This window comes from Saccharopolyspora terrae (assembly GCF_004348435.1).
GTDB classification, from domain to species: Bacteria; Actinomycetota; Actinomycetes; order Mycobacteriales; family Pseudonocardiaceae; genus Saccharopolyspora; species Saccharopolyspora endophytica.
This window is the reverse complement of record NZ_SMKS01000016.1, coordinates 1-96,228: the sequence shown is the minus strand read 5'-3', so window position 1 is coordinate 96,228 and position 96,228 is coordinate 1. Positions and strand designations below refer to the sequence as shown.

General features: G+C 71.2%; 92 protein-coding genes. 44 read left to right on the top strand and 48 right to left on the bottom strand.

Going from position 1 to position 96,228, the window contains the following annotated elements; genetic code table 11:
* Positions 1-232: 232 nt before the first annotated feature.
* A complete protein-coding gene (locus tag E1181_RS12500) occupies positions 233-1,075 on the bottom strand; it encodes an SIR2 family NAD-dependent protein deacylase (RefSeq protein WP_132674252.1) in 843 nt (280 codons plus the stop codon).
* 185 nt (positions 1,076-1,260) lie between these two features.
* On the opposite strand from E1181_RS12500, the gene E1181_RS12495 reads away from it, so the two are divergent.
* From E1181_RS12495 to E1181_RS12465, 7 genes are read left to right on the top strand one after another with little or no spacing between them, the layout of a single operon-like run.
* Positions 1,261-2,655, top strand: coding sequence for a nitrate/nitrite transporter (locus E1181_RS12495; RefSeq protein WP_132674250.1), 1,395 nt, complete (start codon positions 1,261-1,263; stop codon positions 2,653-2,655).
* On the top strand, positions 2,648-4,723 hold the full coding sequence (locus tag E1181_RS12490) for a molybdopterin oxidoreductase family protein (RefSeq protein ID WP_132674248.1): 2,076 nt from the start codon (positions 2,648-2,650) through the stop codon (positions 4,721-4,723). Before E1181_RS12495 ends, E1181_RS12490 begins: the two co-directional genes overlap by 8 nt.
* The gene (locus E1181_RS12485) at positions 4,720-6,135 is read left to right on the top strand and encodes an FAD-dependent oxidoreductase (protein ID WP_132674246.1); all 1,416 of its coding nucleotides are present in this window, start codon (positions 4,720-4,722) and stop codon (positions 6,133-6,135) included. The genes E1181_RS12490 and E1181_RS12485 overlap by 4 nt, the downstream gene beginning before the upstream one ends.
* Positions 6,132-8,651, top strand: a complete 2,520-nt coding sequence (gene nirB / locus E1181_RS12480) for a nitrite reductase large subunit NirB (protein ID WP_132674244.1) — start codon at positions 6,132-6,134, stop codon at positions 8,649-8,651. Before E1181_RS12485 ends, nirB begins: the two co-directional genes overlap by 4 nt.
* A complete protein-coding gene (nirD, locus tag E1181_RS12475; protein WP_132674242.1) occupies positions 8,648-8,971 on the top strand; it encodes a nitrite reductase small subunit NirD in 324 nt (107 codons plus the stop codon). The genes nirB and nirD overlap by 4 nt, the downstream gene beginning before the upstream one ends.
* Positions 8,968-10,107, top strand: a complete 1,140-nt coding sequence (locus E1181_RS12470; protein ID WP_132674240.1) for a uroporphyrinogen-III synthase — start codon at positions 8,968-8,970, stop codon at positions 10,105-10,107. The genes nirD and E1181_RS12470 overlap by 4 nt, the downstream gene beginning before the upstream one ends.
* Entirely contained in the window at positions 10,089-10,775 is a 687-nt protein-coding gene (locus tag E1181_RS12465) for a sirohydrochlorin chelatase (RefSeq protein ID WP_132674238.1), read from the top strand. The genes E1181_RS12470 and E1181_RS12465 overlap by 19 nt, the downstream gene beginning before the upstream one ends.
* A gap of 81 nt (positions 10,776-10,856) precedes the next feature.
* Here the strand turns inward: E1181_RS12465 and E1181_RS31430 are convergent, their stop codons facing one another.
* Complete coding sequence (locus tag E1181_RS31430; protein ID WP_165944596.1) at positions 10,857-10,994, bottom strand: hypothetical protein; 138 nt, start codon at positions 10,992-10,994, stop codon at positions 10,857-10,859.
* A 49-nt stretch (positions 10,995-11,043) separates the two neighbouring features.
* On the opposite strand from E1181_RS31430, the gene E1181_RS12460 reads away from it, so the two are divergent.
* Positions 11,044-11,292, top strand: coding sequence for a hypothetical protein (locus E1181_RS12460; RefSeq protein ID WP_235876712.1), 249 nt, complete (start codon positions 11,044-11,046; stop codon positions 11,290-11,292).
* Between the two features lie 11 nt (positions 11,293-11,303).
* Positions 11,304-15,680: a cation-translocating P-type ATPase gene (locus E1181_RS12455; protein WP_235876711.1), complete on the top strand. Its 4,377-nt coding sequence runs from the start codon at positions 11,304-11,306 to the stop codon at positions 15,678-15,680.
* 159 nt (positions 15,681-15,839) lie between these two features.
* Here the strand turns inward: E1181_RS12455 and E1181_RS12450 are convergent, their stop codons facing one another.
* The gene (locus tag E1181_RS12450) at positions 15,840-16,790 is read right to left on the bottom strand and encodes an EamA family transporter (RefSeq protein WP_235876710.1); all 951 of its coding nucleotides are present in this window, start codon (positions 16,788-16,790) and stop codon (positions 15,840-15,842) included.
* Positions 16,791-17,124: 334 nt separating this feature from the next.
* Between E1181_RS12450 and acnA the strand changes: the two genes are divergently transcribed.
* Positions 17,125-19,923, top strand: coding sequence for an aconitate hydratase AcnA (gene acnA, locus E1181_RS12445; RefSeq protein WP_132674234.1), 2,799 nt, complete (start codon positions 17,125-17,127; stop codon positions 19,921-19,923).
* Between the two features lie 290 nt (positions 19,924-20,213).
* Here the strand turns inward: acnA and E1181_RS12440 are convergent, their stop codons facing one another.
* Positions 20,214-20,771, bottom strand: coding sequence for a class I SAM-dependent methyltransferase (locus tag E1181_RS12440; RefSeq protein WP_132674265.1), 558 nt, complete (start codon positions 20,769-20,771; stop codon positions 20,214-20,216).
* Between the two features lie 383 nt (positions 20,772-21,154).
* Positions 21,155-21,289 carry a hypothetical protein gene (locus E1181_RS32560; protein WP_268952329.1) on the bottom strand — a complete coding sequence of 45 codons (135 nt, stop codon included), beginning with the start codon at positions 21,287-21,289 and terminating at the stop codon, positions 21,155-21,157.
* Between the two features lie 333 nt (positions 21,290-21,622).
* Here E1181_RS32560 and E1181_RS12435 point away from each other — a divergent pair, with 333 nt between their 5' ends.
* Positions 21,623-22,279 carry a TetR/AcrR family transcriptional regulator gene (locus tag E1181_RS12435; RefSeq protein WP_132674232.1) on the top strand — a complete coding sequence of 219 codons (657 nt, stop codon included), beginning with the start codon at positions 21,623-21,625 and terminating at the stop codon, positions 22,277-22,279.
* Here E1181_RS12435 and E1181_RS12430 read toward each other — a convergent pair.
* The 5 genes from E1181_RS12430 to E1181_RS12410 all read right to left on the bottom strand — a co-directional run bounded on the left by E1181_RS12430 (position 22,276) and on the right by E1181_RS12410 (position 27,524).
* A complete protein-coding gene (locus E1181_RS12430; RefSeq protein ID WP_132674230.1) occupies positions 22,276-23,616 on the bottom strand; it encodes a uracil-xanthine permease family protein in 1,341 nt (446 codons plus the stop codon). The two genes, E1181_RS12435 and E1181_RS12430, sit on opposite strands and share 4 nt — an antisense overlap.
* A gap of 109 nt (positions 23,617-23,725) precedes the next feature.
* Positions 23,726-24,724 (bottom strand): TIGR03842 family LLM class F420-dependent oxidoreductase, encoded by a 999-nt coding sequence (locus E1181_RS12425; RefSeq protein ID WP_132674228.1) that lies wholly within the window; start codon positions 24,722-24,724, stop codon positions 23,726-23,728.
* Positions 24,725-24,735: 11 nt separating this feature from the next.
* Complete coding sequence (gene hydA / locus E1181_RS12420; RefSeq protein ID WP_132674226.1) at positions 24,736-26,130, bottom strand: dihydropyrimidinase; 1,395 nt, start codon at positions 26,128-26,130, stop codon at positions 24,736-24,738.
* Between the two features lie 11 nt (positions 26,131-26,141).
* Positions 26,142-26,984: a nitrilase-related carbon-nitrogen hydrolase gene (locus E1181_RS12415; RefSeq protein ID WP_132674224.1), complete on the bottom strand. Its 843-nt coding sequence runs from the start codon at positions 26,982-26,984 to the stop codon at positions 26,142-26,144.
* Positions 26,985-27,119: 135 nt separating this feature from the next.
* Positions 27,120-27,524 carry a DUF5313 family protein gene (locus tag E1181_RS12410; RefSeq protein ID WP_132674222.1) on the bottom strand — a complete coding sequence of 135 codons (405 nt, stop codon included), beginning with the start codon at positions 27,522-27,524 and terminating at the stop codon, positions 27,120-27,122.
* A gap of 215 nt (positions 27,525-27,739) precedes the next feature.
* On the opposite strand from E1181_RS12410, the gene E1181_RS31425 reads away from it, so the two are divergent.
* On the top strand, positions 27,740-27,898 hold the full coding sequence (locus E1181_RS31425) for a hypothetical protein (protein WP_165943868.1): 159 nt from the start codon (positions 27,740-27,742) through the stop codon (positions 27,896-27,898).
* A gap of 61 nt (positions 27,899-27,959) precedes the next feature.
* On the opposite strand, the gene E1181_RS12405 is transcribed toward E1181_RS31425, so the two are convergent.
* Positions 27,960-29,126 (bottom strand): fumarylacetoacetate hydrolase family protein, encoded by a 1,167-nt coding sequence (locus E1181_RS12405; RefSeq protein WP_132674220.1) that lies wholly within the window; start codon positions 29,124-29,126, stop codon positions 27,960-27,962.
* Between the two features lie 303 nt (positions 29,127-29,429).
* Between E1181_RS12405 and E1181_RS12400 the strand changes: the two genes are divergently transcribed.
* Both E1181_RS12400 and E1181_RS12395 read left to right on the top strand, forming a co-directional pair.
* Entirely contained in the window at positions 29,430-29,984 is a 555-nt protein-coding gene (locus tag E1181_RS12400) for a hypothetical protein (RefSeq protein ID WP_132674218.1), read from the top strand.
* 57 nt (positions 29,985-30,041) lie between these two features.
* Entirely contained in the window at positions 30,042-30,842 is an 801-nt protein-coding gene (locus E1181_RS12395; RefSeq protein WP_132674216.1) for an SDR family oxidoreductase, read from the top strand.
* Between the two features lie 5 nt (positions 30,843-30,847).
* On the opposite strand, the gene E1181_RS12390 is transcribed toward E1181_RS12395, so the two are convergent.
* Together E1181_RS12390 and E1181_RS12385 are read right to left on the bottom strand one after the other, a co-directional pair.
* Complete coding sequence (locus tag E1181_RS12390) at positions 30,848-31,852, bottom strand: NADP-dependent oxidoreductase (RefSeq protein ID WP_132674214.1); 1,005 nt, start codon at positions 31,850-31,852, stop codon at positions 30,848-30,850.
* A 72-nt stretch (positions 31,853-31,924) separates the two neighbouring features.
* Positions 31,925-32,917 carry a pirin family protein gene (locus E1181_RS12385; RefSeq protein WP_132674212.1) on the bottom strand — a complete coding sequence of 331 codons (993 nt, stop codon included), beginning with the start codon at positions 32,915-32,917 and terminating at the stop codon, positions 31,925-31,927.
* 75 nt (positions 32,918-32,992) lie between these two features.
* Here E1181_RS12385 and E1181_RS12380 point away from each other — a divergent pair, with 75 nt between their 5' ends.
* Positions 32,993-33,304: a GNAT family N-acetyltransferase gene (locus E1181_RS12380; RefSeq protein WP_132674210.1), complete on the top strand. Its 312-nt coding sequence runs from the start codon at positions 32,993-32,995 to the stop codon at positions 33,302-33,304.
* Between the two features lie 83 nt (positions 33,305-33,387).
* Positions 33,388-34,371, top strand: coding sequence for an aldo/keto reductase (locus E1181_RS12375; protein WP_235876709.1), 984 nt, complete (start codon positions 33,388-33,390; stop codon positions 34,369-34,371).
* A gap of 152 nt (positions 34,372-34,523) precedes the next feature.
* Here the strand turns inward: E1181_RS12375 and E1181_RS12370 are convergent, their stop codons facing one another.
* Positions 34,524-35,645 carry a VIT1/CCC1 transporter family protein gene (locus E1181_RS12370; protein WP_132674208.1) on the bottom strand — a complete coding sequence of 374 codons (1,122 nt, stop codon included), beginning with the start codon at positions 35,643-35,645 and terminating at the stop codon, positions 34,524-34,526.
* 153 nt (positions 35,646-35,798) lie between these two features.
* Between E1181_RS12370 and E1181_RS12365 the strand changes: the two genes are divergently transcribed.
* The 8 genes from E1181_RS12365 to E1181_RS12330 all read left to right on the top strand — a co-directional run bounded on the left by E1181_RS12365 (position 35,799) and on the right by E1181_RS12330 (position 42,536).
* Positions 35,799-36,356: a YceI family protein gene (locus E1181_RS12365; protein ID WP_132674206.1), complete on the top strand. Its 558-nt coding sequence runs from the start codon at positions 35,799-35,801 to the stop codon at positions 36,354-36,356.
* A 131-nt stretch (positions 36,357-36,487) separates the two neighbouring features.
* Positions 36,488-36,673, top strand: a complete 186-nt coding sequence (locus E1181_RS12360; protein WP_132674204.1) for a hypothetical protein — start codon at positions 36,488-36,490, stop codon at positions 36,671-36,673.
* An 80-nt stretch (positions 36,674-36,753) separates the two neighbouring features.
* Positions 36,754-38,391: a cytochrome bc1 complex cytochrome b subunit gene (gene qcrB / locus E1181_RS12355; protein ID WP_132674202.1), complete on the top strand. Its 1,638-nt coding sequence runs from the start codon at positions 36,754-36,756 to the stop codon at positions 38,389-38,391.
* A gap of 43 nt (positions 38,392-38,434) precedes the next feature.
* Entirely contained in the window at positions 38,435-39,349 is a 915-nt protein-coding gene (locus tag E1181_RS12350) for a ribonuclease Z (RefSeq protein ID WP_132674200.1), read from the top strand.
* A gap of 96 nt (positions 39,350-39,445) precedes the next feature.
* Entirely contained in the window at positions 39,446-39,955 is a 510-nt protein-coding gene (locus tag E1181_RS12345) for a mycothiol transferase (RefSeq protein WP_132674198.1), read from the top strand.
* A 39-nt stretch (positions 39,956-39,994) separates the two neighbouring features.
* Positions 39,995-40,477 (top strand): DnaJ family domain-containing protein, encoded by a 483-nt coding sequence (locus tag E1181_RS12340; RefSeq protein WP_132674196.1) that lies wholly within the window; start codon positions 39,995-39,997, stop codon positions 40,475-40,477.
* A gap of 197 nt (positions 40,478-40,674) precedes the next feature.
* On the top strand, positions 40,675-41,163 hold the full coding sequence (locus E1181_RS32765; RefSeq protein ID WP_328590882.1) for a winged helix-turn-helix domain-containing protein: 489 nt from the start codon (positions 40,675-40,677) through the stop codon (positions 41,161-41,163).
* Between the two features lie 77 nt (positions 41,164-41,240).
* A complete protein-coding gene (locus tag E1181_RS12330) occupies positions 41,241-42,536 on the top strand; it encodes a helix-turn-helix domain-containing protein (protein WP_132674192.1) in 1,296 nt (431 codons plus the stop codon).
* A gap of 6 nt (positions 42,537-42,542) precedes the next feature.
* On the opposite strand, the gene E1181_RS31420 is transcribed toward E1181_RS12330, so the two are convergent.
* Positions 42,543-42,842 (bottom strand): hypothetical protein, encoded by a 300-nt coding sequence (locus tag E1181_RS31420; RefSeq protein WP_165944595.1) that lies wholly within the window; start codon positions 42,840-42,842, stop codon positions 42,543-42,545.
* A gap of 198 nt (positions 42,843-43,040) precedes the next feature.
* Between E1181_RS31420 and E1181_RS12320 the strand changes: the two genes are divergently transcribed.
* From E1181_RS12320 to E1181_RS12295, 6 genes are all read left to right on the top strand, one after another.
* The gene (locus tag E1181_RS12320; RefSeq protein ID WP_132674190.1) at positions 43,041-44,027 is read left to right on the top strand and encodes a LacI family DNA-binding transcriptional regulator; all 987 of its coding nucleotides are present in this window, start codon (positions 43,041-43,043) and stop codon (positions 44,025-44,027) included.
* Positions 44,028-44,037: 10 nt separating this feature from the next.
* Positions 44,038-45,510, top strand: coding sequence for a mannitol dehydrogenase family protein (locus E1181_RS12315; RefSeq protein WP_132674188.1), 1,473 nt, complete (start codon positions 44,038-44,040; stop codon positions 45,508-45,510).
* Positions 45,511-45,539: 29 nt separating this feature from the next.
* Positions 45,540-46,877 (top strand): MFS transporter, encoded by a 1,338-nt coding sequence (locus tag E1181_RS12310; RefSeq protein ID WP_132674186.1) that lies wholly within the window; start codon positions 45,540-45,542, stop codon positions 46,875-46,877.
* Positions 46,878-46,981: 104 nt separating this feature from the next.
* Complete coding sequence (locus tag E1181_RS12305) at positions 46,982-48,184, top strand: sensor histidine kinase (protein WP_132674184.1); 1,203 nt, start codon at positions 46,982-46,984, stop codon at positions 48,182-48,184.
* Positions 48,181-48,858 (top strand): response regulator, encoded by a 678-nt coding sequence (locus tag E1181_RS12300; protein ID WP_268952458.1) that lies wholly within the window; start codon positions 48,181-48,183, stop codon positions 48,856-48,858. The genes E1181_RS12305 and E1181_RS12300 overlap by 4 nt, the downstream gene beginning before the upstream one ends.
* Before the next feature lie 89 nt (positions 48,859-48,947).
* On the top strand, positions 48,948-50,033 hold the full coding sequence (locus E1181_RS12295) for a DUF418 domain-containing protein (RefSeq protein ID WP_132674180.1): 1,086 nt from the start codon (positions 48,948-48,950) through the stop codon (positions 50,031-50,033).
* A gap of 10 nt (positions 50,034-50,043) precedes the next feature.
* On the opposite strand, the gene E1181_RS12290 is transcribed toward E1181_RS12295, so the two are convergent.
* Positions 50,044-50,832: an MBL fold metallo-hydrolase gene (locus E1181_RS12290; protein WP_132674178.1), complete on the bottom strand. Its 789-nt coding sequence runs from the start codon at positions 50,830-50,832 to the stop codon at positions 50,044-50,046.
* A gap of 74 nt (positions 50,833-50,906) precedes the next feature.
* On the opposite strand from E1181_RS12290, the gene E1181_RS12285 reads away from it, so the two are divergent.
* Entirely contained in the window at positions 50,907-51,116 is a 210-nt protein-coding gene (locus E1181_RS12285) for a DUF2277 domain-containing protein (RefSeq protein WP_132674176.1), read from the top strand.
* A 1-nt stretch (position 51,117) separates the two neighbouring features.
* Here the strand turns inward: E1181_RS12285 and E1181_RS12280 are convergent, their stop codons facing one another.
* A complete protein-coding gene (locus tag E1181_RS12280) occupies positions 51,118-53,037 on the bottom strand; it encodes a primary-amine oxidase (RefSeq protein ID WP_132674174.1) in 1,920 nt (639 codons plus the stop codon).
* A gap of 164 nt (positions 53,038-53,201) precedes the next feature.
* On the opposite strand from E1181_RS12280, the gene E1181_RS12275 reads away from it, so the two are divergent.
* Positions 53,202-54,455: an amidohydrolase gene (locus E1181_RS12275; protein WP_132674172.1), complete on the top strand. Its 1,254-nt coding sequence runs from the start codon at positions 53,202-53,204 to the stop codon at positions 54,453-54,455.
* Positions 54,456-54,465: 10 nt separating this feature from the next.
* Here the strand turns inward: E1181_RS12275 and E1181_RS12270 are convergent, their stop codons facing one another.
* From E1181_RS12270 to E1181_RS12235, 8 genes are all read right to left on the bottom strand, one after another.
* Positions 54,466-54,801: a hypothetical protein gene (locus tag E1181_RS12270; RefSeq protein ID WP_132674170.1), complete on the bottom strand. Its 336-nt coding sequence runs from the start codon at positions 54,799-54,801 to the stop codon at positions 54,466-54,468.
* Positions 54,802-54,858: 57 nt separating this feature from the next.
* Entirely contained in the window at positions 54,859-55,713 is an 855-nt protein-coding gene (locus E1181_RS12265; protein WP_132674168.1) for a class III extradiol dioxygenase subunit beta, read from the bottom strand.
* Positions 55,706-56,059 (bottom strand): protocatechuate 4,5-dioxygenase subunit alpha, encoded by a 354-nt coding sequence (gene ligA, locus E1181_RS12260; RefSeq protein ID WP_132674166.1) that lies wholly within the window; start codon positions 56,057-56,059, stop codon positions 55,706-55,708. Before ligA ends, E1181_RS12265 begins: the two co-directional genes overlap by 8 nt.
* Complete coding sequence (locus E1181_RS12255) at positions 56,056-56,337, bottom strand: muconolactone Delta-isomerase (protein WP_132674164.1); 282 nt, start codon at positions 56,335-56,337, stop codon at positions 56,056-56,058. Before E1181_RS12255 ends, ligA begins: the two co-directional genes overlap by 4 nt.
* Before the next feature lie 11 nt (positions 56,338-56,348).
* On the bottom strand, positions 56,349-57,059 hold the full coding sequence (locus E1181_RS12250; RefSeq protein WP_132674162.1) for an alpha/beta hydrolase: 711 nt from the start codon (positions 57,057-57,059) through the stop codon (positions 56,349-56,351).
* Positions 57,060-57,205: 146 nt separating this feature from the next.
* Entirely contained in the window at positions 57,206-57,874 is a 669-nt protein-coding gene (locus E1181_RS12245) for a response regulator (protein ID WP_132674262.1), read from the bottom strand.
* Positions 57,875-57,906: 32 nt separating this feature from the next.
* Positions 57,907-59,424 carry a PAS domain-containing sensor histidine kinase gene (locus tag E1181_RS12240; protein WP_132674160.1) on the bottom strand — a complete coding sequence of 506 codons (1,518 nt, stop codon included), beginning with the start codon at positions 59,422-59,424 and terminating at the stop codon, positions 57,907-57,909.
* A gap of 86 nt (positions 59,425-59,510) precedes the next feature.
* Positions 59,511-60,815 carry an MFS transporter gene (locus tag E1181_RS12235; protein WP_235876708.1) on the bottom strand — a complete coding sequence of 435 codons (1,305 nt, stop codon included), beginning with the start codon at positions 60,813-60,815 and terminating at the stop codon, positions 59,511-59,513.
* 291 nt (positions 60,816-61,106) lie between these two features.
* Between E1181_RS12235 and E1181_RS12230 the strand changes: the two genes are divergently transcribed.
* A complete protein-coding gene (locus E1181_RS12230; RefSeq protein WP_132674158.1) occupies positions 61,107-61,925 on the top strand; it encodes a DUF1932 domain-containing protein in 819 nt (272 codons plus the stop codon).
* A 28-nt stretch (positions 61,926-61,953) separates the two neighbouring features.
* Here E1181_RS12230 and E1181_RS12225 read toward each other — a convergent pair whose 3' ends face one another.
* Positions 61,954-62,766 (bottom strand): oxygenase MpaB family protein, encoded by an 813-nt coding sequence (locus tag E1181_RS12225; protein ID WP_132674157.1) that lies wholly within the window; start codon positions 62,764-62,766, stop codon positions 61,954-61,956.
* Positions 62,767-62,850: 84 nt separating this feature from the next.
* On the opposite strand from E1181_RS12225, the gene E1181_RS12220 reads away from it, so the two are divergent.
* A complete protein-coding gene (locus tag E1181_RS12220; protein WP_132674156.1) occupies positions 62,851-63,471 on the top strand; it encodes a TetR/AcrR family transcriptional regulator in 621 nt (206 codons plus the stop codon).
* Positions 63,472-63,534: 63 nt separating this feature from the next.
* On the top strand, positions 63,535-65,001 hold the full coding sequence (locus E1181_RS12215) for a CoA transferase (RefSeq protein ID WP_132674155.1): 1,467 nt from the start codon (positions 63,535-63,537) through the stop codon (positions 64,999-65,001).
* A gap of 126 nt (positions 65,002-65,127) precedes the next feature.
* Here E1181_RS12215 and E1181_RS12210 read toward each other — a convergent pair whose 3' ends face one another.
* The 4 genes from E1181_RS12210 to E1181_RS12195 form a co-directional block, all read right to left on the bottom strand.
* Entirely contained in the window at positions 65,128-66,438 is a 1,311-nt protein-coding gene (locus tag E1181_RS12210) for a TRAP transporter large permease (protein WP_207922119.1), read from the bottom strand.
* The gene (locus tag E1181_RS12205; protein ID WP_132674154.1) at positions 66,435-66,977 is read right to left on the bottom strand and encodes a TRAP transporter small permease; all 543 of its coding nucleotides are present in this window, start codon (positions 66,975-66,977) and stop codon (positions 66,435-66,437) included. The genes E1181_RS12210 and E1181_RS12205 overlap by 4 nt, the downstream gene beginning before the upstream one ends.
* Before the next feature lie 9 nt (positions 66,978-66,986).
* Positions 66,987-67,994 (bottom strand): TRAP transporter substrate-binding protein, encoded by a 1,008-nt coding sequence (locus E1181_RS12200; RefSeq protein WP_132674153.1) that lies wholly within the window; start codon positions 67,992-67,994, stop codon positions 66,987-66,989.
* 136 nt (positions 67,995-68,130) lie between these two features.
* Entirely contained in the window at positions 68,131-68,787 is a 657-nt protein-coding gene (locus tag E1181_RS12195; protein ID WP_132674152.1) for a TetR/AcrR family transcriptional regulator, read from the bottom strand.
* A 117-nt stretch (positions 68,788-68,904) separates the two neighbouring features.
* Between E1181_RS12195 and E1181_RS12190 the strand changes: the two genes are divergently transcribed.
* The 4 genes from E1181_RS12190 (at position 68,905) to E1181_RS12175 (ending at position 71,807) form a co-directional block, all read left to right on the top strand.
* Positions 68,905-69,456, top strand: a complete 552-nt coding sequence (locus tag E1181_RS12190) for an NADPH-dependent FMN reductase (protein ID WP_132674151.1) — start codon at positions 68,905-68,907, stop codon at positions 69,454-69,456.
* A 69-nt stretch (positions 69,457-69,525) separates the two neighbouring features.
* On the top strand, positions 69,526-70,761 hold the full coding sequence (locus tag E1181_RS12185) for a D-arabinono-1,4-lactone oxidase (RefSeq protein WP_132674150.1): 1,236 nt from the start codon (positions 69,526-69,528) through the stop codon (positions 70,759-70,761).
* A complete protein-coding gene (locus E1181_RS12180) occupies positions 70,761-71,528 on the top strand; it encodes an IclR family transcriptional regulator (protein ID WP_132674149.1) in 768 nt (255 codons plus the stop codon). Before E1181_RS12185 ends, E1181_RS12180 begins: the two co-directional genes overlap by 1 nt.
* Before the next feature lie 42 nt (positions 71,529-71,570).
* Positions 71,571-71,807, top strand: coding sequence for a hypothetical protein (locus tag E1181_RS12175; RefSeq protein WP_235876707.1), 237 nt, complete (start codon positions 71,571-71,573; stop codon positions 71,805-71,807).
* On the opposite strand, the gene E1181_RS12170 is transcribed toward E1181_RS12175, so the two are convergent.
* A complete protein-coding gene (locus tag E1181_RS12170) occupies positions 71,783-72,577 on the bottom strand; it encodes an SDR family NAD(P)-dependent oxidoreductase (protein ID WP_132674148.1) in 795 nt (264 codons plus the stop codon). The genes E1181_RS12175 and E1181_RS12170 overlap by 25 nt on opposite strands.
* Positions 72,578-72,807: 230 nt before the next feature.
* Between E1181_RS12170 and E1181_RS12165 the strand changes: the two genes are divergently transcribed.
* On the top strand, positions 72,808-74,094 hold the full coding sequence (locus tag E1181_RS12165; protein ID WP_132674147.1) for an FAD-dependent oxidoreductase: 1,287 nt from the start codon (positions 72,808-72,810) through the stop codon (positions 74,092-74,094).
* Positions 74,095-74,122: 28 nt separating this feature from the next.
* Complete coding sequence (locus E1181_RS12160; protein WP_132674146.1) at positions 74,123-75,463, top strand: MFS transporter; 1,341 nt, start codon at positions 74,123-74,125, stop codon at positions 75,461-75,463.
* Positions 75,464-75,530: 67 nt separating this feature from the next.
* Here the strand turns inward: E1181_RS12160 and E1181_RS12155 are convergent, their stop codons facing one another.
* Positions 75,531-75,908, bottom strand: coding sequence for a VOC family protein (locus E1181_RS12155; protein ID WP_132674145.1), 378 nt, complete (start codon positions 75,906-75,908; stop codon positions 75,531-75,533).
* 67 nt (positions 75,909-75,975) lie between these two features.
* On the opposite strand from E1181_RS12155, the gene E1181_RS12150 reads away from it, so the two are divergent.
* Positions 75,976-76,737 carry a TetR/AcrR family transcriptional regulator gene (locus E1181_RS12150; RefSeq protein ID WP_328590881.1) on the top strand — a complete coding sequence of 254 codons (762 nt, stop codon included), beginning with the start codon at positions 75,976-75,978 and terminating at the stop codon, positions 76,735-76,737.
* 109 nt (positions 76,738-76,846) lie between these two features.
* Here E1181_RS12150 and E1181_RS12145 read toward each other — a convergent pair whose 3' ends face one another.
* The 7 genes from E1181_RS12145 to E1181_RS12115 form a co-directional block, all read right to left on the bottom strand.
* Positions 76,847-77,776, bottom strand: coding sequence for an SDR family NAD(P)-dependent oxidoreductase (locus E1181_RS12145; RefSeq protein ID WP_132674143.1), 930 nt, complete (start codon positions 77,774-77,776; stop codon positions 76,847-76,849).
* Positions 77,777-77,886: 110 nt separating this feature from the next.
* A complete protein-coding gene (locus E1181_RS12140; protein ID WP_235876706.1) occupies positions 77,887-78,114 on the bottom strand; it encodes a hypothetical protein in 228 nt (75 codons plus the stop codon).
* 88 nt (positions 78,115-78,202) lie between these two features.
* Positions 78,203-79,222 carry an ABC transporter ATP-binding protein gene (locus E1181_RS12135; RefSeq protein WP_132674142.1) on the bottom strand — a complete coding sequence of 340 codons (1,020 nt, stop codon included), beginning with the start codon at positions 79,220-79,222 and terminating at the stop codon, positions 78,203-78,205.
* Positions 79,219-80,256 (bottom strand): ABC transporter ATP-binding protein, encoded by a 1,038-nt coding sequence (locus E1181_RS12130; protein WP_132674141.1) that lies wholly within the window; start codon positions 80,254-80,256, stop codon positions 79,219-79,221. The genes E1181_RS12135 and E1181_RS12130 overlap by 4 nt, the downstream gene beginning before the upstream one ends.
* Entirely contained in the window at positions 80,253-81,095 is an 843-nt protein-coding gene (locus E1181_RS12125; protein WP_132674140.1) for an ABC transporter permease, read from the bottom strand. Before E1181_RS12125 ends, E1181_RS12130 begins: the two co-directional genes overlap by 4 nt.
* Positions 81,082-82,089, bottom strand: coding sequence for an ABC transporter permease (locus E1181_RS12120; RefSeq protein ID WP_235876705.1), 1,008 nt, complete (start codon positions 82,087-82,089; stop codon positions 81,082-81,084). The genes E1181_RS12125 and E1181_RS12120 overlap by 14 nt, the downstream gene beginning before the upstream one ends.
* Complete coding sequence (locus E1181_RS12115) at positions 82,086-83,717, bottom strand: ABC transporter substrate-binding protein (RefSeq protein ID WP_132674139.1); 1,632 nt, start codon at positions 83,715-83,717, stop codon at positions 82,086-82,088. Before E1181_RS12115 ends, E1181_RS12120 begins: the two co-directional genes overlap by 4 nt.
* Before the next feature lie 446 nt (positions 83,718-84,163).
* Between E1181_RS12115 and E1181_RS12110 the strand changes: the two genes are divergently transcribed.
* Together E1181_RS12110 and E1181_RS12105 are read left to right on the top strand one after the other, a co-directional pair.
* Entirely contained in the window at positions 84,164-84,982 is an 819-nt protein-coding gene (locus E1181_RS12110; RefSeq protein WP_132674137.1) for an IclR family transcriptional regulator, read from the top strand.
* A gap of 217 nt (positions 84,983-85,199) precedes the next feature.
* Positions 85,200-86,681, top strand: coding sequence for an alpha/beta hydrolase (locus E1181_RS12105; RefSeq protein ID WP_132674135.1), 1,482 nt, complete (start codon positions 85,200-85,202; stop codon positions 86,679-86,681).
* 36 nt (positions 86,682-86,717) lie between these two features.
* On the opposite strand, the gene E1181_RS12100 is transcribed toward E1181_RS12105, so the two are convergent.
* The 9 genes from E1181_RS12100 to E1181_RS12060 all read right to left on the bottom strand — a co-directional run bounded on the left by E1181_RS12100 (position 86,718) and on the right by E1181_RS12060 (position 96,093).
* Positions 86,718-87,722 carry an amidohydrolase family protein gene (locus E1181_RS12100; RefSeq protein ID WP_132674133.1) on the bottom strand — a complete coding sequence of 335 codons (1,005 nt, stop codon included), beginning with the start codon at positions 87,720-87,722 and terminating at the stop codon, positions 86,718-86,720.
* An 18-nt stretch (positions 87,723-87,740) separates the two neighbouring features.
* On the bottom strand, positions 87,741-88,847 hold the full coding sequence (locus E1181_RS12095) for a zinc-dependent alcohol dehydrogenase (protein ID WP_132674131.1): 1,107 nt from the start codon (positions 88,845-88,847) through the stop codon (positions 87,741-87,743).
* Positions 88,844-89,908, bottom strand: a complete 1,065-nt coding sequence (locus E1181_RS12090) for a hypothetical protein (protein WP_132674129.1) — start codon at positions 89,906-89,908, stop codon at positions 88,844-88,846. Before E1181_RS12090 ends, E1181_RS12095 begins: the two co-directional genes overlap by 4 nt.
* Complete coding sequence (locus E1181_RS12085) at positions 89,905-90,447, bottom strand: UGSC family (seleno)protein (protein ID WP_132674127.1); 543 nt, start codon at positions 90,445-90,447, stop codon at positions 89,905-89,907. The genes E1181_RS12090 and E1181_RS12085 overlap by 4 nt, the downstream gene beginning before the upstream one ends.
* Before the next feature lie 11 nt (positions 90,448-90,458).
* Positions 90,459-91,748, bottom strand: a complete 1,290-nt coding sequence (locus E1181_RS12080) for a phenylacetate--CoA ligase family protein (RefSeq protein ID WP_132674125.1) — start codon at positions 91,746-91,748, stop codon at positions 90,459-90,461.
* Positions 91,749-91,765: 17 nt separating this feature from the next.
* Positions 91,766-92,884 carry an NDMA-dependent alcohol dehydrogenase gene (locus tag E1181_RS12075; protein WP_132674123.1) on the bottom strand — a complete coding sequence of 373 codons (1,119 nt, stop codon included), beginning with the start codon at positions 92,882-92,884 and terminating at the stop codon, positions 91,766-91,768.
* Entirely contained in the window at positions 92,881-93,852 is a 972-nt protein-coding gene (locus tag E1181_RS12070; RefSeq protein WP_328590880.1) for an LLM class flavin-dependent oxidoreductase, read from the bottom strand. The genes E1181_RS12075 and E1181_RS12070 overlap by 4 nt, the downstream gene beginning before the upstream one ends.
* A 76-nt stretch (positions 93,853-93,928) precedes the next feature.
* Positions 93,929-95,038, bottom strand: a complete 1,110-nt coding sequence (locus tag E1181_RS12065; RefSeq protein ID WP_132674121.1) for an NDMA-dependent alcohol dehydrogenase — start codon at positions 95,036-95,038, stop codon at positions 93,929-93,931.
* 233 nt (positions 95,039-95,271) lie between these two features.
* Positions 95,272-96,093, bottom strand: coding sequence for a PhzF family phenazine biosynthesis protein (locus E1181_RS12060; protein ID WP_132674119.1), 822 nt, complete (start codon positions 96,091-96,093; stop codon positions 95,272-95,274).
* Positions 96,094-96,228 lie beyond the last annotated feature (135 nt).

Sequence of the window (96,228 nt, the reverse complement as noted above, 5' to 3'; positions counted from 1 at the left end):
GGGACGGCCACGCCGGTGCCGGCGGGTGCCAGGCCGACCGCGCACAGCAGCACCAGCACGCCGATCCTGCGTGCGCCTCTCGTCGTCGACAACACCCTTCACCTCCAGCAGATGCACCCGTTCGGTACCGAAACTTAGGCCGAACGGAGTCACAATTAGCCGGAGTTTGACACTCGTGCCCCAGGCACACCACGCGAAACGGGCGTTTCGCTTGCAACGTCAACCACTCGTGTCACAACTGTTCCCACGTGGTGGGATCTCCCCAAGTCCGCAGCGGCTCGGCGGAGTCGATCAGCGGCGCGGCCGCGAGAGCGGGCAGCACCTCGGTGAGCGGGCCGCGCAGGACTGCGTCGGCGATCTCGTCGTACGGGGTGGGCTCGGCGTTGCAGATGATCAGCTTCGCCCCGGCCTTGGCCGCGAGCTCCGCGAAGGCCGCCGCCGGGTAGACGCTCAACGACGTGCCGGCGGCGACGAACAGGTCGCAGTCCAGCGACGCGCGCCTGGCCTCCCGCAGCACGTCGGCGTCCAGCGCCTGGCCGAAGAACACGGTCGCCGACTTGAGGATGCCGCCGCACGAGCGGCAGTCCGGGTCCCGCTCGCCCTCGGCGACGCGCTGCAGGGCGTCGGTCATGGCGCCCGTGGCACCGCAGTGCACGCACACCGTGCGGCGCATGGTGCCGTGCAGTTCCAGCACCCGGTCGCGGGCCAGACCCGCGCGCTGGTGCAGCTCGTCGATGTTCTGGGTCAGCAGGGCGCCCAGGCGCCCGGAGGCGTCGAGGTCGACGAAGGCCCGGTGCGCGGCGTTGGGTTCGGCGTGCCAGGCGGGGTTCTCGGCGCGGGCGCGCCACGCCTGCGCGCGGACGTCCTCGTCGGCGAGGTAGCTGTCGATGTCGCTGAGCCGGGCGGCCTGCGGGTTGCGGGTCCAGACCCCGTCCGGGCCCCGGAAATCGGGAATGCCGGATGCGGTGGACACGCCCGCGCCGGTGAGCGCGGTGATGCGCCGGGCGGCGCCGAAGAGTTCGCGAGCGCGCTGCCAGGTCGCGCTGTCGTCGGCCTCCGAGGCTCGTTCCGTCACCTCCACAAGGTGCCACGGACGGAGTCGCCGGCGGGGCACCGGGCTGCTGTGTGTTGCCGGTCACGGCCGTCTGACCGGGGGCGCAGCGATCATGTGAAGACCGTTTTTCCTGGCGGTAACGCGCGGCAATCACCGGGGAAACAGCCGGTTCCTACCTTCGGAGCAACCCGTTGAGAGGAGCCGCGTTGACCACGAACGCACGGGCCCCGAGAGGCCGCTGGATCGAGGGCTGGGACCCCGAGAACGAGGACCTCTGGGAATCCACCGGCAAGCACGTCGCACGCCGGAACCTGATCTTCTCGATCATCTCCGAGCACATCGGCTTCTCCATCTGGAGCATCTGGTCGGTCCTGGTGCTGTTCATGGGCCCGGACATCGGCCTGCCGTTCAGCGCCTCCGAGAAGTTCCTGCTGGTGATCACGCCGAACCTGGTGGGCGCGGTGCTGCGGCTGCCCTACGCCGCCGCGGTGACCCGCTTCGGCGGCCGCAACTGGACGATCTTCAGCTCGGTGGCGCTGCTGGTGCCCGCCGGACTGGCCTTCCACTTCGTCCAGCAGCCCGGAACTCCGCTGTGGGTGTTCATGCTCATCGGTGCCACGGCCGGTGTGGGCGGCGGCAACTTCGCCTCGTCGATGACCAACATCACGATCTTCTTCCCGCAGCGGTTGCAGGGCTGGGCGCTGGGGCTCAACGCCGGTGGCGGCAACATCGGTGTCGCCACCATCCAGGTGGTCGGGCTGCTGGTGATCGCCTTCGCGGGCAACGCGCATCCGTCGTACGTGGCGGCGATCTACCTGCCGCTGATCGCGGTGTCGGCGGTGTGCGCGGCGCTGTTCATGGACAACGTCGACGCCATCAAGGCCAAGCCGGGCGCGCTGCTGGAGGCGTGCAGCAGCAGGCACACCTGGTGGATCTCCTTCTTGTACGTGGGCACCTTCGGCTCGTTCATCGGCTACAGCTTCGCCTTCGGGCTGGTGCTGCAGACCGAGTTCGGCTTCACCCCGTTGCAGGCGGCGAGCTGGACGTTCCTCGGCCCGCTGATGGGTTCGCTGTCGCGACCGCTGGGCGGCTGGCTGGCCGACCGGATCGGCGGGGCGCGGGTGACGGCGTGGAACTTCGTGCTGATGGCCGGCGGGGTCGCGGTGCTGCTGGTGGCCTCGGCGCAGGGCTCGTTCGCGCTGTACGTCACGGCGTTCATCGCGCTGTTCCTGCTGACCGGCCTCGGCAACGGCTCGACCTACAAGATGATTCCGGCCGTCTACGCCGCCGAGGCCGAGGACGAGGTCACCTCCGGCCGCGAGGCCGTGGCCGCCTTCGCCAAAGCGCGGCGCCTCTCCGGTGCTGTCATCGGCATCGCCGGGGCGATCGGCGCGCTCGGCGGGGTGGGCATCAACCTGGCCTTCCGCGCCTCCTACGGCGGCGCGTCGGCCAGCGGTGACGCGGCGCTGGCGGTGTTCCTCGCCTACTACGTGGTGTGCGTCCTGGTGACCTGGGCGGTGTACCTGCGGGGTTCGCTCAAGCCCGGGCAGACCCCGGTGCGAACGCCGGAGAAGCGGACCGCGGAGGCCGGCCGTGCCTGAGGTTCGCACCGTGGCCACCCACTGCCCGTACTGCGCCCTGCAGTGCGGCACCCGGCTCACGCGCGAGCGGCGCGGGGTTTCGGTGCGGCCCACGGACTTCCCGGTCAACCGCGGCGGGCTGTGCCAGAAGGGGTGGACCGCTCCGGCGCTGCTGGACGTCGCCGACCGGCTGCGCCACCCGCTGCTGCGACGCGACGGCGAGCTGGTCCCGGTGTCCTGGGAGACCGCGCTGGATACCATCGCCGCGCGCCTCCACGCCATTCGGGCCGAGTCCGGTCCGGACGCGGTCGGGGTGTTCGGCGGCGGCGGGCTGACCAACGAGAAGGCCTACTTGCTGGGCAAGTTCGCGCGGCTGGCGCTGGGCACGAGCCAGATCGACTACAACGGCCGGTTCTGCATGTCCTCGGCCGCGGCGGCCGGGACGGCGGCGTTCGGGCTGGACCGGGGGCTGCCGTTCCCGGTGACCGATCTCGGTGGCGCGGACGTCGTGCTGCTGGCCGGGGCGAACCCGGCGGAGACGATGCCGCCGCTGATGCAGCACCTGCGCTCGCCGGAGCTGATCGTCATCGATCCGCGCAGGACGGCCACGGCGGAGCAGGCGGCGCTGCACCTGCAGCCGCTGCCGGGCACGGATCTCGCGCTGGCGCTGGGACTGCTGCACATCGCGGTGACCGACGGGTTCAGCGACACCGAGTTCATCCGCGAGCGCACCCAGGGCTTCGACGCCGCGTGGCAGCGCGCGATGCCCTGGTGGCCGGAGCGGGTCGAGCGCGTCACCGGCGTCCCGGTGTCCGAGCAGCGCCGGGCGGTGCGGATGCTCGCCGAGGCGGGCAGCGCCTACGTGCTCACCGGCCGGGGCGCCGAGCAGCACAGCAAGGGCGTGGACACCGTCTCCGGGTTCATCAACCTCGCGCTGGCGCTGGGACTTCCGGGGCGGGCGGGTGCCGGCTACGGGTGCCTGACCGGCCAGGGCAACGGCCAGGGCGGCCGGGAGCACGGGCAGAAGGCCGACCAGCTGCCCGGCTACCGGGTGATCACCGATCAGGCCGCGCGCGAGCACGTCGCCGAGGTCTGGGGCGTGCTGCCGGAGGTGCTGCCCGGTCCGGGCCGCTCGGCCTACGAGCTGCTCGACGCGCTGGGCACCACGGACGGCCCGCGCGCGCTGCTGGTCTTCGGCTCCAACCCGGCCGTGTCGGCGCCGCGCGCCGAGCACGTCGTGTCCCGGTTGAAGTCCCTGGACCTGCTGGTGGTGGCCGACTTCGTCCCCTCCGAGACCACCGAGCTGGCCGACGTGGTGCTGCCGGTGACCCAGTGGGCCGAGGAGGAGGGCACCATGACCAACCTGGAGGGCCGCGTCCTGCGGCGCCGCCGGTTGCAGGTGCCACCCGGTCACGCGCGCAGCGACCTGGAGGTGCTGCACGGCATCGCGACCCGGCTGGGCGAGCCCGGCCACCGCTACCCCACCACCGCGCGCGAGGCTTTCGACGAGCTGCGCCGCGCTTCGGCCGGTGGCAAGGCCGACTACTCCGGCATCAGCTACCAGCGTCTCGACGCCGGTGAGGCGCTGCACTGGCCGTGCCCGGACGGCGAGCACCCCGGCACGCCGCGGCTGTTCCTCGACGGGTTCGCCCACGCCGACGGCCGGGCGAGGTTCGCAGCGGTGGAGCACCGCGACGCCGGGGACGTCCCGGCGGAGGAGTTCCCGCTGACCGCCACCACCGGGCGGGTGCTGGCGCAGTACCAGTCCGGCGCGCAGACCCGCCGGGTCGCCGAGCTCAACGACGCCGCGCCCGAGGTGTTCGTCGAGGTCCACCCCGACACCGCCGCTCGCGCCGGGCTCGCCGGAGGAGAGTTGGCCAGGGTCTCCTCGTCGCGCGGCAGCACGATCGCCGCGGTGCGGCTGGTGCCGACGATGCGCACCGACACGGTGTTCCTGCCGTTCCACTTCCCCGGCGACGGGCGCGCCAACCTGCTCACCGGCGACGCGCTGGACCCGCGCAGCCGGATGCCGGAGTTCAAGGTCAGCGCGGTGCGGATCGAACCCCACCGGGAGGTGGTGGCGCCATGAGCACCGCGCTGACCCTCAACCGCGTCGCCGGGCGGGTGGTCGTGGTCGGCAACGGCCCTGCCTCCCACCGGCTGGTCGAGCGGCTGCGCGCGCTGGGCCACGACGGCCCGATCACCGTGCTCGGTGCCGAGGAGCGCAGCGCTTACAACCGGGTGCTGCTCGGCTCGGTCCTCGACGGTTCGCTGCCGGCAGCCGCGGTGACCCTGCCGGATCTCGACGCCGAGGTGCACCAGGGCGCGGCGGTGACCGACGTGGATCGCGCGCAGCGCTCGGTGCGCACCGCCGACGGCCGCGAGTTCGGCTACGACGCGCTGGTGCTGGCCACGGGTTCCCGGCCGCTGGTGCCCGAGATCCTCGGATTGGGCGCCGACCGGCTCACCGCGCTGCGCACCCTCGCCGACTGCGCTCGCCTGGACGCCTCGGCGGGCCCGGTCGCGGTGCTCGGCGGCGGGGTGCTCGGGGTCGAGACCGCGCGGGCGCTGCTGGCCCGCGGCCGTCAGGTGACGCTGGTGCACCGCGAGCCGCACCTGATGGACCGCCAGCTCGACGAGGCCGGCGGCCGGATGCTGGCCGAACGACTGCGCGCGCTCGGCGTCGACGTCCGGACCGGTGTGAAGGCCGCCTCCTACCGATCCGGGACGCTGCTGCTCGGCGACGGTTCCGAGGCGCCCGCCGAACTGGTCGTGGCCTGCACCGGGGTGTGGCCGGAGGTGGCGCTCGCGCAACGCGCCGGGGTGTCGGTCAACCGCGGCGTGGTCGTCGATGACCGGCTGCGCACCAGCGACCCGCACGTCCACGCCATCGGCGACTGCGCCGAGCACCGCGGCACCACACCCGGTCTGGTGGCCTCGGCGTGGGAGCAGGCCGAGGTGCTGGCCGCGCACCTGACCGGGCGCGAGGCCACCTACGGCGGGACGCCGGTGGTCTCGCGGCTGAAGGCGCGCGGCATCGACCTGGCCTCGGTCGGATCGGTGCGCGCCTTGAGCTCCGGCGATGCCGAGATCGTCACGCTCTCGGACCCCGCGCGCGGCCGCTACGCCAAGCTCGCGCTGCACTCCGGGCGGATCTCCGGCGCGGTCCTGCTGGGCTTCCCGGCCGCGATCGCCGCGATCGGCCAGCTGCACGACCGCGCCCTGCCGATGCCGGCCGACCGGCTGTCGCTGCTGCTGGGCACCCCGCCCGCGGTGCCGGGCGCACCGGTGGAGCTGCCCGAGGACGCGGTGCTGTGCCGCTGCAACAACGTCACCAAGAAGTCCCTGATCAGCGCCTGGCACGCCGGTGCCCGCACGGTCGCCGAGCTGGCCAGGGCAACGCGGGCGACCACCGGCTGCGGTGGCTGCGTCGACGACGTCGGCCGGCTGTGCAGCTCCTTGGCGGATCGCATCGAAACAGAGAGGGAGGGCGCGGCATGACCCGCACGCTCGTCGTCGTCGGCCACGGGATGGTCGGCCACCGGCTCGTTGACACGCTCCGCGAACGCGATGAGGCCAACACCTGGCGGATCGTCGTGCTCGGCGAGGAGCCCCGACCCGCCTACGACCGGGTGGCGCTGTCGTCCTACCTGGACGGCAAGAGCGCCGAGGACCTCAGCCTGACCGGCCAGGACCTCGTCGACGACCCGATGGTCGAGCTGCGCCTGAACACCGCGGTGACCGGTATCGACACCGGCGCCCGCGCGGTGACGCTGGCCGACGGCGAGTCGTTGACCTACGACGCGCTTGTGCTGGCGACCGGGTCGAGGCCGTTCGTGCCGCCGGTGCCCGGTCACGAACTTCCCGGCACGTTCGTCTACCGCACCATCGAGGACCTGGACGCGATCCGCGATGCGGCCACCGAGGGCCGCGACGGCGTGGTCATCGGCGGCGGCCTGCTGGGCCTGGAGGCGGCGAACGCGTTGCGGCTGCTGGGGATGCGCCCGCACGTGGTGGAGATGGCCCCGAGGCTGATGCCGCTGCAGGTCGACGAGGGCGGCGGGCAGGTGCTGCGCGGTCTCGTCGAGGAGCTGGGCCTGACCGTCCACGCCGGAGCCGCCACCGCGTCGATCGACGGCGAGGAGCACGTCACCGGCGTCTCGCTCGCCGACGGCACCGTCATCGACACCGACCTGGTCGTGTTCTCAGCGGGGGTTCGCCCCCGCGACGAGCTCGCCGAGGTCGCCGGGGCGGCGCGCGGCGAGCGCGGAGGTTTCCTGGTCGACGAGGCCTGCCGCACCACCGTCGACGGGGTGTGGGCCATCGGTGAGTGCGCGGCGGTCGAGGGCCGCTGCTACGGCTTGGTCGCTCCCGGCTACGCCATGGCCGAGGGGGTCGCCGAACAGCTCCTGGAGCTGGGCGAGGGAACCTTCCCCGGTGCCGACATGTCGACCAAGCTCAAGCTCCTCGGCGTCGACGTGGCCAGCTTCGGTGACGCCCACGGCACCACCGAGGGCGCGCTGGAGGTCGTCTACGCCAACAACGCGGCGGGCACCTACGCCAAGCTGGTGCTCTCCGACGACGCCCGCGTGCTGCTGGGCGGTGTGCTGGTCGGAGACGCCGGCGCCTACGCGGTGCTGCGGCCGCTGGTGGATCGGGAGCTGCCCGCACCGCCCGAGCAGCTGCTGCTGCCCGCCGGGTCCGGTGTGGACTCCGGTGCGCTGCCCGACGACGCCACGGTCTGCTCCTGCAACAACGTCACCAAGGGCCAGATCACCTGCGCCATCGCCGAGCACGGCCTGTCCGACGTCGCCGAGGTCAAGTCCTGCACCAAGGCGGGCACCAGCTGCGGGTCGTGCGTGCCGATGCTCAAGACGCTGCTGGGCGAGTGCGGCGTGGCGACCTCCAAGGCGCTGTGCGAGCACTTCGGCCAGTCGCGGGCGGAGCTGTTCGAGATCGCGCAGGCCACCGGCATCGGCTCGTTCTCCGAGCTGATCACCAAGCACGGGTCCGGGCGCGGCTGCGACATCTGCAAGCCCGCGGTCGCCTCGATCCTGGCCAGCCTCGGCAACGGTCACATCCTCGAAGGCGAGCAGGCCGCGCTCCAGGACACCAACGACCGGTTCCTGGCCAACATCCAGCGCAACGGGACCTACTCGGTGGTGCCGCGCATCCCCGGTGGCGAGATCACCCCGGACAAGCTGATCGTGCTCGGTGAGGTGGCCAAGGAGTTCGGCCTCTACACCAAGATCACCGGCGGCCAGCGCATCGACCTGTTCGGCGCGCGGGTCGAGCAGCTTCCCGAGGTCTGGAAGCGGCTGGTGGACGCCGGTTTCGAATCCGGCCACGCCTACGGCAAGGCGCTGCGGACGGTGAAGTCCTGCGTCGGCAACGACTGGTGCCGCTACGGCGTGCAGGACTCGGTGAGCATGGCGATCCGGTTGGAGCTGCGCTACCGGGGCCTGCGCTCACCGCACAAGCTCAAGTCGGCGGTGTCGGGCTGCGCCCGCGAGTGCGCCGAGGCGCGCGGCAAGGACTTCGGCGTCATCGCCACCGACAAGGGCTGGAACCTCTACGTCGGCGGCAACGGCGGGTTCACCCCGCGCCACGCCGAACTGCTGGCCGCCGATCTCGACGACGAGCGGTTGATCCAGCTCATCGACCGGTTCCTGATGTTCTACGTGCGCACCGCCGACCGGTTGCAGCGCACCTCGGCGTGGGTGGAATCGCTCGACGGCGGCCTGGAGCACCTCAAGGAGGTCATCGTCGAGGACTCCCTCGGCATCGCCGACGAGCTGGAAGCCGCGATGCGGCGCCACGTCGACACCTACTCCGACGAGTGGGCGGGGGTGCTCGCCGACCCGGGCAAGCTCTCCCGGTTCGTGTCCTTCGTCAACGCTCCGGACGCCCCGGACCCCACCATCCGCTTCATCTCCGAGCGCGGTCAGGTCCGACCGGGCCCGGTCGTCCTGCCGATGCCCTCGATCGGAACCCACACCCAGGAGGTGCACTCGTGAACTGGCACCAGATCTGCGACATCGACCTGCTGCTGCCCGAATACGGCGTCCCGGTGCTCGTCGGCGACCACCCGGTGGCGGTGTTCCGCACGCACGACGACCAGCTGTTCGCGGTGGGCAACGTCGACCCGTACTGCGGGGCCGGGGTGATCAGCCGCGGCATCGTCGGTGACCGGGCGGGTGAGCCCACCGTGGCCTCGCCGATGCTCAAGCAGGTGTTCTCGCTGCGCACCGGTCAGTGCCTGGACGATCCCGGCACGCGGCTGCCGGTGTTCCCGGTGCGGCGGCGCGAGGCGTTCGTGGAGGTCGCGCTCCCTTGAGCGAAGAACTCACCGGGTACACCGTCGCCGTCACCGCGGCCAGGCGGGCGGAGGAGCTCGGCACCCTGCTCGAACGACGCGGCGCCCGGGTCGTGCACGGCCCGGCGCTGCGGATCCTGCCGCTGTCCGACGACACCGAACTGCGGCGGGTCACCGACGCCTGCATCGCCCAGCCGCCCGATGCCGTGGTCGCCACCACGGGCATCGGGTTCCGCGGCTGGGTGGAAGCCGCCGACGGCTGGGGCGTGGGCACCGAGCTGCTGGCGGCGCTGGCCCCGGCGCGGCTGCTGGCCCGCGGCCCGAAGGCGCGTGGCGCGGTGCGGGCGGCCGGGCTGCCCGACCCGTGGTCACCGGGCTCGGAGTCCTCAGCGGAACTCCTGGAGAACCTGCTCGGCGGACCGCTGGAGGGCTCGCGGATCGCGGTGCAGCTGCACGGCCAGCCGCTGCCGGACTTCGTCGAGGCGCTGGAGTGCGCGGGGGCGAAGGTCATCGAGGTCCCGGTGTACCGGTGGACGGCGCCGGCCGACATCACCGCGCTGGAGAACCTGCTGTCCGCGGTGTGCGCGCAGCAGATCGACGCGGTGACCTTCACCAGCGCCCCCGCGGCGGCGAGCCTGCTGTCGCTGGCCGCCGAGCGCGGCTGCCGCGAGGAGCTGCTGACCGCTCTGCGCGGACCGGTGCTGGCGGCCTGCGTGGGTCCGGTGACGCACGCGCCGCTGGCCGATCACGGCGTGGCGGCGGTGATCCCGGAGCGCTTCCGCATCGGCGCGCTGGTGCGCGCGCTGTGCGAGACGCTGCCGATGCGTTCGCCGACGCTGCCGGTGGCCGGGCACGACCTCCAGCTGCGCGGGCACGCCGCCATCCTCGACGGCGAGGTCAAACAGCTGTCCCCGCAGGGCACAACGCTGCTGCGGGCGTTGGCCGAACGACCGGGCCGAGTGGTCTCGCGGCGCGCGCTGGCCGAGGCGCTGCACTGCGCCGGAGGGGCCGCCGACGAGCACGCGGTCGAGCAGGCCGTGGCCCGGCTGCGCTCGGCGCTGGGCACGCCGCAGCTGGTGCAGACCGTGATCAAACGCGGATACCGACTTCCGCTGGAACCGATGAGGGACTCCCCGCGATGCGCCGATCCCCTGTGAACCCGCCGTTGCTGCTGGTCGCCCACGGAACCCGCGACCCCGGAGGCCCGAGGGTGGTCGAGCAGCTGGCCGAGGCCACTTCGGCGCGCCTGGACGTGCCGGTGCGCGTCGGCTACGTCGACGTGATCGGCCCGACCGTGGCCGAAGCGCTGGCGTCCGTCCCCGGTCCGGTCGTGGCGCTGCCCGCGTTCCTGGCGGCCGGTTACCACGTGCGCGTCGACCTGCCCGAGCAGATCGAGGCCACCGGTCGCGAGGACGTGACGATCACCGAGCCGCTGGGCCCGGCACCGGAGATCACCGAAGCGCTGCGGGACCGGCTGCGCGCGGCCGGGTGGCGGCCGGGCGACCGCGTGCTGTTCTCGGCTGCGGGCTCCTCCGACGAGCGCGCGCTGTCGGACGTGCGCACCGCCGCCCGGCTGCTGGGTCGGCGCTGCGGGCAGTGGCTCACGCCCAGCTACATCACCACGGCGAGCCCGGCGACCGAAGCGGTGTGCGGCCCGGGCGATTTCATCGCGCCCTACCTGCTGGCACCGGGGCTGTTCCACCGCCGTCTCGCCGAACTCCCGGTCGCCGGGGTCGCCGATCCGATCGGCGTCCACCCGGCGGTGATCGACCTCGTGGCACAGCGCTACCGCTCCGCCGTGCGCGACGACGCCTTCGCGGCCTGATCGACCGAGACGGCTCCAGCTGGGCCGTTCATCCGACATCCATGCTCCGTTCGTCGTAGCATTGACTGGTTGTCGCTTCCGCTAGGAGGTCGTCGCCATGCCCACCACCAGCACCGGATCCGCGCAGCGAAGCCGGAGGCGGCCGACGTCGAAGCAGGGACGCTCGTCGGCGTCCTCGACCACGAAGACGTCCTCGACGGCCAAGACGCCAGCGCGCACCGAGTCGACGTCGCAGCAGCCCGCGACCTCATCAGGTGCGTCGATCCCCGTGCCGTACGTGACCGCGCAGCTGCACACCACGCACATCCCGCTTCCCGAGATCCCCGGACGCAACGAGGTCGCCTCGACGGTGACCGCCGTGCGCGGAGCGCTCCCCTCCCGCGACCAGCTGCTGTTCTACACCGGGCTGACGGCCGCGGCGGCGCTGAGCGTCATCGAGTGGCCCGTCGCCGCGGCGATCGGCATCGGAGCGGCCGTGGTGCAGCGCAACGCGCGCCAGGGCGACGAGTCGGCCTGATCGCGCAGGGGATGCCGATGCTGCGCTGGCTGCTGTCGCAAGCCGCCGAAGTCGCCGCACCGGTGGTGCAGGCTGCCCGCACGGCCACCACCTCACCCGGTGACCGCCGCGTCTGGCGCGGACGCGAGCGCAGCCATCTGGAGATGCGGGGCGCGCACCTGCCCGGCAACGACGACGCCGTCCGCGAGGTGCAGCGCCGGTTGAACGAGCTCGCCGGGGTGCGCAGCGCCGAGGTCAACGGGGTGCTCGGGCGGGTGGTCGTCGAGCACGACCCCGAACTGCCCGACCTCACCGAGCCGTCGCGGATCATCGGCGAGGTCGAGACCGGTTTCGGGCTGGGAGACCAGGACGTGGCGCCCCGCAGCCGTCGGCACCCGGGCAACGCCGAGGCCGTGCTGCGCGACGCCGGCGCGTTGGCCGTGAGCGCGCTGGGCCTGGGCTACGCGGGACTGGGCGCGCTGCTGCCCGGGAGGTTGGTCTCGCCGCTGGTGCCCGCCGCGGTGTCGCTGGTCGACTCGGTGCCGTGGATGCGCGGCGGCCTGCAGCGCGTGATCGGGCGCGGACCGCTGGACCTGGCGCTGGCGCTGGGCGGCGCCGCCGGGCAGGGCCTGGCCGGCCGACCGCTGGGGGCGCTGACCGATCTGTGCGGGCGCTTCTGCTCCGCGCGCGAGACGCTCGCGCGCCACCAGGCCTGGCAGCACTGGGAGGGCGCGCTGCCGCACGCCTGCCCCGCGCTCGCGCACCGACCTCGTCCCCGCCCGGTTCCCGACGGGCCCGTGGAGCGGGTCGCCAACGCCTCGGGCGGTGCGGCGCTGGGCGGTGCGGTCACCGTCTACGCGCTGTCGCGCGCTCCGCAACGCGCGCTGGCCGCGCTGCTGGCCGCCGTGCCCAAGCCCGCCGCCGGCGGGCGCGAGGCCTTCGCGACGACCTTGAGCACGTCGCTGGCCTCGCGGGGCGCGCTCGTGCTCGAACCGGACGCGCTGCGGCTGCTGGACCGCGTGGACGCGGTCGTCTTCGACGCCCCCGCCCTGCTGACCGGGCGGCGCGTGGTCGACTCGGTGATCCCGTTGGACGACGACGCCGACTCCGCGGAGCTGTTCTCCCGCGCGGGCGAGCTCGTCGACCCCGCCGATCCCACCGCGCACCGCAGCAGCGGGAGCTGGTCGGTCGCCCTGCTGGACACCTCGGCCCACCCGCCGCAGGTACGCCGCGCGGCGAAGGCCGAAATCGCCTGTGGCGCGACGGTTCTCGATATGGTCCACGATGGACGGACGGTGGCGCTCGTGGTGGTGGTCGACGAGCTCGACCCGCTCGCCGAGGCCCTGGTCGACACCGCGCGATCGGTCGCCTCCGACGTGCTCGTGACCGGGTCCGGCCTGGAGCGCAGGCTGCCCGTCGACGGCGCGGTGCCGGGCGGTGCGGAGCTGGTCGACTCGGTGCGGGCGCTCCAGGACGACGGAGCCGTCGTCGCGGTGGTCTCGCACCTCGAGGGAGACGGCCTGTCCGCCGCGGACCTGGGCATCAGCCTGTCCACTTCGGACCCAGCCGCCTGGGCGGCGGACGTGATCTGCCCTAGCGCAGCGGTTCTCGACCTGCTCCTGGGCTCCGCCGGGGAGGCCAGGTCGGCGAGCAGGTACGCAGCGGGCATCTCGGCGGCGGGCGCGCTGCTGGGCGCGCTGTTCGCCGCGTTCGGCCCGGCCGCCGGCGCCCCCGCCCGCGCTTCGATGCCGGTGCACGCCGCGACGTTGGCGGCCTACGGGACCGGCGCCTGGGTCGCCCTGCGCGTCACCACCAGGCCGCCACCGCTCCCCCGCGAGCGCACGCCGTGGCACGCGATGCCCGCCACCACCGTTCTGTCCACACTGGACACCTCCGAGCGGGGGCTCTCCGCGTCCTCGGCCGCCGAGCGGCACCGCCCCTCCGACGACGGGCACGCTCCGGTGGGCGTGTTCGCGGCGACCATCGAGGGGTTGATCACCCCGATCACGCCCGTGCTCGGCGCGGGAGCGGTGATCTCCGCGGGACTCGGGTCGGTCGTGGACGCCGGGCTGATCTGCGGAGTGCTGCTGGCCAGCGCGCTCATCGACGGCGTCCAGCGCGCCGCCACCGACCGCGAGCTCAGCAAGCTGCTGGCCTCCGGCCGGACACCGGCGCGACGACGCCGAGGGGGCACCACCGACATCGTCTCGTCCGACGAGCTCGTCCCCGGCGACGTCGTCGAGCTGCGCGCCGGTGACGGCGTTCCGGCGGACTGCCGGTTGCTGTCGGTGGAGTCGCTGGAGGTCGACGAGTCCGGGCTGACCGGCGAATCCCACCTCGTCGCCAAGACCGCCGCTCCCACCACCGCGCCCGCGGTCGCCGACCGCACCTGCATGCTCTACCAGGGCACGGTCATCGCCAGCGGTACCGGCGTCGCGGTGGCCGTCGCGGTCGGTTCGCACACCGAGCTCGGCCGCACCACCGCTCAGGTCACCGGCACCGACGATTCCACCGGTGTCGAAGCGAGGCTGGCGGAGCTGACCAAGAAGGTGCTGCCGGTCTCCGTCGGCGCGGGCGCGCTGCTGTTCGCCTCCGACCTGCTGCGCGGGGTGCCGATGGGTCAGACCGTGGCGCGCTCGGTCGGACTGGCGGTGGCCGCGGTGCCGGAGGGCTTGCCGTTCGTGGCGACCCTCGCCGAACTCGCCGCCGCGCGCCGGATGTCCAAGCGCGGCGTGCTGGTGCGCAGCCCCGCCACCATCGAGGCGCTCGGCCGGGTCGACGCGCTGTGCTTCGACAAGACCGGCACGCTCACCCAGGGCCGGATCGCGCTGGGCGAGGTGTCCGACGGTCGCCGATCCCGCGGCGTGCACGAGCTGGAGAGCGCGCACCGGGAGGTCGTGGCCGCCGCCCTGCGCGCCACTCCGCGCCCGCAGGACGATCACCCGCTGCCGCACCTGACCGACCGCGCGGTGCTCGACGGCGCCTGCGAGATCGGGCTGGCCGCCGACGGCGAGGTGCTCGCCGAGCTGCCCTTCGAACCGTCACGCGGTTTCCACGCCGTGCACACCGACCGGCTGGTGTCGGTCAAGGGCGCCCCGGAAGTGGTGCTGGACAAGTGCGCGAGCTGGCGGGGCCACGGGTCGTTCGACGCGGCGGCGCGCGCCGACGTCGAGGCCGAGGTCGAACGCCTGGCGCTGCGCGGTTTCCGGCTGCTGGCCGTCGCCGAGCGCCGGGTGGGCGAGGACTACGAGCTCACCGAGTCCGATGTGGACGAACTCGAGCTCGTCGGCCTGCTCGGCCTGGCCGATCCCGTGCACGCCACCGCCGCGGAGGCCGTGGAACAGCTGGGGCGATCGGGTGTCGACGTCATCATGATCACCGGTGATCACCCGAGCACCGCCGAGGCCATCGCCGCTGAGCTGGGGATGCTCGGCGACAAGCGGGTGCTGTCCGGAGCCGAGCTCGACGCGCTCGACGACGAGCAGCTGGCGGGCGAGGCGCCCAAGATCGCGGTGTTCGCGCGGGTCACCCCGGCGCAGAAGGCGCGCATCGTGCGCTGCCTGCGCGACGCCGGACGGGTGGTGGCCATGACCGGCGACGGCGCCAACGACGTGCCCGCGATCAACCTCGCGCACGTCGGGATCGCGTTCGGTTCGCGCGCGACGGCGGCGGCCCGCGACGCCGCCGACCTGGTGGTCGCCGACGACCGCATCGAAACGCTCACCGACGGCATCGTCGAGGGCCGCGGCATGTGGACCTCGGTGCGCGAGGCGCTCGCGGTGCTGCTCGGCGGCAACCTCGGCGAGATCGGCTACGCGCTGGGCACCGGGCTGATCAGCCCGTCGGCCGCGCTCAACGCCCGGCAGCTGCTGGTGGTCAACATGCTCACCGACGTGCTGCCCACGATCGCCATCGCGGTGCGGCCACCGGCCGACCGGACCCCCGAGAAGCTGCTGGCCGAGGGACCGGAGGCATCTCTGGGCTCCGCGCTCGCGCGCGAGGTGGGCGCGCGGGCCGTGGCCACCGCCTCGGCGGCGGGGCTGGCCTGGACGCTGACCCGGCCGCTGGCCACCGCCGCGCAGGCCCGCACGGCCGGGCTGGTCGCGCTGGTGTCGGCACAGCTGGCGCAGACCCTGACCTCGCGCGGGCGCACGCCGCTGGTGGTGCTGGCGGCGGCGGGCTCGGTGGTGGTGCTGTTCGCGCTGGTGCAGCTCCCCGGGGTCAGCCAGTTCTTCGGCAGCAGCCCGCTGCTGCCGCACCAGTGGGCCATCGCGCTCGGCGTCTCGGTGGCCGTCGCTCTGGCGATGCGGGTGTGGCAGATGTGGCCGGTGGGACGCTCGTTCCTGCCCCGACCTGCGGAATTGGGTGCGGGTTCACCCGTCGGCCACCTGGCTTCCGAACCGGGCTAACCCGGCTGCCCCAGAGTCGGAGGCGTCGAAGCACCACTGATTGGACGAGGACGCCACCGATGCCTGCATTCCTGACCACCATCCTCACCGCAGCGGCCATCGCGCTGATCGAGACGCTGGTCGTGCACCTGGTCAAGTCAGCGCTGCGCACCGCCTGAGTCACGGCGCGGGCGAACCGACCGGGCCGGTCATCGCACCCGCGTCGCGGTCGGAGGGCGCCGCGCGTTGCGCGACGTAGGCGCCCACCAGGATCAGCGCTCCGCCCACCAGTTGCGGCGTTCCCAACGCCTCCGCCAGCAGCACCCACGCCAGCAGCGTGGCCACCACCGGCTCGAGGAACGCCACGCCGCCGGCGACCTGCGGGGACAGCAGGCGCACGGCGACGATCCCGGTGAGGTAGGCCAGCACGGTGGACCCGACGACGACCCACCCGACGGCCGCCATCGCCGGGACGTGGTGCCCGGCCAGCTCCACCTGACCCGCCAGCAGCCCGAAGTCCATCTCCCAAGGCCTCGCGATCGCGGTGACCACCACGGCTCCCAGCAGCAGGCCGAAACCGGCCAGCGCGAACGGGTCGACGTCCGCCGTCGAATCCGAGAGCAGGAAGTAGGTGGCTTGGCACGCAGCGGCACCCAGGCTCAGCAGCAGGCCCAACGGGTTGAAGCTCAGCCCCGAGAACAGCTCGACCACGCACGCCAGGCCGACCACCGCGAGCAGCACGCCGATCACCGCGGAGCGGCTCACCGGTGCGCGGCGGACGAACCGGATCCAGCCCAGCACCAGCACCGGGCCCAGGAACTCGATCAGCAGCGCCACGCCGACCGGGATCGTCGCGATCGCGGCGAAGTAGCAGACCTGCACCCCGGCGACGGAGAACAAGCCGTAGCCGATGATCAGGCGCGGGGCGCGGCGCAGCACCGGCAGGTGGCGCAGCAGGACCGGCAGCAGGAGCAGCGCTCCCCCGGCCAGCCGCAACCAGGCCACGTGCAGCGGGCTCAGCCCGGCGTTGATCAGCGGTTTGGCGAACGGTCCCGATCCGCCGAAGAAGATCGCGGAGGCCACGGCCACCGGCAGGCCGACGGCGCGGGGATCACGAGTCGGTGAGCGCACGGGCACATCGAAGCACGCCGAACCGCAACTCCGGGACTGGCGTGCCACACCGCCGGACGGCGGCACATTCGCGCTCGCGGGGCCCGGCGACGGCAAACTTCGGCCTCCCCGGTGTCCCAGAACCGAAAACGCCGCGTCCCGCTGTGGAAACACTCGCGCTTTTTGACGAAACGCGCACAAGCGATCGACAGTCAGGTCACCCTTTGTTGAGCGGCTTTATAGGACACGCGTACTGTTAGCGGTGAAGAGCGCGAGTCCCCGCGCACGCTCAGCTGACGTGCGCGAGACTCGCAATCGTTCCCGAACTTGCGCCCGTCGCGAGATGGAGTTGAACGTGACTGCACCTGCGAGCAAGGACAGCTTCGGCGCACGCGGCACGCTGAACGTCGGCGACGCCTCTTACGAGGTGTTCCGGCTCAGCGCCGTCGAAGGTGCCGAGCGGCTGCCCTACAGCCTCAAGATCCTCCTGGAGAACCTGCTGCGCACCGAAGACGGTGCCAACATCACCGCCGACCACGTGCGCGCGCTGGCCGGCTGGGACTCCAAGGCGGAACCCGCCACCGAAATCCAGTTCACCCCCGCCCGGGTGATCATGCAGGACTTCACCGGCGTTCCCTGCGTCGTCGACCTCGCCACCATGCGTGAGGCCGTCGCCGACCTCGGCGGCGACACCTCCAAGGTCAACCCGCTGGCGCCGGCCGAGCTGGTCATCGACCACTCGGTGATCATCGACGTGTTCGGCAGGCCCGACGCCTTCGAGCGCAACGTCGAGTTCGAGTACGGCCGCAACAAGGAGCGCTACCAGTTCCTGCGCTGGGGCCAGGGCGCCTTCGACGAGTTCAAGGTCGTCCCCCCGGGCACCGGTATCGTGCACCAGGTCAACATCGAGCACCTGGCCCGCACCGTGATGTCGCGCAACGGCCAGGCCTACCCCGACTCCTGCGTCGGCACCGACTCCCACACCACCATGGTCAACGGCCTGGGCGTGCTGGGCTGGGGCGTCGGCGGCATCGAGGCCGAGGCCGCGATGCTCGGCCAGCCCGTGTCGATGCTCATCCCGCGCGTGGTCGGCTTCAAGCTCACCGGTGAGATCCCCGCCGGTGCCACCGCCACCGACGTCGTCCTCACGATCACCGAGATGCTGCGCAAGCACGGCGTCGTCGGCAAGTTCGTCGAGTTCTACGGCTCGGGTGTGGCCTCGGTGCCGCTGGCCAACCGCGCCACCATCGGCAACATGAGCCCGGAGTTCGGTTCCACCGCCGCGATCTTCCCGATCGACGACGAGACCGTCCGCTACCTCAAGCTCACCGGTCGTCCGGCCGACCAGGTCGCCCTGGTCGAGGCCTACGCCAAGGAGCAGGGCCTGTGGCACGACGCCGACCACGAGCCGGAGTACTCCGAGTACCTCGAGCTGGACCTGTCCACCGTGGTCCCGTCGATCGCCGGCCCGAAGCGCCCGCAGGACCGCATCGTGGTCTCCGAGGCCAAGCAGTCGTTCCGCACCGCGTTGACCGACTACACCGCCGCGCCCACCGATGACGCGGCCCTCGACGAGGCCGGCGAGGAGTCCTTCCCCGCCAGCGACCCGACGTCGATCAGCCCGCACGCCAAGCCGGAGCTGGTCTCCGCGGCCAACGGCTCCAACGGCCGGATCTCCAAGCCGGTCAAGATCGCCTCCGAGGAGCTGGGCGAGTTCGAGCTCGACCACGGTGCCGTGGTGATCGCCTCGATCACCTCCTGCACCAACACCTCGAACCCCTCGGTGATGCTCGGTGCCGCGCTGCTCGCGCAGAAGGCGGTCGACAAGGGCCTGACCCGCAAGCCGTGGGTCAAGACCTCCATGGCCCCGGGCTCGCAGGTCGTCACCGACTACTACGAGCGGGCCGGCCTGTGGCCGTACCTGGAGAAGCTCGGCTTCCACCTGGTCGGTTACGGCTGCACCACCTGCATCGGCAACTCCGGCCCGCTGCCGGAGGAGATCTCCGCCGCCGTGCAGGAGAACGACCTCACCGTCACCTCGGTGCTGTCGGGCAACCGGAACTTCGAAGGCCGGATCAACCCCGACGTCAAGATGAACTACCTGGCCTCGCCGCCGCTGGTCATCGCCTACGCCCTCGCGGGCACGATGGACTTCGACTTCGAGAACGACCCGCTGGGCAACGACACCGAGGGCAACCCGGTGTACCTGCGCGACATCTGGCCGTCGCCGCAGGAGGTCCAGCAGACCATCGACTCGGCGATCACCAACGAGATGTTCACGTCCTCCTACCAGGACGTGTTCAAGGGTGACGAGCGCTGGCGCGCGCTGCCCACCCCGGAGGGCGAGACCTTCGAGTGGGACGCGCAGAGCACCTACGTCCGCAAGCCCCCGTACTTCGAGGGCATGCAGATGGACCCGGCCCCGGTCACCGACATCTCCGGTGCCCGCGTGCTGGCGCTGCTGGGCGACTCGGTCACCACCGACCACATCTCCCCGGCCGGTGCCATCAAGCCGGACTCCCCCGCGGGCCAGTACCTGTCGGAGCACGGCATCGACCGCAAGGACTTCAACTCCTACGGTTCCCGACGGGGCAACCACGAGGTGATGATCCGCGGCACCTTCGCCAACATCCGGCTGCGCAACCTGCTGCTGGACGACGTGCAGGGCGGCTACACCCGGGACTTCACCCAGGAAGGCGCTCCGCAGGCGTTCATCTACGACGCCGCGCAGAACTACGCCGCGCAGGGCACCCCGCTGGTCGTGCTGGGCGGCAAGGAGTACGGCTCCGGTTCGTCCCGCGACTGGGCCGCCAAGGGCACCCGCCTGCTGGGCGTGCGCGCCGTCATCGCCGAGTCCTTCGAGCGCATCCACCGCTCGAACCTCATCGGCATGGGCGTCATCCCGCTGCAGTTCCCGGAGGGCTCCTCGGCCAAGTCGCTGGGCCTGGACGGCACCGAGACCTTCGACTTCTCCGGCATCACCAAGCTCAACGACGGTGAGACCCCGGAGACCGTGAAGGTCACCGCCACCAAGGCCGACGGCTCCCAGGTGGAGTTCGACGCCAAGGTCCGCATCGACACCCCCGGTGAAGCGGACTACTACCGCAACGGCGGCATCCTGCAGTACGTCCTCCGCAAGACGATCCGCTCCTGATCCCCTGCTTTATCCTGGCAGGACAGTGAAGAACGGGCCCGGCTGGAGTCACAAGCTCCAGCCGGGCCCGTTCTTTCGTTCACTGACAAGACTCTGTGGTCTTGTTGCTTGGCGGTGCGGGTAGCGGAACCTGACACGCCTTCTGGCTCCGGGAGCCGAGGCTTATGTATGCCAATACACGACACGTCGGCTGTCCTCACCAGAAGACGTGTCAGAACCCGCGGCGGTGCCGGTTGCTCAGGTGGGGTACCGAGAAAGCACCTTCGGTGCTTGCCTGACGGTGATTTGTCTTAGGGGAGGTTCGGCCTGCGGCAGACGTAGGTCCTTGCTGGAGGCATGTTGCGCCAGACCGTGCGGGAGGTGATGACCTCGTCGAAGCTGACGTCGAGGCGGCGGCGGAACTGGCGGGCGCCGGACATGCCCAGGGCGTGCAGGTAGGCGAAGGTCGTGAACGCGCCACCGGGGGTGAGCACCGAGCCGACCTGCTGCAGGATGTCGTGCTGCAGCTTGGCCGGGAAGATCGACCACGGCAGGCCGCTGACCACGGCGTCGACCCGGTCGATGCCCGCGGCCGACAGCAGCGCTCCAAGGTGCGAGGCGTCGCCCTGGATGACCTCCAGCCACGGCAGTGCGCGGTTGAGGTGTTCGACCATGCCCGAGTCCAGCTCGATCGCCACGTGCCGGCCACCCGCGGGAAGCCGGTTGGCGATGGCGGCGCTCAGGGCACCCGTGCCGGGTCCGAGCTCGACGACCACGGGACTACCGGTGCGCGGCACCACGGAGGCGATCTCGCGCGCCAGGTGCGGCGAACTGGGCGCCACGGCACCGACCTGGCCGGGCTTGCTCACCGCGCGCTGCAAGAAGGTCCGGTAGTTCTGCAGCACCGACGCGCCACCTCGTCCGCTCCCCGGCCCCGCAGCGGGCGTCGTCGGGGTGTCCGGGCTGCTGGGCGTGTGTGGAGAGGTCACGGATGCCTTCCCGATCGGTGAAGCCGGTCGTTGGTGCTCACCAGCCTATCGGGCGATCTGCGACCGGGCGCACAGCAGTGCCGCACACCACGGGGTGCGAGGAGGAGATCAGGAATCCCGCAATTCACCGGGAGGTGCTCGACCGGTCGCGGAAAAGAGGCGCGGAATTGCGCCGGAACCTGTAACGAACTGCGTTCCCAGAACGATTGGAAAAGCTTCACGGGCTTGTCCCGAGCGGGAGCAAGCCCGTGCGCGCGCTTGCCTCAGGCGATCTGCCCGGCGGGCTCGATGACCTGGTCCGGGGTCTCGTCCGAACGCCTGACCCAGCTGGTCAGCGCTCCGGCCGCACCCAGAAGAACGATCGCCTCGGCCGCCAGGGCCACCCACACCGTTGCCACTTACTTGCCTCCCTTCCACTGTCCGCCCCGCCTTCCGAACGCGCGCACGCACATACCCGCCCAAGCGGGTCGATCGGAAGAAGGTTTGGGTAATAACCCGGTACGAACCAATCCTACGGCCGTGTTTCGGGACTTCCCAAACCAGGCAGATGTAATGTGTACGACACTCGAACAGCCGATCACCGCAGCCGCGGAGTCAGCCACGTTCGGGCGAACGTCGCAGGTAGTGCGATCGTTCGCCCGGCGAAGCAAAATGGACGTCGCTCATCCCCTTAACGGAGTACCCGGCATGCGACAATCCGCCCGAAGCACAACAGGGCCGAATCGAGGATCATGACCACCGAAACGACGCCGCGACTGCGCGCAGACGCACGCCGAAACCGGGACCGGATCATCACCGCCGCCCAGGCCGTGTTCACCGAACGCGGTACCGAGGTACCCATGGAGGAAGTCGCCCGAACCGCCGGTGTCGGGGTCGGCACCCTCTACCGCCGCTTCCCCGATCGGGACTCGCTGATCCGGGCCGTCGCCCACGACGCCTTCAGCTCCGTGCTGGAAGACACCCGCGCGACCATCGAGCAGGAGCCCGACGCGTGGCGCGCGCTCAGCCAGATCCTGCACCGCGGCATGGCGCTGCGCACCGTGGTCCGGCTGACCGTCCTGTCCTCCAGAGCGCGGGCGCTTATCAACGCCGACCCCAACACCGAGGCCGTGAACAACGAGTTCATGGCGCTGGTCGACGACCTGGTCAAGCGGGCTCAGGCCGACGGGACGCTGCGCGACGACATCAGCACCGGCGACATCGCCGTGCTGAGCTCGCTGGCGCTGCAGGGCGTGCAGGCGCTGCCCGAGGAGCTGCGCACGGTGGCCCCGGCCCGCTACATCGCGGTGCTGCTCGACGGGTTGCGCGCCGACAACAGCCGCCCGCTCCCGGGCCGGCCGATCTCCGCGCAGGAAGTCGTGGTCCGCACGCCGGAAGTGGACGTCTAGTTCCTGCGCGCCACGCCCGCGCGCAGGAGGTGGTAGCCGGCCAGCGTCACCACCGTGCCCAGGGCGATGCCGCTGAACTCGAACGACGGGGTGATCTGCAACGACACCCCGCCGATGCCGGCGACCAGTCCGGCGGCCAGGGGCAGGAGGTTGACCGGGTCGGCGAAGTCCACCCGGTTCTCCACCCAGATCTTGGCGCCGAGCAGGCCGATCATCCCGTAGAGCACCACGGTGATGCCGCCGAGCACGCCACCGGGCGTGGCGGCGATGACCGCGCCGAACTTCGGGCACAGCCCGAAGGCGATGGCCACGATCGCCGCCACCCAGTAGGCGGCGGTCGAGTACACGCGGGTGGCGGCCATGACGCCGATGTTCTCCGCGTAGGTCGTGGTCGGCGGGCCGCCGACGGCGCTGGACAGGGCGCTGGCGAACCCGTCGGCGAAGATCGCGCGGCCGAGGCTGCCGTCCAGCCGGCTGCCGGTCATCTGCTCGACGGCCTTGACGTGCCCGGTGTTCTCGGCGATGAGCGCGATGACGGCCGGGAGCACGACGATGATCGCGGCCAGGTCGAACGAGGGCGCGTGGAACTGCGGCAGCCCGAACCAGGGCGCGTCGGCCACACCGCTGAGGTCCAGCCTCAGGTGGGTGCTGACGTTGCCGTCCGCGTCGGGCGCGGTGATCGGGCCGAAGACCGCGTCGAACGCCCACGACAACGCGTACCCGCCGACCAGGCCGAGGAAGACGGCGACGCGCCCCCAGAAGCCGCGCAGCAGCACGCTGGCCGCCAGCACGATCACCATCGTGATCAGCGCGACCCACTGGTCCTGCGGCCAGTAGGTCTCGGCGACCACGGGCGCGAGGTTGAAGCCGATCAGCATGACCACCGCACCCGAGACCGCCGGCGGCAGCATCCGGTGGATCGCCGCCGCCCCCGCGAAGTGCACGATCACCCCGACCGCACCCAGCACGAGCGCGCAGATCAGGATCGCGCCGGTGACCGCCGAGCTGTCCCCGCCTCCGGCGCGGATGACGGTCACGGCCCCGACGAACGAGGCGCTGGAGCCGAGGTAGCTGGGGATCTTGCCCTGCACGATGAGCAGGAACAGGATCGTGGCCACGCCCGAGACCATGATCGCCAGGTTCGGGTCGAGTCCCATGAGGACCGGGAAGACGAAGGTCGCGCCGAACATCGCCACCACGTGCTGGGCACCGAGCCCGATCGTCCAGCTCCACGAGAGCCGTTCGTCCGGCGCGACGGCCTCGCCGGGGCGCGGTGTTCCGCCGTCGCCGTGGAGCTGCCAGCCGATGCCCAGCTTCGAGCCCAGTCCCTGCCGCATGACGAGCCTTCCTGTTCCACCCGCAGCGCGGGACCGCTAGATCGAGCGGAACTCTACAAACCGGCACCCGTGTGACTGCCGCCGCAGCCGGGCAACCACGCGGATCAGCTCAGCCGAGCACGGGGATGATCTTCTCCCCGTAGGCGCGCACGGTGTCGTCGATCGCGTCGTGCATGGCGTAGACGGCGAACTGGTCCACGCCGATCTCGCGGAGTTCGGCGAGCCGGCCCACGTGCGCGGAGGCCGGGCCGAGCAGGCAGAACCGATCGACGATCTCGTCGGGGACGAACTCGGTGCTCTGGTTGCCCGCGCGGCCGTGGTGCGAGTAGTCGTAGCCGCCGCGGTTCTTGACGTAGTCGGTGAGGGCGGCCGGCACGGCGTCCCCGGCGTCGCCGTAGCGGGCGACGAGGTCGGCGACGTGGTTGCCGACCATGCCGCCGAACCACCGGCACTGCTCGCGCGCGTGCGCGAGGTCGTCACCGACGTAGGCCGGAGCCGCCACGCACACCGTGACCTCCCCCGGATCTCGTCCGGCCCGCTCCGCCGCGTCGCGGACGTGCTCGACCATCCACCGGGTCAGGTACGGGTCGGCGAGTTGCAGGATGAACCCGTCGGCCTGGCGCCCGGCCAGTTCCAGGGCTTTCGGCCCGTAGGCGCCCATCCACACCGGCAGCCGCCCGTCGCGGACCCACGGAAGCCGCACCGGGGTGTCGTTCAGCAAGGCCTCGCGGCCTTCGGCGAGGTCCTTGATCACCGCCATCGCCTCGCCGAGGGTGGCCAGGGTGGTGGGTTTCCCGCCGGTGACGCGCACCGCGGAGTCCCCGCGGCCGATGCCGCAGACGGTGCGCGGCCCGAACATGTCGTTGAGGGTGGCGAACAGGGAGGCGGTCACCGTCCAGTCCCGGGTGCTGGGGTTGGTCACCATCGTGCCGACTCGCAGCCGCCGGGTGGCGGCGAGAATCCGGCTGTAGATGACGAACGGTTCCTGCCACAGCACGCAGGAGTCGAACGTCCAGCCGTGGGTGAACCCCAGGTCCTCCGCCTGCCGCATCCGGTCGACCAGCACCGATGCGGGCGGGTCGGTCTGCAGCACGAGTCCGAAGTCCATTGCCGCGCTCCTCAGCTCAGGTATCCGCAGGATTCACGGCGCAGGAAGCGGCCCCTGCCGGGCCGGCCGTGGTACTCGCCGTCGTGCACGATGACCTCGCCCCGGGACAGCACCGTGCGCACCCGGCCGGTGATCCGCCTGCCCTCGTAGGCGTTGTAGTCCACGTTCATGTGGTGCGTTTCGGCCGAGAGCACCTGCTCGGCGCCGGGGTCGTAGATGACGATGTCGGCGTCGGCGCCCGGGGCGATGGTGCCCTTGCGCGGGTGCAGCCCGAACATCCGCGCCGGGGCCGTGCTGGCCAGTTCGACCCACCGGCGGCGGCTGATCCGGCCCGCGACCACGGCGTCGTGCAGCAGGTCCAGGCGGTTCTCCACCCCCGGGATGCCGTTGGGGATCTTGGAGAAGTCGTCGCGCCCGAGCTCCTTCTGGTCGGCGAAGCAGAACGGGCAGTGATCGGTCGAGACCACCGACAGGTCGTCGGTGCGCAGCGCCCGCCACAGCGACGCCTGGTGGTCGGCCGGGCGCAGGGGCGTCGAGCAGACGTACTTGGCGCCTTCGAACCCGGGCGCGGCGAGTTCGTCGACGGTGAGGAACAGGTACTGCGGGCAGGTCTCGCCGAAGACGTTGAACCCCTCGTGGCGGGCCCTGGTGATCTCGGCGACGGCCTCGGTGGCCGACACGTGCACCACGTACAGCGGTGAACCGGCCACTTTGGACAGCTGGATGGCTCGGTGCGTGGCCTCGGCCTCCAGCAGCGGATGGCGGACGCGGCCGTGGTACTTCGGATCGGTGTGGCCGGCGTCGAGCGCCTGGCGGACCAGGACGTCGATGGCGATGCCGTTCTCGGCGTGCATCATGATCAGCGCGCCGTTGTCGCCCGCCTGCTGCATGGCGCGCAGGATCTGCCCGTCGTCGCTGTAGAACACGCCCGGGTAGGCCATGAACATCTTAAAGCTGGTGATGCCCTCGTCCACCAGCGCGTCCATCTCCTTGAGCACGCCGTCGCCGACGTCGGAGAGGATGCCGTGGAAGCCGTAGTCGATGGCGCAGTTGTCGTCGGCCTTGGCGTGCCAGGCCTCCACGCCTTCGCGCAGCGTGCGGCCGACGGGCTGGATGGCGAAGTCGATGATGGTGGTCGTGCCGCCCCACGCCGCGGCGCGGGTGCCGGTTTCGAAGGTGTCGGCGGCGTAGGTGCCGCCGAAGGGCATCTCCATGTGCGTGTGGGCGTCCACGCCGCCGGGGATGACGTAGTGGCCGGTGGCGTCGAGCACCGCGTCGGCGGTCCAGTCCTGCGCCACGCCTGGCGTGGCGATGGCGACGATCGTGTCGTCCTCGACCAGGACGTCGGCTTCGATCTCCTCGGTCGCGGTGATCACCAGGCCACCGCGGATGACGGTTCTGCGCATCGCGGGCTCCCTCAGGGCTGGGTCAGCGGGCCGTAGGCGTCCGGGCGGCGGTCGCGGTAGAAGGCCCACTTGCGGCGGACCTCCTCGACGACGTCCAGGTCGAGGTCGCGGACCAGCAGTTCTTCGTCGGTGTCGCTGGCGGGGTCGCCGACGAACTGGCCGTAGGGGTCGACGAAGTAGCTGGTGCCGTAGAAGTCGTTGTCGCCGTACTCCTCGACGCCGACGCGGTTGATCGCGGCGACGAAGTACTCGTTGGCCACGGCGGCGGCCGGTTGTTCGAGCTTCCACAGGTAGGACGACAGGCCCCGGCTGGTGGCCGACGGGTTGTAGACGATCTGGGCGCCTGCCAGGCCCAGCGCTCGCCAGCCCTCCGGGAAGTGCCGGTCGTAGCAGATGTAGACCCCGACGCGTCCGACCGCGGTGTCGAAGACCGGCCAGCCGAGGTTGCCGGGCCGGAAGTAGAACTTCTCCCAGAACCCGGGCAGGTGCGGCAGGTGGTGCTTGCGGTACTTGCCGAGATAGGTGCCGTCCGCGTCGATCACCGCGGCGGTGTTGTAGCGGAAGCCGGGCCCGGCGACCTCGAAGACCGGCACGACGACGACCATCGACAGCTCGCGGGCGAGCGCGCACATGCGCTGCACGGTCGGGCCGTCGGGCACCGCCTCCGCCCAGCGGTGGTGCTCGTCCTCCTGGACCTGGCAGAAGTAGGGGGCGTTGAACACTTCCTGGAAGCCGATGATCCGCGCTCCCCGCGCGGCTGCGGCTCTGGCGTGCTGCTCGTGCGCGTCGACCATGCTCGCGGTGTCACCGGTCCACTTGGCCTGCACGAGTGCTGCGCGAACGACGTTGGGCATCGACGAGGCCCCTCCCGCTCGGACTTCCCGCCGGATCTCGGGCGGATGAAACCGAACGTAGGCCCACAGGTGAACACCCGCAATGACCGCGCGATCACGCAAAGTGACGAATTGTAGCCAGCGGAGAAGCCGGGGTCACTCCCACCAGGGGCGGTAGCCGACACCGTGCTTGTTGGCGCGGTCGACGTCGCGGCGCATGGTGCGGGTGTCGCGGGCGACGCCGGGCGGGAAGCCGTGCTTGATGGCGCGGTGCTCACCGGTCTCGCCCATGTAGCAGACCGAGTAGAACAGCCCGACCAGCAGGCCGAGGGCCAGCGAGCTCAACCGGATCCACATCGGACCGGGCAGCAGCATCAGCACGGCGCAGAACGGGGCGAGCTGGGTCAGGGCGCGGGCGAGGTGCCGCAACACCCAGGTGCGGCAGGTGACGTCGTGCAGCACCCACTCGGCGCACCGGTCCGGCAGCTTGCCGCCGAAGGCGTACCAGACCCATTGCGCCGGGTTGGGTCGTGATGACGGCGCGGGCGGGGTGGTCGCCATGGCTCCAGGTTAGTCCTCGTCGCAGTGCTTCGGGACCGTCCGTTCGGTCCTCGGCACCGATCCTATGCACCCGTTGCCGGACGCCATGACGCCACCACCGACAGCGATCTGCGTCACATTCGGGTGATTTGACGCCACGCTGGCGGGTCAAGCGCGTCCCAGTAGTAACGAGGGATTGCGGGAGCTCGATACCGCAATCGGAAAGGGGAGGAAAAGTGTTCGTCGTCGTCGTGGCAATGCTGCTGGTTCTGGTTCTGGGGTTCGTGATGTTCACCGACGCGCTGGAGGGCACCGGGTCGATGAGCACCCGGCGGGGGCTCCGCGACGTGGCCGCTCAGGTGAAGCGCAGCGCGCGCCTGTCCGACCACAACTAAAGCGAGGACCACCGGCCCACCTTCGCGGGCCGGTGGTGCTTTCCAGGGGGTCAGAAGGGGGTCAGAGCAGTCCGCGGTGGGCCAGGTTGGCGAGCAGGGAGCGCACGCCGAAGGTCCACTGCGGACACCGCTCGCTGCGGTTGACCCGGTTGGCGAGGGTGCCGAGCTTCGGGGTGGAAATCCGCACCACATCGCCGACCTGGTGGGTGAAGCCCTTGCCGGGCGCTCCCCGGTCCTCGGTGGGAGCGAAGAGGGTGCCGGTGTAGAGGATCAGCCCGTCCGGGTACTGGTGGTGCGGCCCCAGCGCGGACGCGGCCAGCTCCTCGGGGTCCCGGCTGATCTCGCGCATCGAGCTGTGCCCGTCGAGGACGAACCCGTCCTCACCCCGCACTTCCAGCCGCACGTCCAGGTTCCGCACGTCGTCCAGGCCGAACCCGTCGTCGAACAGGCGCAGGAACGGGCCCAGCGATGCTGAGGCGTTGTTGTCCTTGGCCTTGGGCAGCAGCAGCGCGCTGCGGCCCTCGACGTCGCGCAGGTTGACGTCGTTGCCCAGCGTCGCGGCCACGATCCGGCCGTCGCTGCGGATCGCCAGCGCCACCTCGGGTTCCGGGTTGTTCCAGTCCGAACCCTCCGCGATGCCGATCTCGGCTCCCGCGCCCACGGCCGCCAGCAGCGGCGCCTTGGTGAAGATCTCCGGGTCCGGGCCGAGCCCGACCTCCAGGTACTGCGACCAGAGCCCGTCGCGCACCAGCACTTCCTTGACCGCGCGGGCCTCGTCCGAGCCCGGCCGGATCGCGGCGAGGGTCCCGCCGATCGCCGACTCCACCTGCTCGCGGATCTCCGCCGACCGGGTCACGTCGCCCGCGGCGCGTTCCTCGATGACCCGCTCCAGCATGCTCTTGACGAAGGTGACCCCGGCCGCCTTGAGCACCTGCAGGTCCGCCGGCGCCAGCAACCTCGGTCCCGGCCCGCCGTCGATCGGCGCGGCGAGCACGCTCGCCAGCGGCCAGCTCTGGCGCGGTGCGGCGGTGCGGGCGAGCTCCACGGGATCGCGGTGCTCGAGCAGGTCGGTCAGCGTCGGGACGGTGTCGGTGAGATCGACGAGCTGGTCGCCGCGCACGGCGACCACCGCCGGGCCGGACTCCTGCGGGTCGTGCACGCGTCCGACCAAGGTGGCCGCGTCGCGGTCGGTGGGCAGCACGTCACTGACGTCGTCGAGCAGCTTCACGTCTCACCTCTCGTTCGGCTCGACGGCAACATAGCGCCCCGAACACCGCGCGCCCCGCTGCTTTCCGAGTGCCCGCCATCCGGAGGAGAGCGCGCCTCGTCCCGCGTCCGGGAGGATTCAGGACGGAGCTGGCGAACGGGCGCGATGGTGACGTAAGGTTCGATCGACTCTCACTCGTTCGGGTGAGAGTCTTCGAGTGGAACGGATCAACCGGCAGTGGGGTGAGTGGCAGTGGGCAGGTCGTCGTTGGCGCGATCCGGAGGACGCCACCGGCGTGGCGCCGCGTGGCGGTACACCGCACCGGTGCTCGGTTACACGACCGCGGCGGTGCTCGCCGTCATCGCCGCCACCAGCGCGCACTACTCGCAGACGCGCGCGGACGAAGTGGCGACGCCGGAACCGGCCAACGCCGCGCGTGCCCAGGCCTCAGCGCCGTCCCGGCAGTACCTGCCGCAGTTGATGAACCCCGAGTCCAGCCCCGGCACTCCCCCGGTCGTGCCGATCGTGCCGCCACCGGCACCGACCGCACCGGCGATGGCGGGACCGAAGCCCGCCGCGCCGACCTCGGAGACCTCCGAGGAGACCACCGCGCGCAGCTCCGCGCCGTCGACCACGAGCGAACCGACGAGCACCCCGTCGGCGACCAGCGAACCGGCGCCGACCTCGGAGCCGGCGCCGACCTCCGAGCCCACTCAGACCTCGGAGCCGACCGAGACCTCCCAGCCGACGCAGCCTTCCGAGCCGAGCCAGACCACGGAGCCGTCCCAGCCCAGCACGACGTCCGAGCCGAAGCCGGGTCTGCTGCCGCTGGTCGGGGGCGTCGTCGACGGCCTCGCCGGTCCGCTGCTGGGGAGCTGACGCCGCTCGCGGAGCCCGCGCACCAGTGGGATCGTCGATCCCAGGAGGTGACGGCCCGTGGAAACGGTCGCGATCACCGGTGGCACAGGTCATCTGGGACGCCAACTGGTTCGCCTGCTCAAGCCCACGCACCGGGTTCGGGTGCTCACCCGCCACCCGGCCACGGACGCCGACGTCGAATGGGTGCCCGGTGATCTGGCCGTCGGCACGGGCATCGAGGAACTCGTCGCCGGGGCGAGCACCGTGGTACACGCGGCGACCTGGTCACCGGGCGCGCAGCGCGGGTACCTGCTGCCGGTCGACTGCTGGCGCAGCCCACCCGACGTCGACGTCGACGGCACCTCGCGGCTGATCGAAGCCGCCGCGGCCGCGGGCGTCGGCCACTTCGTCTACGTCTCGATCGTCGGCATCGACCGACCGGCGCTGCCCTACCTGCGGCTCAAGCACACCGCCGAGGAGCTGGTCAGCGTCTCGGACGTGCCGTGGTCGATCGCGCGGGCCACCCAGTTCCACTGGTTGCTGGACCGGATGTTCGGTCGCGCCGCACGGCTTCCCGCCATCCCGCTGCCCGGCGAGCTGCGCACGCAGCCGGTCGACGAGCGCGATTTCGCCGACTACCTCGTGGGATGCGTGACCGAGGGACCGTCGGGGCGGCGTCCGGACTTCGGCGGTCCCGAGGTGCTCACGCTGAAGCAGGCTCTGACGGCCTGGCGGGAGGCGCGCGGGACGAAGCCGCGCGTGCTCCACGTTCCCGCCCCCAAACGCCTGCGGCGCATCGCGTCGGACTGGACGTGCCCGAACGACCGGCACGGCCGGACCACCTGGGCGGAGTGGCTGCGCGACCACCCCGCCCAGTGAGCTGATCAGGCGATCTTCACCAGCATCTTGCCGGTGTTGTCACCGCGCATCAGGCCCAGGAACGCGTCGGGGGCGTTGCGCAGGCCCTCCACGACCGTCTCGCGGTAGTTGATCTTGCCCTCGGCCAGCCAGCCGCCGACCTCCTTGAAGAACGCGTCCTTGAGGTGGGCGTGGTCCCCGACGATGAAGCCCCGCAGTTTCAGGCGCTTCTGCACGATCATCATCATGTTGCGCGGGCCGGGCTGCGGCGTCTCGTTGTTGTACTGCGAGATCATCCCGCACTCGGCGGCGCGGCCGAAGTCGTTGAACGCCGAGATCGCGGCTTCGAGGTGCTCACCGCCGACGTTGTCGAAGTACACGTCGATGCCCTCGGGCGCGGCTTCCTTGAGCTGCTTGCGGACGGGTCCGTCGTGGTAGTCGAACGCCGCGTCGAAGCCGACCTCGTCGAGCAGGTACTTGACCTTCTCCGGGGAACCGGCGCTGCCGATGACCTTCTTGGCGCCGCGCAGCTTGGCGATCTGGCCGGCCAGCGAGCCCACCGCGCCCGCCGCGCCGGAGACGAACACGACGTCGCCCTCCTTCTGCTCGGCGACCTCGACGAGACCCGCGTAGGCGGTCATGCCGGGCATGCCGAGCACGTAGAGGTAGGCGCTCGGCGGTGCGACGTTCGCGTCGACCTTGGTGGCGTGCTTGACGGGCACGACGGCGTAGTCGCGCCAGCCCAGCATGTGCAGCACGAGGTCACCGGGCTCGTAGCCCTCGGCGTTGCTGCTCACGACCTCACCGACGGCACCGCCCTGGAGGGCCTCGCCGACCTCGAAGGGCGGCACGTAGGACTTGCCCTCGTTCATCCGGCCCCGCATGTACGGGTCGACGCTCATGACCAGGTTGCGGACCAGCACTTCCCCGTCACCCGGCTGCGGAGCCTCCACCTCGACGAAGTCGAAGTTGTCCATCGTCGGCAACCCCTGCGGACGGGACGCGAGGCGGATCTCCAGGCCCTTGCTCATGCAACTGCTCCTTTCATCAGAACACTTTCCCCGGACTCTACGCGGTGGCACGGGCCGGTCGCCGGGGGACGATCAAGATCGATCTCGGACTCGGCCGCGCGCCCGCAACGCCACGTTGGGCAGCTCCGGGGCGGCCAGCGCGGGCGCGGCGTATCCGTGCACGACACCGAAACGCCCTCGCTCGTCGGAGGTTTCGCGGCCCTGCTCCCATTCAGCCCTGGCCCGGGCGACCTCGTCGTGGGTGCGGCCGACGAAGTTCCACCACATGACGATCTCCTCCTCGAACGGCACGCCGCCGAGCAGCATCGCCCGACCGGGCCCGACTGTCTCGATCGTCACGTCGCCGCCGCCCTGCCCCACGTAGAGCATCTCGCCGGTGCGCACCTCCCGGTCGTCGACCACCAGGTCCGACAGCGCCAGCACCGCGTGCTCGAAGTCCCGCTCGACCGGGATGCGCATGCTCGCGCCGGGGTTGATGGTCAGCTCCGCGCCGACCAGCGGGGTGTAGGTCTTGGCCGGCGACGTCGCGCCGAGCAGCGAGCCCATCAGCACCATCACCGAGCCCTCCGGCGTGGTGATCACAGGCAGGTCGCCGTGGTGCTCGAAGTGCGGGTCCACACCCCGCTCGTCGGCGGGCAGCGCGACCCACAGCTGCACGCCGTGCAGGATCGCCGAGTGATCCGCCGGGGACTCCTCGGAGTGCGAGATGCCCTGGCCGGCGGTCATCAGGTTCAGCTGCCCCGGCTCGACGAGCTGCGTGTTGCCCACGCTGTCCCGGTGCAGGACCTGCCCGTCGAGCAGCCAGCTGACGGTCTGCAGGCCGGTGTGCGGGTGCGGCGGGACCTGCATCCCCGCCTGGCCCGAGATGTCCGCCGGGCCGTAGAAGTCGGCGAAGCACCAGGCCCCGACCATCCGGCGGTCGCGGTTGGGCAGCGTCCGGCCGACCAGCATCGCGCGCGGACCGCCGAGCGGAACCTCGCGCGGTCGCAGCAGTTCGGGCTCCGCGACAGCGGTGGTCACGCCTCCGCAGCGCAGCTCGTCGGGGTCGTTCTCGACATTGCTCACGTCGTCAGCCTCCTCCAGCCGGCCCAAGCATGCACAATCATTGTTGAACCATCATCCAATGACGGGAGAGCAGCGGTGAGCACCGAGCCCGAGATCAAGGACAACCCCGACGCCAGCCGCTTCGAGGTCCGCGTCGGCGGGGAGCTTGCCGGCTTCGCCGAGTACAAGCTCAAGCCCGGGCAGATCTCGTTCACCCACACCGAGATCGACGACGGTTACAGCGGTCAGGGCCTGGCGAGCAAGCTGGTGCGCGCCGCGCTGGACGAGGTCCGGGGTCGCGAGCTGGCCGTGCTGCCGTTCTGCCCGTACGTGCGCGGCTGGATCGCCAAGCACTCCGACTACGTCGACCTGGTTCCCGCCGAGCGCCGCGCCGGCTTCGAGCTGTGACGCCACGTCCCAAATTGTGAGCCCCGCTAACTACCAGGGCTAGGCTGGCGATCACCACCACCTACGCGATCAGGAGTCGATCCGTGTCCGACACTCCCCCACGTCGCCGACTCGGCCGCAACGGTCCCGAGGTCAGCGCCATCGGCTACGGCGCGATGGGCCTGTCCGGCGTCTACGGCACCGCCGACGACGCCGAATCGGCGAAGCTGCTCAACGAGCTGCTCGACCTCGGGGTGAACTTCCTCGACACCGCCGACGTCTACGGCGAGGGCCACAACGAGCAGCTCATCAGCGGACTGCTGGCCGACCGCCGCGAGGAAGTCGTGCTTGCCACCAAGTTCGGCGCCAACAAGGAGACCGGCGGAGGCGAGCCCGAGTACGTCCGGCAGGCCGTGGACGCCAGCCTCTCCCGGCTGGGCACCGATCACATCGACCTCTACTACCTGCACCGGTTGGACCGCACCACGCCCATCGAGGACACCGTCGGCGCGATGGCCGAGCTGGTCGCGGAGGGCAAGATCGGCCACATCGGGCTCTCGGAGATCAGCGCCGCTACGTTGCGCCGCGCGCACCAGGTGCACCCGATCACCGCGGTGCAGCAGGAGTACTCGCTGTTCACCCGCGACACGGAGGCCGAGCTGCTGCCGGCGACCCGCGAGCTGGGCGTGAGCCTGGTGGCCTATTCCCCGCTGGGACGCGGGGTGCTCACCGGCTCGTTCACCAGCGCCTCCGACGTGGAGAACCTGGAGGTCCGCAAGAAGCGGTACCCGCGGTTCCAGGAGGAGAGCCTGCAGCGCAACATCGAGCTGACCCGGCCGCTGCGCGAGCACGCGGACCGCCTCGGGATCACCCCGGCGCAGTTGGCGCTGGCGTGGCTGCTGGCCCAGGGCGAGGACGTCCTGCCGATCCCGGGCAGCCGCCGCATCGCGCGCGTGGAGGCCAACGTCCAGGCAGCCCACGTCACCCTCAGCCCGGAGCTCGTCGCGGAGCTGTCCGAGCAGTTCCCGCCCGGCACCGCCGCAGGCGAGCGCTACCACCCGGACGGGATGTCCCGCCTCGACCGCTGACCACCCCGGCCGTGGTCGACGGGCTCACCGGCCCGTCGACCACGGCCGTCACGCGGGCTTGCGACCCCGCACGTCGGCCGTGCACGACGAGCTGATGTCCCTATCGCTGAGCAGTCATCACCAGCCGCCACCTTTCACGGCACCTGCGTCGGTCAGCCGATGGTGGCTCCGAAGAGGACGCCGAGAAGGTAGGTGACCGCTGCGGCTCCCAGGCCGATGGCCAGTTGGCGGAGGGCTCGGGGCAGCGGGGCGGCTCCGGACAGGACGCCGACCGTGGCGCCGGTGAGCATCAGCGCGAGCCCCACCAGCACGACCGAGGCCACGATCGCCACCACCCCGGTCAGGCCCACGGCGAAGGGCAGGACCGGGATCAGCGCACCGGAGGCGAAGAACGCGAAGCTCGACACGGCCGCCTTCGCGCCCGAGCCGACCACCTCGTGGTCGTCGGAGGCCTCCGCCGACACCTCAGCACCTCGGCCGACCTCAGGCGTGGCGTCGGATTCCTGGTGGGCGTGCGGCAACGTCGACCGCAACTGCCGCAGCAGGGCGTCGGCGCGGCGCTGCGCCTCGGCCTCCGCCATGCCCCTGGCCCGGTAGACCAGGGCGAGCTCGTTGGCGTCGACGTCGAGGTGCGGGACGACCGCGCGGGCCTGCGGGTCCGGGGTGGCCGCGGCGAGGAGTTCGCGCTGGGAGCGGACCGAGATGTACTCGCCGGCACCCATCGACAGCGCTCCCGCCAGCAGGCCCGCGAACCCGGTCAGCAGCACGACCTCGGACGACAGGTTCCCGCCGATCACGCCCAGGACCAGCGCGAGGTTGCTGACCAGGCCGTCGTTGGCGCCGAAGACCGCCGCGCGGAACGACCCCGACACCCGGGCGCGACCGCGCGCGGCCAGGGCGCGCACGACCTCCTCGTGGATGCGCTCGTCGGCCGCCATCGAAGCGGGCACGTCCTGGTCGTAGTGGTACGGCGAGCGGCTCTCGGCGCGCTGGGCCAGCGCCAGGACGAACACGGAGCCGAAGCGGCGCGCCAGGGCGACCAGGACGCGCATCCGGAACTGCCCGCGCCGCTGCCGGCCGATCTCGTCGCCGAGCAGGTCCTCCCAGTAGCGGGCGTGGCGCTCCTCGGCCTCGGCCAGACCGAGCAGGATCTCCCGCTCCTCGCCGCTGCGGCGGGCGGCCAGGCTCCGGTAGACGCGGGCCTCCTCGCGCTCGTCGGCGAGCCGTCGCCGCCAGCGTCGGATCGAACGGCCGTCACTGATCTTGTCCTGCACGCGTGCAGCCTCCCAGCGCCGACACGCGGTCACCACTCGACTCGCCGCTCACCCGTTCCAGGGACGAGTGGCGGAGCCCACGCGTGGTTGAAACTTCTACGGCATAGTCGGTGTTGTCCGAATCCCCGTGGGAAGACCAGGGAGCGACCACCCATGAGCGAAGCCACCGACCTCGGAAAGCTCACCGGCGACTACACCATCGACCCGGCGCACTCCCGGCTGGGATTCGTCGCCCGGCACGCGATGGTGACCAAGGTGCGCGGGCAGTTCCTCGACGTCGAGGGCGAGATCCGCATCGACGCCGACGACCCGGCCAACTCCACCGGCACCGCGCGGATGAGGACCTCCAGCATCAGCACCGGCCAGGAGCAGCGCGACGAGCACCTGCGCACCGCCGACTTCTTCGACATCGACAACCACCCGGAGATCGTGTTCACCTCCACCGGGGTGCGACCCCAGGGCGAGAACAGCTTCCGCGTCACCGGTGATCTCACGATCAAGGGCAACACCAAGCCGGTCGAGTTCGACCTGGAGTACACCGGCCAGGCCAAGGACCCCTTCGGCGACGTCCGCGTCGGCTTCGAAGGCGGGCTGCAGGTCAACCGCAAGGACTGGGGCCTGACCTGGAACGCCGCGCTGGAGACCGGCGGCTGGCTGGTCAGCGAGAAGATCACCGTCGAGCTCGACATCTCCGCGGTCAAGAAGGCCTGACAGCACCCGCCGGCGCGGCTGCGGAACACCCGTCCCAGACGTGACACGCGTGATGCCGTCGCGTGACAGCTGGGGCGGGTGTGCAAGGTAGGGTTCCTGCGGCGCCGGGCGGACCGACGGAGGCTGATCGCATGAACCGCAAAGCCGTGACCGTGATCGTGATTCTCGTGGTGCTGGTGTGCGGCTCCCTGCTCGTGCGCGACCCCGTCTCGGCCGCTGAGGCGGTCCGCAACGCGGTCACCGCCATCGTCGGCGCGGTGACCACCGTCATCGGCTCGCTGACCACCTTCTTCGAAGCCCTCTTCCACTCGAAGTAGCACGAACTCGGCTGCTCAGCACCGCCGAAAGCAGTAGTCTGGGTCGGCAATGTCGTGAATCCGGGACACCTGGGGTCGACATGAGCAAGCTGACCCAGCCGACGAAGCCCGAGAGCAAGCTGTCCCGTTCGGTGGCCGAGGGAGCCGACGAGCTGGACAAGCGGTTCCGCGCGGCACCGGGGATGAGGCGCCAGCTCAACAAGGTCTTCCCCACCAACTGGGGTTTCCTGCTCGGCGAGATCGCCCTGTACAGCTTCATCGTCCTGCTGCTGACCGGCACCTACCTCGCGTACTTCTTCGACCCGTCGATGGCCGAGGTGACCTACGACGGCCGGTACACCAACCTGCGCGGCGTCGAGATGTCCCGGGCGTTCGAGAGCACGCTCGACATCTCCTTCGAGGTCAGGGGCGGGATGTTCGCCCGGCAGCTGCACCACTGGGGCGCGCTGATCTTCATGGCCGCGATCGTGGCGCACATGTTCCGGATCTTCTTCACCGGAGCGTTCCGCCGCCCGCGCGAGACGAACTGGCTCATCGGCGTCAGCCTGTTCGTGCTGGGCATGTTCGAGGGCTTCATCGGCTACTCGCTGCCCGACGACCTGCTCTCCGGCACCGGCCTCCGGATCGCCTCCGGCATCCTGCTGTCCATCCCGGTCATCGGCACGTGGCTGCACTGGCTGCTGTTCGGCGCGGAGTTCCCCGGCACCGAGATCATCCCGCGCTTCTACCTGTTCCACGTGTTCCTGCTGCCCGGGATCATCCTCGCGCTCGTGGCGGTCCACCTGGCGATCGTGTGGTACCAGAAGCACACCCAGTACCCGGGCCCCAAGCGCACCGAGTCCAACGTGGTGGGCGTGCGGATCATGCCGGTGTTCGCGGCGAAGTCCGCCGCGTTCTTCCTCATCGTCACCGGTGTGCTGGCGATCATGAGCGGCATCTTCCAGATCAACGCGATCTGGAACTTCGGGCCCTACGTCGCCTCGAAGGTCTCCTCGGCCTCCCAACCGGACTGGTACATGATGTGGACCGACGGGATGGGCCGGTTGTGGCCGCCGTGGGAGCTCTACCTCGGTCCGTTCACCATCGGATCGCCGTTCTTCCCGCTGATCCTGGGCATGGGCCTGGTGTTCACCGTCGCCGCGATGTACCCGATGCTGGAGCGCAAGCTCAGCGGCGACGACGCGCACCACAACCTGCTGCAGCGACCGCGCGACAACCCGGTCCGCACGTCGTTGGGCATGATGGCGATCGCGTTCTTCGTCGTCGTGCTCATCTCCGGGATGAACGACATCGTCGCCTTCGTGTTCAACCTGTCGCTGAACATGATGACCTGGGCCGGGCGCGTCGGAGTGCTGGTGCTCCCACCGCTGGCGTACTACATCACCTACCGGATCTGCATCGGGTTGCAGCGCAGCGACCGCGAGGTGCTGGAGCACGGTGTGGAGACCGGCATCGTCAAGCGGCTCCCGCACGGCGAGTTCATCGAGGTGCACCAGCCGCTCGGCCCGGTCGACGGGCACGGCCACCCGGAACCGCTGGACTACCAGGGGGCACCGGTGCCCAAGAAGATGAACAAGCTCGGCGCCGCGGGGCACTCCGTCCCCGGCAGCCTGCTGCGGCCCGACCCGCCCGAGGAAACCCGGGCGTTGGAGTCCGCGCAGGAACACGACGAGGAATCGCAGGTGAAATCCGGTCGACCACGCCCGCCCGAAGACTGAGGTCCGCTCCGCGCGAGCCGATCCGGCGCATAGGGTGCTCGACGTGTCCAACCGGGAACTCGTCGTGCTCGGCACGGCAAGCCAGGCGCCGACCCGCACCCGCAACCACAACGGCTACCTGCTGCGCTGGGACGGTCTGGGGCTGCTGTTCGACCCGGGTGAGGGCACGCAGCGGCAGATGACCTTCGCCGGCGTCAGCGCCAACGACGTCGACCACCTGTGCATCACGCACTTCCACGGCGATCACTGCCTGGGAGTGCCGGGCGTGGTGCACCGGATGTCGAGCGATCGGGTTCGCGGCGCGGTGCACGCGCACTACCCGGCGTCGGGCGCGAAGTTCTTCGGCCACCTGCGCTACGCGGCGGCCTACGACGACACGGTCCAGCTCGACGAGCACCCGATCACCGGCGACGGCACGATCGCGCGAGGTCCGTTCGGATCGTTGCGGGCGGTGCGGCTGGAGCACCGCATCGAGGTGTTCGGCTACCGGCTCGAAGAACCCGACGGCCGCCGCATGCTGCCGGACGCGCTGGCGGAGCTGGGCGTGCGCGGGCCCGACATCGGCAGGCTCCAGCGGGAGGGGTCGGTGCGGGTCGGCGACCGGACCGTGGAGCTGGCGGAGGTCAGCCAGGAGCGGCCCGGTCAGCGGTTCGCGTTCGTGATGGACACCCGGCTCTGCGACGGCGTGTTCGAGCTGGCCGACGACGCGGACATGCTGGTCATCGAATCGACCTTCCTCGACCAGGACGCCGACCTCGCCGATCGGTACCGGCACCTGACCGCCGCGCAGGCCGCCCGGGTCGCCGCCGACTGCGGGGTGCGGTGCCTGGTGCTGACCCACTTCTCGCAGCGTTACACCGATCCGCGCCGCTTCCACGACGAGGCGGCGGCGGTCTTCGACGGCACGATCGTCGTCGCGTCCGATCTCGACCGCATCCCGGTCCCGCTGCGCCGCTGACACCGCAACACGCCGCCTCGGATCCGCTGCCGGTGAGGCTGGTGCGCCGTACCGTGTGCGCAAGCGTTTACCGCCGGATGTGAGGAGCGGGACCGGATGACCAGCGCCGATGTGCTCGTCGATGCGTTCAGCCGGATTCAGGGAGTGGTGCACGAAGCGGTCGTCGGTCTCGACGAGGAGGCGCTGGCGCATCGCATCGACCCCGACTCCAACTCGATCGCCTGGTTGCTGTGGCACCTGGCGCGGGTGCAGGACGACCACATCGCCGACGTCGCCGAGACCGAGCAGGTGTGGCTGGTGCAGAACTGGGCCGCGCGGTTCGGGCTGCCGCTGGACGAGGAGGACACCGGTTACGGCCACGACTCGGAGCAGGTCGAGTCGGTGCGCGCCTCCGGTGAGCTGCTGACCGGCTACTACGACGCGGTGCACGAGCAGACGCTGCGGTTCGTCACCGGCCTCGGCGACGCCGACCTGGACGAGATCATCGACGCCAGCTGGTCCCCGCCTGTCACCCTCGGCGTGCGCCTGGTGAGCGTGATCGCCGACGACCTGCAGCACGCCGGCCAGGCCGCGCTGCTCAACGGGTTCCTGCGCCGCACCCTCTGATGGTGGCGCGGACCGGCGCTCGTACCGGACAATCACGTCATGGCCGAGCGCAAACCTCCCGGGGTCACCTTCGAGTCGTGGGTGGACCGGCAGATCCGCACCGCCCAGGAGCGCGGCGAGTTCGACGACCTGCCCGGTTCGGGCAAGCCGCTGCCGGGGGCCGGGGAACCGCTGGACGAGCAGTGGTGGATCAAGGAGCAGATCCGCCGCGAGGGCCTCTCCGGTGACGCGCTGCTGCCCACTCCCCTGCGCCTGCGGCGCGAGATCGACCGGCTGCCCGAGACCGTCGCCGAGCTGACCAGCGAGCAGGCCGTGCGCGAGGTCGCCGCCGAGCTCAACCGGCGGATCGTCGAGCACCTGCGCTTCCCGGCCGGCCCGCAGATCGCGATCGCACCGGTCAACGTGGACTCGCTGGTCGAGCGCTGGCGGTCGCAGCGACCGGCCGCGCAGGCACCCGACACCCCGAAACCGTTCGCCGAGCAGGCCCCCAAGCCGCCCAGGCGCCGCTGGTTCCGTCGCTGACCTGCGTATTCCCACTGTACGAGCGCGCTTTGACGAGGGTCACCGTTCCTGATTCCATCTGGTGGCATGGCTTCCGGACCGCTGCTGGTGCAGCGTGCGCACATCGACCTGCTGTGGGTCGCCTCCGCTGCGTGTCCGCGCGGTTGAGCTCTTCCGCTCCCGCCCGTTCACACCCCGCAGCGATGGAGAAACGTGCCATGACGCTGGAACCGACCACAGCTGACTTCGCCCCGGAAGACGCCGGTCTCGTCGAGGTCACCGCCCGATTCGTAGTCACCCGCGAAGACCTGGGCCTGCTCGAGAGGATACTGACCCGCAACGCCGAGCTGCGCGAAGCGATCCCGGCGCAGTCCACGGTGGACGCCGCTCCGGTGGAGTCGCCGAAGCTGCGAATCCTGGTCGCCGCCAGGCAGATCGTCCGCCCGGACGGCACCCACATCCGCTTCACGCGGCTGGAGTTCGACCTGCTGCTGTTCCTGGCCCGCAACCCCGGCCGGGTGCACCACCGCAACACGCTGCTGGCGGCGGTGTGGGACTTCTCCAGCGAACCCCGCACGCGCACGGTCGACGTCCACGTCCGCCGGATCCGCAACAAGCTCGGTCCCGAGACCGGTCTCATCACGACGGTGCGCGGCGTCGGATATCGACTCGATCACGCGGAGCGCATCCGAATCATCACCGACTAGGCCGATCGCGTTGACCCCGACCGGCGATCGCGCAATCCTGGTGAAGTTTCGTCGGCGAACTGAATCCGGGTGGGGACATGAGCGTGGTGATCGGCGTCCTGGTGCACACGCGGCACCAGGAGGTCTTCCGCCAGGCAGCGAGCACCGTCTCCGGCGTGACCCTGCGCTGGGCCGTCTGCGGGGACCCCGCCCAGGCCGGGGACCGATTACGGGAACTGCTCACCTCGCCTGGGGTGAACGGGCTGCTCATCGGCCCGCGTTCCTACGAGGCCGTGCGCGGTGAGGTCCCGGAGGACCTGCCGGTGGCGGTGACGCGGCCGAGCTCGCTCGAGCTGGCGCTGGCGGTCGCGAGGATGCGCAGCGACTACCCCGAGCACCGCAGGGCCAGCATCGACACCTTCGAGCACCACGTGATCCAGGAGGTCGCCACCACGCTCGGCGTCCGCCACTCCGCGCTCCCCTACGCCACCGATCAGCCGATCGCGGAGATCGTGGACCACCACCGCGCGGCGCTGCGCAACGGCGGCGTGGTGATCACCCCGCGCCTGGAGGTCGCCGAAGCGCTGCGCGCGGAGGCACCGGTGGTCGACACCGACCTGCTGGCGGCATCCGTGCGAGCCGAGCTGCAGGACCTGCTGCTGCGGGTGAAGGCCGGTCAGGCCGAGGATTCCCGTTTCGCCGCCGGGGTCTTCCAGGTCCGCGACGGTGAGGACGTCGAGCGCGCGCGGGCGGGGTTGCGCGAAATCCTGCTGCAGGACGCGCACTTGGCCGGCTCCTGGGTGGAGAACCGCGGCAAGCGCGGACTGGTCCTGTTCGCCCACAAGGCGCTGCTGGAGCGCGCGACCGCGGGGTGGCAGGTGGTACCCGCTCTGCAGCAGGCCGAGCACAGCATGGACGTGCGCATCGCAGCCGGTTTCGGGCTGGGCGCTTCGGTGCGCGCCGGGATCGCGCTCGCCGAGCGCGCGGCGGTGCGCGCCGAGGCCGAGCCGCACTCGTGCGGGTTCGTGATCCAGGACAGCGGCGTCATCATCGGACCGATCGGTGGTGGCGGACGGCGCACCGAGTTCTCCTACCGGGACCACAGCGCCGAGCTGGAGCGGATGGCCCGCGAGGTCGGGTTGAGCCCGACGACGCTGTCCCGCTTGGTGTCGCTGGAGCGCGAGTTGCGCGGGCGCGCGGTCTCGCCCAGCGAGCTGGCCACCTTGCTCGGCATCACCGACCCGAGCGGGAGGCGGCTGATCCGCAAGCTCGGCACCGCCGAACTCGTCACGTCCGAGGGCAGCGCGCAACCCACCCGGCGCGGCCGTCCGACCCGCCTCTACCGGCTGCGCGTCGGCGAAGCCCTGGGCCAATCGGGCACCGCGCTCGAGTAGCCCCGCTCAGCCCGGGGGACGGCCAGGCGCCAGGCGGCCAAGGCCGGCGCGCACGTCCGGCGGAAGCGCGTCAAGGTCCACTGTGGTCGCGAGGATGACGCCGATCTCGCCCAGCGGTGCGGCTTTGACCGGCCGTGCCGGACAGAGCGCGGCGGCGACCTGGTCGAGCGGGCGCACCGCGGCGACGCGCAGCGGCAGGGTGGCCAGCCCCAGCAGTTTCAGCGTGGGCTCGTCGCTGCCGGGGCTGATCACGAGCTCGACCACGCGCAACGCCTGCTGCGGGCCGGTGTCCCCGTCGAGCTGCACCAGTGGGCGGGGACGTTCCACGGCTCGCGGGCGCCCCTGTCGGCCGAGGTCTCGCAAGCGGCAGATCGCCGAGGGCGGGCAGGTGCTGCGCCGCGCACTGGCCGAGTGAGTTCGGCAAGAGCTTGACAAGTTTGCGCAAGGTTGGTCAAGATCTGCTCTGCCCGGCGCACCGCCGGGGCGCGACGGAGCGGAGGGGCGATGGCGCCGACCTTGACCGACGTGGCGAAACGGGCCGACGTCGCGCTGTCCACGGCCTCGCGCGCCTTCAGCGACCCGCAGCGGCTCGGCCGGGACACCTTGCGCAAGGTCCTCGACGCGGCCCAGGAGCTCGGCTACCAGACCGCCAAGCCGGCCGAGGCGCAGGTCGCCGGTTCCACGGTAGCGATGGTCGTGCCCGACATCGCCAATCCCGTCTACGGCACGCTGGTCAAGGCGGCGCAGGGCGAAGGCCGCAGGCGCAGGCACACCCTGGTGCTCCACGACACCGACCGCGACCCGGAGCGCGAACGCGAGGCCATCGCCCACCTGCGCAGCCAGGTCTCGGCCATCGTGCTGTGCTCGTCGCGGCTGCCCGCCGACGAACTCGTCGAGCTGTGCGGGTCGACGCCGTCAGTGCTGATCAACCAGGAGCACGACGGCGTCGACTGCGTGCTCGCCGACGCCGGTGACGGCCTGCGCCAGGCGGTCGACTACCTCGCCGCGCTGGGCCACGAGAGCATCGCGTTCGTCTCCGGCTCCACCCACTCCTGGTCCAGCCCCCGCCGCGTGCGGCTCGTCGAAGCCCTCGCCGCCGAGGCCGGCATCGCGCTGCACGTGCTGGACTGGCACGCCGAGACCGTCGCCGCCGGAACGGCCGTGGCCGCCAGCGTGCTGGCCACCGGCGCATCGGCGGTGATCACCCACAACGACCTGGTCGCCTTCGGCGTGATCAAGGGCGCTCGCGCGCTGGGCGTGCAGGTCCCCGACGGGCTCAGCGTCATCGGCATCGACGACGTCGCCCTCACCGAGGTCTCGCGACCGTCGCTGACCTCCATCTCCATCCCGTGGTCCAAGGCGGGATCCCTGAGCATGGAGCTGCTCGGCCCGATCCTGGGCGGCCACCGCCCGCCGCCGCGCAAGCACCTGCTGCCCGCGCACCTGGTCGTGCGCGACTCGACCGTTCCCGCCGCCCGCCGGCCCGCCTGATTGGTTCGCCATGCAACGACTCAACGCGTCCACCACGCCCGTCTCCACCCTGCAGCACCACCGCTCGCTGGGCGCGCCGGGCATCGTCCACCTGGGACTCGGCAACTTCCACCGCGCGCACCAGGCCGTGCACACCGCCCGCGCGCTGGAGCACACCGAGGGGCCGTGGGCGATCGTCGGCGTGGCCAACTCCTCGGCAACGATCGCCGAGGCCATGCGGGAGCAGGACATGCGCTACGGGGTCGTCGAGATCTCCCCGGAACGCACCGAGATCGGCGTCCCGGCCGTGCACAGCGACGTGCTGGTCGCCGCGCAGCAGCCGGACGCCGTGCTGGACGCGCTCTCGGCCCACGAGACCCGCATCGTCACGCTGACGATCACCGAGAAGGGCTACAGCTACTCGCCGCGCACCAAGTCCCTCGACCTCGACGACCCGGGAATCCGCGCCGACCTGGCGGGCGGAGCACCGCGCACCACCATCGGTCGGCTGGCCCGCGCGCTCCAGCGCCGCGCGACCACGCACGCCTCACCGGTGGCGATCCTGAGCTGCGACAACCTCACCGGCAACGGTGAGCTCACCGGGCGCCTGGTGCGCGAGTTCGCCGAGGCCCTGCCCGCCGCCGAACGCGAAGACCTGCTCGCCTACCTGCGCGGCTCGGTCAGCTTCCCGAACGGGATGGTCGACCGGATCGTGCCGGCGACCACCGACGCCTACCGCCAGGCCGTCGCCGACCGGCTCGGACTGCGCGACGAGGCCCCGGTGCCCGCCGAGCCGTTCAGCATGTGGGTGCTGGAGGACCACTTCGCCGCCGGACGTCCGGCCTGGGAGCACGGCGGGGTCACCTTCACCGACGACGTCGAGCCCTACGAGCTGATGAAGTTGCGGCTGCTCAACGGCACGCACTCGCTGATCGCCTACCTGGGCGCGCTCGACGGCTGCGACCTGATCGCCGACGCGATCGCCCGGCCGCACATCGCCGAGGCCGCGCGGCGGCTGATGCGCGCCGACTACCTGCCGACGCTGACGATGCCCGCCGACATCGACTTCGAGGACTACTCCGCCCAGCTGTTCACGCGCTGGAGCAACAGCGCGCTGGGCCACCGCACCCGGCAGGTCGGCTCCGACGGCTCGACCAAGCTCGCCCAGCGCGTCCCGGAACCGGCCGCGCTGCACCTCAAGGCCGGTCGGGTGCCGCAGCACCTCGCGCTCAGCGTAGCCGCCTACCTGCGCTGCACCACCGCGCCCGAGACCACCGAGCACACCGCGGCGATGGTCGATCCGGCCGCCGAGGCGCTGCGCACCGCGCGCGAGAACGCCTCCAGCACGCGCGAGTTCGTCGCCACCGCCCTGCGCGACGGTCTGCTCGGCGACGAACTCGCCGCGCACCAGGAGTTCCAGGCGCGGGTCGCCGAGCTCGTCGACGTGCTCAGCGCCCACGGGGTCGCCGCGGCGACCGAAGAAGCCCTGCAAGCCAACGGATAACGGACCGCACGACGAGATTGCGTGGACCCATGAGCGAACAAAGAAGTTCCACTGCGGACACCACCGAGGCACCTCCCGACCGCAAGGCCGTGCGGCGCGCGGCGTGGGCCGGCCTGATCGGCACGACGCTGGAGCAGTACGACTTCGTCATCTACGGCACCGCGTCGGCGCTGATCTTCAGCAAGCTGTTCTTCCCGAACATCTCGCCGGTCGCCGGGATCCTGGCCTCCTTCAGCGCCTACGCGGTCGGATTCGCCGCGCGGCCGCTGGGCGGGCTGATCTTCTCCCGCTTCGGTGACCGGCTGGGCCGCAAGTGGGTCCTGGTGGCCACGCTGCTGCTGATGGGCGGGTCCACGCTGGCCATCGGCCTGCTGCCCACCTATTCGCAGGTGGGGCTCTTAGCACCGATCCTGCTGGTCGCGTGCCGGTTCTTCCAGGGCATGGGCGCCGGTGCCGAGCAGGCCGGTGGCGCAACGCTGCTCACCGAGACCGCGGGCAGGGGCAAGCGCGGAGCGCTGGCGTCGCTGGTGATGACCGGGGCCGCGCTGGGCACCGCGCTCGGAGCTGTCGCGTGGATCCTCGCTCAGTCGCTGCCCGAGGACGCCTTGATGAGCTGGGGCTGGCGGCTGGTGTTCGGCAGCAGCCTGCTGGTCACGATCGCCGCGCTGGTCATCCGGCGCAAGCTCAACGAGAGCCCGGTGTTCCAGGAGCTCAAGGAGCAGGTCGGCGAGACGAAGGCGCCGGTCGCCGAGACGTTCCGCAAGGGCCGCAAGCCGCTGCTGCTGGCGTTCTTCCTCAACGTCGGTTCCAACGCCCAGTCCTACACCTACCAGGTGTTCATGGCTTCCTACCTGGTCTCCACGGTCGGGATGGACAAGGCGTTCGTGCCGAAGGTGCTGCTGCTGGGCGCGATCTGCGGTGGCATCGCCGCCTTCGGGTTCGGCGCGCTGTCCGACGTGGTCGGCCGCAAGAGCGTCTACTCCACCATCATGGGCGCGCTGGTGCTGCTGCCGGTGCCGACGTTCATCGCGCTCAACACCGGCTCGCCGGTGGCGATCACGGTGGCGATCGTGCTCGGGTTCATCCTGGCCTGCCACGGTTCGGTCGGGGTGCAGATGAGCTACTTCCCGGAGCTGTTCGGCAACCGCTACCGCTACGCGGGCGTGGCCCTGGGCCGCGAGTTCTCCTCGGTCGTCGGCGGTGGCGTCGCGCCGCTGATCTGCGCGGGCCTGATGGCCGCGTTCGGCGGATCGTGGGTCCCGGTCGCGATCTACATGATGGTGATGATGGCGATCAGCTTCATCGCCTCCCTCGTCGCCCCGGAGACCAAGGACCGCGACCTCAACGTCGCCCACGACGCGGTCTGAGTCGTGCGCCTGGAGCGGGCATCGGCCACGCGGCCGATGCCCGCTCCGCCACATCGTCCGCGCGGCTGATCCGGCGGGGAATCCGCATGTCATAGCCTCTCGACGTGCACAACGAGGTTCCCGACGAGGGCGCTGCCCTCCCCCGCCCCGCCCGGCACGCGCTCACCGCCGGGTTGTGCGGGGCGCTGCTGCTCGTGTGGTTGCTGGACCTGGAGTCCTCCGACGGCATCCGCGACGGGGACAACAACTGGATCCCGCCGCTGGTCGCCGGAGCCGTCGCCGCGCTGCTGCTGTTCATCCCCGACCGGTACGTCTCGCTGCACCGGCGTTGCTGGATCGCCGCGGTCGGCTCGCTGGCGCTGACCGCGACGATGCTGCTGACCACCGAGGTCAGGGGCAACTGGGGCGTGCTGGAGTCGATCTGCCTGCTGATCCTGCTCGGCCGGGCGTGCCGCCGGATCCCGGTGCCGCTGGTCGCGCTGCCGCTCGGGCTCGCCGTGATCACCGGACCCGCTCGGAGCTTCGGCTGGGATCCGGCGGAGTTCACCTCCGTGCTCACCTTCTCGTTCCTGCTGACCTTCGCCACCGGTGGCGTGATCGGTCTGGGGTGCTACCTGCGCGTCCTCGACTCCCGCCGGGCCCGCGCGGTGGAGTCGGTGCGGCAGGGTGAACGCCTGGAACTGGCGCGCGACCTGCACGACTTCGTCGCCCACCACGTCACCGGGATCGTGGTGCAGGCCAACGCGGCGCGCGCGATCCGCGACACGGCGCCCGAGAAGATCGACGCGATCCTGACCGACATCCACGACGCGGGGACCGAGACGCTCGACTCGATGCGACGGCTGGTCCGGGTGCTGCGAGAGGTCGACGGCCCACCCCGGCGCCACGGCGAGCTGTTCAGCGAGATCGCGGCGCTGGTCAGCGATTTCTGCACCGGCGAGGACCAGCGCGCGACGCTGTCGGTCGCCGCGGCCGCTCGCAGCGCGCGACTCGCGCCCGAGGTGGAGACCTCCGTGCACCGGTTGGTGCAGGAGTCGCTGACCAACGCGCGGCGGCACGCGCCGGGTGCGCTGGTGTCGGTGCGGATCGACCTGTCCGACGACCGGCTGCGGGTCGAGGTCGCCAACACCCCGCCCGTCGAGCGGACCGCGCTGCCCGTGGGCGGCCACGGCGGTTTCGGCGTCGTCGGACTTCGCGAACGGGTGTCCGCCGTGGACGGCACGATGGAAGCCGGCGCCACGCCCGACGGCGGATGGCGCATCGCCGCCGACTTCCCGGTGCTGGGCGTGCCAGACTCTTCGGCGTGAGCGACACCCCGACACGAGTGCTCATCGCCGACGACCAGCGGTTGGTGCGCAGCGGTTTCCGGATGATCCTCGACGCCCGGCCGGACATCGAGGTGGTCGGCGAGGCCGCCGACGGCGCCGAGTGCGTCGAGCTGGCCAGGCGGCTCCGCCCGGACGTCTGCCTGGTCGACATCCGGATGCCGGAGCTCGACGGCTTGGAGGTGACCCGGGTCCTGGCCGGTCCCGCCACCGCCGAACCGATGCGCGTGGTGGTCGTGACCACCTTCGACCAGGACGACTACGTGCACGAGGCGTTGCGCAACGGCGCCTGCGGTTTCCTGCTCAAGGACGCCAGCCCGGCGCTACTGGTCGAAGCCGTGGAGGCCGCGCACCGCGGCGACGCGCTGATCTCACCGGCGGTGACGGTCCGGCTGCTGCACCGGCTGGAGCCCCAGAAGGCACCTGATCGCGCTCGCACACCACCCGCGGTGCTGTCCGAGCGCGAGCTGGACGTGGCGCGGCTGGTGGCGGTGGGCCGCACCAACCAGGAGATCTGCGGCGAGCTGTACCTCTCGCTCGGGACCGTCAAGACCCACCTGACCAACATCCAGTCCAAGCTGGGGACGCGCAACCGGGTGGAGATCGCGGCGTGGGCGTGGTCGACCGGCGCCGTCACCGCCGACCACACCGGCTGACAATCCCGTCGGATTCCGGACTTTCGGCCGAGGGAGATCGGCCCGCAGGCCGAGGCGGGGAACCGCTCCCGCGGTGCACCGTAGCGGTCATGAGCACTTCAGGAAGCGAATCCTCTCGGGCGGTCGTGGCCCGAACCGTTGATCCACAACCTCCCCACCCGGTCGGTTCGGGCCGGAACCGCCCGGCTTCCACCGGCGAGTCCGCACCGCGCCGGGTCACCGAGTGGGACGCCCTCCGGGGCTTCGCGCTCTGCGGCATCCTGCTCGTCAACATCCCGCAGATCACCCGCATGGCCCACGGCTCCGAGAACGGCGTGTCGAACCTCATCTCGAACGGCCTCGGGATGCTGGTGGAGCAGCACTTCTACCCGATCTTCGCGTTCCTGTTCGGGCTGAGCTTCTCGCTGTTCCTGGAGGGCGCCCAGCAGCGCTCCCGCCGTCCCCGCCTGATGCTGGCGCGCCGGCTGCTCGTCCTCGGGCTCCTCGGCGCAGCCCACCACGTGCTGCAGCCGGGCGAGGCGCTGCTGCCCTACGCGATCTTCGGCCTGCTGGTCCTGCTGCCCGCGTCGTGGTTGCCGACCGGGGTTCTGGTGCCCGCGAGCGTTCTCGCCGCCGTCGCCGGGTTCACCGTGGTCTCGGGCGGGATGTTCAGCATCCCGGGGCTGTTCCTGCTGGGCCTGGCGTGCGCCCGGACCGGCATCGCGCGGACCATCGACCGCCGTCCCGGACAGCTCGCCGCGGTGCTGGCCATCGCGGTGGTGCTGAGCGTGCCGGCCGTCTGGGCGCAGCTGGTGTACCCGCCGGACGGTCCGCTGGCGACCCGCATCACGGCGGCGGCCGGTGCTCTCGGGGCCGTCGCCTACGCCTCGGCGTTCCTGCTCGTGCTCCGCACGAGGATCGGCCGACCGCTGGCGGCGCTGGTGGAACCGCTCGGCCGGATGGCGCTGACCAACTACCTCACCGCCACGCTCCTCGTCGTCGCCGCGGCCGGTCCGCTGGGCCTGCGCGAATCCACCGACTGGTCCACCGCGCTGGTGCTGGCGCTGATCGTTCTCGCCGTGCAGGCGGCCTTCAGCCACTGGTGGCTCGGGAGGTTCCGCTACGGCCCCGCGGAGTGGGCGCTGCGCACCGCGACCTGGTGGACGCCGATGCCGCTGCGCCGCAGGCCCGCGTAGGTCCGCGGCCTCACTCCTCGCGCACGAACCGCAGGTAGCGGGCTGCCGAGCGCTGGACGATCTCGTGGGCGCCGGTGGGGATCACCGTGTCCCACCAGGCCCCGTGGAGGGAGTCGAAGGGGAGACCGTCGAGGAGCTCGGCGGCCCGCTGCACGACGCTGGGCCGTTCCGGGATGAGGTTCGGGTAGCTGTACATGAAGCCGACGTGCGTGCGGTCCGGGATGACCTGGACGATGTCGCCGGTGAACAGCGAACCCCTCCCGGCGGTGCTGTGCAGGACCGTGCCGCCCGCGAAGTGGACGCCGAGGTTGATCAGCGTCAGGCCGGGGACGATCTCGTGGGTCGTGCCGCTCCAGAACCGGATCGCCGGGTCCGGGCGGCCGACCCACTGCCGGTCGGCTTCGTGCAGGTGGATGGGCACGTCGAAGGCGCGGGCCCACTCGATCATCGTCGTGTAGTAGTGCGGGTGGCTGATGGCGATGCCGATCAGGCCGCCCAGGTCGTTGATGGCGCTGACGATCTCGTCGTCCAGGTAGGCCGTGCAGTCCCAGAGGACGTTGCCCGCGTCGGTGCGCACCAGCAGAGCCCGCTGGCCGATGGCGAACTTCGGTTCGCAGCCGATGCCCAGCACGCCGCCCTCGTCGCGCAGCACGGCGCTGCGCTTGGCCCGGAGGGCGTCCAGGTCGGTCCACTGCTGGCCCTCGCGCGGGACCCACTGGCGTTCGTCCTCGCAGATCGGGCAGTCCTCGCGGGCCTCGGCGTACTGCATCCCGCAGGTCGCGCAGATCGGCAGCCCCATCGTCCCTCCCCGGTGTCGGCGCCGAGCCCACGCTACCGCTGGTTCCTGTCAGAGGTGAGGCGGACAATGCGGGCATGTGCCGCAGCATCAAGACCCTCCGCCCGCCCTACGCCGAGCAGGTCACCGACGCCGACGTGCGGGCCGCCGCCCTGCAGTACGTCCGCAAGATCTCCGGGTTCCGGGCGCCTGCCGCCCACAACGCCGAGAGCTTCGAACAGGCGGTGGACGAGATCGAGCGCGCCACCGCGAAGCTCCTCGGGTCGTTGCAGGTCAGAGGCCGGTAGATCACTCCCGGTGGCAGTCGGCGGCGGTCGAGCGCGGGACGTCGAGGGTGGGGTTGCGGTCGAAGAACCCGCCCGGTGTGAGCGTGAACCCCGCGCGGTCGACGGGCATGATCGGCCAGTCCTCGGGCCGCGGGAAGTGGGTGAGCCCGAAGGTGTGCCAAACGACGATGTCCTGGCCGTCGATGTCGCGGTCCGCCGCCGCCCAGGCCGGTAGGCCGGCGCCACCGGGGTTCTGGTTGACCAGGTCGCCTGCCGGGTAGCGCTGCTCGGGGTCGTAGCGGGTGACCCACAGGTGCTTGGTCGCGAAGGTCCCCCGGGCGTGCACCGAGGCCGACTCGTCGGCGAGCATGACCGGCTGGCCTTCGGGGTGCAGGACGTAGGAGACGTTGTCGCCGTAGCGGTTCTGGCTGCCGGGGTTGACGATGTGCCAGGTCCGGGCCCGGGAGTTGTCGGCGAGCCGGGCGGCCTGGCCCTCGGTGCTCAGCCGGGTCCTCTTGGCCCGGAACGCGTTTCCGCGCGGGTTGGTCTCGCTGACCGGGAGGCGTTCGGCCTCGACCTCCTCCACCGCGTTGTGCTGCCCGTCCACGGCCGGGTCGAGCCGGGCGCAGAACAGGTGCTGGTGGAACGGGGCGCCCAGGCCGGGAGCGATCTGGGTGGCGTGCTCGTGGCCCTCCTCGGGGTAGGCGGAGGTGAAGGTGATGCCGGTGGCCTTGCACTCCAGCTGGATGGTGCCGTCGAGGTAGAAGTACCAGTAGAAGCCGTAGTCGTAGTTGCCGACGGTGGTGAAGAACGAGATCACCAGCCGGCGCTGCCGCCGGGTCTCCTGCGAGCCGGTGAACAGGTCGGTGTGCTTCCAGAGCACCCCGTAGTCCTCCTCGTGCATGCAGATGCCGTTGCGGATGGTGCGCGGCCTGCCGAAGTCGTCGGCCACCACCGCGTCGAAGTAGTGGATCTCGCCGAGGCAGTCGCAGCCCAGTTCCAGCGAGTTGGTGTAGCGGGCGAACATGTACTCGCCGCAGTCGAAGTAGTTCTGCCAGAACCGCACCGGAGACGGGTCGGCGTAGGGCACCACCATCTCGGCGATCGACGCGCGGTGCAGCACCGGCCGCTGGTGGAACGACAGCTGGTGCAGGGTGAGCCCTTCCCGCTCGTTGAAACCCAGTCGCAGGTCCCAGTTCTCCCAGCGCACCCGGTGGCCCTCGACGCTGAAGCTCGGCCCTTCGGGCTGGGTGATCTCGATGGGCCGCAGGCTCGTGCGGGCCGGTCCGGTGACCTCGGGGTCGTCGAAGTTGCCCGACTCCTGCGGGACCGGCAGCTCGCGGTGGTCGATGACGCGGGTGACCTCGCGGTGGGTGAGGTCGATGTAGGCGCACAGCCCGTCCACCGGGTGCGCCCACGGGTGGTCCGCCGGGTGGAGCTGCTGGAACCCCAGCGACCGGATGATGCGCTTGCCCCGCTCCCCCGGCTCGTCGTAGACGCCCGCCGACAGCGGTGCGGCGCGCACCGTGGCCGGGTCGATGCCGCGCTTGCGCAGCGCGGAGGTCCAGCGCTCGTCGGCGTTGACGATCTCCTCGACCAGCTCGAACTCCGTGTCGATGATCGGCGGTTGCCCGTCGACCGCCGGGTCCAGCCGGCGCGCGGAGTCCACAGTGGATCGGGTGGCGGAGACGACGGTGTCGTGCGAGACGCCGCTGGCCAGGTCCAGCAGCACCGCCCGGAACCGGCGGTCCACGTCCTGGCCGGGCCGGTGGGCCAGCGCCGCTTGTCTGTCGGGTTCTTCGAGCGCGACGAAGGTGAACCGGACGTTCTCGCCGAGCAGCCCGGCTTCGTCGAGCGCCGCGCGGACCGCGGTCACCTCCTCGGCGGTCATCGGGTCCAGCGGGTGCGTGGTCGTGGTGGCGGGCTGCTCGGCGATGGTCATGCTTCCCTCCCCAGAACGGCCGCCGGTCCGGCGGCGGCAGGCCATCACCAGCATGGCGCTGATGGCCCTCGCAGGCGAGGCCGATCCCCCGATGAGACCCCGCGCGCTTCGCCTCGGGCGTGCGAGGTGCGAGGGTGGCTCCGTCGCCCACGGGAGGAGCGGGGATGTCCGGGCTGCTGGCCGGGTTGGAAGACCGCATCGCAGGTGTCCGCGAGCTCTACGAGGACCTGCACCGGAACCCGGAGCTGTCGTTCCAGGAGCAGCGCACCGCCGGGGTCCTGGCGCAGCGCCTGCGGACCGCGGGCTACGAGGTGACCGGCGGGGTCGGCGGGACCGGCGTCGTGGGCGTGCTGCGCAACGGCGACGGGCCGGGCGTGCTGCTGCGGGCGGACATGGACGCGCTGCCCGTCCGCGAGGTCGACCAGGTCCCCTACCGCAGCACGGCCGTCGGCGTCGACGCCGACGGCAACGAGTCCCCGGTGATGCACGCCTGCGGGCACGACGCGCACATGGCGGCCCTGATCGGCGCGGCCGAGCAGCTGGCCGCACGCCGAGATGCCTGGTCGGGAACGGTTCTGGCGGTGTGCCAGCCCGCGGAGGAGGTCGGCGGCGGAGCGCGGGCGATGATCGACGACGGTTTCCTGGACCGCTTCCCCGCCTTCGACGTGGCCCTGGGCCAGCACATCGCCTCGGCCCCGAGCACGCACCTGTACGTGCGGCCCGGGGTGTTCATGGCCGCCGCCGACAGCCTGCAGGTCACGGTGCACGGCCGGGGCGGGCACGGCGCGCAGCCGCAGGCCACGGTCGATCCGATCGTCATCGCCTCCTCGATCGTGCTGCGGTTGCAGACCGTGGTGGCGCGGGAGATCTCCCCCGAGGACGTCGCGGTGGTGACCGTGGCCGCCGTGCACGCGGGCGGCAAGGAGAACGTCATCCCCACCACCGCCGAGCTCAAGCTCAACGTGCGCACCTTCGACCCGGAGGTGCGGGAGACCGTGCTGGCCGCCATCGGCCGCATCGTCCGCCACGAGGCCGCGGCGGCGGGCGCACCCCGCGAACCCGACATCGAGCCGATCAACTCGTTCCCGCTGCTGGTCAACGACGTCGACGCCGCACGCCGGGTTTCCGACGCCTTCGCCGGGGAGTTCGGCGAGGACGTCGTCCACACGCCGCAGGCGAAGGCCGGCAGCGAGGACTTCGGCGCGTTCGGCACCGCGGCCGGGGTGCCGTCGGTGTTCTGGAACTTCGGGGGCTTCGACCCCGCGCTCTACGCGGATCCGGCGAGGCCGAACGCAGCGGTGGCGGCCGGGAAGGCGCCCGGCAACCACTCGCCCGAGTTCGTGCCGACCGGACTGGAACCCACCCTGCTGCGCGCTTCGTCGGCCCTGGTCACCGCGGCCGCGCTCTGGCTCGGCTGATCCGGCGCGATCACGCCTCCGGTTCGGCGGCGCTGCTGTCGTGCCTGGAGCGCACGAAGACGCCGATCGCGAAGCAGGCGATCGCACCGACGACGATGAGCATCACCGCGCCCGGCGCGTGACCGTGCCCCACGTGCTGCACGAAGAAAAGGCCGACCGCGTAGGGCAGGGTGACGGCGATGCCGATCCGCGTCGGCAACCACAGGCCGGCGAAACCGGCGAGGACGCCACCGGTGAGGAACCCGCCGACCGTCGGATCGTCGAACCACACGACGACCAGGAACACCGCCATCAGCACCAGCACACCCGCAGCTCGTGCGAGTGGGCGCTTGATCTCCGCCGACAAGGTACCGCCTCCGGTTCCGGCTGATGTCCACCTTCAGCCGCCCACGGTAGCCGGAGATCAACTCGGCGTGGGGCGGTTCTCGAAGAGCGCCAGCGCGGCGGCGGTGTTGGAGGCCGGGACGTGGTAGGTGTCGTGCACGCGGTGGATGCGCTCGGACAGGGCACCGCGCATGATCAGCCACATGACCAGCTCGAAGCCCTCGGAACCGGCCTCGCGCACGTAGTCGGCGCGGGACAGGCCCGCCAGGTGCTCGGGATCGGTCTCGATCTCGCGCAGGAACATCCGGTCGAACTCGGGGTTGATGAGCCCTGCTCGCGCCCCGGCCAGCTGGTGCGACATCCCGCCGGTGCCGAAGATCGCGACCTCCACCTCCGGCGGGTACGCCCGCAGGGCGCGACCGATCGCCTTGCCGAGGGCGTAGCAGCGGGCGGCCGTGGGTTGCGGGTACTGGATGACGTTGACCAGCAGCGGAACCACCGCGCACGGCCACCGCTCTCCCGGATCGGGGCAGTACACCGACAGCGGGACGGTGCAGCCGTGGTCGACGTCGAGGCTCTGCAGCGCGGTCATGTCGAAGCCGTCGTCGACGAGGCTCTCCAGCAGGTGCAGCGCCAGCTCCGGGGCACCGGCGACCTCGGGCACCGGGCGCGGGCCGAAGCCCTCGTCCGCGACCCGGTAGGACTCGGCGGTGCCGAGGGCGAAGGTCGGCACCACGTCGAGGTCCAGGGCGTTGGCGTGGTCGTTGTAGATCACCAGCGCCACGTCAGGGGTGCGCTCGGCCATCCACTCGCGGGCCGGGCGGTAGCCGTCGAAGAGCGGTTTCCAGTACGGGTCCTGGGTCTTGCCGCCGTCCATGGCGGCGCCGATCGAGGGCACGTGGGAGGTCGCCAGACCCCAGATCACCTCAGCCACCGGTCCTCCCGCCTGCGCGCATCATCGCCACGAACTCCTGCTCGGTCATCCCGGTGAACGCACCGCCGAGGTGCTGCATGGACTTGCCGTCGACCATCGCGAGCTTGAAGACGTAGAAGATGCTGCCGCCCTCCTCGCACAACGCCTGCCAGTCGCGGTCGAGGACGGCGTCCCGCTGGGCGTCGGTGAGGCCGAACTCGTCGCAGTAGCCGCTCTCGTCGGTGAGGAACCGCTGCCGGGCGGCGGGGTCGCGGAAGGACATGAGCATCTTGTTGAGCCGGTACCCGCGCCGCGCTGCGCCCCCGTTGAAGACGAACGTCCCCGGTATGTCGTCCATCTCGGTCATGCGCCGCTCTCCTGCGGGTGGGTGGCCAGGGCTTCGACGGTGACGTCGAGCCACGGCGACAGCGGCAGCGACATCAGCGCCTCGTGCAGCTGCGCGGGGTCGTCGGCTTCGTAGAGCCCGACGGTGGCGTTGCGGCCGGGCACCCGCCACAGGCGCTTGAGGATTCCGCGCTCGCGCAGCTGAATCGCACGGGCACGTTCAGCGGCCTTGAGCTCGGCGCGTCGTTCGTCGGGTGTGTCCGGCGGGAGCCGGTTCTCGGAGCGGACCAGGAATTCCACGGGCTCTCCCGTCAGTTCCGGGCGATGTCGATGAGCGCATCGGCAAGTTCGGCTGGGGCGGTGACCATGGCTTCGTGGCCGGTCTTGAGCTCGTGCACCGGCCAGCCCCTGGCGTGCGCGCGGGCGGCGTGGGCGCGGAAGACCCGCATCCAGTCGACGCATTCGACGAACACCGCGGGCACGTCGGCCTCGGCTCCGGTCAGGCGCAGCGGGTCGGTGTAGGTCTTCCACGGATGCGGGGTGAGCTTCGGGGTGAGCCAGTCGACGTCCTCCGGCTTGCTGACGCCGAGCACCGACAGGGAGCGAGGCGGAACCATCCAGCCGAAACCGTCGCTGATGGCCGATTCGGCCCAGTGGTGGCGCACCTGGTCGGGCAGGAGATCGCCGGCCGCTTCGCCGTCGGTGCCGACGAACGCGTCGAGGTACACCCTGCGCGTCACCACCTCGGGCCTCCGGTCGGCGACGGCGCTGACGATCTGACCTGCGTAGCTGTGCCCGACCAGCACCACGTCGCGCAGCCCGAGCACGTCGAGGTGGCGCACGACGTCCTCGGTGTGGGTGTCCAGCCCGACCTGCGGCGAGAGCAGGTGGGAGCGCTCGGAGAGCCCGGTCAGCGTCGGCGCGTGCACCTCGTGCCCGGCGGCCCGCAGCAGCGGTGCCACCCGGTCCCAGCACCAACCGCCGTGCCACGCCCCGTGCACCAGCACGAAAGTCCCGTCCATGTCCCGGATTTCTCCCCTACCAATCGGATGCCCGCCCTGCCCACGAACCTACGAACCCGCCCGCTCCCGCAGATCCGACCCCTGACGGCACAACACCCGCCGCCGAGCACCGACCGGATCGAGACATCCGTCCCTTCCCAGACCGTTCACGTGGGCGGGGAGACCAGTCCCTCCCGGATGGCGAGGAGGGCCGCTTGCGTCCGGGAGGAGAGCTGGAGCTTGCCGAGGAGGTTGCTGACGTGGGTGCGGGCGGTGCGTTCGCTGATGACCAGGCGCTCGGCGATCTCGCGGTTGCACAGGCCCTGGGCCACCAGGACGAGGATCTCCCGCTCGCGGCTGGTCAGGGAGGTCAGGCCGGTCTTGGGCGCGGCCATGCGGCGGGCGAGCAGGCGGGCCACGGCCGAGTCGAGGTGGACCTCTCCGGTGGCGGCGGCGTGAATGGCGGTGGCGACCTCGTCGGTGTCGGCGTCCTTGAGGACGTACCCGGCGGCACCGGCGGTCAGCGCGGCGTGGACGCGTTCGGCCTCGCCGAAGCTGGTCAGCACCACCACTTTGAGCTCGGGGTGCGACCGGACGATGGCCCGGGTGGCTTCGACGCCGTCCATCCTGGGCATCTGCAGATCCATCAGCACCACGTCGGGCATGCGGGATCCGGTGACGTGCCACTGCGTGAGCCGGGCCACGGCGTCCTGCCCGTCGACCGCCTCACCCAGCATCTCCAGGGTCGGTTCGGCGTCGAGGTAGGCGCGCAGGCCCCGGCGGACGATCGCGTGGTCGTCGACCACCAGCACGCGCACCGCCTCGGTCGCGATCATCTCGATCACCACTCCCTCCCTCGTGGACTTGTTCAGCGGGCCGCCGTGGCGGGCAGGGCGACCTCGACCGCCCATCCCCCACCGGGTTGGCCTCCTGCGACCAGACCGCCGCGCCACCGCTCGGCGCGTTCGCGCATCGACACCAGGCCGAGCTTCTTCCCGCTGCCGGCATCGGCGGTGGTGCCGGTGCCGTCGTCGGTGATGCGCACGGTCACCCCGCCGCCGTCGCGCCCGGAGCGCCCGAACTCGATGTCGGCCCGTCCGGCGCGGGCGTGCTTGACGACGTTGTGCAGCGCCTCCTGGACGATGCGGTAGAGGTCTTCCTCGACGTCGACGCCCAGGTCCAGCTCCAGCCCGTCGTCGGCGTGCACCTCGACGACGAGCCCGCTGCGGGCCTCGATCCCGGCGGCGTAGCTGCGCACGGCGTCGACCAGGCCGCGGTCGGCGAGGTCGAGCGGGTGCAGCTCGAACACGAGCCCGCGCAGGTCGGCCAAGGCGTTGCGCGCCAGTCCCACCATCTCCTCGACGCCCTCGCGCACGTCCGCACCGCCTTCGCGGGTGCGGTCCAGGCGCGAACGCAGCGCGCGGGCCTGCATGCCCATCGAGAACAGCTGCTGCACCACGGAATCGTGCAGGTCGCGGGCGAGCTTCCGGCGCTCCTCCATCTGGGCGCGGGAGCGGGTCTGGGCCAGCAGCGAGGCGGTTTCGATGGCGACCGCCGCGTGGTCGGCCATCGCCGACAGGAACGCCAACGAGCTCGGGCCGGGATCGTCGCCGGGCACGTAGTAGGCGTTGATGACGCCGAGCGCGCTGCCGCGCACCACCAGCGGCATGGACACGAAGCCGTCCCAGTCGGGTTCGCTCATGATCTGCTTGAGCGGCAGCCAGCGCGGATCGTTCATGATCGCCCGCTTGCGGTGCAGCACGACCACGGCCTGCCGCTGTTCGAGGGCGTCGATGAACCGCACGTCGGCGCCGAGCCTCCGGCATTCGCTGAGCCGCTCGGTGAACCCGGTTGTGTCGCCGAACCCGGCCATGCCCACCACGCGCAGTTCGTCGCGCGGGTGCTCGATGGTCATGATCTGCACGGCGGAGATGTTGGCGGTCCTCCACACCTCGCGCGCCACGGCGTCGAGGGTGGCGCTGAGCGATCCGGAGTCGGCGACGCTGGCGGCGGCGCGGGTGATCGCCGAGAGCCGCTCCTGCTCCCGCAGGGTTTCGGTGATGTCGGTGAACCAGACGGCGGCCCGCCCGTCGGGCAGCTCCGAGATCCGGTACTCCAGGCGCTGCCAGCGCCCGTCGCCGCCCTGCCACTCGGTTTGCCTGCGCACGTCCGAGGACGGCTGCGCGCGACCGGCTTCGAACGGCGAGGGGTGCCCGCGCAGCGCTCGTTCACCGAAGCCGAGGATGCGGTGACCGGACGCGTTGACCTCGGCGAAGCGGCCGTCCTCGTCGAGCACGGCCAGCCCGTCGGCGGAGACGTCGACCAGGGCGCGCACGACCGGCTCGGCGGTGGCACCCGCCAGCGGCGCGCGTCCCGGTGGTCGCATGCAGCCTCCTCGCCGTCGCCCACCCTGAATCTAAGGCCCACCGAACGCGCGAGGGCAACCACGCGTCTTCCTGGCGGAAGCCCGATTCAGTCGGCCGGCGCGGGTTTCGCAGCGGTGAGCGCGGTGCGGGTGCGCAGGCCGAGGACGGTGACCAGCGTGACCGCGCACAGCGCCGTCAGGTACAGCGCGAGCGGACCGGACGATCCGGTGGCGGCGTAGAGCGAGGTCGCGACGATGGGTGTCAGGGCGCCGCCGATCATGCCTCCCATCTGGTAGGCGATGGAGATGCCGCTGTAGCGGAAGCGGGCGTCGAACAGCTCGGTGAACAGCCCGCCCTGAGCCCCGGACATGATGCCCTGCACGATCGCGGCGACGAAGAACGCGATCCCGGCCGCGACCCAGTTCCCGGTGTCGACCAGCGCGAACATCGGGAACGGCCAGATCACGGCGGTCAACGCGCCCAGCACGTAGATCTTCTTGGCCCCGTAGCGGTCGGCGGCCACCGCGGCGAACACGATGGCCACGATCCACACCAGCGTCGACAGCAGGATCAGGGTCAGCAGGGTCGGGCGGCTGAACCCGGCGGCCTGGGTGCCGTAATTGAGCATGTAGACGATCACCATGTAGCCGGTGGCCGGCGGGGCGATCGAGGCGAGGCAGGACAGCACGAGGTTGCGGGGTTGGGTGCGCACCAGCTCGCCGAAGGGCATCTTGCTGACGCCCTCCCGCTGCTTGACCTCGGCGAAGTCGTGGGTGTCCTGGAGCCGGGCGCGCACCAGGATGCCCACCACGATCAGCACGATGCTCAGCAGGAACGGGATCCGCCATCCCCAGGTGGTGAAGCTGTCGTCGGGCATGCCGGACACGGCCAGGAACGCGAGGTTGGAGGTCAGCACGCCGATCGGGACGCCGAACTGGGCGAAGCTGCCGTAGAAGGCGCGCTGCCGGGGTTCGGCGTGCTCGGTGGCGATGAGCACCGCGCCGCCCCACTCGCCGCCGACGGCGAGCCCCTGCAGCAGCCGCAGCCCGACCAGCAGCAGCGGCGCACCGAGGCCGATGGCGCCGTAGGTGGGCAGCAGCCCGATGCAGAAGGTGGCGCCTCCGGTGATGACCAGGGTGATGACCAGCATCGACTTCCGGCCGAGCCGGTCGCCGAAGTGGCCGAACAGCGCCGCGCCCAGCGGTCGGGCGATGAAGCCCATGGCGAAGGTCCCGAACGCGGCGATGGTTCCGGCGGCCGGCGAGAACTGCGGGTAGAACAGCGTCCCGAACACCAGCGCGGCCGCGGTGCCGAAGATGTAGTAGTCGTACCACTCGATGGACGTGCCGACGAGGCTCGCGGTGAGGATCGTTCGTCTCGACGGGCCTGCGTTGGTGCCTGACTCTGCCACGGCTGCGCACTCCTTCGGACGCGGATGGGCACGACGGGCGCCCCGGCACTGGCCACGGCGGGCCGCCACCGCCATCCAAGTGCTCGCACCTCCGCGGGACGCGGGTCCGGCGTCGCATCCGATCCGCGCCGCTCGTCCCGGGACGAATACGTCAAATGTCGCTGTAGGGGGACACGACCTCCCATGCGGACCGTTCGGGCGTGAATCCGGGAACACTTCACCGGCCACCGGCTGCCCGACGGGCTATTTTCGGGGTGGATGCGACGGTGGAGCGACCGGAGGTGGCACCGGATGGAGCAGTCGGAGCGGACCGTGATCGGCGTGCTGGGCCTGGGCGAAGCGGGCGGCGCGTTCAGCGCCGATCTGGCGGCGGCGGGCGCGGTGGTGCGCGGCTACGACCCCGCGGTGGCGGCCGGGCCGGACCTCGTCGCGGCCACCAGCGAGTCCGATGCGGCGACCGGCGCGGACCTGGTGCTCAGCGTGAACCGCTCGGCGGTCGCCGTGGAGGCGATGGAGGCCGGAATCGGCTCGCTCCCGCCGGGTTCGGTGTGGGCCGACCTCAACACGGCGTCGCCGGAGAAGAAGAGGCGGCTGGCCGAGATCGCCGACGAGCACGGGGTGCGGTTCGCCGACGTGGCGATCATGGCGCCGGTCCCCGGGCCGAGGCTCCAGGTCCCGCTGCTGGTCAGCGGATCCGGCGCGCCGCGCGCGGCCGAGCTGCTGCGCGGCTTCGGCGCGAACGTCGAGGTGCTCGACGGCCCGGCGGGGCTGGCGGCGACCCGGAAGTTGTTGCGCAGCGTCTACTTCAAGGGGATGGCCGCCTCGATCGTCGAAGCCCTGGAGGCCGCCAGGGCCGCCGGTTTCGAGGACCTGCTGCGGGAGAACATCATCGCGGACTTCACCGCGGCCGGTGAGTCCACTGTGGAGCGCATCATCTCCGGCACCCACCAGCACGCGGTCCGCCGCACCGACGAGATGGCCGCGGCCACCGAGATGCTCACCGACCTCGGCGTCACCCCCACCATGGCCGCCGCCAGCCGAGACCTCCACGCCCACCTCAGCGAGGGCACCGAGACGAACTCCCTCAGCTCGCACCGCCGCGGGTTCTGACACCCCCAGAGCAATCCATAAACAAGCTTTACGCCAACGGCATCCCGCGTCGCATGCGCAGGCGCAGGTCCCACAGGGCGAGGTTGAACGGGAAGCGGCGCAGCGGGCGCGGAGTGCGGCCGAGCACCGCGGCGACGACCTCGATGATGCGGTCGAAGCGGGCCTGGTCGCGGGCCGTCCAGGACAGGCGCATCTCCTCGCGGAACCTCGGCGGCAGGAAGCCGGTGGTCAGGAACAGGTTGAAGGGACCGAACGCGGCGCCGAGCGGTTTCGGCAGGAACTTCAACGCGGCCACGTCGTGCAGGAGCTCGCGCACGGTGTCGTCGATGTGGACCTCGGCGAGCTGGGCGTTCCAGTACCGGTCGAACTCGGCGCGGTCGGCGGGCCACATGTCCTCCCGCACCTGCAGCGTCGTGCCCAGCGGAGCCGAGAAGCGGTAGATCTCGTCGAGCTCGTCGGGATCGGAGATGTCGCGGAACAGGCGGTGGACGTCCTCGATCCCCTTGTACATGCAGGCCGCGACCCACAGCTGCAGCTCCGGGTCGAAGGCGTTGTAGGACACCGGACTCCGCTCGGTGGAGCGGACCCGGGCGTGCTGCGCGTTCACCGCGCGCCGGTACGCCCGGCGTTCCTCGTCGGTGCCGAGGGTGGCCACCGCGATGTAGGTGATCGTGGTGCGGGTGCGCTTGACCGGGCGCTTGAACAGGTTTCCGCTGTCGACGCGGCTCTCCACCACGCCGTACCCGACGCCGGGACGGCTGAGCTGCATGATCACGTTCGCCGCTCCGGCCAGCAGGCCGGCTCCCATGACCGAGTCCTCCACGCCGCTGCTGCGCCGCATCGCACGACCTCCACCGCCAGATCTGGGAACGGTCGTTGTCAAATCCATGAGACGAGTCGCGTTGCGAGATGTCAAGATGGTTGGGTGGCCACCACTCCTCTGCGCGTCTACGGCGGCGTGACGGGTTCGGACCGCCAGGCCGAGCGTCGCGCCATGTTCATCGATGCCGGGCTGGAACTCCTCGGTTCCCCCGACGGCGATCCGAGCCTGACGGTGCGCGGGGTCTGCAGGCAGGCGGGACTGGCCAACCGCTACTTCTACGAGAGCTTCACCGACCGCGACGAGCTGGCGACCGCCGTCTACGACCACGTCGTCAACGAGATCGCCACCACCGCGCTGGACGCGGTGACCGTCGTCGACGAGCCCGAGCGGAAGGTGCGCTGCGGCCTGACGACGATCGTGCGGCTCATCGCCGACGATCCGCGTCGCGGCCGGTTGCTGTTCTCCCCATTCCTGGCGGGCACGCCGCTGGCGCACCGGCGGACCGAGTCGACGCGGCTGTTCACCCAGCTGATGGGCACGCAGGCGCGCCAGGTCTACGGGGTGCAGGGCGGTGCCCGGCTGGAGCTGCTGTCGAGCTTCCTGGTCGGCGGTCTGGCCCAGACGCTCACCGCGTGGCTCGACGGCGGGCTGAACGCGTCGGAGTCCGAGATTGTCGAGTGGTGCAGCGAGATCTTCCTGGCCATCTCCGAGTTTCCGCAGTAACCGGCAGTCCCCGCCGACCACCGCGGCGACCGCCGGTGGTCACGTCCCAGACGGGAGCGAATCGTGACGCTGACCGACCGGATCGCCAAAGCCGTGGCCGCACCCCGCACCGACGACGACTTCGACGCCCACGCCGAGTTGACCGAGGTCCTGGCCGGGATCGGAATGAGCCCGGCCGACACCGGAGGGCAGGTGCGGTTCCTGGGCGCGGACCCGGTCGTGCCGAGCACGCTTCGGCTGGGTGGCGCCGCCGCGATCACCCTCGCGGCCAAGTCCGCGGCGATCGCGCGGTTGTGGCGGCTGCGCGGCGGCGAGGGGCAGGACATCGAGGTCGACCTGCGCACCGCGCCGCACCGGTTGTGCCCGTTCTACGACCGCAAGTGGGAGCTGCTCAACGGCTATCCCGGCGCCGGAGATTCCAACCAGGCCTTCGGTTTCCGCTTCTACCCCACCGCCGATGACCGCTGGGTGATGCCGCTCAACCCGTACCCGAAGATCAAGGCCGGTGCGCAGCGGCTGCTCGGCGTGCCGGAGGACTCCGAGGCGGTGGCGGCGGCCATCGGCCGGTGGAACGCCCGCGATCTCGAAGAGGCCGGGGCCGAGGCCGGTGTCGTGATGCCGATGCTGCGCAGCGCCGAGGAAGTCCTCGCCGAACCGCAGCACACCGAGCACTTCGCCGACATGCCGCTGGTGGAGATCGAGCGCATCGGCGATGCGGAACCCGAAGCCCTGGCGCCGGGCGTCGAACAGCCGCTGTCGGGCGTCCGGGCGCTGGGCATGGGGCACGTCATCGCCGGGGCCGGGACGGGTCGGGCGCTCGCGCTGCACGGCGCGGACGTGCTGAACCTGTGGCGGCCGGGCGAGTTCGAGCACGAGGGCGCCTACATGAGCGCCAACGTGGGCGTGCGCTCAGCGACGATCGATCCCCGGAAGCACCGCGACGAGGTCGCCGAACTGCTGGCCGGTGCGGACGTCTTCTACGCCAACCGGCGTCCCGGCTACCTCGACGAGATCGGGCTGTCGCCCGCCGAGGCCGCCCAGCTGCGGCCCGGGATCGTGCACGCGACCACCACGCTCAACGGCGAGCGCGGACCGTGGGCCGACCGGGTGGGTTTCGACCAGACCGCGGGCAGCCTGGTCGGGATGATGAACCTGGAGGGCGACGGCACCAGGCCGATGCTCCCGCCGATCCTGGTGGTCAACGACTACATCGTGTCCTGGCTTCTCACCGCGGGGATCACCGCGGCCCTGACGCGACGCGCCACCGAAGGCGGCAGCTGGCGGGTCCACGTCTCGCTGACCCGCGCCGCCCTGTGGATCCTGAGCCTCGGGGTCTTCGACCGCTCCTACGCCTTCGACATCGCCGGACGCGGCGAGCAGCACGCGTACCTGGACCCCGAGACCTTCACCGCGGACACGCCGCTGGGCCACTACCAGGGCGTCACGGACCAGGTCCGCATGACGGCCACCCCGGGCCACTACCGCCACGTCCTCCTCCCCCGAGGTTCCAGCCGCCCGCAGTGGCTCTGACCACGGGCACCTGTCTCGCTCATCCGGGGCAGTGGGCGGTTCGGGTCCGAAGTGACCGGGCGAAGTGGACGTCGTTCGTGGACGGTTCGGACCAGAACCAAGGCCGTGGCCTCGGGTGAGACCTGGCTAGGTCATGACGCTCGGCAGGTAGGTGGCCGTTCCGGGGACGGCGATCATCAGCAGGATCAGGGCGAACTCGATCACCAGGTAGGGGGCGATACCTCGGAAGATGTCGCCGAGGTCGAGCTCCGGGACCACCGACTTCATCGTGTAGAGGTTCAGCCCGACCGGCGGGGTGATCACCGCCATCTCCAGGTTCACCACCAGCAGCACGCCGAACCACAGCGGGTCGAAGCCGAGCTCCTCGATGGCCGGGACCAGGATCGGCGTCACCACCAGCAGCAGCGACGCGGCGTCCACCAGGCAGCCCAGCAGGATCAGCACCAGCATGATCCCGATCAGCACCACGTAGGGGTGCACGTCCAGGCCCACCACGAAATCGGTGAGCGCCTCGGGAACCCGTGCCACGACCAGCATCTGGGTGAACACGAACGCCGAGCCGACGATGGCCAGCATCGCCGCCGACACGGTGGCCGTCGAGGCGAAGATGAGCTTGAGGTTCTGCCACCCCAGCTTCCGGTACACCAGCCCGGTCATCGCGAACGCCAGCAGCGCGCCGATCGCCGCGGCCTCGGTGGGCGTGGCGAACCCGGTGTAGATCGAGCCGAGCACCATCGCGATGAGCACCAGCGCCGGCGTGATCTTGCCGATGGCCGCCCAGCGCTCCCGCCAGCTGAACCGCTCGCCGTCGCGGGGCGCGCTGTCGGGGTTGAGCTTCGCGCGCACCACGACGTAGCCGATCATCAGCGCGGCGAGCAGCAGACCGGGCACGATGCCGCCGGCGAACAGCGCGGCGACGCTCTCGCCGGTCACCGAGGCGTAGAGGATGAACATCAGGCTCGGCGGGATGAGCATCGCCAGCGCGCCGGACGCCGCCACCGAACCGGCGGCGAAACCCGGCTTGTAGCCGCGCGAGAGCATCTCGGGCACGGCCATCCGCCCGATCAGCGCCACCGAGGAGATGCTGACCCCCGACATCGCGCCGAACAGCGTCGAGGACGCGATGGCCGAAGCGCCGAGCCCGCCCGGCACGCGGGTGAACCAGCGGTGCGCGGCTCCGAACAGGTCGCGTCCGAGTCCGGTGACGGCCAGCGCTTCGCCGAGCAGGATGTACAGCGGTGCCGCGACCAGCGCGTACTCCTGCAGCTGGGCGCCCATCGCCAGCGGCACCAGCGTCAACCCGCCGAATCCGGACAGGCACAGCAGCCCGCCGATGCCGGAGACCGACAGGGCGATGAAGATCGGTGTCCGCACCGCGATCAGCACCAGCAGCAGCACGACCGCCAGCACCACGATGAGCCCGTGGGAGAGGATCACGCGTTCGCTCCGTCCTGTGCGGTGTCGGCGCCCGCGGCGCCCGCGGCGGTCGCGGCGAGCTCCGGTTCGGCGTGCGGCGGGAACAGCAGCGCCACGAGCAGCAGGAACGCTCCGGCCGCGCCGAGGATGAGGTCCGGTATCCACAGTGGAACGCTGAACGTGCCGGAACCGGTGAGCCCGTGGCCGTAGGACAGCACCATGGACCGGAAGCCGGTGACGGCCAGCACCAGTCCGAGCAGCGCGGCCGCGGTCGTCGTCACCGCGTCGGCGACCTTGCGCAACGTCGGCGGCAGCGAGCGGTGCACGAGGTCCATCGAGATGTGGTGGCCGGTGGCGTACAGGTGCGGAACGGCCAGCACCGTCACGGCCAGCACCGCGCTGGAGTTGAGCGGGTAGGCCCAGTCGGTGGGCGCGCGGAAGGCGTAGCGGGCGATGACGTCGTAGCTGATGGACAGCATCATCAGCCCGACGGTGATCATGGCCAGCACCGCCATGGACCGGGTGCCGATCAGCACGATGCGGCGGAGGTGGTTCAGCATCGTCGCTCCTCAGGCGTCGCGGATGAGCTGGAGCGCCCGGTGCGCGGCGGCCGGGTCGCCCAGCAGGGCGCGCCAGCGTTCGTGCACCGCCGACACGGCGTCGCGGAAGGGCCGCAGCCGCGCCTCGTCGAGCTCGATGAGTTCGACGCCGGCATCGCGCACGGCGGGCAGGTACTCGTGCTCGTGGACGTCGACGAGCTTCGCGGTGCCGTCGCGGAAGAGCACCCGTCCGGCTTCGTCGAGCGCGTGGCGCTGTCGCGGCGCGAGCGCCTCGTACCAGTCGTTGCGGCAGTAGGCGTCCACGGTGTACGCGCCGAAGTGGGCGGCGGTGCCGTAGCGCAGGATCTCCTGCAGGTCGCGGGAGACCACGGTGCCGAGGTAGCTCATCATCCCGTCGATCGTGCCGCGCTCCAGCGCCTGGTAGAGCTCGGCGGATCCGAGGAAGACCGGTGCTCCGCCGAGCGCCTTGACGGTCTCGCCCTCGATCTCACCGGCGACCCGCAGCCGCAGCCCGCGCACGTCCTCGGGTGTGCGGATGGGCTTGTCGATGGTCCAGAGGTATTCGAACCCGGTGGCCATGCCGCCGAGCATCCGCATGTTCTGGCCGATCAGCCCCTGGTTGATCAGCCGGGACACCTCGCTGTCGGGGTCGCAGGCGCGCAGGTAGCGGTCGAAGTCCTCGGTGGTGAAGGGCAGTTCCAGCGATCCGAGGATCGGGAAGCTGGAGGACACGTACGAGCTGGTCTGCAGGACCACGTCGGCGACGCCGTGCAGCATCCCGGGGACGAGCTCCTCGGCGCCGAGCAGCTGCCCGGAGGGGAACACGTCGAAGTCGAAACCGCCGAGCTCGCGGGCTCTTCCGAGGAACATCTCCACGCCCGGGTAGAGATCGTCGTAGGACGTGGTCAGGTAGGTGGCGACCACCGGCCGGTGCGTGCCGGGTGCGCAGCCCGCGACCCCGGCGAGAACGCCCAGTCCGGCCGCGGCGAGGAAGCTCCGCCTCGGCACCGGGTTCATCGAGCCCTCCCCGAAAGTCGGGGCGGCACTTCGGACTCCGGGTCGTTCACCGGCGAACTCCCTTCACGCACGAGCCGCCGGAGGTTCGCACCGCGAACGCGGTTTCACCAAACCGATCTTCCCGCCCAGCGGAAGATCACGGCAAGGGCGTCGCGAGCCTGGTGACCAGGTCCTGCCAGCCGGAGTCGAGGCGGTCGAGGCTGAATCCGCGCTGCTCGACCAGGTGGTGCACCAGCGGGGTGTCGAGGGAGGCCAGCAGGGTTTCGGCGGCGAGCTCGACGTCGGTGGTGGCTTCGGTCATGCGCAGCAGGATCGCCAGGTGGCTCCGGCGGAGTCCGCGCGCGGGCACCAGGCAGCGGCGTTCGGCGGGCGGCTCGGCGGCGAGGTAGAGCTCCACGTGGGCGAGCTCGTGGCGCATCACGGCGGGCCCGAAGGCGCGCAGCCGCTCGATGGCCGGTGCACCGGGGCCCAGCGGTGGCGGGCCGGACAGGAACGCCTGCTGGAGGCGCTGCTCCTCGTGGTCCAGCAGGGCCAGCAGCAGGCCGTTGCGGTCGCCGAAGCGGCGGAACACCGTGCCCTTGCCGACCTCGGCTTCGGCCGCCACCGCGTCCATGGTCAGGTTCGCGGCTCCGCAGTCGGCCATCAGCCGAGCGGCGGCGTCGAGCAGCTTGGCCCGGTTGCGGACGGCGTCGGCGCGCGGCCGGCGGGCGCCGTCGACGGATGTGAGGTCGAGTTCGACCGGCCCGGCCAGGGTGTCGCCGGTCGGCCCGATCTGCGGAGTGCCAGCACTCATGCGCACAGCGTAACGCCTCCCACAAGGAACTGGACCGCGGTCCGCTTCGGTGGTACAAAGTTAATCGGACCACGGTCCGATTAACTTCCACCATACTCCTCACCTGGAGAGATACCAATGTCCGTCAAGATCCTCGCGCTCGTCGGCAGCCTCCGCTCCGGTTCGCACAACCGTCAGCTCGCCGAAGCCGCGCGCAGCCTCGCCCCCAGCGATGTCGAGATCGAGATCTTCGACGGTCTCGGCGAACTGCCCTTCTACAACGAGGACATCGACACCGAGGCCGACGTGCCCGCCGCCGCCACCCGGCTGCGCGAGGTCGCTGGCGCGGCCGACGCGTTCCTGCTGTTCGCGCCCGAGTACAACGGCACCATCCCGGCCGTGCTGAAGAACGCCATCGACTGGCTGTCCCGCCCGTTCGGCTCCGGCGCCCTGTCCGGCAAGCCCACCGCCGTCATCGGCACCGCCTTCGGCCAGTACGGCGGGGTCTGGGCTCAGGACGAGACCCGCAAGTCCGCCGGCATCGCGGGTGCCGCCATCGTCGACGAGGTCAAGCTCAGCATCCCCGGCTCGATGACCCGCTTCGCCGAGACCCACCCGGCCGAGGACCCGGAGGTCGTCGAGCAGCTGACCACCGCGGTCGCCAAGCTCACCGCCAACGTCTCGGCATGAGCCCTCCGGCGGCGGTGCGATGATCGCAGGCCGTACCGCCGCCGGCGTTCGCCGAGTTAACGTTTCCCCGTGGCTGGTAGTGGAACGAACTGGGCTGGGAACCTCACCTACGGCGCGCAGCGGACGCATCGCCCGCGCAGCGTGGAGGAGGTGCGGCGGACCGTCGCCGAGGCCGAGCGGATCAAACCGCTCGGCTCGCGGCACTGCTTCAACGACATCGCCGACACCACCGCAGATCACCTGTCGCTGGACGCCCTGCCCGACGACGTCGAGATCGACGGCGACGTCGCGTGGGTGCCCGGCGGCATGCGCTACGGCGAACTCGCCGCTCACCTGGCCGCTTCCGGACGCGCGCTGCACAACATGGCCTCGCTGCCGCACATCACCGTCGTCGGGGCGACCGCCACCGGCACCCACGGCTCCGGCGTGCGCAACGGTTCGCTGAGCGCGGCGGTGGCCGGACTCGACATCGTGCGCGCCGACGGCGAACTGGTGCGGCTGCGACCCGAGGACCCCGATTTCGCCGGTGCCGTGGTGCATCTCGGCGCGCTGGGCGTGGTGACCCGCATCGGTCTGCGCGTCCAACCGGCCTTCGACGTCGCCACCACGGTGCACCTCGGCCTGGACTGGGACTCGCTGCTCGGCGAGTTCGACGCCATCACCTCCGCCGCCTACAGCGTCAGCGTGTTCACCGACTTCGACGAGACCATCCAGGTCTGGGCGAAAGCCCGGGTGGGGGACGACTCCCGGACCGACTTCTTCGGCGCCCGCCCGGCCGAGGTGCCCACGCACATGCTGCGCGGCACCGGGATCGACAACCTCACCGAGCAGCTCGGCGTCGCGGGCTCGTGGCACGAGCGGTTGCCGCACTTCAAAGCCGGTGTCACGCCCAGCGACGGCGACGAGCTGCAGAGCGAGTACTTCGTGCCCGCCGAGCACGGCGCGGCGGCGCTGGCGGCGCTGCGACCGCTGGCGGACAAGATGGCTCCGCTGCTGCACATCGGCGAGATCCGCACCATCGCCGCCGACGACCTGTGGCTGAGCCCCGCGCACGGCTCGGATTCGGTGGCCTTCCACTTCACCTGGCGCCCGGCGCAGGCGTCGGTGGAGCGGCTGCTGCCCGACGTCGAAGCCGCGCTGGAGCCCTTCGGCGGTCGCCCGCACTGGGGCAAGCTGTTCACCACCGAACCTCCGGACCTGGACCTGCTGTACCCGAAGCTGGCCGATTTCCGCTCGCTGGCACGGCGTTTCGACCCCGACGGCAAGTTCGGCAACGACTTCCTCGCCCGCACGATCGGGCTGTGATGGCCGCACGGCGCGGAAAACCGGCCGGGGCCACCGGTCCCGTGGTCCGCCGCACGCTGCACCTGCTCGACGCGTTCTCACCGGAGCGCACGGCGCTGACGCTCACCGAACTGGCCCGCCAGGCCGGACTCCCGCCCTCGACGGCCTACCGGATGCTCGGCGACCTGGTCGGCTGGGGCGCGCTCGAACGCGGCGAGGACGGCGCCTACCGGGTGGGCCTGCGGCTGTGGGAGCTGGGCGCGCTCGCCCCACGCGGTCTGGGCCTGCGCGAGCGGGCGCTGCCGACGATGGAGGACCTCTCGGCGGTGACCCGGGAGAACGTGCAGCTGGCGGTCCGCGAGGGCACCCAGGTCGTCTTCGTCGAGCGCATTGCGTGCAGCGGCGCGATCCCGGTGCGCACCCGCGTGGGTGGGCGGTTCGCGCTCACCGCGACCGGGGTCGGGCTGGTGCTGCTGGCGCACGCCCCCACCGAGGTCCAGGACGAGGTGCTCGGCGGGCACATCCCCCGCTACACCGACCTGACCGTGACCGACCCGGCGGAGCTGCGGCGGATGCTGGCCGAGACGCGCGGCTGCGGTTTCGCGATCAGCGACCGGCAGGTCACCGACGACGCGCTGTCGGTGGCGGCGCCGGTGCACGACCAGCGGGGCGAGGTCGTCGCCGCGGTGTCGCTGGTCGTGCGCCACGGCAGCGCTGCTCCGCACGCGCTCAGCGCGCTCGTGCGCGCGGGCGCCCGCGCCATCTCGCGAGCGATCGGCGAACCCTGATTTACGGTTCTGCCGTTTACTGTCAAGATCAACAGCAATACGGTGGGAGCTCCCACGCCCTTCGCGACCGGATCGCGGACCCGACAGGAGCTCGCCATCGACACCCTCTGCCCGACCGGCGAGACCCTGGCCAACCGCGTGGAGTGGCTGCCGGGCGACAGGATCCGCGCGGTCTGCCGCTGCGGCGCCGAGCGCGAGTTCGACGCCGCAGCACCGATGTGGGACTGGCTGGTCCACCACCCCGACCTGCACGATCAGGGCAGGATGGAGTCCACGTAGCCGCCGTCGACGCGCACCGCGGCACCCGTGGTGGCCGAGGCCAGCGGGGAGCTGAGGTAGACGACCATGTTGGCGATCTCCTCCGGCTCGATGAGGCGCTGCAGCAGCGACTGCGGCCGGTGCTCGCGCATGAACTGGCGCTGCGCCTCGTCCCACGGCAGCGAGGAGTCGACCAGCTCGTAGACGAATTTCTCCACGCCACCGGTGTGGGTCGGCCCGGCGATCACCGAGTTCACCGTCACCCCGGTTCCGGCGGCTTCCTTGGCGAAGCCGCGGGAAGCGGCGAGCAGGGCTGTCTTGGACATGCCGTAGTGGATCATCTCGGCGGGGATGACCACGGCCGAATCGCTGGCGATGTACTGGATGCGACCCCATCCCTCCCCCGTCATCCCCGGCAGGTACGAGCGGGTGAGGCGCAGCGCGGCGAGCACGTTGACCTCGAAGTAGCGGCGCCAGTCCTCGTCGGTGATCTCCATGGCCGGCTGGGCGCCGAAGATGCCCAGGTTGTTGATCAGCACGTCCACGCGCGGGAGGATCTTCAGCAGGTCGGCGGTCCCTGCCTCGGTGGTGACGTCGGCGGCCGCCGACACCGCCTCGGCTCCGGGCACGTCCTGCTGGATCTGCCGCACGGCCTCGTCGACCCGCTCGGGGGTGCGGCCGTTGATCGCCACCCGGGCTCCGGCCCGGGCCAGCCCCTGCGCGATGGAGTACCCGATCCCTTGCGTCGACCCGGTGACCAACGCGGTACGTCCCGAAAGATCTAGCTGCATGCCCGCGAGGATATGCGGCCCCGCTCCTGCCTGCTCCGCCAACCGGACGGACGATCACCGCAACCCTCGGAGCACTCGGGTTTTCAGGGGACGGACGTCGTGCCGGGCAATTGTGCGGTGCGGTGGCGAGTGCGCGCGGCGGGTGAGCTGCGAGTATCGACCCGGTTGATGAGACGGGCCGGTCGTCGTCTATTTCCGCGTCGCGGCAGAAGCTCCCTAGGGTGTGATCCATGCCGCATCCGCTGTCGGACCTGCCGGTCCGGGTGGTCACCAAGCCGTCCGGACCGGTGGCCCACCACGTCGCCGCCGACGTGTGCGTCCTCGGCGCCGGGATCACCGGGGTGTCGGCCGCGATCGAAGCCGCGAAGCTCGGCAAGCGCGTCGTGCTCGTCGACGCGCTGCCGGTGCTCGGCGGGCAGATGGTCAACTCGCTGATCGGCCTCTTCTGCGGGGTTTTCGGCAACGGCCCGGAGTACCGCCAGCTGACGCACGGCATTTTCGACGACATATTCCGGGATCTGGCCCGCACCAACGACGTCCACTTCAACCACCGGCACACCATCACCGTCAACTACGACGAGGTGGCGCTCGGGCGGTGGGTGGAGAACGCGGTGCTGGCCCACGACGTCCAGGTGATCACCAACGCCTCGCTGACGTCGGTGTCGCGCGACGAGCGGATCCACTCCCTGCGGCTGTCCACCCGGTTCGGCGAGGTGTCGGTGGCCGCGTCCGGGTTCGTCGACGCCTCCGGGGACGCCTCCCTCGCCTGGGAGGCCGGACTCCCCTGCCACCTGCCGGAGCGCGAGATCTACGGGTCCCAGCAGGTCGTCGTGGAGAACCTCGGCGAAGGCCGCGCGCCCGAACCCGCCGACCTCTCGGCGCGACTCGCCGCGCGGGCCGAGGAGTTCGGGCTGATGCGCCGCGACGGCTTGGCCTTCTTCTTCCCCGGGCGCAGGACGGCGGTGCTGAACATGACCCACATCGAGGCACCTCTGGACCCGGTCGAGGCCGCCCGAGCCCAACTGCGCGGCAAGGCCCAGGCCGACCGGGTCGTGGCGTTCCTGCGCGACGAGTACCCGCAGGTGTTCGGCCGGGCCCGGGTGCGCACCTACGGCTTCCCGGGACGCAGGCAGACCCGCTGGATCAGAGCGGTCCACCAGCTCACCGCGGACGAGATCCGCGCGGGCACCCGGTTCCCGGACTCGGTGGCCCGCACGTCCTGGCCGATCGAGCTGCACGACCGCCCGGAGGGCTACGTGTGGGAGACCTTCGGTCCCGACCACGTCCACTACGTGCCGCTGCGATCGCTGCTGCCACCGGACGTGCACAACCTCGTCGTGGCGGGCCGGTGCGCGGACGGCGACGCGGCGGCGCTGTCGAGCATCCGCGTGATGGGGCCGTGCGCGGCGATGGGAGCCGGTGCGGCGCACGCGCTGGACCTGGTCGGCGCGGGATCGCTGCACGAGGTCGATCACGAAGCGCTGGCCGCACGGCTGGCGGAGAACCTGGACGGCTGAGCACCACCACAACCACGGGAGGTCGGCGATGACGCTGTCCGGTTCCGGCAAGCCCATCACCGAGGCCGACGAGCGGAGATCCGCGCGCGGCGGCGCGATCTCGATGTTCGTTGACAGCTTCGACGTCTACCTGCCGGCGTTCGTGCTGCCCGCTGCCATGGGTTACTTCCTGCCACCGGGGCTGCCGGTGGAGGCGCGGGCGACGTTCACGACGCTGCTGTTCACCATCGGGCTGCTGGCCCGGCCGATCGGCAGCGTCATCTTCGGCAACCTCTCCGACCGCATCGGCCGCAAGCGGGTCACCATGATCAGCGGATGGGGCTTCACGATCATCACGCTGGTGATGGGACTGCTGCCCGGCTACCAGTTCATGGGCTACGGCGCGATCACCCTGTTCGCGATCCTCCGCCTCGTCGGCGGGATCTTCCTGGCGGGCGGCTACTCAGCGCCGATCCCGCTGGCCCTGGAGCAGGCGAAACCCGAGCGGCGCGGCCGGATCGGAGGCCTCATCGGCATCGGCGCACCGGCCTCGGTGCTCGGTGTGAACCTGCTGATCTTCGTGCTGCTGGAGTCCTTCAGCCACGACGGGTTCCTCACCTGGGGCTGGCGCATCCCGTTCATCGTCGGGTTCGGGCTCGGCGTGGCGTACCTGATGCACTACCGCAAGGTCGTCGAGGACGAGTCGGTCTACGAGCAGCGGCGCGCGTCGGGCAGCAAGCAGCCGGTGGTGGAGCTGTTCACCACGCACCGGGCGCTGATCTTCAGCGTCTTCCTGTTCACCTGCGGCTACTGGTTCACCGCGCAGATGTCGGTGTCGTTCCTGCCGACGCTGCTGGTGCAGGTGCTCGACGTGAGCCCGCAGCTGACGACGACGGTCGAGATGGTCTCGTCGGTGGTGACGATCGCGGCCATCCTGGGCATGGCGGTGCTGGGACAGCGCATCGGGCGGCGCAAGCTGCTGATGCGCGCGGCCTTGGTGATCACAGTGGCCGTCTCGGGTTCGTTCCTGCTGCTGGCGGTCACGGTCCCGGCCGGAGCTCCGGCGTGGTTCATCGTGCTGCTCGGCGTGATCGCCAAGGCGACGCCGTCGGCTCCGCTGGGCGTGATCCTGGTGTACCTCAACGAGCGCTTCCCGGCGAGCGTGCGGGCCAGCGGCTACGGGATCGGCTACATGTTCGGGCTGATCCTGCCGGGTCTCTACACGTTCTGGCTGCTGGGGCTGAGCGCGCTGATGCCCTACGAGTACGGGCCGATCGTGCTGGTGCTCATCGGCGGTGTCCTGATGTTCTTCGCCGTCCGCCGGGGACCGGAGACCAATCCCCCGGCCGGCGCGGACACACCGGCTCACGCCCCCGCTAAGGGCTGTTGATGAATGTGGCGGAGCCGCTCAGGTTCCGCCACCCGCACCGCCGCGCAAAGCGATCCCTCAACAGTCCTCAGCCCTTCCAGTCGACGAGCTGGACGATCACTCCGTTGGGGTCGCGGACCTGGAACGCTCGCTCGCCCCATTCCTCGAACGTCAGCGGCATGGTGATGACCACGCCTTCGGCCCGCAGGCGGGCGAGCTCGCCCTCCAGGTCGTCGACCTCGAAGGCCAGGATCAGCCCGGCGGCGTGGTCCTCGCGCTGGTCCTCGGGCAACGACTCCAGCCCGCGTCGCAGGAACACCACGTTGACCCCGGCGTCCTCCCTGGCCAGCGAGGCGAACCCGTCGGCGGCCATGACCTCGGAGAATCCGAAGTGCTCCACCAGGAACCGGCTCGACGCCGCCACGTCCTCGACGTTGAGCGACACCGCAGTTGCCGTGATCCGCATCAGCGACCCCCTCCTGCTCGATTTCCCCGTACGACGTACAGTGTACAGTGTACGGAGGTGATGCGTGGTGGTTGAGCGGAGCAGCGCCGGAGATCCCGGGCGGACGCTGGAACTGCTGTGGCGGCACGAGCTGGGCGAGCGCTCACCGCAGCGCGGCCCGCGCAAGGGACTGAGCATCGACCAGGTCGTCGACGCCGCGGTCGAACTCGCCGACGCCGACGGGCTCGCGTCGGTGACGATGCGCGGGGTCGCCGACCGCCTGGGCGTGTCGACGATGTCGATGTACACCTACGTCCCCGGCAAGGCCGAGCTGCTGGACCTCATGCTCGACGGCATCTACCAGCGGATGCCGCGAGAACCGCTGGCGGACCTGCCGTGGCGGGAGCGGGTCGTCGAGGTCGCCGCGCGCAACCGCGAGCTCTACCGGCTCCACCCGTGGGCGTTGAAGGTCTCGACGAGCCGCCCGCCGCTGGGTCCGGGCCTGATCACCAAGTACGAGCACGAGCTCGGCGCGTTCCTCGGCCTCGGGCTCGACGACGTGGCCATCGACTCGGCGCTGACGCTGGTGCTCGACTTCGTCCGCTCCACCGCTCTCGCGGCGGCGGAATCCGAAGCGGCGCAACGGGACAGCGCCACCACCGACGAGCAGTGGTGGCACACCAACGCACCCCTGCTGGCTGCGGTCTTCGATCCCGCGAAGTACCCCAACGCGGCCCGCATCGGCGCAGCCGCCGGTGCCGAGCACCAAGCCGCCCACAGCCCCGACCACGCCTACGAGTTCGGCCTGGACCGCATCCTCGACGGCCTCGCCGCGCTCATCGACGGCTAGGAGGTGCGGGGGAACTCGGCGGTAGCCGCAGTTTCAGGTGTGGGACTCAGCTCGCACGCCGCGGGTTCTGACAGCCGCACCGCTGAGCACGATGATTCCTGAACAGCCTTCAGAGGTCGCGGTCGAGCTCCCCGGTGATGTCCAGCGGGATCAGCGGGACCGGGCCCGCGGTGTCGGCCGGGGCCGCGGGGGCGTAGGCGAAGTTCTTGGCGCGGGCACCACCGTCGACGACCAGGTCGCAACCGGTGATCAGGCGGGCGTAGTCCGAGCACAGCCAGGCGACGGCGTGGCCGATGTCGGTCGGGGTGCCGGTGGTCCCCATCGGGACCAGCGGAACCCGCTCCCCCGCCCAGCGCGACGGGCGCCGCCACGGCTCGTCGCCGGTCTCGCCGCCGATCCCGTGGGCGCGCGGGCGTTCCAGCACACCACCGGGACCGCGCTCGGCGATGAGCGCCGGGTTGTCCGGTGTCGGCGCGGTGGGGGTGAACCCGTTGACGCGGATGCCGTAGGGCGCGAGGTCCATGGCCGCGGCGCGGACGAAGTTGTTCACCCCTCCCTTGTGGAAGGCGTAGGCGATCACACCCGCCGTGCCCGACCAACCGTTGGAGGAGGAGATCGCCACGATCGACCCGCGGATGCCGCGTTCGGCCATGTGCCTGCCGACGTGCTTGGTGTTGAGGAAGTTGCCGAGCGCGGCGACCTCGACCGCGCGGCGGAAGAACTCGGTGCTCTCGTCCAGCACTCCCCTGCCGCCGAGCACGGCGGCGTTGTTGACGAGGATGTCGACGTGGCCGAAGCGCTCGACGACGTCGCCGACGTAGCCGGTGACCTGCTCCTCGTCGGTGACGTCGCCGGGAATCGCGATGGCGGTGCCGCCGTTGCGCTCGACGCGCTGCGCGCACGCCTCGGCCGCGTCGGGGTCGACGTCGTTGCACGCGACCGTCGCTCCGTACCGCGCCAGGGCGAGTGCGATCCCGCTGCCGATGTTGGGTCCTGCGCCGGTGACGATCGCGACCTTGCCGTCAAGCGAGATCTCCACGTGCGCTCCCTCTGAGGGCTGTATGGGAAACATTGTGCTTGGCGGTGCGGGTAGCGGTGCGAGTTGAGTCCCACACCTGAAACAGCGGCTACCGCCGCCTTCTCAGATAGCTAGTCCTCGCCGGGGTAGATCAGGGTGATGGTGTCCTCGGGCACGCCGAGGGCCTTGTGCAGCACGCCGCGCATGAGCGGTTTGGGGACCAGGCAGTCCTCGCAGGCCGCTGGGCCGGCGATGATGCTGACGCGCACGTCCGTGCCGGTGTCGGTGACGGCCAGGTCGTAGTCGTCGGCGGCGAGCGTGCTGCGCAGCTGCGCCAGCGCGGATTCGTCGATGCTCACGCCACACCTCCGGGGTCGGCGGCTCTTCCGCACGCTACGGACGGCCGGTCGCCCGCTGCGACGGGCTTTTCGCGTCGCGGAACGCCGGTCACAGCGGAAAGTGGCAGGCGGCGAGATGTCCCGGCGCGTGCTCGCGCAGGACCGGACGTTCCTGCGCGCACCGCGTTTCGGCTCTCGGGCACCGGGTGCGGAACCGGCAGCCGCTGGGTGGTTCCAGCGGCGACGGCGGTTCCCCGTCCAGCGGCGCCGACCGTCCCCGCGCCCTGCCCGCACCGGGCGCGAGCGCCGGGATGGAGGCCAGCAGCGCGGCGGTGTAGGGGTGGCGCGGATGCCGGTAGAGCGACTCGGCGGGCCCGACCTCGGCGAGCTGCCCGAGGTGCATGACCGCGACCCGGTCGCTGACCTGCTTGACCAACGCGAGGTCGTGGGAGATGAACAGGTACGACAGGCCGAGTTCGCGGCGCAGCCGCTCGAAGAGGTTGAGCACCTGGGCCTGCACCAGCACGTCCAGCGACGACACGGCTTCGTCGCAGATCACCAGCCCGGGGTTGAGCGCGATGGCCCGAGCGATCGCGACCCGCTGGCACTGACCGCCGGAGAGCTCCTTCGGCCTGCGCCGGCCGTAGGTGGCCGGGTCGAGCCCGACGAGGTCGAGCAGCTCGCCGACCCGCCCGCGACGGGCGGCGGCGGAGCGCATCCCGTAGCCGAGGAGGGGTTCCTCGACGAGTTCGGTGACGCGCCAGTGCGGGTTGAGCGAACCGAACGGGTCCTGGAACACCATCTGCATCTCGCGACGGGCCTCCACCAGCGCCCGCCTGCGCAACGTCATCAGGTCGGTGCCCTGGAAGATCACCTCGCCGGACCTCGGTCTGGGCGACTGCAGGACCGATCGGGCCAAGGTGGACTTGCCCGAGCCGGTTTCTCCCACCACGCCGAGCGTTTCACCGGGGTGGAGGTCGAAGGACACGTCGGAGACGGCGTGCACGGTGCCGCCCTTGACTCCCCCGGCTCCCCGGGAGGTGAACTGCTGCACGACGTTGCGGACCCGCAGCAGCGGTTCGCCGGTGCGCGCCGGGCCGGCCACCGGCCGGTGCTCGACCGCGGTCATGAGCTCGCCTCCTCGTCGTCGGTGACCGGGTGCCAGCAGGCCCACCAGTGCCCGGGTTCGTGCTCGGCGAACGGCGGCGGCTGGGCGCACCGGTCGCCGGCCGAGGAGCAGCGCGGACGGAACGCGCAGCCCTCGGGCAGTCGGGCCAGGTCGGGCGGCTGACCGGGGATGACCGGCAGCAGGGTGTGGGGTTGCCGGTCCAGCACCGGGATCGCCCCCAGCAGGGCTCGCGTGTAGGGCATCCGGACGTGCTCGAAGAGGTCCGCCGTGCGCGCGTGCTCGACGGCCCGCCCGGCGTACATGACGATAACGTCCTCGGCGTAGGAGGCGGCCAGGCCCAGGTCGTGGCTGATCAGGATCACCGCCATGTCGAGCCGCTCCTGCAGGTCCAGCAGCAGTTCCATGATCTGCGCCTGCGTGGTGACGTCCAGCGAGGTGGTGGCCTCGTCGGCGATGAGCAGCCGGGGTCGGGCGCTGAGCGCGATGGCGATCACGACCCGCTGCCGCATGCCTCCGGAGAGCTGGTGGGGGTACTCGTGGAAGCGCTGTTCCGGTGCGGCCAGCCGCACCAGCCGCAGCAGCTCCACCGCGCGCTCGCGGGCCTGCGCGCGGTCGACGTCGGCGTGGGCGCGGATGCCTTCGGTGATCTGGTCGCCGATGCGCATCGTCGGGTTGAGCGACCGGGCGGGGTCCTGGAACACCATGGCGATGTCGGCACCGCGATGGGCGCGGATCTCCTTCTCCGGCATGCCGACCAGTTCCACGCCGTCCAAGCGCACCGAGCCGGTGACCTCCGCGGTGGGCGGCAGCAGGCCCATCAGGGAGCGGACGCTGACGCTCTTGCCGGAACCGGACTCGCCGACGATCGCGAGCATCCGGCCCGGCTGCAGCCGGTAGGACAGCCCGTTGACGGCGTGCACGTGCCTGCCGTGCCTGCTGAACCGCACCCGCAGGTCCGACACCTCCAGCAGCGGAGGCGTTTCCGACTCGCCTGCGGCGGACGGGCGGGTTCGGGTGGCGCGATCGATGCTCATTCGCCGCTCCAACGGGATCGCAGGGTTTCGCCGAGCAGGTTGAACGCCAGCACCGTCACGAACAGCGCCAGGCACGGCCACACCACCAGCATCGGTGTGGCCGACAGGCTCTGCTGCCCCTGGGCGATCATGTTCCCCCAGCTCGGAGCGGGTGCCTGGATGCCCAGACCGAGGAAGCTCAGGGCGCCTTCGATGACGATGACCAGGCCCATGCCGAGCATCGCGAAGGTGATCAGCTGCGGGACGATGTTGGGCGCCACGTGCCGCAGCAGGATCCGCCAGGCCGGTGTGCCGCAGAGCTGCGCGGCGGCGATGAACGGCTGCTCCCGCAGCCGCAGGGTCGCCGCGCGCGAGATGCGGGCGAAGGCGGGGACGCTGAAGAACGCCAGCGCCAGGATCGTGTTGGCCTGGCTCGGCCCGAGGCTCTGCGCCACCGCGAGGATCAGCACCAGCGACGGGAACGCGATGAGCACGTCCAGCACCCGCATGATGATCGTGTCGCCGATTCCGCCGAGGTGGCCCGACAGCGCCCCGAGGGTTCCTCCGGCCAGCAGGCCGAGCGCGTTCACCGACACCGCCACGGTCAGCGACGCCTGCCCGCCGTGCAGGACGCGGGAGAGGATGTCGTTGCCGTTGGGGTCGGTTCCCAGCGGGTGCCCGGTCGAGAACGACGGCAGGTAGGACTCCAGGACGTTCCCACCGGTGGGGGCGGGCACCGGCAGCACCAGCGGGCCCAGGAAGCAGGCTCCGATCATGAGCGCGGCGATCGCGGCCGGCAGGGCGATGGGCAGGGCGCGGGTCCAGGAGCCCCGCACCGGCACGGCGTCAGCGACTGCCATAGCGGATCCTCGGGTCGAGTGCGGCGTAGAGCAGGTCGGCCATCAGGTTCGCCGCCACGGTGACGACCGCGAACAGCACCACGCACGCCTGCACCACCACGTAGTCGCGGGTGTTGATGGCTTGCAGCAGGAGTTGCCCGAGTCCGGGCAGCGCGAAGATCTGCTCGATGATCACGGTCGCGCCGATGAGCGTGCCCAGGTTCAAGCTGACCACGGTGATCAGCCCGAACGCCGAGTTCCGGAAGGCGTGCAGCACCAGCACCCGCCACGGCCCGATGCCCTTGGCGCGGGCGGTGGTGATGTAGTCCTCGCCGCGCAGCTGGTCGACCAGGTCGCCGCGCAGGAACCGGGTGTACATGCAGAACAGCGGGATTCCCAGTCCGAGCGCGGGAAGCACCAGGGAGTGCAGGTTTCCGCCGATTCCCTCCGAGAGCGGGACGAACCCGATCGCCGGGAACGCGGCCAGGTTCACCGCGAACACCAGCACGAGCAGCAGCGCGAGCACGTAGTTGGCCACCGACAGGCCGGTGATGCTCACCAGCATGCTCAACCGGTCGAACCAGCCGTCGGGCCGGAACGCGGCCAGCAGCGCCACCGGGATGGCGGCGCCGAGGGAGAACAGGAACGCCAGGGCCAGCAGTTCGCCGCTGACCGCGAGGTGTTCACCGAGCAGGCCGGTGACGGGCTGGCCGCTGACCACCGACGTCCCGAGGTCGCCGGTGAGGGCCGCGCCGAGCCAGTGCAGGTAGCGCACGGGAGCGGGTTGGTCGAGGCCGAGCTGCTGTTCCAGCGCCCTGATCTGCTCGGCCGTCGCCTCCGCTCCGAGGAGCTGCTGGGCGGCGCTGCCGGGGATGAGGTTGAGCACCCAGAACGTCAGGACGCTCACCCCGAGCAGGATCGGCACGGCCATCAGCAGCCGCTTGCCGATCAGCCGCAGGCTCGGCGACGAGGCCATCCGGCCGAGGCGCGGCCGGTTCAGCACCGCCGCGGTCACGGCCGCTCCCTCCAGACCTCGTCCCACAGCACCCCGCTGTTGACCAGCATCGGCGGGATCTTCGTGGTCAGGCCCGGCCCGTGCACGCCCTCCGCAGCGAGGTTGGCAGGTGCGAAGGCCAGGCCGAACGGGGCGTAGGCGTGGTCGCTGATGTGCTTGCCCGCCTGGCCGTAGAGCGCGTCGCGCTGGGCGGGGTCGGCGGTGGCGGCGGCGTTGTTGAGCAGCTCGTCGAGGACCGGGTCGGCCACCCCGCTGAACCGCGAGGCGGAGTTAAACCGGAATCCCACGCCCACCCCGGCGGCGGGGTCCCAGGCGCCCGCGGTCTGCAGCATCGCCTGCCACCGGCCGGAGTTGAACTGCTGGACCAATGTGGACAGCTCGTGCTCGTGCACGGTGACCTCGATGCCGGCCTGCTGCCACTGGGTCTGCAGCGCGGTCATGACCTGCTGGGCGACGTAGTTGCCGAGGGTGCCCAGCTCGACGGTCAGCCCGCCCAGCTCCTCGACCAGCTTCCTGGCGCGCGCGGGATCGTGGGGCGGGTAGCCCTCGACCGTCTCGTGGTGGAACAGCCCGCCTGGGCCGGTGAACGACTGGCTCACCGGGTACCGGCCCCGGAACAGGCCCTGGGAGATGGCCCTGAAATCGGTGGCGGCGTAGATGGCTTCGCGGGCGCGCTCGTCGTCGAACGGCGCGGCCTTGGTGTTGAGCTGCACGACGTAGGGCGAGGTCGGGGGCTGGGCGGTGACGACCAGCTTGCCGCTCTGCTGCGCCTGCTCCAGCAGCGGCGTGGTGTTGAGACCCTCGTACGCCTGGGCTTGTCCGGCCAGCAACGCCTGGTAGGCGGGCTGGTCCCCGCCGATGGACTTGAACGTCAGCTCGTCCAGGTAGGGCAGGCCGGGTTCGAAGTAGCCGGGGTTGCGCTTGAGCACCAGCTCGGAGGACAGCTTGTTGGACTCGACGACGAACGGGCCCGCACCCACCGGCGTGATCTTGAACGCCTCCTCGCCCATGGTCCGCAACGCCGTGGGCGAGGCGATCCAGTTGGTGTTGGAGGTCGGCATGCTGTTGATCGCCGCGCCGTAGGGGCGGGTGAAGTGCAGCATGACGGTGCGCGGGTCCTCGACCGTCACACCGTTGTCGGCCAGCGGCCACGCGGGACGGCAGGTGCAGGGAGAGCTCATCGCGCGGCGCAGGTTGAACGCCACGGCCTCGGCGTCCATCGGGGTGCCGTCGGAGAACCGGATGCCCTCGCGCAGGGTGATGCGCACGTCGCGTCCGCCGTCGAGCAGCTCGTGGCTCTCGGCCTGGTGCGGCACGACCTCGGCGCCGCTGCCGTCGTCGCCCTTGGCGCGCAACTGGAACAGGCCGCCGTAGATCGCGAACATCTGGGAGATGTTGGCGCCACCGGTGGTGTTGGTGGCCGGGTCGAGCCCGGTGGGCCAGCCACCGCCGAAGCTGGCGTCGGCCAGCACGGTCAAGGCCCCGCCGCGCTGCGGAGGCCCCGAGGGGCGGGCGTCCACGGCTCCGCCGCCGCTGCCGCACGCGGTGACCACCAGCAGGACCGCAAGCGCGGCCGAGACCAGTGACGCTCTCGTCGGCGGAACCCACTTCGCTGACAGCGGTCGCATTCTGCTTCTCACGTGAGCACTCCCGCTTCGGTTGCGAACCGGCGCGGAAGCGCTCGTTCCACGGCGCCGCTGCCGATCCGTGATGGGGCGAGCACGGCACGAGCACGGCGGCTCCCGGACGTTTCCGCCGTCGTGCTCCGCAGTGACCGCGCTCACGTTCTCGCCGCTACAGAGTCACCAACCCGCCCCTCCGGGTGCAGGCCGGTTCCGCCCGGCGAAAGGGAAACTGCACGATCGCACCGTCCGGCAGCGATGACGATCGCCGGGACATCCGCACCTGGCGATGGCCGCAGCGGTGGTACGTCGTTTGTCGCGGAACGGGTGCGCCGTTGCGGCGGAGGTGGCGGAAAGCGGGCCTCGTCCCTTGTGATGCCGCGCTCGGGCTGGCAAGACTGGGGCGGAGGCAACAGACCCGAGCTGGCGACGTTGACAAAGGGGTCGGCGTGATGGCGGTTGTACCGGAAGTGGAGACCACAGCGGGAGATCCGGCCGATCGGCGGCCCACCGCGGCCGGCAAGGTGCTCGCGGTGCTCGACGCGTTCGGACCGCGGCACCGGACCCTCTCGCTCAGCGAGATCTCCCGCCGCGCGGGGCTGACGCTGCCGACCGCCCACCGCCTGGTGCGCGAACTGCTCGGCTGGGGCGCGCTGGAGCGCGACGACGAAGGCCGCTACTCGGTGGGGCTGCGCCTGCTGGAGCTGTCGGCGCTCGCACCGCGCGGCCTGGAGCTGCGCGAAGCCGCGTTCCCCTACCTGCAGGACCTGCACCAGATCACGCGCGGCAACGTGCACCTCGGCGTCCGGGACGGCGTCGAGGTCGTCTACGTCGAGGCGATCCGCGCGCGGGTGCGCAACCCGGTGTCGAGCCGGGTGGGCGACCGCTGGCCGATGCACGTGACCGGCACCGGCCTGGTGCTGCTGGCCTTCGCCGACTCCGATCTGCAGGAGCAGGTGCTCGATTCGCCGCTGGAGCGCTTCTCGCCGCTGACGGTGGTCGATCCCGCCGAGCTGCGCCGCAAGCTCGCGCAGATCCGCCACACCGGTGTGGCCGTCGCGCGCGGGCAGATCACCCTGCCGGACATGGTGGTGGCGGTCCCGGTGCACAGCCCGCGCGGCGAGGTCATCGCCTCGATCAGCGTCGTGGTCGAAACCGCCGAAGCACGCCCGCGCGAGCTCACCGCCCTGCTCACCCAAGCCTCCCGGGCGATCGCCCGCGGCCTCGACCCCGGCCGGAGACTCCCCCTCCGCCCGGTGCCCCAACTGTGAGAGCTCGTCGACGACGTCGCGCCGCTGCTCGAACATCACCGCGCCGCGCCTGGTGAGACGAGCTCGCCGTGCGCTGCGAAGCCTCCGCGCGCATCGCCACGACCGACACCTGGCTGGATCAACTCCCGAACCCCTAGGGGCCGATCCGGGGATGACCCGGTGCCGCGAGCGATCTTCTCCGTCCATGCTGGATCCGGGGGAACCGGAGAGGAGTCGCATGAGTCAACGAGTTCTGGCGATCGTCAGCGCGATAGCGCTCACGCTGGTAGCCGCGCCCGCGTTCGCCGAGCCGGCCTCGCCACCAGCGCCGCCGATCAACTGGCAGCCCTGCGCGGAGAAACCGGAGGTGGAGTGCGGCGCGGTGGAGGTGCCGGTCGATTGGTCGAAGCCGAACGGTGAGACCCTTCAGATGGCAGTCGCCCGACGCAAGGCCACCAGCCCCGAGCAGCGAATCGGCTCGCTGATCTACCTGGAAGGCGGACCGGGCGTGTCCGGCGTCTCGACCGTGCTCGACGCGGCCCCGTTCTCGCCCGAGATCACCTCCAGGTTCGACGTCGTCGGCTTCGACGCGCGCGGTGCTGCCGGCAGCGCGGGCGTGCGGTGCGATGCGGGACTGCTCGAGAACATGCCGGAGTTCGTTCCGGACGGTACGGCCGAACAATTCGACAGCCTCCGCGGCTACGTCGAGCAGCTCGGGAACAGCTGCCGGCAGCACAGCGGTGCGCTGCTGGACAACCTGGACACCGGGAGCGTGGCCAACGACGTCGATGTCCTCCGCGCGGGTCTCGGAGAGGAGCGGGTCAGTCTCTTCGGCTTCTCCTACGGCACGTTGACCGGCCAGATGTACGCCGAGCGGTTCCCGCACCGGGTTCGCGCTCTGCTGCTGGACAGCGTGGTGGATCACAGCCTCGACACCGAGGAACTCGTGACCACCGGGGCGGTCTCGGCGGAGGACAGCTTCAACGAATTCGTGAAGTGGTGCGCGGAAACCCGGTCGTGCGCGCTGCACGGCGAGGACGTCACCGCGCTGTTCGACACCTTGTACGAGCGCGCGAAGCGCGGTGAGCTGAACAGGCCCGGATCGAACGAGAAGATGACCCCGACCGCGCTCAGCGAAATCATGACGCGCGGAGCCTACGGGCCGGTCTGGCCCTCGATGGCCGCCAGGTTGAAGAGCCTCCGGGACGAGGGGTATGCCGACGTAGCGGCGCGCGACGTCGACGAGCGGAATGCCATTCCCGATGAAACGGCGCTGTTCTGCGCGGACTGGAACACGCGCATCGATTCGGCGCGACGTTTCCAGCAGCTGTGGGACGCGCAGGCGCAGGCCGCGTCGCAGCTGCGCTACAGCATGTTCTGGAAGTTCGCCTCGCTGTGCGCCAGCTGGCCGGCGGAGTCGAAGAACCCGCAGCACGAGCCGAGGTTGAGCGGTCCCGCGCCGGTGCTGATCATGAACGCCTTGCACGATCCGACGAGCGGCTACAACTGGGCGACCGAGGTGGACCGTCAAATCGAGAGCGCCGAGCTGTTGACCTACGACGGTTGGGGCCACGGGGTCTACGACCGCAGCCAGTGCACCGTGCGGGCCGCCGACCGGTACCTGATCGACCTGACCGTGCCGAAGCCGGGCGCGCATTGCTCAGCGGTGCCGCCGGAGCAGCAGGGCGGTGCGCCGACCCAGCTGGCCATCGGGCACTGACACCGGAGGTCGAGCAGCGTTCGACCGGTTCCCAGCTCAGCCCGGCGGGTCGATTCCGAGCCAGGCGAAGGCGTTCTCGCCGGTGATCCGGCGCAGCGCGTCCGGCGGCAGGTTCATCGCGCGCAGCGTCCGGGCGGCGGGGTCCTCGCGGGGCATGGCCGGGAAGTCCGAGCCGACCAGGAGCCGGTCGGCGCCGAGGAGGTCGACGAGGTAGCGGATCGCGCGGTGGTCGAAGACCAGGGAGTCGTAGTAGAAGCGCCGCGCCTGCTCCAGCGGTGAGGGGCCGTCGTCGGGGGCCACCGCCCGGTCGAGGTCCACGGGCTCCTCGTTCCACGAGCCGCCCCAGAAGTACTGGGCGCGCGGCAGCATCAGCGGGTAGCCGCCCGCGGCGTGGCTGAAGGCGATGCGCAGGTCCGGGCACTGGGCGGCGGTCCCACCCACGACCATCGACGACGCCGCCAGCGCGCCTTCCAGGCCCACCACGTAAGTCCCCATCGCCGCGGGCGGGAGGCGGTCGGTGGCAGTGGGCATGGCGTGCACGAACACCGCGAGCCCGAGCCGTGCGGCCTCGGCGAAGAACGGCAGGAACCGCTCGTCGCCGATGGATTCGCCCGCGATGTTGGAGGCGATCTCCACCCCGCGCAGACCCTGGTCCCGGATCGCGGTGAGCTCGGCGGCGGCCGATTCCGGGTCCTGCAGCGGAACCATCCCCAGACCTAGCAAGCGCTGCGGATGGGTTCGGCACAGGGACGCGGCGAACTCGTTGACGTGCCGCGCCAGCGACAGCCCGTCGGCCGGCGGCAGGTCGTAGCGCAGCAGCGGCGGCATCGGGCTGAGCACTTCGACGTCCACCCCGGAGGCGTCCTGCGCCTCGACGCGCCGCTCGGCGTCGAAGAACACATCCCTGGCGCGGAACTTCAACGCGCCGAACAGCAACGTGCGCGCGGTGTCGCCGTCGATCGGCTCCATGCGCGGGAAGCACTCCGGGGCGTCGGCCGGGTAGTCGTGGGGCAGCAGGTGCGCGTGCGCGTCGACCAGCACGGATTCCTCCCGGCGGGATCAGTTGTGGGGGTGGACCGACACGTGCACCGGCGATTCGCCCGGCACCTCGCCCGCGAGGGTCTCCACGGCGAGCGCGGTGTCGTCGAGCCCGAACGTGTGGGTGTGCAGCTTCTCCAGCGGGAACCTGCGCGACTCGATGAGCCGGATCGCCGCGGCGTTGGACTCGGCGTCGACGCCGAACGCGCCGAACACCCGCAGGGCCCGGTTGATGATCAGGTCCGTCCGCAGCGGGACCTCGCGGTTGCCCTTCAGCCCCGCCAGCACGACCCGCCCGCCGTGCCTGGCCACCAGCAGGGCGTCGGTGACCGGTTGCGCGGCCATCGGCGTGAGCTCCAGGACCACGTCGGCCATCACCCCACCGGTGATCTCGGTGACCCGCTGCACGACGTCCTCGGCGTGGTCCCCGTCGACGATGATGGTGTGGTCGGCGCCGAACTCTGCTGCCAGCGCCAGCTTGTGGGCGTCGGACTCCAGGCCGGTGACGATGATGGTGCCCGCGCCCGCCGCGCGCGCCGCGATGACGCTGGCGATGCCGCGCTGACCCGCACCGAGCACGACGACGGTGTCGCCGAGCTGGATGCCGCCCAGCTTCGCCGCCCACCGCACACCGGCGCCCAGCGGGTTGAACATCGCGGCGACCTCGGCGGGCAGCGTGTTGTCGATCTTGTGGAGGATGGCGTTGGGCGTCAGGTAGAGGTGCTCGGCCATGCCGCCCCACAGGCTCGGGGCGACGTCGATCCCGGTGACGCCGTGGCCGATGGTGCGGTTCTTGCACCCCTGGTAGCGGCCGGTGAGGCAGTCTCCGCACACCCGGCACGGCACGATGACCTCCAGCGCCACCCGGTCGCCGGGCTGCACGCCCCACCGCTTCGCGGCCTCCTCGCCGATCTCCTCGACGATGCCCATCGGTTCGTGCCCGGGGATGACCGGGAACCCGCCGCGCATCGCCATGTGGCCCTTGTACATCTCGACGTCGCTGCCGCAGATGCCGTTGGCCTCCACGCGCAGCAGCCCGTCGTCGGCGCCGATCTTCGGCCGGTCGAACTCGCGGATCTCGATCTTCCTCGGCCCGGTCTGCACCGCGGCGCGCACCTTCTCGCTCATGACTGCCTTCCCGTCCGCTGGAGCTCGTCGTCGATCCGCACCGCCGTGCCCGACCACTCGCCGAAGAGCCGCACCACCATGGAGATCCCGGCGTTGCGCGCCCCGGCCACCAGCAGCGGGAGGTGCGTGCGGCTGTCGCCGGGCAGCAGCCGGTCGAACTCCTCGGGCCTGGTGCCGTCGGCGTGGCGGACGCCGTTGTCGCTGAGCCCGTCCTTCCCGGCCGCGGCGAGGTCGCGGACCGCGCGCCCGCAGCGCTCGGCCAGCCACGCGCGCACCTCGGTCTTGCCGAACCCGGCGCCGGCGAGCAGCTGGGCGTGCTCAGGGCAGAACACGATGCCCGCGCCCGCGTGCCGGAAGATCCAGGAGCCGGTGCGCGAGATCGTGTCGGCGAAGTCGGCGAGCAGCTGCTCGGGGTCGCTGGTGTGCCGGTTGTCGACGAACTCGCAGGTCCGCAGCAGGGTCGCCGACACCGCCGAAGCACCCGCCGGGGCACCGGTTTCCTCGGCCAGCGGTTCCCAGGGGGATTCCTCCTCGTTCTCGGCGAGGCAGATCTGCCAGCGCCCCGGCAGACCCTGGGTGGCCTGCTCCAGCACGTGCGGGCGCACGCCGAAGACGTTGCGCACGATCAGTCCGATCGCCCGCGCGACCGTCGCGTTGGCTCGGAAGCCCGGCCCGAACGCTCCCCCAGCACCGTTGAACCCCAGGCGTTCGCGGACCGGCCCGTTGACGACGATCAGCGGGGCGGGTCCGCTCGTGGACTGCCAGCCCCCACCGGTGGCGGCCCGCTCCAGCATCAGCGCGTCCCACGCGGCCAGCACCACCGGGAAGTGCTCGGGTCGGCATCCGGCCATCGCGGCATTGATCGCGGCGAGCTCGACGGTCACGACCCGCTCGAACTGCGGCAGCCGGCCGATCACCTCGTCGGGTTCGCGCCGGGCCTCGGCCAGGAACCGGTCCACCAGCGGCTGCGACGCCGGCACCAGCGGCAGCCCGTCGGACCAGTCCTGCTCGTAGCAGTGCTCGATGGCCTGCTGCGCCAGGTCGGGGTCGGGCGCGGTCACGAGCTCTCCCCCGTCAGCAGCGCCACGACCTCGGGCAGCACGTCCCTGGCGCGCTGCCGCACCTGATCCGGGGTGAGGATCGCGACCGGGTGGGCGGTGGTGGCGTAGCGGTAGCCGGGGTCGCCGCGCAGTTCGGCCATCGCGTCTGCGGTGGCCGCGAAGGCGTCGCTGCAGATCACCGCCGCGGGCAGCCCGGCCCGCTCGAACAGCAGGCCGTCGGCCACGGCCGAGGCGCTGCACGACCCGCAGTCGCCCACGCCGGTGAGCACCACGTCGCAGCGCTCGGTGAACTCGGCGATCAGCTCGGCGGGAGCGGGCTGGGCGATAGCCCGCTTGGTGCGCAGGACTTCGACACCGGCCGCGCCGTGCTCGCTGCACAGCAGCTCGGCGAGCTCGCGCAGCATCAGGTCGGCGTTCTGCTTGGTGTTCTCCAGCAGGCCCACCCGGGCGCCGACCAGACCGGCCGGGCGCTCGGCGAGTCCGGCCGCCTCGCGGGCGGTGGTCGCGCCGCCGGTGGGGTCGAGGATTCTGTTGGGCACGTCGGCTCCTCTCAGCTCGCGATCCGGGTGAGCCGGGTCTTCATCTCGGAACGTTCGAGGGATCCCGGTGGCACCAGCTCCACCTCGGCGCGCACCGACAGGCGCGTGCGGATCGCCTCCTCGATGCGGGTGGTCAGTTCGGCCTGGTCGCCGGGCTGCTCGCCGCGTTCGACCTGCACGCGCAGCGGTGGTTCGACGCGCGGCCCGGCTTCGGGCAGCACGACCTGGATGGCTCCGGTGGTCCGCGGGTGCATGGCCTGCACCAGATCCCGGATGGCCGAGGGGAAGACGTTGACGCCGAGCACGATGAGCATGTCGTCGGTGCGGCCGAAGCAGCGGATCAGCGGCATCCCGTCGTCGGCGACACCGGTGATCACCACCCGGTCCCCGGTGCGGAAGCGCACCAGCGGGCAGCACTCCCGGTCCACCGAGGTGTAGACGAGCTCGCCGCGCGCACCGGCCTCCGGCACGACCACCTCGCCGCTGTCGGGGTCGACGAGTTCGACGAGGACGTGCCGGCCACCGGTGAAGCGCATGCCGGCGGTGCCGGGTCGTTCGCCGAACAGGACCGGGGCCATGTCGGCGTTGCCGAGACCTTCGGTGACCGGCGCGCCCCACTCCCTCTCGACGTGCTCGCGGAACGCGGGCTCTCCCCCGCCGGGTTCGCCACCGACGAAGATCCTGCGCAGCCCGAACTCCCTCGGGTCGCGGCCGCGCGCCCGCAGGTGCTCGGCCAGGTAGCGGGCGTAGGACGGGGTGGAGTGCAGGGCCGTGACGCCGAGGGTCTCCATCGCCTGCACGACCTTCTCCGACGCCCCGGTTCCGATGGGCACGAACGTCGAACCGATCCGCTCGAACGCGTCGCGCACCGGGAGGCCGCCGACGAACAGCGTCAGCCCGGCCGCGTGCACCACGACGTCGTCGCTGGTGGCGCCCATGGTCCGGAAGGCGCGGGCGACCATCTCGGTCCAGGCGGCGGCATCTCGCCGCGTCACGCCCACCCAGCTGGGCCTGCCGGTGGTGCCGGTGGAGGCGTGCACGCGCACCACGTCGGCCAGCTCCGCTCCGGCGTGGGTGCCCAGGGGCGGTCTGGCGGATTGGGATTCGCGCAGCATCGGTTTCGTGGTGAAGGGGAACTTGGCGAGGTCTTCGAGCGAGTCGAACGCGGCCGGGGTGATGCCGTGCTCGGCGAACTTCCCGGCGTAGAAGGCGGATCGCGCCGGCAAGCCGTCGAGCTGGGCGCGGAGCAGGTCGAACACGGCGTCGCGGTCGTCTGGCGCGACGAAGCTCGGCGTGACCAAGGTGATCCTCCGGTGGCTCAGGACTCGTGGACGACGACGCCGCGGATGTTCTTGCCGTCGGCCATGTCCTGGTAGGCGTCGTTGATCTGATCCAGCCGGTACTTGCGCGTGACCAGCTCGTCGAGCTTGAGATCGCCGGAGCGGTAGAGCCCGAGCAGCCGGGGGATGTCGTAGAGCGGGTTGGAGTCGCCGAACAGGGCGCCGCGGATCTGGCGCTGGTAGCTGATGGTGTTGCCCGCGTGCACGTGCACGGTGTTCTCGCCGAGCTTGCCGACTGCGGTGATGGTGACCTTGCCGCCCTTGCCGACGACCTGGACGGCGGACTTGACGACCTCTTCGGAGAGCACCCCGGGCGTGCAGATGGCGTGGTCGGCGAGCTGTCCCCACGTCGTCTCGACGACGAAGTCGTGCGCGGAGTCGGCGTCGGAGAAGGTGTGGGTGGCGCCGAAGACCTTCGCCATGTCCCGCTTGAACTCCACCGGATCCACCACGACGACGTTCTTCGCCCCGGCGTAGCGGGCGCCCTGCACCGCGTTGCTGCCCACACCCCCGGCCCCGTAGATCACCACCGTGTCCCCGGCGCGGACACCGGCGGCGTGCACCGCCGAACCCCAGCCCGTCGGCACCCCGCAGCCGACGAGCGCGCCGATCTCGAAGGGGATGTCGTCGTCCAGCGGCACGCACGCCCACTCCGACACCACCGCGTACTGCGAGAACGTCCCCAACGTGCAGAACCCGCCGAGGTCCTCGTCGCCGAGGTGGAACCGGAAGGTGCCGTCGAGGAACATGCCGGTGCCCGCGTTGAGGCCCTTCACGCACATGTTCTGGTGCCCGGTCGAGCACGGCCGGCAGGCGCCGCAGGCGGGGATGTAGGAGCACACGATGCGGTCGCCGGGCTTGACCCGGCGCACGTCCGGGCCGACCGACTCGACGAATCCCGCGCCTTCGTGACCGCCGACGATCGGGAAACGCACGGGCGCGTCCCCTTGCGTGATGTGGTCGTCGGAGTGGCAGAGCCCGGCGGCGTGGAACTTCACCCGGACCTCGTGCGATCCGGGTTCGTCGAGCGCGAGCTCGGCGATTTCCCAGCCTTCGTGCGGCCGGTGCGCGATGGCGGCGCGCGTGGTGATGGTCATGACGTGACCCCCGTTTCCGGCTGTGCCGCTCCCGGCACGTGCGGCAGCACCTCGGCACCGATCAACGCGATCTGGTCGAGGTCGTGGATGTCGTAGACGTGCAGGTAGACGGTGTCCGCGCCGATCTCGGCGAGCTCGCCGATCCGGTCGGTGAGGTGGTCCGGCGCACCGATGGCGGCGTGGGCGCGCATGAACTCCGAGCCGATCACCTCGGCCCGCCGGTCGACGTCGGCGCGGGTGGTGCCGCAGGCGACCGGCAGCACCGCCGAGTGCCGCGCGTTCCCGGGATCGCGGCCGATCGCCTCGCAGGCCCGGTCGAAGATCGCGAAGCGCTCGCGCAGGTCGCCGCCCAGGGCTCCGTTGAACTCGGCGGCGTAGCGGGCGGCGATCGCCGGGGTCCGCTTCGGTCCGGCGCCGCCGATGATGATCGGCGGACCAGGCAGCTGCACCGGACGTGGCGGGGTCCGGTTGTCGTCGATGCGGAAGTGCTCTCCCCCGAAGGAGAACCCGGGAACCGCACCGGTTTCGGTGGACCACAGTCCGGTGAGGACGGCCAGCACCTCCTCGAGCCTGTCGAACCTCCTCCGGGTGGTCGGGAATTCGAGGCCGAAGGCATCGTGCTCCCTGCCGTACCAGCCGGTTCCGATGCCGAGTTCGACCCGGCCTTCGCTCATCTCGTCGACGGAGGCGACGATGGCGGCCAGCAGTCCCGGCGGCCGGAAGGTGCTCGCGGTGACCAGCGATCCGAGCCGAACGCGGCTGGTCTCGCGGGCCAGCCCGGCGAGCGTGGTCCAGCAGTCGGTGGGCCGGTACTCGGGGGTCGTCCGGGTCGACGCCGAGGAGGTGGTCGGATCGGAAGAACGCCTCGAACCCGGCCCGCTCGGTGGCCCGCGCCAGCGCGAGGACGTCGGCGTAACGCGCTCCGTGGCGGGGCTCCATGAGCACCCGCATGCGGACCCCGCTCTCATGCGGCGCCATGCAACGCCACCGCCTTCGGCCTGAGGTCCGCCACAGCAATCGTCATCGATCTGCTCCTAGCGGGGGTCACTGCTCGTGGACGACGACGCCGCGAACGTTCTTGCCGTCCACCATGTCCTGGTACCCCTGGTTGACCTCGTCCAGCCGGTACCTGCGGGTGATGAGCTCGTCGAGCTTGAGGTCCCCGGACCGGTAGAGGCCCAGCAGGCGCGGGACGTCGTGCAGCGGGTTGCAGCCGCCGAAGATCGCACCCTGCACGCGCCGCTGGTAGCCGATGAACATCCCGGCCGGGGCGTCGATGCTGCCGTTGCCGACGGCGGTGATGGTGACCTGCCCGCTCTTGCCGACGACCTGCAGCGCGGAGTCGATGACGGCGTCGTGCAGCACGCCGACGGTGATGATGGCGTGGTCGGCCAGCTCTCCCCAGGTGGTCTCCACGACGAACTCGTGGGCCGATGCGGCGTCGGCGAAGGTGTGGGTGGCGCCGAAGACCTCCGCCATGTCCCGCTTGAACTCCACCGGATCCACCACCACCACGTTCTTCGCCCCGGCGAAACGAGCACCCTGCACCGCGTTGCTGCCCACACCCCCGGCCCCGTAGATCACCACCGTGTCCCCGGCGCGGACACCGGCGGCGTGCACCGCCGAACCCCACCCGGTCGGCACCCCGCAGCTGACCAGGGCGGCGACGTCGAACGGGATGTCGTCGGCGATCTTGATGCAGGAGAACTCCGAGATCACCGCGCGCTCGGCGAAGGTGCCCAGCACGCACAGCCCGCCCAGGTCCTCGCCGTCGAGGTGGAACCGGAAGGTGCCGTCGGCGAACATGCCGGTGGAGGCGTTCTTCCCGGCGTCGCACAGGTTCTGGCGACCCGTCGAGCAGTACCGGCAGGAACCGCAGGCCGGGATGAACGAGCACACCACGTGGTCCCCGACGGCGACCCGGGTGACGCCCTCCCCGACCGCGTCGACGACCCCCGCGCCCTCGTGCCCGCCGACCACCGGGAAGCGCATGAACGCGTCGCCCTTCTGGATGTGGTCGTCGGAGTGGCACAACCCGGCGGCGTGGAAGCGGACCCGCACCTCGTTCGCCTTCGGTTCGTCGAGCTCGACGTCGGTGATCTCCCAAGGCCGACCGGGCTCCCGGCAGATGGCGGCACGCGTGGTCATGCTCATGTGGGCCTCGTTCCTGGACGATCGGCACGGCACATCCGCGGGGGTCTCGCGGTCCTGGACCGGCGAACGCGCTCACCCGCAACGCGTTTCACGATGCCCCCGCCCGCCCCGGCCCGGCGACACCGCTTCTGCGACGCGGAAGCCGCAGCCGCGGAACGGCCCGGAACGGCCGAACCGGGCCCGCACCACGTGCGAGCCCGGTTCGGTTGCCTGCGCTGTCCTGGAGCGCGCCCTCAGATCTCGACCGTGCCGTCGATGCAGGTGACCGTGCTCCCGCCCACCCAGATGGCGTTGCGCTCGTCGGTGTCGACGCGGACCCGGCCGGCGCGACCGAGGGCCGTTCCCTGCCGGGTGGTGTAGGGGGCCGTCGTGCGGCCGGTGGACAGCAGCCATGGGGCGAGGGAGGCGTTGAGGCTGCCGGTGACCGGGTCCTCCATGCACCCGCCGCCGCCCGGGGAGAACGCGCGGACCTCGTACCTGGCGGGTCCGTCCGCCGGGTGCGGGCCCGCGACACCGATCTTGAGGTCGTCCCGGTACGAGGGCTCCAGCGCCAGCACCGCATCGGCGTCGGACAGCAGCAGCGCGACCCATCCGGGACCGTTGTCGGCCCACCGCGCGTCCACGACCTCGCTGCTGTCGATGCCCAGCGCTGCGGCGATGCGGTCCAGGAGTTCCGGTTCCACCGGGCCGGAGCGCAGCAGCGGGGGTGCCTCGAAGGCCAGTCCGCCATCGGTGCGGCGCACCGTCACCAGCCCGGCGCCGCACTCCTGGACCACCGCGTCGCGCTGCCCGTGCACCGACTGCCAGGCGTGGCAGGTGCCCAGCGTCGGGTGACCGGCGAAGGGCAGCTCGGCGGAGGCGGTGAAGATCCGCACCCGGTAGTCGGCCTCGTCGCTGGTCGGCGGCAGCACGAAGGTCGTCTCCGACAGGTTCGTCCACGCCGCGAAGCGCTGCATCTGCGCGTCCGTCAGGCCTTCCGCGTCGAGCACGACCGCGACCGGGTTGCCGTAGTACGGGACGTCGGTGAACACGTCAACCTGCTGGAACCTCCGCATGAACGCATCCTAGTAGTGCTTTGTTAGGTCGGTAATCGGTGGATGTGTTGATGGCAGGTGGGGCAGGTGCCGGACCAGGTGGCGAGCAGGGTTTGTAGCTCGCGGATGATCTTGTAGAGGGTCAGGCTGCCCCAG

What these genes read in the sequence shown, in the direction of transcription:
- E1181_RS12065 (WP_132674121.1), bottom strand. Translation starts at nt 95,038, where the DNA reads ATGAGCATGACCACGCGTGCCGCCATCTGCCGGGAGCCCGGTCGGCCT.
- E1181_RS12295 (WP_132674180.1), top strand. Translation starts at nt 48,948, where the DNA reads ATGAGCACTTCAGGAAGCGAATCCTCTCGGGCGGTCGTGGCCCGAACC.
- E1181_RS12290 (WP_132674178.1), bottom strand. Translation starts at nt 50,832, where the DNA reads ATGGGGCTGCCGATCTGCGCGACCTGCGGGATGCAGTACGCCGAGGCC.
- E1181_RS12485 (WP_132674246.1), top strand. Translation starts at nt 4,720, where the DNA reads ATGAGCACCGCGCTGACCCTCAACCGCGTCGCCGGGCGGGTGGTCGTG.
- E1181_RS32765 (WP_328590882.1), top strand. Translation starts at nt 40,675, where the DNA reads ATGACGCTGGAACCGACCACAGCTGACTTCGCCCCGGAAGACGCCGGT.
- E1181_RS12390 (WP_132674214.1), bottom strand. Translation starts at nt 31,852, where the DNA reads ATGAGCAAGGGCCTGGAGATCCGCCTCGCGTCCCGTCCGCAGGGGTTG.
- E1181_RS12345 (WP_132674198.1), top strand. Translation starts at nt 39,446, where the DNA reads ATGACCAGCGCCGATGTGCTCGTCGATGCGTTCAGCCGGATTCAGGGA.
- E1181_RS12230 (WP_132674158.1), top strand. Translation starts at nt 61,107, where the DNA reads ATGGAGCAGTCGGAGCGGACCGTGATCGGCGTGCTGGGCCTGGGCGAA.
- E1181_RS12455 (WP_235876711.1), top strand. Translation starts at nt 11,304, where the DNA reads ATGCCGATGCTGCGCTGGCTGCTGTCGCAAGCCGCCGAAGTCGCCGCA.
- E1181_RS12205 (WP_132674154.1), bottom strand. Translation starts at nt 66,977, where the DNA reads ATGCTGAACCACCTCCGCCGCATCGTGCTGATCGGCACCCGGTCCATG.
- E1181_RS12320 (WP_132674190.1), top strand. Translation starts at nt 43,041, where the DNA reads ATGGCGCCGACCTTGACCGACGTGGCGAAACGGGCCGACGTCGCGCTG.
- E1181_RS12105 (WP_132674135.1), top strand. Translation starts at nt 85,200, where the DNA reads ATGAGTCAACGAGTTCTGGCGATCGTCAGCGCGATAGCGCTCACGCTG.
- hydA (WP_132674226.1), bottom strand. Translation starts at nt 26,130, where the DNA reads ATGCGCAGAACCGTCATCCGCGGTGGCCTGGTGATCACCGCGACCGAG.
- E1181_RS12430 (WP_132674230.1), bottom strand. Translation starts at nt 23,616, where the DNA reads ATGCGGCAGGGACTGGGCTCGAAGCTGGGCATCGGCTGGCAGCTCCAC.
- E1181_RS12160 (WP_132674146.1), top strand. Translation starts at nt 74,123, where the DNA reads ATGACGCTGTCCGGTTCCGGCAAGCCCATCACCGAGGCCGACGAGCGG.
- E1181_RS12180 (WP_132674149.1), top strand. Translation starts at nt 70,761, where the DNA reads ATGGCCGCACGGCGCGGAAAACCGGCCGGGGCCACCGGTCCCGTGGTC.
- E1181_RS12195 (WP_132674152.1), bottom strand. Translation starts at nt 68,787, where the DNA reads ATGAGTGCTGGCACTCCGCAGATCGGGCCGACCGGCGACACCCTGGCC.
- E1181_RS12135 (WP_132674142.1), bottom strand. Translation starts at nt 79,222, where the DNA reads ATGACCGCGGTCGAGCACCGGCCGGTGGCCGGCCCGGCGCGCACCGGC.
- E1181_RS12095 (WP_132674131.1), bottom strand. Translation starts at nt 88,847, where the DNA reads ATGAGCGAGAAGGTGCGCGCCGCGGTGCAGACCGGGCCGAGGAAGATC.
- E1181_RS12435 (WP_132674232.1), top strand. Translation starts at nt 21,623, where the DNA reads ATGACCACCGAAACGACGCCGCGACTGCGCGCAGACGCACGCCGAAAC.
- E1181_RS12415 (WP_132674224.1), bottom strand. Translation starts at nt 26,984, where the DNA reads ATGCCCAACGTCGTTCGCGCAGCACTCGTGCAGGCCAAGTGGACCGGT.
- E1181_RS12115 (WP_132674139.1), bottom strand. Translation starts at nt 83,717, where the DNA reads ATGCGACCGCTGTCAGCGAAGTGGGTTCCGCCGACGAGAGCGTCACTG.
- E1181_RS12360 (WP_132674204.1), top strand. Translation starts at nt 36,488, where the DNA reads ATGAACCGCAAAGCCGTGACCGTGATCGTGATTCTCGTGGTGCTGGTG.
- E1181_RS12330 (WP_132674192.1), top strand. Translation starts at nt 41,241, where the DNA reads ATGAGCGTGGTGATCGGCGTCCTGGTGCACACGCGGCACCAGGAGGTC.
- E1181_RS12365 (WP_132674206.1), top strand. Translation starts at nt 35,799, where the DNA reads ATGAGCGAAGCCACCGACCTCGGAAAGCTCACCGGCGACTACACCATC.
- E1181_RS12190 (WP_132674151.1), top strand. Translation starts at nt 68,905, where the DNA reads ATGTCCGTCAAGATCCTCGCGCTCGTCGGCAGCCTCCGCTCCGGTTCG.
- nirB (WP_132674244.1), top strand. Translation starts at nt 6,132, where the DNA reads ATGACCCGCACGCTCGTCGTCGTCGGCCACGGGATGGTCGGCCACCGG.
- E1181_RS12285 (WP_132674176.1), top strand. Translation starts at nt 50,907, where the DNA reads ATGTGCCGCAGCATCAAGACCCTCCGCCCGCCCTACGCCGAGCAGGTC.
- E1181_RS12275 (WP_132674172.1), top strand. Translation starts at nt 53,202, where the DNA reads ATGTCCGGGCTGCTGGCCGGGTTGGAAGACCGCATCGCAGGTGTCCGC.
- E1181_RS12245 (WP_132674262.1), bottom strand. Translation starts at nt 57,874, where the DNA reads ATGATCGCGACCGAGGCGGTGCGCGTGCTGGTGGTCGACGACCACGCG.
- E1181_RS12165 (WP_132674147.1), top strand. Translation starts at nt 72,808, where the DNA reads ATGCCGCATCCGCTGTCGGACCTGCCGGTCCGGGTGGTCACCAAGCCG.
- E1181_RS12240 (WP_132674160.1), bottom strand. Translation starts at nt 59,424, where the DNA reads ATGCGACCACCGGGACGCGCGCCGCTGGCGGGTGCCACCGCCGAGCCG.
- E1181_RS12250 (WP_132674162.1), bottom strand. Translation starts at nt 57,059, where the DNA reads ATGGACGGGACTTTCGTGCTGGTGCACGGGGCGTGGCACGGCGGTTGG.
- ligA (WP_132674166.1), bottom strand. Translation starts at nt 56,059, where the DNA reads ATGACCGAGATGGACGACATACCGGGGACGTTCGTCTTCAACGGGGGC.
- E1181_RS12070 (WP_328590880.1), bottom strand. Translation starts at nt 93,852, where the DNA reads ATGAGAGCGGGGTCCGCATGCGGGTGCTCATGGAGCCCCGCCACGGAG.
- E1181_RS12465 (WP_132674238.1), top strand. Translation starts at nt 10,089, where the DNA reads ATGCGCCGATCCCCTGTGAACCCGCCGTTGCTGCTGGTCGCCCACGGA.
- E1181_RS12340 (WP_132674196.1), top strand. Translation starts at nt 39,995, where the DNA reads ATGGCCGAGCGCAAACCTCCCGGGGTCACCTTCGAGTCGTGGGTGGAC.
- E1181_RS12425 (WP_132674228.1), bottom strand. Translation starts at nt 24,724, where the DNA reads ATGGACTTCGGACTCGTGCTGCAGACCGACCCGCCCGCATCGGTGCTG.
- E1181_RS12315 (WP_132674188.1), top strand. Translation starts at nt 44,038, where the DNA reads ATGCAACGACTCAACGCGTCCACCACGCCCGTCTCCACCCTGCAGCAC.
- E1181_RS12170 (WP_132674148.1), bottom strand. Translation starts at nt 72,577, where the DNA reads ATGCAGCTAGATCTTTCGGGACGTACCGCGTTGGTCACCGGGTCGACG.
- E1181_RS12310 (WP_132674186.1), top strand. Translation starts at nt 45,540, where the DNA reads ATGAGCGAACAAAGAAGTTCCACTGCGGACACCACCGAGGCACCTCCC.
- E1181_RS12075 (WP_132674123.1), bottom strand. Translation starts at nt 92,884, where the DNA reads ATGACCATCACCACGCGCGCCGCCATCGCGCACCGGCCGCACGAAGGC.
- E1181_RS12410 (WP_132674222.1), bottom strand. Translation starts at nt 27,524, where the DNA reads ATGGCGACCACCCCGCCCGCGCCGTCATCACGACCCAACCCGGCGCAA.
- E1181_RS12060 (WP_132674119.1), bottom strand. Translation starts at nt 96,093, where the DNA reads ATGCGGAGGTTCCAGCAGGTTGACGTGTTCACCGACGTCCCGTACTAC.
- E1181_RS12225 (WP_132674157.1), bottom strand. Translation starts at nt 62,766, where the DNA reads ATGCGGCGCAGCAGCGGCGTGGAGGACTCGGTCATGGGAGCCGGCCTG.
- E1181_RS12130 (WP_132674141.1), bottom strand. Translation starts at nt 80,256, where the DNA reads ATGAGCATCGATCGCGCCACCCGAACCCGCCCGTCCGCCGCAGGCGAG.
- E1181_RS12280 (WP_132674174.1), bottom strand. Translation starts at nt 53,037, where the DNA reads ATGACCATCGCCGAGCAGCCCGCCACCACGACCACGCACCCGCTGGAC.
- E1181_RS12200 (WP_132674153.1), bottom strand. Translation starts at nt 67,994, where the DNA reads ATGAACCCGGTGCCGAGGCGGAGCTTCCTCGCCGCGGCCGGACTGGGC.
- qcrB (WP_132674202.1), top strand. Translation starts at nt 36,754, where the DNA reads ATGAGCAAGCTGACCCAGCCGACGAAGCCCGAGAGCAAGCTGTCCCGT.
- E1181_RS12110 (WP_132674137.1), top strand. Translation starts at nt 84,164, where the DNA reads ATGGCGGTTGTACCGGAAGTGGAGACCACAGCGGGAGATCCGGCCGAT.
- E1181_RS12125 (WP_132674140.1), bottom strand. Translation starts at nt 81,095, where the DNA reads ATGGCAGTCGCTGACGCCGTGCCGGTGCGGGGCTCCTGGACCCGCGCC.
- E1181_RS12155 (WP_132674145.1), bottom strand. Translation starts at nt 75,908, where the DNA reads ATGCGGATCACGGCAACTGCGGTGTCGCTCAACGTCGAGGACGTGGCG.